This is a genomic window from Oribacterium sp. NK2B42 (assembly GCF_000424445.1).
Taxonomy (GTDB): Bacteria; Bacillota; Clostridia; order Lachnospirales; family Lachnospiraceae; genus Oribacterium.
Genome location: NZ_AUJX01000007.1, coordinates 1 through 115,343 on the forward strand (window position 1 = coordinate 1; position 115,343 = coordinate 115,343).

Annotated in this window: 93 protein-coding genes, 2 tRNA genes, 3 pseudogenes and 1 riboswitch (1 of these 99 running past the window's edge); of the genes and pseudogenes, 85 read left to right on the forward strand and 13 right to left on the reverse strand. The window is 44.7% G+C overall.

Annotated features, from left to right (window positions below; genetic code table 11):
* The 4 genes and pseudogenes from G625_RS18205 to G625_RS0103760 all read left to right on the forward strand — a co-directional run.
* Positions 1 to 219 (forward strand): annotated as a pseudogene (locus G625_RS18205) (IS110 family transposase); the annotation flags it as partial.
* Between the two features lie 504 nt (positions 220 to 723).
* A complete protein-coding gene (locus G625_RS20955; protein ID WP_049895667.1) occupies positions 724 to 2,247 on the forward strand; it encodes a carboxylesterase/lipase family protein in 1,524 nt (507 codons plus the stop codon).
* Between the two features lie 194 nt (positions 2,248 to 2,441).
* Positions 2,442 to 2,801: a hypothetical protein gene (locus G625_RS0103755; RefSeq protein ID WP_029200041.1), complete on the forward strand. Its 360-nt coding sequence runs from the start codon at positions 2,442 to 2,444 to the stop codon at positions 2,799 to 2,801.
* A 99-nt stretch (positions 2,802 to 2,900) separates the two neighbouring features.
* Positions 2,901 to 3,059 (forward strand): hypothetical protein, encoded by a 159-nt coding sequence (locus G625_RS0103760; protein ID WP_156885018.1) that lies wholly within the window; start codon positions 2,901 to 2,903, stop codon positions 3,057 to 3,059.
* Between the two features lie 58 nt (positions 3,060 to 3,117).
* On the opposite strand, the gene G625_RS0103765 is transcribed toward G625_RS0103760, so the two are convergent.
* A complete protein-coding gene (locus tag G625_RS0103765) occupies positions 3,118 to 4,413 on the reverse strand; it encodes an ATP-binding protein (RefSeq protein ID WP_029200043.1) in 1,296 nt (431 codons plus the stop codon).
* A 648-nt stretch (positions 4,414 to 5,061) separates the two neighbouring features.
* Here G625_RS0103765 and G625_RS20960 point away from each other — a divergent pair.
* From G625_RS20960 to G625_RS20975, 16 genes are all read left to right on the forward strand, one after another.
* The gene (locus G625_RS20960) at positions 5,062 to 6,447 is read left to right on the forward strand and encodes a sensor histidine kinase (RefSeq protein WP_198014850.1); all 1,386 of its coding nucleotides are present in this window, start codon (positions 5,062 to 5,064) and stop codon (positions 6,445 to 6,447) included.
* Positions 6,448 to 6,463: 16 nt separating this feature from the next.
* The gene (locus G625_RS0103780) at positions 6,464 to 7,240 is read left to right on the forward strand and encodes a response regulator (RefSeq protein ID WP_029200044.1); all 777 of its coding nucleotides are present in this window, start codon (positions 6,464 to 6,466) and stop codon (positions 7,238 to 7,240) included.
* Between the two features lie 153 nt (positions 7,241 to 7,393).
* A complete protein-coding gene (locus G625_RS0103785; RefSeq protein WP_029200045.1) occupies positions 7,394 to 9,064 on the forward strand; it encodes an amidohydrolase in 1,671 nt (556 codons plus the stop codon).
* 21 nt (positions 9,065 to 9,085) lie between these two features.
* Complete coding sequence (locus G625_RS18220; RefSeq protein WP_049895672.1) at positions 9,086 to 10,735, forward strand: amidohydrolase; 1,650 nt, start codon at positions 9,086 to 9,088, stop codon at positions 10,733 to 10,735.
* 167 nt (positions 10,736 to 10,902) lie between these two features.
* Entirely contained in the window at positions 10,903 to 12,564 is a 1,662-nt protein-coding gene (locus tag G625_RS0103795) for an amidohydrolase (protein WP_029200046.1), read from the forward strand.
* A 23-nt stretch (positions 12,565 to 12,587) separates the two neighbouring features.
* The gene (locus G625_RS20965) at positions 12,588 to 14,219 is read left to right on the forward strand and encodes a carboxylesterase/lipase family protein (protein WP_049895674.1); all 1,632 of its coding nucleotides are present in this window, start codon (positions 12,588 to 12,590) and stop codon (positions 14,217 to 14,219) included.
* A 92-nt stretch (positions 14,220 to 14,311) separates the two neighbouring features.
* On the forward strand, positions 14,312 to 16,012 hold the full coding sequence (locus G625_RS0103805) for an amidohydrolase (protein WP_029200047.1): 1,701 nt from the start codon (positions 14,312 to 14,314) through the stop codon (positions 16,010 to 16,012).
* Between the two features lie 116 nt (positions 16,013 to 16,128).
* Positions 16,129 to 16,737: a hypothetical protein gene (locus G625_RS20970; RefSeq protein ID WP_198014851.1), complete on the forward strand. Its 609-nt coding sequence runs from the start codon at positions 16,129 to 16,131 to the stop codon at positions 16,735 to 16,737.
* 238 nt (positions 16,738 to 16,975) lie between these two features.
* Positions 16,976 to 17,605: a GNAT family N-acetyltransferase gene (locus tag G625_RS0103815; RefSeq protein WP_029200048.1), complete on the forward strand. Its 630-nt coding sequence runs from the start codon at positions 16,976 to 16,978 to the stop codon at positions 17,603 to 17,605.
* A 54-nt stretch (positions 17,606 to 17,659) separates the two neighbouring features.
* On the forward strand, positions 17,660 to 18,067 hold the full coding sequence (locus G625_RS0103820; protein ID WP_330364960.1) for a hypothetical protein: 408 nt from the start codon (positions 17,660 to 17,662) through the stop codon (positions 18,065 to 18,067).
* 518 nt (positions 18,068 to 18,585) lie between these two features.
* The gene (locus G625_RS0103830) at positions 18,586 to 19,356 is read left to right on the forward strand and encodes a nuclear transport factor 2 family protein (RefSeq protein WP_029200050.1); all 771 of its coding nucleotides are present in this window, start codon (positions 18,586 to 18,588) and stop codon (positions 19,354 to 19,356) included.
* Positions 19,357 to 19,420: 64 nt separating this feature from the next.
* Positions 19,421 to 19,861 (forward strand): Rrf2 family transcriptional regulator, encoded by a 441-nt coding sequence (locus tag G625_RS0103835; protein WP_029200051.1) that lies wholly within the window; start codon positions 19,421 to 19,423, stop codon positions 19,859 to 19,861.
* 51 nt (positions 19,862 to 19,912) lie between these two features.
* On the forward strand, positions 19,913 to 20,533 hold the full coding sequence (locus G625_RS0103840; protein WP_029200052.1) for a 4Fe-4S binding protein: 621 nt from the start codon (positions 19,913 to 19,915) through the stop codon (positions 20,531 to 20,533).
* Positions 20,534 to 20,538: 5 nt separating this feature from the next.
* Positions 20,539 to 21,342, forward strand: coding sequence for a protein-ADP-ribose hydrolase (locus tag G625_RS0103845; protein WP_044931494.1), 804 nt, complete (start codon positions 20,539 to 20,541; stop codon positions 21,340 to 21,342).
* On the forward strand, positions 21,293 to 22,321 hold the full coding sequence (locus G625_RS0103850) for an SIR2 family NAD-dependent protein deacylase (protein WP_330364953.1): 1,029 nt from the start codon (positions 21,293 to 21,295) through the stop codon (positions 22,319 to 22,321). The genes G625_RS0103845 and G625_RS0103850 overlap by 50 nt, the downstream gene beginning before the upstream one ends.
* 15 nt (positions 22,322 to 22,336) lie before the next feature.
* Complete coding sequence (locus G625_RS20975) at positions 22,337 to 23,590, forward strand: STAS domain-containing protein (protein WP_049895677.1); 1,254 nt, start codon at positions 22,337 to 22,339, stop codon at positions 23,588 to 23,590.
* Positions 23,591 to 23,740: 150 nt separating this feature from the next.
* On the opposite strand, the gene G625_RS0103860 is transcribed toward G625_RS20975, so the two are convergent.
* On the reverse strand, positions 23,741 to 24,508 hold the full coding sequence (locus G625_RS0103860; protein ID WP_029200056.1) for an SIMPL domain-containing protein: 768 nt from the start codon (positions 24,506 to 24,508) through the stop codon (positions 23,741 to 23,743).
* Positions 24,509 to 24,793: 285 nt separating this feature from the next.
* Between G625_RS0103860 and G625_RS0103865 the strand changes: the two genes are divergently transcribed.
* From G625_RS0103865 to G625_RS0103910, 10 genes and pseudogenes are all read left to right on the forward strand, one after another.
* Entirely contained in the window at positions 24,794 to 26,596 is a 1,803-nt protein-coding gene (locus G625_RS0103865; RefSeq protein WP_029200057.1) for a hypothetical protein, read from the forward strand.
* A gap of 110 nt (positions 26,597 to 26,706) precedes the next feature.
* Positions 26,707 to 27,753 carry a hypothetical protein gene (locus G625_RS0103870; RefSeq protein WP_156885020.1) on the forward strand — a complete coding sequence of 349 codons (1,047 nt, stop codon included), beginning with the start codon at positions 26,707 to 26,709 and terminating at the stop codon, positions 27,751 to 27,753.
* A gap of 76 nt (positions 27,754 to 27,829) precedes the next feature.
* Positions 27,830 to 28,378 carry a TetR/AcrR family transcriptional regulator gene (locus G625_RS0103875; protein WP_198014852.1) on the forward strand — a complete coding sequence of 183 codons (549 nt, stop codon included), beginning with the start codon at positions 27,830 to 27,832 and terminating at the stop codon, positions 28,376 to 28,378.
* 121 nt (positions 28,379 to 28,499) lie between these two features.
* Positions 28,500 to 29,651, forward strand: coding sequence for a lactaldehyde reductase (gene fucO / locus G625_RS0103880; protein ID WP_029200060.1), 1,152 nt, complete (start codon positions 28,500 to 28,502; stop codon positions 29,649 to 29,651).
* Between the two features lie 225 nt (positions 29,652 to 29,876).
* Positions 29,877 to 30,632, forward strand: a complete 756-nt coding sequence (locus tag G625_RS18235; RefSeq protein ID WP_044931499.1) for a M15 family metallopeptidase — start codon at positions 29,877 to 29,879, stop codon at positions 30,630 to 30,632.
* A gap of 45 nt (positions 30,633 to 30,677) precedes the next feature.
* Entirely contained in the window at positions 30,678 to 31,184 is a 507-nt protein-coding gene (locus G625_RS0103890; protein WP_029200061.1) for a hypothetical protein, read from the forward strand.
* 147 nt (positions 31,185 to 31,331) lie between these two features.
* Positions 31,332 to 32,045, forward strand: coding sequence for an acetolactate decarboxylase (locus G625_RS0103895; protein WP_156885021.1), 714 nt, complete (start codon positions 31,332 to 31,334; stop codon positions 32,043 to 32,045).
* A 6-nt stretch (positions 32,046 to 32,051) separates the two neighbouring features.
* Positions 32,052 to 32,219: pseudogene (locus G625_RS21815) on the forward strand (cation:dicarboxylate symporter family transporter); the annotation flags it as partial.
* A gap of 348 nt (positions 32,220 to 32,567) precedes the next feature.
* On the forward strand, positions 32,568 to 33,323 hold the full coding sequence (locus G625_RS18240) for an ABC transporter ATP-binding protein (protein WP_044931502.1): 756 nt from the start codon (positions 32,568 to 32,570) through the stop codon (positions 33,321 to 33,323).
* Complete coding sequence (locus G625_RS0103910; RefSeq protein ID WP_029200063.1) at positions 33,316 to 34,242, forward strand: SufB/SufD family protein; 927 nt, start codon at positions 33,316 to 33,318, stop codon at positions 34,240 to 34,242. The genes G625_RS18240 and G625_RS0103910 overlap by 8 nt, the downstream gene beginning before the upstream one ends.
* Here G625_RS0103910 and G625_RS0103915 read toward each other — a convergent pair.
* Positions 34,223 to 34,438 (reverse strand): diguanylate cyclase domain-containing protein, encoded by a 216-nt coding sequence (locus tag G625_RS0103915; RefSeq protein ID WP_029200064.1) that lies wholly within the window; start codon positions 34,436 to 34,438, stop codon positions 34,223 to 34,225. The two genes, G625_RS0103910 and G625_RS0103915, sit on opposite strands and share 20 nt — an antisense overlap.
* A gap of 188 nt (positions 34,439 to 34,626) precedes the next feature.
* Between G625_RS0103915 and G625_RS0103920 the strand changes: the two genes are divergently transcribed.
* The 5 genes from G625_RS0103920 (at position 34,627) to G625_RS0103940 (ending at position 44,583) form a co-directional block, all read left to right on the forward strand.
* A complete protein-coding gene (locus G625_RS0103920; RefSeq protein WP_029200065.1) occupies positions 34,627 to 36,402 on the forward strand; it encodes a sensor domain-containing diguanylate cyclase in 1,776 nt (591 codons plus the stop codon).
* Positions 36,403 to 36,629: 227 nt separating this feature from the next.
* Positions 36,630 to 39,650, forward strand: coding sequence for an EAL domain-containing protein (locus G625_RS20980; protein WP_049895678.1), 3,021 nt, complete (start codon positions 36,630 to 36,632; stop codon positions 39,648 to 39,650).
* Positions 39,651 to 39,686: 36 nt separating this feature from the next.
* Positions 39,687 to 42,287: a substrate-binding domain-containing protein gene (locus G625_RS20985; protein ID WP_049895679.1), complete on the forward strand. Its 2,601-nt coding sequence runs from the start codon at positions 39,687 to 39,689 to the stop codon at positions 42,285 to 42,287.
* An 85-nt stretch (positions 42,288 to 42,372) separates the two neighbouring features.
* Positions 42,373 to 42,948: a CAP domain-containing protein gene (locus tag G625_RS18255; protein ID WP_049895681.1), complete on the forward strand. Its 576-nt coding sequence runs from the start codon at positions 42,373 to 42,375 to the stop codon at positions 42,946 to 42,948.
* A 342-nt stretch (positions 42,949 to 43,290) separates the two neighbouring features.
* On the forward strand, positions 43,291 to 44,583 hold the full coding sequence (locus G625_RS0103940) for a homoserine dehydrogenase (RefSeq protein ID WP_029200066.1): 1,293 nt from the start codon (positions 43,291 to 43,293) through the stop codon (positions 44,581 to 44,583).
* Positions 44,584 to 44,719: 136 nt separating this feature from the next.
* Here the strand turns inward: G625_RS0103940 and G625_RS0103945 are convergent, their stop codons facing one another.
* Both G625_RS0103945 and G625_RS18260 read right to left on the reverse strand, forming a co-directional pair.
* Positions 44,720 to 46,414, reverse strand: coding sequence for a phospho-sugar mutase (locus tag G625_RS0103945; protein ID WP_029200067.1), 1,695 nt, complete (start codon positions 46,412 to 46,414; stop codon positions 44,720 to 44,722).
* A gap of 145 nt (positions 46,415 to 46,559) precedes the next feature.
* Positions 46,560 to 47,159: a biotin transporter BioY gene (locus G625_RS18260; protein WP_044931503.1), complete on the reverse strand. Its 600-nt coding sequence runs from the start codon at positions 47,157 to 47,159 to the stop codon at positions 46,560 to 46,562.
* 336 nt (positions 47,160 to 47,495) lie between these two features.
* Here G625_RS18260 and G625_RS0103955 point away from each other — a divergent pair, with 336 nt between their 5' ends.
* The 12 genes from G625_RS0103955 to G625_RS0104010 all read left to right on the forward strand — a co-directional run bounded on the left by G625_RS0103955 (position 47,496) and on the right by G625_RS0104010 (position 63,865).
* Positions 47,496 to 48,401 (forward strand): hypothetical protein, encoded by a 906-nt coding sequence (locus G625_RS0103955; protein WP_156885022.1) that lies wholly within the window; start codon positions 47,496 to 47,498, stop codon positions 48,399 to 48,401.
* A gap of 482 nt (positions 48,402 to 48,883) precedes the next feature.
* On the forward strand, positions 48,884 to 49,600 hold the full coding sequence (locus tag G625_RS0103960) for an ABC transporter ATP-binding protein (protein WP_029200069.1): 717 nt from the start codon (positions 48,884 to 48,886) through the stop codon (positions 49,598 to 49,600).
* 6 nt (positions 49,601 to 49,606) lie between these two features.
* Positions 49,607 to 51,940 (forward strand): ABC transporter permease, encoded by a 2,334-nt coding sequence (locus tag G625_RS0103965; RefSeq protein ID WP_029200070.1) that lies wholly within the window; start codon positions 49,607 to 49,609, stop codon positions 51,938 to 51,940.
* Positions 51,940 to 53,445, forward strand: coding sequence for an HlyD family efflux transporter periplasmic adaptor subunit (locus G625_RS0103970; protein WP_029200071.1), 1,506 nt, complete (start codon positions 51,940 to 51,942; stop codon positions 53,443 to 53,445). The genes G625_RS0103965 and G625_RS0103970 overlap by 1 nt, the downstream gene beginning before the upstream one ends.
* A gap of 46 nt (positions 53,446 to 53,491) precedes the next feature.
* The gene (locus G625_RS0103975) at positions 53,492 to 54,070 is read left to right on the forward strand and encodes a histidine phosphatase family protein (protein WP_029200072.1); all 579 of its coding nucleotides are present in this window, start codon (positions 53,492 to 53,494) and stop codon (positions 54,068 to 54,070) included.
* A 363-nt stretch (positions 54,071 to 54,433) separates the two neighbouring features.
* Complete coding sequence (locus tag G625_RS18265; protein WP_049895682.1) at positions 54,434 to 55,426, forward strand: transporter substrate-binding domain-containing protein; 993 nt, start codon at positions 54,434 to 54,436, stop codon at positions 55,424 to 55,426.
* Between the two features lie 96 nt (positions 55,427 to 55,522).
* Positions 55,523 to 56,302 carry an amino acid ABC transporter permease gene (locus G625_RS0103985; RefSeq protein ID WP_049895684.1) on the forward strand — a complete coding sequence of 260 codons (780 nt, stop codon included), beginning with the start codon at positions 55,523 to 55,525 and terminating at the stop codon, positions 56,300 to 56,302.
* The gene (locus tag G625_RS0103990; protein WP_029200074.1) at positions 56,289 to 57,044 is read left to right on the forward strand and encodes an amino acid ABC transporter ATP-binding protein; all 756 of its coding nucleotides are present in this window, start codon (positions 56,289 to 56,291) and stop codon (positions 57,042 to 57,044) included. Before G625_RS0103985 ends, G625_RS0103990 begins: the two co-directional genes overlap by 14 nt.
* Before the next feature lie 102 nt (positions 57,045 to 57,146).
* Positions 57,147 to 58,997: a YgiQ family radical SAM protein gene (locus G625_RS18270; protein ID WP_044931508.1), complete on the forward strand. Its 1,851-nt coding sequence runs from the start codon at positions 57,147 to 57,149 to the stop codon at positions 58,995 to 58,997.
* Positions 58,998 to 59,493: 496 nt separating this feature from the next.
* A complete protein-coding gene (locus G625_RS20990) occupies positions 59,494 to 60,903 on the forward strand; it encodes a D-alanyl-D-alanine carboxypeptidase family protein (protein ID WP_156885023.1) in 1,410 nt (469 codons plus the stop codon).
* Between the two features lie 289 nt (positions 60,904 to 61,192).
* Positions 61,193 to 62,878: an ATP-binding cassette domain-containing protein gene (locus tag G625_RS20995; RefSeq protein ID WP_049895686.1), complete on the forward strand. Its 1,686-nt coding sequence runs from the start codon at positions 61,193 to 61,195 to the stop codon at positions 62,876 to 62,878.
* A gap of 60 nt (positions 62,879 to 62,938) precedes the next feature.
* Entirely contained in the window at positions 62,939 to 63,865 is a 927-nt protein-coding gene (locus G625_RS0104010; protein WP_029200075.1) for an ABC transporter permease, read from the forward strand.
* Between the two features lie 155 nt (positions 63,866 to 64,020).
* Here the strand turns inward: G625_RS0104010 and G625_RS0104015 are convergent, their stop codons facing one another.
* Positions 64,021 to 65,052, reverse strand: coding sequence for a LacI family DNA-binding transcriptional regulator (locus G625_RS0104015; protein ID WP_084152748.1), 1,032 nt, complete (start codon positions 65,050 to 65,052; stop codon positions 64,021 to 64,023).
* 401 nt (positions 65,053 to 65,453) lie between these two features.
* Here G625_RS0104015 and G625_RS0104025 point away from each other — a divergent pair, with 401 nt between their 5' ends.
* Both G625_RS0104025 and G625_RS0104030 read left to right on the forward strand, forming a co-directional pair.
* Positions 65,454 to 66,116 carry a Maf family protein gene (locus tag G625_RS0104025; RefSeq protein WP_334290748.1) on the forward strand — a complete coding sequence of 221 codons (663 nt, stop codon included), beginning with the start codon at positions 65,454 to 65,456 and terminating at the stop codon, positions 66,114 to 66,116.
* Positions 66,117 to 66,233: 117 nt separating this feature from the next.
* Complete coding sequence (locus G625_RS0104030; RefSeq protein ID WP_029200078.1) at positions 66,234 to 67,622, forward strand: MATE family efflux transporter; 1,389 nt, start codon at positions 66,234 to 66,236, stop codon at positions 67,620 to 67,622.
* Here G625_RS0104030 and G625_RS21000 read toward each other — a convergent pair.
* Both G625_RS21000 and G625_RS0104040 read right to left on the reverse strand, forming a co-directional pair.
* Positions 67,603 to 69,189, reverse strand: a complete 1,587-nt coding sequence (locus G625_RS21000) for a sensor histidine kinase (RefSeq protein ID WP_198014853.1) — start codon at positions 69,187 to 69,189, stop codon at positions 67,603 to 67,605. The two genes, G625_RS0104030 and G625_RS21000, sit on opposite strands and share 20 nt — an antisense overlap.
* Positions 69,190 to 69,195: 6 nt before the next feature.
* Entirely contained in the window at positions 69,196 to 69,867 is a 672-nt protein-coding gene (locus G625_RS0104040) for a response regulator transcription factor (protein WP_029200079.1), read from the reverse strand.
* A gap of 199 nt (positions 69,868 to 70,066) precedes the next feature.
* Between G625_RS0104040 and G625_RS18290 the strand changes: the two genes are divergently transcribed.
* The 25 genes and pseudogenes from G625_RS18290 to G625_RS0104170 all read left to right on the forward strand — a co-directional run bounded on the left by G625_RS18290 (position 70,067) and on the right by G625_RS0104170 (position 100,115).
* Positions 70,067 to 70,924: an S-layer homology domain-containing protein gene (locus tag G625_RS18290; RefSeq protein WP_156885024.1), complete on the forward strand. Its 858-nt coding sequence runs from the start codon at positions 70,067 to 70,069 to the stop codon at positions 70,922 to 70,924.
* Positions 70,908 to 71,765 (forward strand): annotated as a pseudogene (locus G625_RS18295) (ABC transporter permease); the annotation flags it as partial. The gene G625_RS18290 and the pseudogene G625_RS18295, both read left to right, overlap by 17 nt.
* A gap of 425 nt (positions 71,766 to 72,190) precedes the next feature.
* Entirely contained in the window at positions 72,191 to 73,837 is a 1,647-nt protein-coding gene (locus G625_RS21005; RefSeq protein ID WP_049895692.1) for an Ig-like domain-containing protein, read from the forward strand.
* A 183-nt stretch (positions 73,838 to 74,020) separates the two neighbouring features.
* Positions 74,021 to 74,698 (forward strand): NAD(P)H-hydrate epimerase, encoded by a 678-nt coding sequence (locus G625_RS18305; RefSeq protein ID WP_044931513.1) that lies wholly within the window; start codon positions 74,021 to 74,023, stop codon positions 74,696 to 74,698.
* A gap of 141 nt (positions 74,699 to 74,839) precedes the next feature.
* Positions 74,840 to 76,102, forward strand: coding sequence for a bacterial transcriptional activator domain-containing protein (locus tag G625_RS0104070; RefSeq protein WP_029200080.1), 1,263 nt, complete (start codon positions 74,840 to 74,842; stop codon positions 76,100 to 76,102).
* 143 nt (positions 76,103 to 76,245) lie between these two features.
* On the forward strand, positions 76,246 to 77,625 hold the full coding sequence (locus tag G625_RS0104075; protein WP_029200081.1) for a sodium-dependent transporter: 1,380 nt from the start codon (positions 76,246 to 76,248) through the stop codon (positions 77,623 to 77,625).
* Positions 77,626 to 77,762: 137 nt separating this feature from the next.
* A complete protein-coding gene (rimP, locus tag G625_RS18310) occupies positions 77,763 to 78,137 on the forward strand; it encodes a ribosome maturation factor RimP (RefSeq protein WP_044916483.1) in 375 nt (124 codons plus the stop codon).
* Entirely contained in the window at positions 78,137 to 79,294 is a 1,158-nt protein-coding gene (gene nusA / locus G625_RS0104085) for a transcription termination factor NusA (protein WP_029200082.1), read from the forward strand. Before rimP ends, nusA begins: the two co-directional genes overlap by 1 nt.
* Before the next feature lie 5 nt (positions 79,295 to 79,299).
* Positions 79,300 to 79,566, forward strand: coding sequence for an RNase P modulator RnpM (rnpM, locus tag G625_RS0104090; RefSeq protein WP_198014854.1), 267 nt, complete (start codon positions 79,300 to 79,302; stop codon positions 79,564 to 79,566).
* Positions 79,559 to 79,879, forward strand: coding sequence for a L7Ae/L30e/S12e/Gadd45 family ribosomal protein (locus G625_RS0104095; RefSeq protein ID WP_442852565.1), 321 nt, complete (start codon positions 79,559 to 79,561; stop codon positions 79,877 to 79,879). Before rnpM ends, G625_RS0104095 begins: the two co-directional genes overlap by 8 nt.
* Positions 79,869 to 82,610, forward strand: a complete 2,742-nt coding sequence (gene infB / locus G625_RS0104100; protein WP_029200085.1) for a translation initiation factor IF-2 — start codon at positions 79,869 to 79,871, stop codon at positions 82,608 to 82,610. The genes G625_RS0104095 and infB overlap by 11 nt, the downstream gene beginning before the upstream one ends.
* Complete coding sequence (rbfA, locus tag G625_RS0104105) at positions 82,607 to 83,023, forward strand: 30S ribosome-binding factor RbfA (protein ID WP_029200086.1); 417 nt, start codon at positions 82,607 to 82,609, stop codon at positions 83,021 to 83,023. Before infB ends, rbfA begins: the two co-directional genes overlap by 4 nt.
* A 62-nt stretch (positions 83,024 to 83,085) precedes the next feature.
* Complete coding sequence (locus tag G625_RS0104110; RefSeq protein ID WP_029200087.1) at positions 83,086 to 84,066, forward strand: DHH family phosphoesterase; 981 nt, start codon at positions 83,086 to 83,088, stop codon at positions 84,064 to 84,066.
* An 11-nt stretch (positions 84,067 to 84,077) separates the two neighbouring features.
* A complete protein-coding gene (truB, locus tag G625_RS21820) occupies positions 84,078 to 85,670 on the forward strand; it encodes a tRNA pseudouridine(55) synthase TruB (protein ID WP_029200088.1) in 1,593 nt (530 codons plus the stop codon).
* Between the two features lie 194 nt (positions 85,671 to 85,864).
* Positions 85,865 to 86,131, forward strand: coding sequence for a 30S ribosomal protein S15 (gene rpsO, locus G625_RS0104120; protein WP_029200089.1), 267 nt, complete (start codon positions 85,865 to 85,867; stop codon positions 86,129 to 86,131).
* Positions 86,132 to 86,633: 502 nt separating this feature from the next.
* Positions 86,634 to 88,727, forward strand: a complete 2,094-nt coding sequence (locus tag G625_RS0104125; RefSeq protein ID WP_084152749.1) for a polyribonucleotide nucleotidyltransferase — start codon at positions 86,634 to 86,636, stop codon at positions 88,725 to 88,727.
* A 164-nt stretch (positions 88,728 to 88,891) separates the two neighbouring features.
* Positions 88,892 to 90,340 (forward strand): glutamate--tRNA ligase, encoded by a 1,449-nt coding sequence (gene gltX / locus G625_RS0104130; RefSeq protein WP_029200091.1) that lies wholly within the window; start codon positions 88,892 to 88,894, stop codon positions 90,338 to 90,340.
* 468 nt (positions 90,341 to 90,808) lie between these two features.
* The gene (locus G625_RS0104135) at positions 90,809 to 91,840 is read left to right on the forward strand and encodes an SPFH domain-containing protein (RefSeq protein ID WP_029200092.1); all 1,032 of its coding nucleotides are present in this window, start codon (positions 90,809 to 90,811) and stop codon (positions 91,838 to 91,840) included.
* Between the two features lie 113 nt (positions 91,841 to 91,953).
* Positions 91,954 to 93,072, forward strand: a complete 1,119-nt coding sequence (gene hflK / locus G625_RS18320) for an FtsH protease activity modulator HflK (RefSeq protein WP_242826587.1) — start codon at positions 91,954 to 91,956, stop codon at positions 93,070 to 93,072.
* Positions 93,069 to 93,959 (forward strand): protease modulator HflC, encoded by an 891-nt coding sequence (hflC, locus tag G625_RS0104145; protein ID WP_029200093.1) that lies wholly within the window; start codon positions 93,069 to 93,071, stop codon positions 93,957 to 93,959. The genes hflK and hflC overlap by 4 nt, the downstream gene beginning before the upstream one ends.
* Positions 93,960 to 94,030: 71 nt before the next feature.
* Positions 94,031 to 95,854: an ATP-dependent helicase gene (locus G625_RS0104150; protein ID WP_029200094.1), complete on the forward strand. Its 1,824-nt coding sequence runs from the start codon at positions 94,031 to 94,033 to the stop codon at positions 95,852 to 95,854.
* Between the two features lie 159 nt (positions 95,855 to 96,013).
* Complete coding sequence (locus G625_RS0104155; RefSeq protein WP_029200095.1) at positions 96,014 to 96,685, forward strand: response regulator transcription factor; 672 nt, start codon at positions 96,014 to 96,016, stop codon at positions 96,683 to 96,685.
* Between the two features lie 125 nt (positions 96,686 to 96,810).
* Entirely contained in the window at positions 96,811 to 98,373 is a 1,563-nt protein-coding gene (locus G625_RS0104160; RefSeq protein ID WP_156885025.1) for a sensor histidine kinase, read from the forward strand.
* A 46-nt stretch (positions 98,374 to 98,419) separates the two neighbouring features.
* Positions 98,420 to 98,650, forward strand: coding sequence for a hypothetical protein (locus G625_RS0104165; protein WP_242826588.1), 231 nt, complete (start codon positions 98,420 to 98,422; stop codon positions 98,648 to 98,650).
* Between the two features lie 4 nt (positions 98,651 to 98,654).
* Positions 98,655 to 100,115, forward strand: coding sequence for a hypothetical protein (locus G625_RS0104170; protein ID WP_029200098.1), 1,461 nt, complete (start codon positions 98,655 to 98,657; stop codon positions 100,113 to 100,115).
* 143 nt (positions 100,116 to 100,258) lie between these two features.
* Here the strand turns inward: G625_RS0104170 and G625_RS0104175 are convergent, their stop codons facing one another.
* Positions 100,259 to 100,795, reverse strand: coding sequence for a hypothetical protein (locus G625_RS0104175; protein ID WP_029200099.1), 537 nt, complete (start codon positions 100,793 to 100,795; stop codon positions 100,259 to 100,261).
* A gap of 323 nt (positions 100,796 to 101,118) precedes the next feature.
* Positions 101,119 to 101,535, reverse strand: a complete 417-nt coding sequence (locus G625_RS0104180; RefSeq protein WP_029200100.1) for a hypothetical protein — start codon at positions 101,533 to 101,535, stop codon at positions 101,119 to 101,121.
* A 448-nt stretch (positions 101,536 to 101,983) separates the two neighbouring features.
* On the opposite strand from G625_RS0104180, the gene G625_RS0104185 reads away from it, so the two are divergent.
* The 9 genes from G625_RS0104185 (at position 101,984) to G625_RS0104225 (ending at position 111,818) form a co-directional block, all read left to right on the forward strand.
* Positions 101,984 to 103,675, forward strand: coding sequence for an AAA family ATPase (locus G625_RS0104185; protein WP_029200101.1), 1,692 nt, complete (start codon positions 101,984 to 101,986; stop codon positions 103,673 to 103,675).
* 98 nt (positions 103,676 to 103,773) lie between these two features.
* Positions 103,774 to 103,888: riboswitch (FMN riboswitch) on the forward strand.
* 154 nt (positions 103,889 to 104,042) lie between these two features.
* Complete coding sequence (locus tag G625_RS0104190) at positions 104,043 to 104,669, forward strand: ECF transporter S component (protein WP_029200102.1); 627 nt, start codon at positions 104,043 to 104,045, stop codon at positions 104,667 to 104,669.
* A gap of 313 nt (positions 104,670 to 104,982) precedes the next feature.
* Positions 104,983 to 105,783, forward strand: coding sequence for a creatininase family protein (locus tag G625_RS0104195; protein ID WP_029200103.1), 801 nt, complete (start codon positions 104,983 to 104,985; stop codon positions 105,781 to 105,783).
* 235 nt (positions 105,784 to 106,018) lie between these two features.
* The gene (locus G625_RS0104200; protein ID WP_029200104.1) at positions 106,019 to 106,372 is read left to right on the forward strand and encodes a hypothetical protein; all 354 of its coding nucleotides are present in this window, start codon (positions 106,019 to 106,021) and stop codon (positions 106,370 to 106,372) included.
* A 261-nt stretch (positions 106,373 to 106,633) separates the two neighbouring features.
* Positions 106,634 to 107,071 (forward strand): Hsp20/alpha crystallin family protein, encoded by a 438-nt coding sequence (locus G625_RS0104205; RefSeq protein WP_029200105.1) that lies wholly within the window; start codon positions 106,634 to 106,636, stop codon positions 107,069 to 107,071.
* Positions 107,072 to 107,215: 144 nt separating this feature from the next.
* Positions 107,216 to 107,290, forward strand: a tRNA-Pro gene (locus G625_RS0104210).
* 22 nt (positions 107,291 to 107,312) lie between these two features.
* Positions 107,313 to 107,387 (forward strand) — tRNA-Pro (locus G625_RS0104215).
* A gap of 88 nt (positions 107,388 to 107,475) precedes the next feature.
* Positions 107,476 to 108,627: an exonuclease SbcCD subunit D gene (locus G625_RS0104220; RefSeq protein WP_029200106.1), complete on the forward strand. Its 1,152-nt coding sequence runs from the start codon at positions 107,476 to 107,478 to the stop codon at positions 108,625 to 108,627.
* The gene (locus G625_RS0104225; RefSeq protein ID WP_029200107.1) at positions 108,624 to 111,818 is read left to right on the forward strand and encodes an AAA family ATPase; all 3,195 of its coding nucleotides are present in this window, start codon (positions 108,624 to 108,626) and stop codon (positions 111,816 to 111,818) included. Before G625_RS0104220 ends, G625_RS0104225 begins: the two co-directional genes overlap by 4 nt.
* An 18-nt stretch (positions 111,819 to 111,836) precedes the next feature.
* Here G625_RS0104225 and G625_RS0104230 read toward each other — a convergent pair whose 3' ends face one another.
* From G625_RS0104230 to G625_RS0104240, 3 genes are all read right to left on the reverse strand, one after another.
* Positions 111,837 to 112,124, reverse strand: a complete 288-nt coding sequence (locus tag G625_RS0104230; RefSeq protein ID WP_156885026.1) for a hypothetical protein — start codon at positions 112,122 to 112,124, stop codon at positions 111,837 to 111,839.
* A 164-nt stretch (positions 112,125 to 112,288) separates the two neighbouring features.
* Complete coding sequence (locus G625_RS0104235; protein ID WP_029200109.1) at positions 112,289 to 112,840, reverse strand: DJ-1 family glyoxalase III; 552 nt, start codon at positions 112,838 to 112,840, stop codon at positions 112,289 to 112,291.
* Between the two features lie 137 nt (positions 112,841 to 112,977).
* On the reverse strand, positions 112,978 to 113,658 hold the full coding sequence (locus G625_RS0104240) for a TIGR00266 family protein (RefSeq protein ID WP_029200110.1): 681 nt from the start codon (positions 113,656 to 113,658) through the stop codon (positions 112,978 to 112,980).
* A 218-nt stretch (positions 113,659 to 113,876) separates the two neighbouring features.
* Between G625_RS0104240 and G625_RS0104245 the strand changes: the two genes are divergently transcribed.
* Both G625_RS0104245 and G625_RS0104250 read left to right on the forward strand, forming a co-directional pair.
* On the forward strand, positions 113,877 to 114,677 hold the full coding sequence (locus G625_RS0104245) for a hypothetical protein (protein ID WP_029200111.1): 801 nt from the start codon (positions 113,877 to 113,879) through the stop codon (positions 114,675 to 114,677).
* A 180-nt stretch (positions 114,678 to 114,857) separates the two neighbouring features.
* Positions 114,858 to 115,343, forward strand: the 5' end (the start) of a protein-coding gene (locus G625_RS0104250) for a zinc ribbon domain-containing protein (protein ID WP_029200112.1). 771 nt of this gene lie beyond the right edge of the window; 486 of the gene's 1,257 nt are visible here — the first part of the coding sequence; the start codon lies at positions 114,858 to 114,860; its stop codon lies off the right edge, out of view.

Sequence of the window (115,343 nt, forward strand, 5' to 3'; positions counted from 1 at the left end):
CGTCGTGGTAAGAAACGTGCCATCATCGCAATCGCCAGGATGATCCTTACAGCTGCCTATCATATGTTATCTACGGGCGAAGTATGGAACCCAACCGATCTTTATAAAATTGATATGCCTGGAACCCTCAAGGAAAAGCAGAAAGAGAAGGCTATCAAACAAGCAATGAAGCTTTTGATTGCTGAGGGAATAATCAAGGAATCTAATATAGCTTCATAACATTAATCTCAATAATCTATTTTTTTAATAAAAGCTATTCTTTGGATAGCTTGTTTAAGTATGCTTGTTTTTTGGCTATCCTTTACTTTCTTTCACATTACTCTAGCCGGCAGACTCCTGATCTGCCGGTAACCCTCTGAAAACCGATGATAAGGAAAACATGTACTATATCATCTTTATATAAACATAAGCGGTTAAAATTCGGTACAATTCGGATTTTAACCGCTTTTTTATTAACATAATGGCCGGGTTGATGGTGCCTTAGGCTCATCCCTTACGTAAGCCATTTACAGACGGAAGAAATATTAAGCTGGATGTAGTTGCTCACTATGCTAATATTTACTAAATTCTATCCGATATTAATACTATAGTTTGGTTTTTGTTGAAAATGACAAATTTTTAAACCGGACTGTGAAAGCCTATATGTAAGTCTCGTAATAATGTTTAATTATCCACTTAAAACGATAGATAGTGTGTTTTTTATAAAAAGGAAGGAGAACTATAATGACAAACCAAAAGCTCAAAGATGGGAATTATGACATGTCGTTGGCCGTCAAATGCAGCAACGGAACATTCGTCGGTCAGAAGACGGAGAATATCATCGCCTACAAAGGCATTCCTTTTGTAGCTGAGCAGCCTGTGGGCAACCTGCGTTGGAAAGCACCGGTGGAGTTTGCTCTGGACGACGGCGTATATGAAGCCTTGCATTTTGCAAAACTCGCTGTTCAGGATAAATCCATCAGCGATAACCAGGGCGAAGACTGTCTGTATCTGAACGTATGGAAGAGCGACGATGATCAAACAGAAAAAAAACCTGTAATGGTATGGGTTCACGGAGGTGCTTTTGCAGCCGGCGGAACAGGTATTGAGCTGTTTGATTGCTTCAATCTGGCAAAAGAGAATCCCGATGTCATCTTCGTTACCGTCGCCTACAGACTGGGTCCACTTGGTTTCCTGAATCTTTCACACCTTCCAGACGGCAAGGACTATCCTGACTCACAGAACCTGGGGCTGCTGGATCAGAAGATGGCGATAAAATGGGTTCATGAAAACATAGCCGCCTTTGGAGGCGATCCCGATAACGTGACCATCTGGGGCGAGTCGGCAGGTGCCGGAAGCGTAACCATGCAGCCACTCATCCCCGGTTCCCAGCAGTATTTCCAAAAGGTCATCGCACAAAGCGGTGCTCCATCGCAGACGAATTCCGTGGAGGAGAGCATTGCTGCCACAAATGATCTGATGAAAGCCCTCGGCTGCAATACCGTTGCCGATTTGCTGAAGGTAGATGCCCGGACGCTGGTGGATACGACAGCCGAGACGATTCCACTGCGTCTGTTCCCTGTCAGAGACGGACGCATCCTGCCTTTGGACCCCTGGGAGGCATATGCCAATGGCATCGCCAAAGACATTACCTTCCTTCAGGGCTGCAACAAGGATGAGATGAACTGCTTCGTGGCAGACTGGACTGTGGAAGGCTTTAAGGCATGGGCCTCTGACCGTAAGACAAGGAAGTATGCCCATATGCTGACGGATGAAGAAAGAGCAAAGCTGGAAAGCTTTTGTAAGGAAGGAACCACTGAGGACTGGGAGCCCGACAGCCGTCTGTTCGGACACAGCTGGTTTATCGAGGGTGCCATCAAAATGTCAGAGAGCCAGACTATGGGCGGCGGCAAATCCTACACATATTTCTATAGGGTAGAGTCTTCTGATCCGATACGAAAAAGTGCCCATTTCGAAGAGGTGCCAATCGTATTCGCACACCCTGAGCAGATCGAAGGAAGACAGTATGACGAGACTTTCTCAAAGACCATGCGTAAGATGTGGGTGCAGTTCGCCAGAACCGGAAATCCATCACTCAGTGCCGACATCTCACCCGATGGCAAAGCTAAGGATTGGCCGCTCTACGACCTGAAGGACAAGAAAGTGATGGTTCTTGACGAGTTCGATATCCATCCGGCAAAGGAGTCTGAGGTCAAGATCGTCGATTGGGACAGAACCATCTGCCTGAACAAATACTATATGCTTTAAACAAACTGAAAGGGCAATTATTTCTCACAGAAACCAAGGGCGCACCTTACACCTACCTATAGGCAGGTATGAGGTACGCCCATTTATTTGTAAAAGGGTATGTGGGATAGACCACAGTCAGACTTATCAACATATCAGATACTTTTATCCATTCGATTTCAGAAAGCTTTTTATATTATCCATTGACCTCTGTGATGAACAAGGCACAGCACGAGGAGCTTCTTTCAGGAATCAGGGATTCAATAAACACATCTCTCCAAGAGATGGTAGGTTCGGAAGAGTATCCGAATATCACAAAGATCGAAGCTAATGAGGATTTTACAAACTTTACTGTTACCACAAAGAACAAGGAGCTTGATTTTGCGGAAACATTAGGAATAGTGACTTTTTACATGTGTGGAGGCATGTACGCAGTATTTTCCGGAAAAGAAGTAGAAAACGTTCATGTAGATTATGTGAATGCGGATTCCGGGGAGATAATTGATTCGGGGACTCGAAGGATATGTACGAGAAAGTTTAGAACCGAGACATTGATACCGTGCATCATTTTATAATCATTACGTATTTAAGTCTTTCTTAATGATACACGGTACTTCTTTGCAGTTCCGGCGACCATGAGATGCTTCTTTGAAAGCACAGATTATGAAAGCTTCATGAGAAATGTCATTAGCCTTAATTGTGATACAGATACCTTCGGAGCTATTGCCGGAGGCGTTACCGAAGAGTTCTATCACGGGTTCGGAGATCTGGATGCAGAAAGGATACTGGAAGAGTGTTTGGATGATTATCTGAATATGATCTTAAACAAGTGATTTTGACAAAAAACTCACTAATACTCACTTAAGCCGTGGGTATTAGTGAGTTAAATTGTTAATCTACAGAATTAATCCACTCTTGTGAAAGATAAAGAGGCACGTTTACCATCCATTCTTGTTTTCTAAATCCTGACATCGAAAAACGGCATGGTTTGAGGCTTTGGTTTTCTTCAAACACTGTTCGAAGGCTCTTGGATTTAAGGTTTTCTTCTGCTTTTACTTCTATTGGATATATTTCATCCTTCTGTACTATAAAATCAATTTCAAGCGGTGAGTTTTCCTTTGAATAGTAATAAATCTTTAAATCAAGCGCTGTAAGTTCCTGTGCAACAAATTGTTCTGTAAAAGCTCCCTTGTATTCAGAAAAATAATTAATTCCAGTGAGTATCTCCTTGGATGTTACATCAGCCATTGCACCAAGCAAGCCAAGATCAGAGATAAAAAGCTTGAAAGCTCCAGTGTCTTCGTAAAATTTAAGTGGACGTTGTATCTTGTTCGTGCGGACTATCTTATGTAGAAGACCGGCATTTATTAACCATTGAATGGCATTCTCAAATTCTTTTGCTCTTGCACCATGTTTTAATGCACCATATATAAACTTTTTATTTTCTTTAGCTAATTGTGAAGGTATTGAATTCCAAACCATCACAACCTTTGGAAGTATATCTTCAGGAACATGTTTTGAAAAATCCCTTTCATAATCTGAAAGGATTCTATTTTGCAGCTTACGTACTTCCTTAAGATCTTGTTTAGTAAAATAGTTATTTACAATTTCAGGCATTCCGCCAACATAATAATACTGACGGAGTAGATCAGTTAGTTTCTGTGACATGGGGGCCAGTTCTTCCCAATTATGACTTTTTATCTGTTCCAGTAACCCATTATTTCCGGAAGCTTCCAGAAATTCAAGAAAGGTCATAGGATATAGTTTTAATTCCTCGACCTTGCCCACAGGATATCCAGTGCCGGAATGTAGCTTAATACCAAGCAGACTCCCCGCAACGATTATGTGATACTCAGGTGCATCTTCTGCGAAATATTTGAGTGAAGTTAAAGCAAGAGGAGACTCCTGTACTTCATCAAGTATTATGAGCGTAGTTTCAGGAAGTATTGTCTCTTTGGTAATGGATGAAAAAGAACGGATAAGACGTTGTATATCATAATCATAAAAGAGTGATTTCATTTCTATTGTTTTATCACAGTTTATATATGCAACATTTTTGTATTCGTTCGCACCAAATTCTTTAAGAATCCATGTCTTTCCAACTTGTCTTGCACCATCTAAAATCAAAGGCTTTCTATCATGAGAGTTTTTCCAATCTAATAGTTTTGAATATATATTTCGCTTCATCTATGACCTCATTAATACGTACATTAAAATTAACCATTATATAGATACTACATTTAAATGAACGAAAGGTCAATGTATTGTAACATTTTAATGAGCGAATAATGACAGATAATAACATAATAATGAACGAATAATAACGATAAATCAACAAAAACATGAACGAAAGATCGTTATAAATAAAGATCTTCCCGGCTTAAAGTACCGTGTAAGCCTAGGACACAACGAAAAGCCACTTCATATAGACCATAAATCCGACCATAATAAAGATATATATGAACATTATTGACACGTGGATTTTCCCATTAGGAATCGTGAATGTTTGTGGGAAAATCAGCATCTCTGTGCTATACTCAAGGCCAATAAGGAAGTGGTGATATAAGCCGTGGATAGTAGAGAAAAGATGAAAACGGATAATAACATAAAAAAATTTCTGAATAAAAAGTCATTCCTGAAGCATCGTTTGAATAAGGAGATCCTTGAAGAGGGGACTATCGTAACCAAAGGATCGGCGCAGGGAGAATTGCAAGCATAAAGGTGGAGTTTATAGAGGACGAAGAAAACAGCCTCTGTCTTTCGCAGCAGTAAAGAACTGTCATTTTTACGTAAATATAGTATAAATCCGGAAGGTATGTGTCAAAGGAAAAGAAGATGAGGATGATAAAGATCGATAATAAGACATTCTGTTTGCTTGTGTCCGCGCTCATGTTCCTTTTAACGTTTTTTGCCATTGCAGTATCGGTGAGAAATGACATTTTCAGAGACTCAATGTACATGGTAAGGATCGTCGATCTTATCAGTCTCGTTTTTTTGACATTTCTGTCAGGATATCTGTGCTTTAAGGATAGCCGCATCGGAGCAATGGGCTATTTTACCCTCTTTCTTTTTAATCTTTTTATTGCGGTCTTCTTTTCGGCACTTACAGGCAGTGTTTACGGGATGCCGGAGCATAGCCGTTTTATCGCAGTTCTTACGGGCATAGATTATTTTTTTTCCATGACCTTTTTTCTGACCTTATGGCTCTATCAGAAGAGATTTCTTGAGGAAACAGCCGTAACGCGCATGGTTACCGTGCTGATCTCTGTCGGGGTTATCATTTATTTCGCTGCCATCCTCGTCAACATATTCAGGCCGGTCCTTTTTCTTGTAACTGACGGGGGTATTTATTCCGATGACATTGAGGATTATATCAGCATCCTTCTGGATCTGTTTTGTCTGATATCATTGTCGGTTGCTACCCTGCTTTCCAAATTGAGCAGAACCCGGAAACTTTCTTTTATATGCTGTATCTTTTCTCCCGTACTATTTTCCATGCTGTCCCTGAATTTGGACATTTTAAACAAGTATGTATCGGTGTGGGGTCTGGCGACAGTTGTGTTTATGATGCCGGTCTGCCTTATGTTTTTTAACGTAAATGATGAACTTGAGAAGGATAATCTAAGATACGAAAAGGAACAGGTTCAACTTCAGGTCTCAGCCATGATTTCTCAGATTCAGCCCCATTTCCTTTATAATTCTTTGGCTGTCATCGAAGCCTTGTGTGAGGAAGATCCGGGGCTTGCCGCCAGAGCCATAAGTGAATTCTCGGAGTATCTGCGTGAGAATATTGATTTTGCCGATAAAAGCGAGCCTGTTTCTTTTTCGGAAGAATTGAATCACATTAAAACTTATGTATGGCTTGAAAAGCTTCGTTTTCCAAACAAACTGAACATTGAATTCGATATAAACTGCACTTCTTTCCTTGTTCCGGCGCTTTCGGTCCAGCCTATGGTTGAAAATGCAATAAAACATGGTGTCTGTAAGAAAAAAGATGGAGGGACTGTGAGGATCGGTTCGTTTGAAACGGGTGAGCACTATATTGTATCGATAGCTGACGACGGAACCGGATTTGATGCTGCAGTGCATGAGGATAACGGGAGAAAGCATCTGGGAATAGAAAATTCCCGATACCGGATCCGGGAAATGGTAGGTGGAAGTCTTACTATCGAGAGCACTCCGGGCAAAGGGACAAAGGTAACCATAAGGATTCCCAAATAAATGAAAGGCATGGAGAATGAGAATACTTGTTGTAGAAGATGAACCCATCCTGTTAAGGCAATTGACCAAACGTGTTCATGAGGCTCTGCCGGAAGCTGAGATAGTGGCTTTTGATAATGCCGATGATACGCTTGCTGCCTTACCTTTAGGGGTGATTGATATTGCATTTCTGGATATAGCGATAGGAACCATGACAGGCGTTGACCTGGCAAGGTGCATTAAAACAGCATATCCCGGGTGCGACATAGTTTTTACCACTGGATACAGCGAGTACGCTCACAAAGCCTTCGAATTGGGAGCCAGTGACTATCTTATAAAGCCTGTTACGGTAGAAAAGATAGAGCATGCATTATCGCAGCTTCGGCATAATGCCCTTAAAGGGAACATAGGGAAGGGATTGTTTATCCAGTGCTTTGGTGATTTTGAAGTGTTTTATAACAGAGAGCCTGTCGTATCCTTTACAAAACGTTCGAAAGAGCTTTTGGCCTATCTGATAAACAAGGCCGGTGTTCTCTGTCCGGTCACTGAAATCTGTAATGTCATATTCCGGGACAGTTCCGACTCTTATATACGTGTCGCAAAGAAGGACCTCTTAAAGACATTATCAGACATAGGTGAGGCAGATATTCTGATCCAGGGATGGGGAGTGCTGGGAATCGACAGAAAAAAGGTACGGTGTGACTATTTTGACTATCTTGACGGAAAGCCGGGTGCCGTGAATCTTTATTATGGTGCTTATATGTCCCAGTATGACTGGGCGCATGGAAACAATCTGTTAAAACCAGGCAAATAGATAACCTCTTTTTGGTTTTGGTGAGGGTGCATTAACAGTCTTAATAACTTAAGACTGTTAATGCACCCTCATCACTTTTATGTTTTAACGGATTTTTAACATTTATTTAAGTACAATGACTGTATATTTTTTGGCTTAATAAAAGGAGGCGCTATGAAGGCAGACATAATCATAAGAAACGCAAAAATCTTTACATCGAACACGAAAACCCTGCGGGCTACAGCCCTTGCGGTAAAGGATGGCAAATTTGTTTATGTCGGCGATGATGCCGGTCTTTCGGATTATGAGGGCGAGGTGACGGATCTTGACGGGAAATTCATAATGCCGGGAATCATCGACAGCCATGTGCATGTTACCATGCCCGTCGGATTTGAGTATAAGGATATGGGTGAGTATATCGTGTGTGACAGCAAAAAGGAAGCACTTGACTTTATATCCGATCATATTAAGAACTATCCGGGCAGGGAGAGCTACAATTTCCTTCTGGAGCGTGTTTTTCTGCACGGTGAAGAGATTACAAAGGAAGATCTTGATGCTGTCTGTGCCGACAGTGAGATTATGATCTTAGAGGGTGAGGCACACAGCATATGGGCAAATTCAAAGCTTCTTAAGCGTCATGGCATTACGGATGATATCATCGATCCCGTGCCGGGACTTAGTTACTATGTGCGTAAGGATGGACATATAACAGGAAATATATTTGAAGCGGCTGCGGAAACCCGCTTTCTGATCGATGGTGCGGAAAAACTGACAGATGAACAGATAGATGCCGCCTTAAAGCGTTGGTTCGATTTTTCTGTCAATGCAGGGGTCGTGGGTGTCTTTGATGCCGGTATTCCGGAATGCAATGATTTTCATGAGAGGGTTTACAGACGATTAAAAAAATTTGATGAGGAAGGAGAGCTTCCCGTTTATATAGACGGCTGCTATGTGATCACACAGCCCCGCCAGGTGCCGGAGGCGATAAAAAAGCTTAAGAGCTTTAACAGTGAATTTAATACGAAACACCTTAAGGTGCACACCTTAAAGATTTTCAATGACGGTACCTTAAAGATTGAAACGGCAGCACTTGTGACACCTTATGAAGATACCGGGGACAAGGGAACGGCTGCTTTCAATAAGGATCAGATCGCAGAGCTTCTTATTCAGCTTAATGAGGCAGGACTTGACCTTCATCTGCACACTGTAGGTGAGGGCGCATCCCGTAATGTACTTGACGGTGTGGAGATGGCTAAGAAGGAGCTCGGGGATAAGTACCATGTGAAAGTCACCTGTGCACATCTTGAGATTCAGGATGACGCGGATATTGACCGTTTCGCAAAGTTAGGTGTTAACGCCAATTATACGCCCTGGTGGCATGCGGGAAACATGGGCGGAGATCCTTATAAGACATGGTGTAAGCTGCTTGGTGAGGAGCGTGCGGGTAAGATGTACCGCTGCAAATCGGTCTGGAAGACCGGTGCCAATGTTACATGGTCCAGCGATGATATCCACTATGGTGATTTTAACAACTGGAGTCCGTACCTTGGCATGGAGGTCGGCATGACAAGGTGGATAAACGAGAAGACCAGAGCCGCCGAAACAGACTGGACCGTCAGAGCAAATCCTTCCGCCGATGAGCAAATGAGTATAGAAGAAATGATACTCGGATATACGATAAACGGAGCAAAGCAGCTTGGTATAGAAGACAGCAAGGGCTCTATTGAAAAGGGTAAGGATGCTGATTTCCTTATTTTTGATACTGACCTGCTTACTGCCAAGCATGATGGCTTCAGCTATAACAAACCGACGGATGTGTATTTTGTGGGAAAGAAAGTAAATTAACAATACGAGGAGATACAGATAATGAAGGCAAATAAGGTCATCTACGGTAATATCTACACAGTTGATAAGAAAAAGCCCAAGGCTGCGGCACTTGCGATTTCTGACGGAAAGTTCGTCTATGTGGGAGACGAAGAAGGCGTGAAGGAATATATTGACAAGTATACGGAGGAGATCCGGTATGATAAAGGTATCATTCTTCCGGGATTCGGAGAGGGACACGGTCATATCGCACCCGGAGGAACGGAAGCGCTTTTCTTTGTACATCTGAATCCCATGGGTACCTTACAGGAACATCTTGCTGCTATAAAGAAGTTCATCCGGGAGCATCCGGAGCTGGATGTTATTCAGGGCTCAGGCTTCATACCTACACCGGATATGGGGCCAAACGGTCCCACTGCGGATCTGCTTAACGGTTTGACAGATAAACCGATCGTTCTTGCGGATATAGGTCATCATTCTTATTGGGTAAATCATGCCGCAATGGAACGACTGGGGATCGACAGGAACACGCCGGATATAAGTGATGGAATAATCACCCGTGATGATAAGGGAAATCCCACCGGTTATTTCCGTGAAGGTGCCATGGATCTGCTAAAGGAGCTTACCGTGTTCTCGGTAGAGCAGTATAAGGAGGGATTCCTGCACTATCAGGAGGAATATCTGGCTCATGGAGAGACCCTGATCCTTGAACCCATCATCAACTGGGATACTACAGACAATGCCGCACTTGCCTGCCATGAGCTTGATATGGAAGGAAAGCTTAAAATGCATGTCTATGCCGCTTATCAGGTATTTCAGGCGGAAGGTCATGATACGATGGCAGAGATAGAACATGCGGCAGAGCTTAGAAAGAAGACCAGGGGGCGCATGTTCGAGGTTAGCAATATCAAGATACAGATAGACGGTACGATGCCGGGGACACCTTCAACAGCATATATGAAGCAGCCTTACACAGATCCGTGGTCTGTCGAGCATCAGCATCATGGGCAGCTTCGCTTTGACATGGAAACCCTTATTAAAATATACAAAAAATCTCACGAGCTGGGATTTACGGTACACGCTCATGCCATAGGAGACGGGGCACTCTGCATGGCTCTGGATGCCATAGAGAAAGCATTGGAGCAGACAGGACCTCACGATTACAGGGATGCCATAACCCATCTTCAGGTGGTAGACAGGGCGGATATACCCCGTATGGCTAAACTAAACGTTATAGCTTCTACAGATCCCCACTGGTTTGATTTCGAACCGGAATATTTTGAAATGATGGTAGCTGTTCTTGGTGAAGAACGTGCTGAAAACCAGCTTCCGATGAAGGCCTTCTTTGATGCCGGAGTTACGGTAACCTCTGCCAGTGATTATCCTGTCACCAATCCGGCCTATCCGCTTACAGGCATACAGAAGGGTGTGATACGTCAGCTTCCCGGCCGTCCGGATACACTGCATAATGCGGGTGAGCGCGTTACTATAGAACAGATGATTGAAGCGACTACCATTAATGAGGCTTATCAGATGCTTTGTGATGACAGGCTGGGCAGTATTACTGTCGGGAAGGAAGCAGATTTGGTGGTACTTGGTGATGATATTACCAAGTGCGATTCGGAGCATATCCAGGATTCGCCCGTGCTTGGAACCATGGTGGGCGGAGAGTGGGTCTACACTCACGCTTAAAAAGAATGAACGACAATACCGCATTACAGACAATAGCTGATTATGCGGTATTGTCGATTTACGGGTAATATCGGTAAATCTGCTGCTAATACTTAATACGCAGAATAGCAGATGTTAAAGGATTATTGGACTATATGGTGAAATGACGGAGGATTTAAGGAAAAAGTATGAAAGCAGACAGGATCATCAAAAATGCAAAAATCTTCACATCAAATAAAGATATGCCGCAGGCAGCAGCTCTTGCAGTGAAGGACGGAAAATTCGTCTATGTGGGAGATGAGGCAGGTCTTGCCGATTATGAGGGTGAGGTTACGGATCTTAACGGAAAACTTATCATTCCGGGTATCATTGACAGTCACGTCCATGTGAGTCTGGGTGTTGGATTTGAGTATACGGATTTTGGAGTATATGTCGAATGTACAAACAAGAAGGAAGCCATGGACTTCATGGCTGAATATGTGAAAAAGAATCCCGGACTTGACCGGTACAGATTCGAGTTGGAACGTGATCTCTTAAACGGTGAGACTATTGTAAAGGAAGAACTCGATGCAATATGCCCGGACAATGAGCTGCTTATAATGGAATCGGAAGCGCACAGCGTCTGGGTGAACTCAAGGATCTTAGAGAAGCATCATATAACGGACGAAACGCCGGATATAGTTCCGGGGCTCAGCTATTATGTGCGTAAAGACGGTCATGTTACCGGAAATGTATATGAAGCCGCAGGCTGGCGGTTACTTTTTGATCATTTGAAGAATCTTACTGATGAGCAGATAGAAGCGGCCCTCACCCGCTGGATAAAGGACTCCGTAAAATTTGGAGTAAGCTGTGTCTTTGATGCGGGATTTCCGGAGCATAACGAGCTTCACGAACGTGTTTATGCGTACTTAAGAGACCTTGATAAAAAAGGAAAGCTCCCGGTATATGTGGACGGATGCTATGTTCTCACAAGGCCTGAAAAGATGAAGGAGGCAGTGGAAGAGACAAAGCGTTTTCGCCGTGAGTTTAATACGGAGCACTTAAAGGTTCATACATTAAAAATCTTTATGGATGGTACTTTAAAGATACAAACTGCCGCACTTGTAACACCATATGAGGATACCGGCGCAGTGGGAGCTACAACCTTTGATAAAGAGGGAATTGCAGAACTGTTAAAACTCCTTAACGAGGCAGGGCTGGATCTTCACGTACATGCCGTAGGTGAGCGTGCGTCGCGTACGATACTGGACGGTGTGGAAATTGCCAGACGGAATCTGGGAGATGACTATCATGTGAAGGTCACCTGTGCCCATCTGGAGATTCAGGATGATGCGGATATTAACCGCTTTGCAAAGCTTGGGGTCTTCGCCGATTACACACCGTGGTGGCATGCAGGAAATATGGGCGGAGAGCCTTTTAGGGCATGGTGTGAGCTGCTTGGGGAGAAGAGGGCACTTTCCATGTACCGCTGTAAGAGCCTTTGGGACAGCGGAGCTACCGTTACTTTCTCAAGCGATGAGGTATTCTTCGGCGATAACTGGAGCCCTTATCTTGGTATGGAAGTAGGAATGACCCGCCACATCACCGATAAGACAAAAGCTCTGGAACACAGCAGGACTAAGGAGGCATATCCGCCTGCAGCCGAGCAGATGAGCATAGAAGAAATGATACTCGGATATACCATAAACGGAGCAAAACAGCTTGGTATCGAGGATAGCAAGGGATCCATCGAGGCCGGCAAAGATGCGGAATTCCTTGTGTTTGATAATGATCTTTTTACAGCAGAGCATGAGGGCTTAAGCCATAACAAGCCATCAGAGGTGTTCATCTGCGGAGAGAAAGTGAACTGAAGTGAAAAGAGGGAAACAAAAAAATGAATGAGGTTAAGGATCTGATGACACCGGCTCTGACAGAAGAGAAACAAAAAGCTCTTGATGATGCAAAAAAGAAGGTAAGAGCCGGGTATGGTGAGAACAGAAAGATAACTGACGGTAATTATGACAAGTCACTTGCCGTGAAGTGCATAAACGGCACATTTGTAGGCAGAAAATCCGAAAATATCATTGCATATAAGGGTATCCCTTTTACAGGCAGGCCGCCTGTCGGAGAGCTTCGCTGGAAAGCTCCCATGGAATATTTACCGGATGATGGCATATATGAGGCATACTACAATGCAAAAAGTCCACGCCAGGGGGAAGATATAAGCGAGGGCGGTTCGCTTTATTACCAGAGTGAAGATTGCCTTTACCTGAATATATGGAAGGCAGAGGATGAAATTGCCTTGAAAAAACCGGTTATGGTATGGATACATGGCGGCGGTTATGCAATGGGCGGAACAGCCGATCCGCTGTATGACATGCACAATCTTGTTAAGGAAAACCCGGATGTGATCTTTGTTTCCATTGCTTACAGGGTAGGTGTTTTCGGCTACATTCACCTGTCCCATCTGCCTGATGGCAGTGACTATCCGGATGCACAGAATTTAGGCCCCATGGATCAGATGATGGCGCTTAAGTGGATCCATGAGAACATCGAAGGCTTTGGCGGCGATCCCGATAATGTAACGATCTTCGGTGAATCTGCCGGTGCGGGAAGCGTTACTATGCTTCCTCTTGTCGAGGGTTCCCACAAATATATCAGGCGGGTCATCGCCCAGAGCGGTGGTCCTTCAATAACAGTATCTACGGAAGAAGCCATCGGCTGTACAAATGAAGTGATGGAGATACTCGGCTGTAAAACCGTAGCTGATCTGAATAAGGTTGATGCGGAAAAGCTCTTGACGGTGTCGGCGGTGACAGGACTGCGGATAGGTCCGGAAAGAGACGGGAATTATCTGCCGCTTGACCCGTATGAGGCGTATGCGAATGGCGCTGTAAAGGATATCGAAATACTTCATGGCTGCAACAAGGATGAAATGAATTATTTTGTCCATCTTATGGGTCCTGAGCTGTTCGAAATGTGGTTTGCTGACCGTAAGACGAGAAGGATTGACGGGCTCCCTGCCGAAGATAAAGAACGGATCGAAAGCTTCTGTGATAGCGTGGAGGGAGAAAACTACGAAAAAGGCAGTCGTCTGTTCAGCCAGTTGTGGTTTAATGCAACGCATATCAGATTGTCTGAGGAGCAGACAAAGGCAGGCGGTAAGTCATATACCTATTATTTCACACCGGAATCCTCTTTACCGTATATGAAGTGCGGACATGCAACCGAGCTTGCATCCGTACTTAAGCATCCGGAGGAAACTGTCTTTACAGGCAGGGCATATGACGAGACCTTTTCAAAGACGATGAGGAAGATGTGGGTTCAGTTTGCAAAGACAGGAAATCCGTCACTTTCTGCGGACATATCTCCGGACGGGAAGGCGTATGAATGGCCGCTCTATGATAGGGAGAACAGGAAAGTAATGGTATTTGATGAATTCAACATCCATCCGGAAAAGGAATCCGTGATCAAAATCATAGATTGGGACAACATATATCCGCTCACCAAATACTTTTATCTTTGACGGAGATCGTTCCTTTACTATAAACATGATGTCAGGGTCAAAAGGTACTTTTGAACCCAACATAATAAATTTAAAAAGAGAGGTAGCAAAAAATGTCTCAGACTGCAGACAGGGTTTACAGAAACGCAAAAGTATATTCCATTGCATTGGATGGAACGGAAACACATGCACAGGCGGTTGCCATCAAGGACGGGAAATTTGTGTATGTTGGTGACGAGGCGGGAGTAAAGGAGTGGATCGGAGAAAGCACTGAAGTTATTGACTGTAACGGAAAGAGCGTCATCCCCGGTCTTGGAGATGCACATATGCATCTTGCTCATGCCGCAAAAAAATTCGCAACATGCAGTTTCAGTTCTATTGTACCGGATCCCAAAAAGGACACTCCCGAGGGTGTGATAAAGAGGCTTCAGGACATATTGAGAGCTTATGTCGAGGAACAAAAGGATGCCAAGGTGATCAGGGGACTTGGATGGGACAGAACATGGTTTTCAGGAGGGCTCCAGGGTATCGTGAGACCGTTCACCAGACATGATATTGACGTGGTCGTACCGGATAAACCGGCTGTTCTGATGTCGTACTGTGGACACAGGGTCCTCTTAAATACAAAGGCACTTGAAGCCGCCGGTGTCAATAAGGATACTGATGATCATAACGGGCTGATCGTAAAGGAAGCAGACGGAAGCCCCAGCGGATATATAAAGGAGCCTGTTACCTTTCTTCCCATAATTGACAGTATTCCAAATTATGATTTTTCACCGGAGGAACACAGGGCTTCTCTGAAGCAGTGCTTTGACATGTTTAACTCAACCGGGTTTACACTGATGTGTGACTGTCAGCAGGGTGCATCTTATCCGGTTCTGACGGAAATGGCAAAAAACGGAGAATTTACCACCAGAGTTTCTGGTGTTCATAATGTCAACGATGCGACAAGGCAGGAAGACATGGAAAGGGCTCTTGCAAACCGCACGAAGTTTGATGTTGGAGACCTGTTTACCGTAAATACGGTAAAATACTTTGTGGATGGTCAGTTTTCAATGATCGAGCTTTATGCGGACACTTCGGTAAACCATAAGCCGGGCACAAGAGAACCGCTTTTATGGGATGAAGAGCATCTGAAGGAGTCCATGGCGTTAGCCAACAAAGAAGGCTTCAACATACATTCTCATGCCATGGGAAGCTATGCTATCCACAAAGTGATCGACTGCTATGAGAACGCGCAGAAGCTGTATCCGGACCCCAATATCAGAAATATAATAGCGCATTGCACGTTTATTGATCCGCCGGACAGGGTTCGTATGGGCAGGAGCCATATCATCGCCAGCAATCAGCCGGCATGGTTCAATGATAATCCTACCGAAGAACCAATCATGGTCGCTGACTGGGGCGAAGATGTCGTCAGAAATACATATCCCAGTAAGTCACTGATCGACAATGGTGTAGTATGTGCTTACGGATCGGATTTCTTTGTCAGTCCCTCCTATGGTATTACGGGTATCCAGGTGGCTATGACGAGAAGACATGTCAGGAGAGATCCGACTTATGAGCTGTTCAAGGATGTTCCGGCTGCCTTGCCGGAGGAATGTGTCAGCCTTAAGGAAGCTCTTCAGGCTCATACGATCAATCCTGCATATCAGGCGCATCTTGAAAATATCACAGGCTCTATCGAGGTTGGAAAATCTGCGGAGCTGGTCGTTTTGGACAGTGACATCGAATCCGTTCCTGTGGAAAATATTCAGGATATCAAGGTGCTTGAAACTGTGTTTATGGGTAAAACGGTATACAAAAAAGACTGAACAAAACATAACGATTGTTGGAGCATGATACCGTTAGCGCCTGTGTTTCAGCCGCTGACGGTATTCCGCAGCCTGCTTATGAGGCTTTTGATAATGTGATAATGATGAGTCCTGGTGTGGAATTTATCGAAAAAAAGGCAGTAATAGTAAATATTATTTTAATTGTGCTTGAGTTTATAGCATTCATCTATGACCTATATAGCTTTAAATTCGGATTATTCAAGTGGTATACAGTGGACAGTAATGTTTTGCAGTTGATCGTATCAGCCCTGGTTGTCATATACTGTTATAATGGCAGGATGATACCTGAGTTAGTTACGATCTTACATTTTGTCTCAGCTGTTGGGCTTACAGTGACTTTTCTTATTGCGGCATTTGTGCTCGCTCCGGAAGGTGGCGTAGACTACTATTTTTTCCAGAATGTGGCACCCATCAATCATCTGATTGCACCGATACTGTCTGTGGTTTCCCTTTTGTTCTTGGAAAAGACAGAGAGGCTCTCGCTAAGGATAATACTGTACCCTGTTTGTGCCACTCTTTTTTATGGTATCGTATGCCTGATGTTAAATGTTTTGAGGATCATTGACGGACCATATTTTTTTCTTAAAGTATATGAGCAGACAGCCGTTACGATAGCATTGTGGTTTTTCATAATAGCTGTTTTATGTCTGGTGTTAGCGTTTATATATTACAGGATAAAATGGAAAAACGGTAAACAGGGATAAAGATGCAAGATAACGCCGTTTTCTTCCACGGATAGGATGGTAAAACATGTGAGGGAACTGACGATATATGTTATGATGTCCTTGCCGCTAAGGCGAAAAAATTATATTAAGGAGAGTGCTGTTTGAAAAAGTACAACACACTGGAGATTGTGGGCTAACCGGGAGGTTTGCTGACAATCGAACAAGCCTCCCGCTGAAAAGCAACTTTTGGTCACAAGTTTTCAGGAGGTAAAAAACATTGAATAAAAATGACTACACAATTCGTTTGGAAGAAAAGAACGATTACAGAGCAGTTGAAAACCTTGTCAGGGAGTCATTCTGGAACGTATACAAGCCGGGATGCAGCGAGCATTATGTGATCCATGTGCTTAGAGATGATCCGGCATTTATTCAGGAACTTGATTTCGTCATGGAGCAGGATGGCAGTCTGATCGGACAGAATATGTTCATGAAGACGATTATCGAGGCCGATGATGGAAGGGTAATAGATGTTCTGACGATGGGACCGATTGGCATTACACCAGAGCTGAAGCGTCAAGGGTATGGAAAGACGTTGTTGGACTATTCCTTGGAAAAAGCCACAGAAATGAGATTTGGTGCGGTTCTGTTTGAAGGAAACATCGGCTTCTATGGCAAAAGCGGTTTTGACTATGCCAGTAAGTTTGGCATTCGGTATCATGATTTGCCAGCGGATGCAGATGCGTCATTCTTTCTCTGTAAGGAACTGATTCCCGGATATCTTGATGGGATTACCGGGGTGTATCAGACTCCGCAGGGATACTATGTGAATGATGAGGACGTGGAAAAGTTCGATAAGGATTTTCCACCTAAGGAAAAACTGAAACTGCCGGGTCAGATCTTCGGATAAACGTGAATGTTCAGGGCGGAGGGAGTTGCCTCCGCTCTGATTATGTTGAAAAGTATGAGACTCCGAGGCAACAGCAAGTTGCTTTTATGTAATGATCGATATAGTGACAGTATTGATCTATGCAAAAAATATGAACTGTTCCCGACACTTGATGATTGGAGAGGAAGGATCCTTCTTTTGGAAAGCAGTGAAGAGAAACCGTCACCTGAAATGTATGAAAAAATGCTTCTTGCTCTGAAGAAATATGGTGTTTTTGATGTTGTATCTGGTGTGCTTGTTGGAAAGCCTATGGATGAAACATACGCAGATGAATACAAGAATCTACTGGTCAAGACAATTGCTTCTCCAGAGTTACCTGTTCTGTTCATTATAAATATTGGACATGCCGCTCCGAGATGTATCATTCCCTTTGGGACATATGCAACAGTGGATGCTGATAAACAGCTTATTATATTCGATTAGGCACATTTCCCGCACCCTGAAATAAAGGAGCTTTTTGAAAATGGAGTTATTTAACGGACGACCGTATAGTGTAGATAGCAGACTGCCGAGAGAGATAAGAACATACGATTTTCTCGACAGTCTTGGATATGTTGAAATATCTGGACATAGAACCAGGTGCTGTTAGTGTTATGGGGCTTATTATCTTTTATATGCAGATAACGAACCATCCGCTGAAGTCTATGGCGCTGCCGCTGACCGGCAGCAGGCCAGCATTGTTTTTGATGTGGCAAAGCAGATGCATCTTCTGACGATCGGAACCATCAATGATATGTACACGGAAATGCAGAGCGATGAGAACCAGGGAGCGTACAGCACCTTGGCATCTCAGGATGATATGGATCGCTTCTGAAAAATTCTGAAAAATAATTTGTTGTAACTATTGACATTACATCAAAAGCGCGTTATATTACCATCATCAGATGAAATCGCAACGGTTACATCAAAACCAAATTAAAGATTTACAGGAGGATCTGATCATGACAAACAAAGAAAAGGCACTGGCACTTATCAATACTTTTACAACCGGAGATACAGAGAAAGCGAAGGAGCTTCTGGCACCCGGTTATATCCAGCATAATCTGGCATTCGGTACAGGCGCTGATGCATTCGTAGCTGCTGTTGCAGGCCTCGCTCAGGCACCGGTAAAAACAACAGTCAATAATATCCGAGCTTTCGAGGACGGAGACAAGGTGTTCCTTCAGACGGTTTACAATTTCGCAGGAGCAGGAGAGCAGGTTGGATTTGATGTGTTCCGCTTCGATACAGATGGCAAGATTGCAGAGCATTGGGACAACCTGGCAGCAAAGGTAGAGCCGAATCCGTCCGGACATACCCAGATCGATGGAACACTAGAAAAGAAAGATGCTGATAAAGAAGAGACTCGTAAGGTAGTTGCAGGATTTGTAGGAGATGTGCTTCGCGGAGAGAATCCTGATAAGCTTACTTCTTACTATGATGGAGATAAGTATATCCAGCACAACACAGCGATAGCAGATGGTCTTTCAGGACTTGGGGCTGCACTTGCCGCTATGGCAGAGCAGGGCATTACAATGGTCTATAATAAGACACATATGGTTCTTGCTGATGGTGATTATGGCCTTGCCTGCAGTGAAGGAACGTTTGGTGGAGTACCGACAACTTACTATGATCTTTTCCGTGTAGAAAACGGTTTTATTGCTGAGCACTGGGATGTTATGGAGACACTTGCGGACAAGGATACCTGGCAGAATCAGAACGGCAAGTTTTAATGTAACTATTGAAATTACAACAAGTTCGCGGTAGAATGATGGCAGGAATATTGGAGGTGGAAGAATGCAGATTTCAAGCAGATTTACAGTAGCATTGCATATTTTCACCTGTGTGGATACATTCAAGGATGATTACAAGGTGACCAGTGACTTTCTGGCATCGAGCATAAATACCAATCCTGTCATCATTCGCAAGATACTCACACAGCTGAAAAGTGCCGGACTGATCAATGTGGCAAGGGGAACCGGCGGAATCGAACTTACAAGAGATTTATCAGAGATTACCTTCTTTGATGTATATGAAGCGATCGAACCTGTGGAAGACGGCGACCTGTTCCGATTTCATGAAGCGCCAAATCCGGACTGTCCGGTTGGAAGGAACATTCATGCGCTTTTGGATGATAAGCTGAAGGCAATCCAGAATGCGATGGAAGCGGAAATGAAGAAGTACACGCTTCTGGATCTACGGACAGGGATGAAGGAACTTCTGGCTAAAGAAGCTTAAGAGAAGGGACTCCGGTAAACAGCCGGGGTCCCTTTTAAGAAGGAGAAGAGGATGGAGACAAAGGACTATCTGAACTATGTTGTTCGTGAAATACACAGGACTATCGTGGCGACAGTAGATGATGAAGGACATCCGGTCACTGCAGCCATCGATATGATGGACTGCGATGATAACAGCCTTTATTTTCTTACTGCGAAGGGAAAAAGTTTTTATGACAGGCTGGTTAAAAGGCGGTTTCTGGCTTTCACGGCGATGAAGGGTGAAGATACGATGTCCACAGTTGCCGTATCCATCAGAGGAAAGGTGCGCGAACTTGGCTATGACAGTATCCCACAGTTGTTTGAGAAGAATCCTTATATGCATCAGATCTATCCGACAGAGGAATCCATGAAGGCGCTCACAGTATTTCAGATCTATGAAGGAAGCGGGGAATGGTTCGATCTTTCCAAGAAACCGATAGAAAGGGCTTCTTTCACATTTGGCGGAGCTGAGAAGAAGACGGAAGGATATTTCATCACGGACAACTGTATCGGATGCGGAAGCTGTGTGGCAGTATGTCCACAGGGCTGCATCAGACAGGACAGTATTTCGTTCCAAATTGAGCAGGAACACTGCCTGCACTGCGGAAATTGCATGACGGCCTGTCCTGTGGGAGCGGTGGTTAGGAGATGATCGACATGAAGCATGTAACGCAGGAAGAACGCCTGGATTATCTGGTTGAAGCATTTAAAGCGGATTCAGGCAAGTATAAGGATATTGAAACACCAAAGGATATAGAAAGTAAACAGAGGATACTCAGATCACTTATGAACATCCGGATGCCGCGAGATATTTCGTCCGATGTGCTTCGGGTTCAGGATGAATATCTGAAAGGACGAAGTGAAGAAAAAGGAATCATTACATTATCAGATATACCGGAAATCAGGAACGGACTTTCCATCTGGCAGGGCGATATCACAAGGCTTGCCGTGGACGCAATCGTAAATGCGGCGAACTCGCAGATGCTTGGATGCTTTGTGCCGTTGCATACCTGTATTGATAATTGCATTCATACCTACGCCGGCGTACAGCTCAGGGCGGAGTGCAACAGGCAGATGAATCAGCTGCAGATCAGATATGGCAGGGACTATGAGCAGCCGACTGCGGTTCCTATGCTGACAGACGGGTACAACCTTCCGGCGAAGAAAGTCGTTCACATCGTCGGTCCGATCGTCCAATATAAACTGACACCGGCGCTTGAAAAGGATCTGGCAGACTGTTATCGAAACACACTGGACATATGCAAAGAGTATGGTCTGAAAAGCGTGGCCTTCTGCTGCATATCCACAGGAGTATTCCACTTCCCCAACAGGAGGGCAGCAGAAATCGCCGTGGAGACGGTGACATCCTGGATGAGTGAACATCCCGGAGAGATGGAAAGGGTGATATTCAATGTTTTTAAAGAAGAAGACAGAGCCATTTATGAAGACCTCTTATCGTGAACAGCCAAACGGCTATCTTGAAACCATACAGAAGGGGATGAGTGAGGTGCGATACTTTAACCGGAAAATGTCATATGGGAAAGGTACACGGGAAGAACAGATCCTCAGGCTTCAAAAGGAGATCAAAGACGCGGATGCTATTGTGATCGGTGCCGGAGCAGGACTTTCCACATCCGCCGGATTTACATACAGCGGAGAGCGTTTCCGGAAATATTTTTTTGATTTTGAAGATAAGTATGGATTTCATGACATGTATTCGGGCGGCTTCTATGTGATGCAGTTAGATCCTGAAACGTCATGGGCGTATTGGGCGAGGAATATTTATATCAACCGCTATATGAAAGCACCGAAGCCGGTGTATGAAATGCTTCTGGAACTTGTCAAAGAAAAAGATTATTTTGTAATCACAACGAATGTCGATCATCAGTTCCAGAAGGCTGGATTTGATAAGAAGAGGCTGTTTTATACACAGGGAGATTACGGCCTGTTCCAAAGCGTCAATCCCGCGATCAGAAAAACCTATGATAATGAAGAGTGGGTTATGAAGGCGATGGAAGCCCAAGGTTTTATTCGGGATGAAGATGGGGTGTTTCAGCTGCCGGAGGATGGAAAGATCAATATGAGGATACCATCTGAAATGGTTCCGAAGTGCCCGGATGATGGCAGTGATGTCGCCATGAATCTGAGGGCGGATGATTCCTTTGTGGAAGATGATGGGTGGCACAGGGCATCAGCGGCATATTCGGATTTTTTGAGAAGGCATGAAGGGCTTCATGTGCTGTATCTGGAACTGGGAGTCGGAGCCAATACTCCGGTTATTATCAAATATCCGTTCTGGCAGATGACTATGGCAAATGATAAGAGTGTTTATGCATGCTTGAACTATGGGGAGGCATTCTACCCAGGAGAAATCGAAGATAGGAGTATCTGCATAGACGGAGATATTGGAACACTGCTGACAGAAATAAACAACAAGTAAATTGAGGGACAAATAATGAGTAAGGACAAGGAATTATTAGAACGCGTTAACCCCGTCTTTAACACAGCGAAGATGACTGTATTTCAGTTTGCAGAAACCGGTGATAAGGATGCGATGGCTATAGCGGAGAGACTGGGACTTACTTCCGAGGAGACACAGAATAGCAATTCTACCCAAATATCGGAAGTGCAGACCATGGTCAGTAATATCATGATGGAAATTCGTTTTCTCACGACAGAAGCAATGGCAATCGAAACCGGATGCCGGACCGTTGTTGACCTTCCCTGCGGTTATATGCCTCGTGCCATCCGCTTTTCGCGCAAAGGCAGACGCTATGTGGGATTGGATCTTCCTGCAACCATCATGGAGATTGAACCGGTGGTTCGCTCTATAATAGATCCGAAACAGGGCGGGAGCATTAGGTATCAGGCCGTTGATGCCACGAATTATGATTCCATGGAAAAGGCTCTTGAGGATACCGATGGAGATATCTGCATTACAACAGAAGGACTGCTTATGTATTTTGGAAACAGTGAGGCCGGTGAATTATGCGACAATATAAGACGGCTCCTTGTAAAACATGGCGGCTGTTGGATCACCGCAGATCCTGAGTCAGGACTGCAGTATGTGATGATCACTAAGGCTATTTACGGGGATCGGCTTTTGCATGATATGATGAATGCCAAAAAAAGAGTCCAGGAAAAGTCGGATGTGAAAATTGCTGCTTCGGATCTTATTGTAAAGGTGCAGGATGGATTTGAAGCAGGCTTAAAAAAAGCTCTGGCGTTTCTTAAAGACCATGGACTCAAAGCGGAGAGAGTACTTGTTGGGGATTACATGCCTGAATTAGCCTGTATTAAAGACAAACCTGAGCTTCAAAGGGCTGTCAGGGAAGCTATGAAACAATGTGCTTATTGGAGAATCACTCCCATCGGTGAGGATGTATCGGTTCCGGAAAAGAAGGCCGGAAAAGAATTCGGAATTAAAGCACAGCGGGATGGAGGGCAGATTTCCATGTGCATTTCAGGGCGAGCAGATACTCTGACGGCTCCGGAGATTCTGTCTTGTTTTGAGGAAATCGAGAAGGAAGGGACTATCGAAGGAGTATCTGTTGACTGCAGGAATCTGGAATACATATCCTCTGCAGGCTTGCGTGTTTTGCTGATCATGCATAAAAAGAGTACAAAAGGTCTTTCATTGACCGGGGTTAACGAAAGCGTTAATGAGATCCTGAAGACTACAGGATTTGGAGATATCTTTGAGATGTAGATAAATGGAAATAGGCAATTTGGAGTTGACAAATGCATCATGTGCGGATCAAATCGTTGATGCATTTGTCAATACCGCCTGCTGTGTCTGTTGGAACTAATTGCCACCGGGGTCAGTCATATAATGTTAAAGGGACTAGATTTCGGATCCTCATCCCATGATATAGGTTACGGTAACATTTGCTTCAATATCCGATTCTCCGGGCATTATGACTGCATCTGCAGCTGCTTCCAGGGAATTCTTCATGATGGACCCGGATCTGTACTGCAGAGAAGTATTCTCATATCCTTCTGCGATATTCTTTATCTCAACGATCTTCTTTCCGGAAGCCTCAGCCAAAGCCTGGGCTTTCACATCAGCACCGGCAACAGCTTCCTTTAATGCTTCATTATAAGCATCATCGTAATCGGAGCAGAAGTAGGAGATGTTATTCATACTGTTAATGCCGGCATCCACGCACCGGGATATGACATTACCCGCATCCGTTATCTTAATATCACTTACGGTCAGAGTGGTATCTACCGTATAGCCTGAAATCCGATTTCCTGCTTCGGCATCATAGTCATACTGAGGGTAGATGTTATAGTTGGAGGTTTTTATACTTTTTTCGTCCACTCCAAGCTCCTTCAGCTTATCTATGACCTTATCGGCATCCTGACTGTTTTTGTTTTGGGCAGATTTTACGTCCTTATCTTCAGTAGTTATGGAAAATGTTATTTCAGCCATATCGGGAACCGCTGTGACTTTGCCGGATGCTGATACTGTTATGGTGTTATCTGCCTGAGCAGAAGAGGATGTCAACTGTGTCTCAATGGGTATCGAGGGGATTTCATTGCCCTGACAGCCAATAAGTAATGCAGATGACATGACAAGTGTTGTAAGTGCTACGCAAAGAGTTTTTGTTCTATAATTCTTCATTGATGTTCTCCTTTTTTTGATTTTTTTACTGTTCTATCCTTATACACAGATTCAATTGTGATCAGGTCACAAATTTTTTAAAACTTATTAAAAATGTGGCAGTCCAGCCGACCTCTTGTGCCCATTGGTGCCTGTCACTGTGAACAGTAAACTAACCGGCAAGAATTCAAATTCTTGCCGGTTCTCTTTTTAACGGGACAAGAATATAGTAAAATTTAGTAATAAATAGAGTACGTTTTGGTGGGCAAAAAAAATTGGAAATAAACTGATGGAGGGAAAAAACATATGCATAATTTTTCAGGTAATCTGGTTAGAACATTGATCCTGACAACTGCGATATCTGCGCTTTCCGGATGTTCGCCTAAGAAGTCAGGGAGTCCTCAGGCTGATTCAGAACCAAAGGCAACAGAGATCAAGCAGACCGAACCAGAAATAACAAAATCGAAGCAGGAGGAAGTGAAAGATAAGGACAGTCAGGAAAAGGAAACGGAAACGGAGAAATCCTCTGATACAGAAGTAAAAAGTGAAGGCGATACTCACAAAGCATTTTTAGACTTCGCAAAAAGTGAACTGGCCCCGGCCCAAAGCCTGACAGGAGAATATACAAGAGAGCCCGGAAAGGAGTGGCGATTTGACAGTAAATATCCTTCGGAGGTGTTCGGAATCTTTGAGTGCAGCATACAGGATTTTGACGGTGATAAAGATGACGAAATGCTTGCAGTCGCACTTGCAGGCGGAGACGGAAATGAGAGCCTGAACCTTTCAATATATGAGGCAGGTAAGGATGTAGCCATGACGGATCTGTTTGTAGGTACGGATGGAATCCTGTCATCTGACATGGGCGATACATATGTATTCACATATGAGAATGAGGGCAAAACCATGATCGGCATGATGACTTATAATGCTGTGTATCCGGGTGCAGACGGAGCATATCTTAGCTTCTATGCTCTTACCTATGATGGCACAGCGTTTGATGTGGTGAATCATGCAGAGTATGCAGGCTCCAGTTTTGAAGACGATGATTTCGCGAAGCAGGTGCGAAAGAGCGGCATTAACGTCGAGTGGGATGACATCCTTTCCGAGCACTCCCAAAAGAGCATCCTCGATGCCTGCCACGGTACGCTCATTGCAGAAGTTATAACATCGTCTGATGATACGGGCTTTGATGAAAACTATGATCCTGCACCGATTAAGGGTGAGATAGAGCTTAAGGCATTTTCAGGAAATGAATTGGTGAAGGATGGAAACACATCCGGTAAGAAGAACAAAGAAAGTGTCACATGCTTTGATATAGAAGAAGGCAGTGTCGCCAAAACGGAGATCGATCTTGATGGTGACGGCACCAAAGAAACCCTCGAGTTCGAGATGGTCGCAAATGAGAGCGAAGGAATCGAAAAGGTTAATGTTACTGCCGGAAAAGACAGCATTACCATAAAGGACGGTCTTGACGGATATGCCGGTGACGGACTTAAGTGCGCATGGTTTTCAGCCGACCGCGGACAGTACCTGTATATGCAGTGGGATCTTGATAACGGCTATTCCGGAACAAGCGTCTACAGCTACAAAGACGGAGATTTTACATTTGTTGATGAGTGCGGATGCATATTCTTTACCATGTCTGATCTTAACTATGCGGGCGGGGAAGATATGGATGTAAAGCCTTCTGATCCCAATGAATTCTTTGTTGGAGGCTATGAGCAGAAGCTCGGCACACAGTGGACAAGTGCGAGATGCCGTATAGGTTCTGACGGAATGCCGGAGCATTTGGACAAATTCAGATACTATAATTACAATCCCAATTCACCGATAAAGGCAAAATATGACATACCGGCTATGGCGGTAAACGATGACGGTGATGAAGTACAGCAGACAGAGATAGAAAAAGGAGACAGGATAATCCTGTTCAGAACCGACAGCGAAAACTTTATAGATGTTTTCGTTGACGGTAAGGAAGATGTAGCCTTCGGCATATTCCGCATCACCATCGGAGAAGATGAGAACGGCAGATACTGTATTCCGGGAAATTACGGTTTTGAGAGCAATCTGCTCGTTGATCTCTTTGACGGTCTCAGCTTTCCGGGTTAACCGGATTGGTTTGACACATTAGTTTGATGGATACTGAGATGAGACGGCATCTGAAGCCGGTCATCATCCCGGACAACCTGATTCCGAATATTGAAAAGGAAACCATTCATATGAAGAAACCCTTAACTAAAAATCATATACCGGAACTGACAGCGATAGCGATCTTATCCCTTGTGCTTGCATCCTCCGTTCTCTGTGCGTGCACCTCATCTGAGACGCCGGAGACCTCCGGGGCAGCCCATGAACCCGTTGAGGGCGGTACCATAACCGACAAAGCGGATCCGAATGCTCCAAAGGAGATCAGGTCGGATAGTATCGTAAGGTTTTATACGAACATATCTCTTCCCAACAGATGGAAGGGTGACCGTGATGAAAGAGGAGCGCATGACTTTAAATTTGAGGTAAAGCAGGATGATGGAAACGTACTGACAGCATATGAGCATGTTTCGGGAGTAAGTCATCCCGCCGATGATGAGCTTATGAAGTCTCTTCAAAAAGTTATAAAAGATCATGACCTGGTATCAAGAAACGGACGGTACCGGATAACTGCAGGCATAGATCCGGAGTACGGAAGCCCATGCGAGTTTACCGCCATATACGATACCGGTGAGAAGCTTACCTTTACGATTGACAACGAGCCGTATTCGGAATGGGAGTGCGATATATATGATGTATTTGCAAAGTGGTTTTCCGATAACGGAATCGATTCGCTGTATCCCGATAAATATACTGCAACGGCAACACGCTTCCGGATCACTGTGATTGAAGACGGAGAAGAAGTGTGTGATTTTTCCACTGCACTAAAGGATCAGGACGGTGAATACGTTTATACGCTTCCGGATGATTATTATGCTGGTCTGACAGCCATTCTTTCGAAATACGATCTTACACTAAAGTACGATTACAGTAGATTCAACTACAGCTCCGGAGTATATGACAATCACGAAAACGGATATTTCGGATTCGGAGAGGCAAAACCTGATTACTCAGAATCCGACTCAGAAAATGATTATGTGGATATATATGTTGAATATGATGATGGTGACCGCTTCAGCATTGAAACAAAAAAGAAGAGTGAGATAGCAGCGATGCAGCCGATGCTGGATGAGCTGATCGGCTACCACAGCGGGATACATCGGACAGACGGAAAAAGCTAAATGTGATTGACATTAGAGCCCATGTTCATAATCGAAGAAAATGAAAAACAATATTAAACTGAAAGCAGGACAAACCATGTCTGAAATCAAATTAAGGCTTGCCGAAGCCATGAAAGCCTGTATGAAAACTGAAGATCCCGAAAACATTACCGTGACCCAGATAGTTGAGAAATGCGGTGTTTCCAGACAGAGCTTTTACAGGAATTTTATAGATAAATACGACCTTATAAACTGGTACTTTGATCGCATATTAAAGCAATCCTTCCAGGAAATGGGGAAAGGAGAGACCGTTCGTGACGGTCTCATAAAGAAGTTTCAGTACATCAGGGAAGAACGATTATTTTTTACTGCCGGTTTCAAAGGAGATGAGCAGAATAATCTGAAGGAACATGATTTTATCATGATCTATGAATTTTACTGCTCTCTCATCAGAGAAAAAACCGGAACACCTCCCGACAAGCGCACCCGGAAACTTTTGGAAATGTACTGTCAGGCCTCTATATATATGACTGTTCAGTGGCTTTTGAAGGGTATGCATGAAACAGAAGAGGAACTTGCGGATCTTATGATAGATGCCATGCCGTCAGCATTGGCCGAGCAATTCTCAAAAATAAATATTCTCTAAGATGTTACAAAAGTGAAAATCTGTAACTTATATTACGCATTCTAAAGATGTAGAATACTTCCATAAGAACATGTTAAATTTTTAACACATAGATATTCACAATTAAAGGAGATTGCGTATTATGGCAAACAGAATTTCACTTAATCAGACATCTTATCATGGAGCAGGAGCCATCAAGGAGATAGTTAATGAGATAAACAACAACGGTTTCAAGAAGGCTTTTGTTGCATCAGATCCTGACCTCATCAAGTTCGGAGTTACAGGAAAGGTTACAGCCCTTCTTGATGAAGCAAAGATTCCATATGAGATCTATTCAGATATCAAGCCAAATCCTACCATCGAGAATGTAAAGAATGGTGTTGAGGCATTCAAAAAGTCAGGTGCAGACTGCATCGTTGCAATAGGCGGCGGATCTTCCATGGATACTTCAAAGGCAATCGGAATCATCATTACAAACCCTGAGTTTGCAGATGTTCGTTCTCTTGAGGGTGTTGCACCTACAAAGAATCCCTGCGTTCCTATCATCGCTGTTCCGACAACTGCAGGTACAGCTGCAGAGGTTACCATCAACTACGTTATCACTGATGTTGAAAAAGAGCGTAAGTTTGTATGTGTAGATACTCACGACATGCCAATCGTTGCTGTTGTAGATCCTGAGATGATGTCTTCAATGCCAAAGGGCCTTACAGCATCAACCGGTATGGATGCTCTTACTCATGCCATCGAAGGTTACACCACAAGAGCAGCTTGGGAAATGACAGATATGTTCCATCTTGAAGCTATCCGTCTTATTTCTTCAAATCTTCGTGATGCAGTTGATAACAAGAAAGAAGGCAGAGAGGGAATGGCTCTCGGACAGTACATCGCAGGTATGGGCTTCTCCAATGTTGGTCTCGGTATCGATCATGCTATGGCTCATACACTTTCAGCTCACTATGACACTCCTCATGGAGTAGCATGTGCAATGTTCCTTCCTATCTCCATGGAATTCAACCGTGAGTACACAGGTGAGAGACTCAGAGAGGTTGCAAGAGCTATGGGTGTTAAGGGTGTAGATGACATGACTCAGGATCAGTATCGTGATGCAGCTATTGAAGCTGTAAAGAAACTTTCAGAGGATGTAGGCATTCCTAAGACTCTTGACAAGATCAAGGAAGAGGACCTCGAAACACTTGCTACAGATGCACTTAACGATGCATGCTATCCGGGCAATCCACGTGAAGCAACAAAGGAACAGGTAATCGAGATGTTCCGTATGCTCATGGTGAAGTAATAAGTAAATATAGTTAAACGTCAAACCCGGCGGGGACAGCTCTCCTAAATGAGAACTGTCCCCGTTTTATTTCAGTTTAGTACCCGATACAGCATTCCCGAATATCCTGAGGTGTATCGGATATTTTTTGTTAATTTTTTATAAAATATCGACTAATTGCCGATATTCGTAGTGTAGTTTTATGTAGAATTATATGAGATAAATAATAATGAAAGGAACTATCCTATGTCGAAAAAAACCATTCTTCTTATGTTAACAGGTTTGATTTCTGTTTTAGCGGTATCTGTCGCTTTGGGCGCAACAGCCGAAACAAAGGGGTCAAAAAAATCAAAAGAAAGACCGGGATTTTCAATTCACAAAATCTCCGATGATCTTTTTGACCGGATGAAGAGCGGTAATACCTATAAAAAGTACTGCATCGTTCCCCGGGAAGACCTTCGATATCTTTTGGTTCTTCACAAAGATCTGGATGGAAATATCCACCAGGGTGAAATGGTTGTTCATAAGCTTATTGCGGATGATGTTCTGGAGATTTTCGAGAAGCTTTATGATGCTGACTACCCCATAGAACGTATGGTGCTGCCGGATAATTATATGGCAGATGATGAGATCATGATGAGGGATAACAACTCCTCAGGATTTAATTTCAGGTTTATATCACACACCGACAAAATCTCAAAGCATGGGCTTGGAATGGCTGTTGATATCAACACCCTGTACAACCCTTACCATAAGATCGTGAAAAACGAGGACGGCACCGAACAGGAAGTGATAGAGCCGGCTACAGGAAAACCTTACCTGGACAGATCAAAGGACTTTGATTACAAGATAGAAAAAGGTGATCTCTGTTACAGACTCTTTACGGAAAAGGGCTTTGAGTGGGGCGGAGACTGGACAGACCGGAAGGATTACCAGCATTTCGAACTGCCCACGGAGATCACGGACAAGTATTCCGAAAAATATTCTAAAAAAACAAAATAATAAAGCAGAACATATCTAAAAACAGAATTTAAAAGGAGGGTATCAATGGTTAAATTAAACACCGGAAGAATTGATCAGATGCTTCACGAGGAAACAGGGAAGAAGGAGGAGCTGTCAACAATTCTCCGTAGCATCTACACAAGATACATGCATCTCTATGAGGACTACTTTTCAGATATAGATGCGCTGAACGACGAAAAAATCGCCGAGTTCAGAAAATACAATGAAGAAACCCAGAGTCTTATCAAATATTATTACCTGGACATCCCACTTGATGTCTGCGATGGCATCGTAGAATTCGAGAAGGAGTACGGCGAAAATCTTCTTGGTCCAGGCTGGCATAAATATGTTTTTGATGCCTATAAGGAGTTTTCGGAATATCACGATTGCAAGAATAAAGATGAAATCATGAAGGCATTTAAGGAGCATGCTATCGAGAACTTCTATGATTCAATGGACAGTATTTTCAGAGAGAGCTTCGGAACCGAAAGCAAGAACACGGAAAGTGCATTAAATCTCATCAAAGGATTGTTTTTTGATGATGAAAAATAAAGCAGGCTGAAATCTCTGCTATAAGGATAACGCAGATCATTAACATAATTCTGCGCTTATAAAATCAGGAGCAAATTAGTTCTGCATCTGTATGTCAGAGATTAAAGCTCCCAAAAGCAACATTAATAGATGAGGAGACAGAAGAAGATGGATAACAAAATGTATCAGGTTTCAACGCTGCAGGCACTTGCTCTGGGATACAGCCGGGCCGTAATAACTGTTGAGGATCTTCTGAAGGAAGGGGACACAGGACTCGGAACCTTTGAAGATGTTAATGGGGAAATGATCCTCATGGACGGATGCTGTTACCGGGCCGATAAGGCCGGAAATGTATCGGTAGTTCCTCCCGAAACAGGCGTTCCCTTTGCGGCTGCCGCAAAGCTTTACGGTGCGCAGCAGTTTCCACTGAAAAACATGCCGGATTTCAACTCCATAAAAACAGCATTGAATCTGAAAATTGAAGAGAAATTCGGTCTTAACAGCATGCATATCGTAAAGATAGATGGAGAGTTTGATAAGGTGGATGCAAGATCGGAAGCCCCCTACAGATCACATCATGTCACCCTGAAAGAAGTTCTCAGCATGAATCAGGAAGCGTTCATTTTTGAGAATATCCGCGGATCCCTTGTAGGTGTATATTTTCCGGATTATATGGACGGGATCAATATGCCGGGATGGCATCTTCATTTCCTTTCCGAGGACAGATCAAAAGGCGGACACGTCTTTGATATCAGCATAAAAGAGGGACTTGCTAAAATAGACAAGATCACCAATATCTATATAAATCTTCCTAAAGACCCGGCTTTTGACACCTATACTCTCAAGCAGGATCTTCAGAAAGAGATCAAATCCATAGAGTGATATACAGCATCTCTTGGTCTTATCATCAGCGTACTTGGCTTCGATGAGAACGGAACCGCACTGATGCTTACGATCTTCGCACTTCAGGATTCCTTCGGAACCGCCTGCAATGTAACCGGCGACGGTGCCCTTTCACTTATCCTTACAGGTTATATGCTGAGAAGCACGGTATAGCGGAAGAGTCTGATGAGATGAAGAAGGCTTCAGGTTCGAAAATAGCTTAATATTAAAAAAGAGCTTGAATCCATACGGATTCTTATGGGCTTTAGCCCCGGGACTTTGACTCCCGGGGCTTTTTTGAGCCACCGACTGAACTGTCACCATCCCCGATGGTATTTCTTAGATAAATACATTATTTCACTGGAAAACCACATCCCGTTGTGATACTATAGTGAAACACTAGGAAATAAAAACTGATGCCGGTATTATAAACCCGGCAGTCAGAGTCTATTATGGTTAACTCAGTCCCTCTCATAAGCATTATCCCAATGGACTGAAGTCACCAAACTTGGAGGTTATAGTATGCTTGAATTACAAAATGTCTCCTTCCAGGTAGATACGGAAGGGCAGGACAAGGAAATCATCAGAGACATCTCTTTAACGATCCCTGATGATAAGCTGGTTGTCATAACAGGACCAAACGGAGGAGGAAAGTCCACACTTGCGAGACTTATAGCAGGTATAGAAAAACCCACCTCCGGAAAGATCCTTTTCAACGGTGAGGACATAACTGACATGTCCATCACAGACAGAGCAAAAAAGGGAATTGGCTTCGCCTTCCAGCAGCCCGTAAAATTCAAAGGCATACAGGTTTTTGATCTGATCAGGCTTGCTACCGGAAAGAATATCTCCATTGCAAACGCCTGCAATTACCTTTCAGAGGTTGGTCTTTGTGCAAGAGATTACATCAACCGCGAGGTTAACAGCAGCCTCTCCGGCGGAGAATTAAAGCGTATCGAAATCGCAACGGTTCTTGCCAAAGCATCAAAGCTCTCTGTTTTCGATGAGCCTGAGGCCGGCATCGACCTCTGGAGCTTCCAGAATCTCATAGAGGTATTCCAGCGCATGAGAAAGAACATCCGGGAAAGCTCCATCCTCATCATTTCTCACCAGGAGAGAATCCTCAATATCGCAGATGAGATCATAGTTATAAGAGACGGTAATGTTGTTAAGCGCGGCACTAAGGATGAGGTGCTTCCTGAGCTTATGGGTACAACCTCAGCCGTTCCTGCCTGCAAGACTATCGAAAAGGTAATGGGAGGTGAGAAGGATGCTTAAGCTTGACGAAATTCAGAAGAGACTCCTTAAGGAGGTTGCCGATCTCCACAAGGTGCCGGAAGGTGCCTACAACATCCGTTCAAACGGAACTTCCGCAGGACGTGTTTCCACCGAAAATATCGAGATCACACCAAGGGAAGACGGACAGGGTCTGACCATACACATTAAGCCAGACACAAAGAACGAGAGCGTTCATATCCCTGTTGTCATGACCCAGACAGGACTCAAAGAAATAGTTTATAACGACTTCTACATCGGAGAGAATGCCGATGTAACCATCGTTGCAGGCTGCGGAATCGATAACTGCGGTTCCCAGGATTCAGAGCATGATGGTATCCATCGTTTTTATGTTGGCAAGAATGCTCACATCCGCTATGTGGAGAAGCATTATGGTTCAGGTACCGGAAGCGGTAAGAGGATCCTTAACCCGGGCACAGAGGTTTACCAGGAAGAGGGCAGTTCCGTCGAGATGGAGATGGTTCAGATCAAGGGTGTGGATGATACAAACCGTACCACAACCGCTGAGCTTGCCGCAGGCGCAAAGCTTGTGGTTAGAGAGCGTCTCATGACCCATGGCGACCAGAAGGCACTCAGCTCCTATGTGGTCAACCTAAACGGCGAAGGTGCCAGCGCCGATGTTGTATCCAGATCCGTAGCAAGAGATGATTCCTACCAGAAATTTGATGCGAAGCTTGTGGGTAATGCTGCCTGTTCCGGTCACACAGAATGTGATTCCATCATCATGGACAGAGGTAAGATCCTTGCTGTTCCTGCTCTTGAGGCCAATGATCTCGACGCAGCACTTGTGCATGAAGCCGCCATCGGAAAGATCGCGGGAGATCAGATCATCAAGCTGATGACTCTCGGTCTCACAGAAGCCGAAGCGGAAGAGCAGATCATCAACGGATTCCTGAAGTAAAACTGATCAATAAAGTTGAATCAAACTGAGCCATCTGGGACGGTTCTCGCCGGCGAGAACCGTCCCCGCCCCATCTTGCTACACGTCCCTCGGTTCCGATACCGTTTTTCAATTCATCATCCACCATATGCAGCACTGTATTTCCGTACAGATGACCGTAGGTGTCATTAAAAGACTTGAAATTGTCTATATCCATAAGAAAACCTCAAAATAATAAGTCCGAAAACAGGTGTTTTCGAAATCACCTCTTGTTTTAAACTGATAAAAACCAGAAACCTGTCGATAAATACCCTATAAATCTTTTATTCACAAAACCTTCTGCAGCTTTTTAAGTGATATAAAAGCTGTTTTATTGATACAGGAATAACCAAAAGGAGACTATGAGTGAAACAGTTTCAAGTTACATTTCAAAAACCGGAAGACTCCGTGGAAGCCTTACATAAATTAAGAGAACAAACCGGTCCGGGGCAGGAAGATCATTTACTTTTTCAGCTTTTCAGCAGATCTCTGGAAAGATATGCCATCGAGTATGTTTGTAAGAAGCTGGAAAATGAATTCCCCGGTGCCGCCTATGTCGGTTGTTCAACGGCAGGGAGCATCATTGAGGGGGATCTGAGTACAGATACTTATGCTCTGGTTTGCACCTTGTTTGAATCACCTACAGCAAAAGTGGATGTAAAACAGTATCGTCTGGATATGGAAAGTGTTGACGGTGTTATGCCAAAGGTTGTCAGCTTTGCCAATGAGAACAGCTGGGTTAAAGCCATACTTTTTTATACTACGGTATGGAAAACTTCCATGACAAAGCTATGCACCGGTCTTGATGAAGTAAGATCTGACGTCCACATCATTGGCGGCGGAGCTTTCAATGCTGCCCTGGATTCCTTCTCCTCCTATGTACTTTCGAATGGAGGAAATGCTGCTGATCACAGTATAGTATTTGTTTTTATAGGCGGAGATGATCTGGTTGTGAACAGCAGATATATCAGCGGCTGGAAACCCCTTGGCAAATATATGGATATTACGAAAGCAATGGGTAATGTCCTTCAGGAGATCGATGGTGTCAGTGCATTCAACATTTACCACCGCTACCTGAAAATCGAAAATGACGATACCTTTTTGTACAATACCCTTGAATTCCCGTACATCATCAAGAGAAACGGAATCGACATCCTCCGTCACCCTCAGCAATGTCTGAAGGACGGTTCTCTTGTCATGGCTTCTGATGTGGAGAATACTTCAAAGATAAGACTTGCTTATGGAGATCCTGTAACCATCATGGAATCCATATATCAGAATATCCGGGAAATACGAAAAGAAGACCCTGATGTCATCATGATCTTTTCCTGTGCAGGAAGAAAAGCCTTTTGGGGAGATAATGAGATCGGAAATGAAACCAAAGCCTTTGAGACTATAGCTCCTTCATCGGGTTTCTATACCATAAGTGAATTCCTGAGAACGGATGACAACGTAAACCAGCACAATCTTACTCTGGTCCTGGCTACCCTGAAGGAAATGATCCCTGGAAGAAAGCCCCGGAAAAAGACCTCCTGTGAGGAGCTTCATGGCAATAAGAGACTTTCAACCGTTGAACGTCTTGCAAACTTTATAGAACAGGCTACAAGTGAACTTGAAACCGCCAACGAACAGCTCTCAGACATGAATCAAAAGCTCAGTAATATGGCTATCACCGACGGACTGACACAGCTGCTTAATCGTGGCGAGATACAGAGGAGGATAACAGAAGCTGCTGAGTCGGATTCCCGTGAGACTGTTTCCCTTGTCATGATGGATATCGATGATTTCAAAAAAATTAATGATACCTTCGGACATAATGAAGGCGATAATGTAATCCGTACCCTGGCAGAGGTAATGAAGAAACAAACCTCTGAAATAGCAGATGCTTCGGCAGGACGATGGGGTGGTGAAGAATTCATGATTCTGCTTCCCGGAATGAGCAAGGAGAAAGCTTTTGAAATTGCAGAAGCAATCCGAAAGGCCTTTTCTGACATCACCTTTCCTCTGGCCGGAAACTGCACCATAAGTCTGGGTGTGGCAGAAAAACAGAACCCGGAATCCGGAGACAGCCTTACTTCCCATGCAGATCAGGTGCTTTATGAAGCAAAAAATACAGGCAAAAACAAAACTGTGATTTATTAATGATTGTAAAACTATTTTTCCCTGTATCGGACAGGTCGGTTCACCGCCTGTCCGATATTATTTCGTCTTAAAAATAGTGACACATTTGTGAGAAAAATGTGCTATTATAGTATCAGAAATAATTTTTGTAAGTAACCTGTGCGGAAAAAGTTTTTTTGTTACCTGCGCAATGAAGATAACTAAGCTCAACGATAAATTTTACACAGAATATCACGGAGCTGAAAAATATGGATGGTTCTGCAAATTTAACTGATATAAGTAATATAAGTAAACAATTTCATTCTCTTAATATCCCTGCGGAGCTTCAATTTGATCCGTTGACAGGGCTTCTTAGCCGTGGCTCATTTCTCAAAAAAGCCCAAAGCGATATCCCAAAGATCATAGAAAGATACGGTCAGGCCGTAGTTCTCACCCTTGACTTAAAAGACATGAAGGGTTTCAATACAAGCTTCGGTCAGGAGGCGGGAGACCGTCTGCTCTGCAGCATATCGGATATCCTGAAGCAGCATTTCGGAAGCACATACTGTTCAAGATTCGGAGAAGACCGTTTCTACGTCTTTACAAGAGCAGCGGGAATCGATATCGAGCTTAACGGAATCATTAAACAGATACAGAATATAAATCATGGGCAATCCCTGCCTGTACGTATGGGCATCTACGGTATAGATGATGAAAAAATATCCGTAGATGTTGCCTGCAACAGGGCTCGTATGGCCTGCGATACCCTGAGAAATAATTATAATTCCGGCTTCGTGTGGTTTGACGAAAAGCTGGCAGACGAAAGCGCCAGGAAGGACTATATCGTCAGAAATCTTGGTAATGCTATCGAGCGTGGCTGGATCCGGATATGCCTGCAGCCTGTGATGCGTACACTTACGGGTGAACTCTGCGGATTTGAGGCTCTTTCCCGCTGGGATGACCCAACCTATGGCTTACTGTATCCTGATGACTTTATACAGCTTTTGGAATTGAACAGGATTTCCTATAATCTTGACTTTTATGTGGTAAAGCAGGTAGCAAAACTCCTTCGGGAAAGGCAGGAAAAGGGGCTCCCGGTGGTACCTGTTTCTGTTAACCTTTCAAGAACTGACTTTGTATTTAACGACCCCGTAACTGATATTTCCACACTTACAGAGTCCTTAGGCATACGCAGAAGTCTCATAAACATTGAGATAACCGAAACCTCCCTGGTGTCAGGCAACGGAATCATCTCAGGAGCTATAGAACGATTCCATAAGGCAGGCTTCCAGGTTTGGATGGATGATTTCGGAAGCGGCTATTCCTCCCTTAACGTCCTTAAGGATTTTCTTTTTGACGAAATAAAGATAGATATGGGTTTTTTCAATAATTTCAATGACAAGGCGAAGACCATAGTGTCCATGATCGTTGAGATGTCCAAAAAGCTTGGTATGCATACATTGGCAGAAGGAGTTGAGACAGAAGATCAGCTCAGCTTCCTTAAAAGCATCGGCTGTGAAAAGATCCAGGGTAATATCTTTTCAAAAGCACTTCCCTATGAAAGTCTCATGAAGCAGTTAGAAGCTGACGGAGTCCGGTGGGAAACCAGAAATGTTTCTGCCATGTATGATAAAGCAGGACTCACCAATGTTATCGTGGACAATCCTGTTTCGCTGTTCCTTACAGACGGTAAAACCTTCAAGGGAATTTACAGTAACGAGGACTTCAATGAGATCCTCCTTACAGCAGGCTATAAGGATCTCAAAGCTCTGGAGGCGGACATGAACCATCCCGAAAGCCCTAAGGGAAGAAAATGCCGGGATCTGGCTTTCAAAGCGGAGGCAAATAATGCGGAAGAGTACATGACCTTCCTCGCAAACGGTAATTTTTATAAGCTTTCCTTCCGGATACTTTCCTCCTGCGATGATCTTTCTGTTATATTTGCCACCATGGACAGTCTGGTTTATGAGCAGGAGAAACAGTTCACTTCAGAGCTTGATGCCCTGGCCAGAAAGCTGATGTTCAATTTCGACAGTATTCATTACGTCGATACAGATGAACATAAAGGAACCATTATCTCCACCAGTATTCCTTCCGAAACCGTGGGGAGTACCATCGAGAATACTGAAAGCTACTATTCGGAAAATGTATCAAACTATATCCATCCCGATGAGCAGGAAAGATGGAGAAGCTTTGTCTCCCCGGAGAACATAAAGACCAAATTGAAGGAGAACAAAAACGGAACCTTTTCTGCACTGTTCCGTATGCGCAAGATTGACGGCAGCTACGAATGGACTGAGGTTACTGTTACTTCCTTCAGAGGTGCCAATGCCCACAGGCTGCTCGTAAGCTCAAAGCCAGCCATCATTAACGACCCGGAGACTATGTGGATCATCGAAGGGCTTTTGAAAAAAGGCACCATTTCTTCAGACCGTCACATCGAAGCAGAAAATGCCTGGGAATTCCTTATGAACAAAAGCAGTATCCCGATATTCTGGAAGGACACACGGCTCAGGTACCTGGGAGCAAGCAAGGCTTTTTATGAATATTATGACCTGTCACCGGAAAAACTGATAGGTAAAACAGACGCGGAGCTGGGACTTCGTATCGACGGCATCTCCACTGCAAACATGGATAAGGAGATCATCAACAAGGGCGAAGTAGTCATTAAAGCATTGGGCAAAAATGTGGTGGACGGTGTAGTTCATCATATAGCTGTCAGCAAGTATCCGATGTATAACATGGGTAAGATTTGCGGACTTATCGGGTTCTTTGTAGATACGGAAGAGATACATACAACTGACGAAGCCCGAAGGCTTGATCTGGAGGATCCTGTTACCGGACTTATGAACATGAAGGGGCTTATGGTCGCAATGCTGGATCTCGATGATAACTATAAGAAAAACAGGGAGAACTATGCTCATATTTCCTGTGAAATAAAAGAATATTCCGGCATCATAGAGGATTATGGCGATGCTGCCGGACAGGAGCTTTTGAAAAAAACCGCGGATATACTAAGAGCTGTTTTCGGTACCGGTTTCATTCTCTCAAGAACCAATGGCGGTGTGTTTTCCATAGCCAGAAAAACCACAAGCTTTAACGGCATGATGGGTCTCGTACAAAAGGCGGAAGCTGAAGTACGTAAAATTGATATGCTGAACGGATTTAAGTGTACCATACATGCTGATTTCGGCATGGCCAGGGCTTCTGAAGTCAGCTCTGTGCAGCAGCTGGTAAATCTTTCCTACACCAGAATGAGAAGGAAAAGAGAACCGGATTATGAAACCTGAGCCTTGCCGTGCACGTAACTATATTAAGGAGGTTTTATGAAGAAACATTTACTGACTGCTGTGCTGATGGCAGCCTCAATTTCCCTTGCCGGATGTAACGGAAATAATCCGAAGCCTCAGCCCTCGGGAGAAGCGGAATCCTCAGCTCAGGAGACCGAAGCTGAATCCGCCGATGGATCGGAAAACTCAGGAGAAGCATCGGAATCAACAGAAGGAAAAGAAGAAAAGGCAGCTAATACGGAAAAGAAATCCGAGCCGATAAAGCTTCCAGATTTCGATTTCACTAAAGAAAATTTTCCAAGGCTTGATGGTTCCACCTCAACTGTACCTCTCGGTAAAACTCTGACCTCAGCGCTTCTTGGCATAAGTGAAAAAGAAGCCGAAGATTTCTGCGTATTCAACCGAACCACCCAGTCCTTCCGGAATCTTCTTGCGGGAGAGGCCGACATGCTCATCGTAGGAGAGCCCAATGCCAAGGTCTTTCAGGAAATGGCAGATGCAGGCTTCAAGTACCGTATAGAGGATTTTGCAACCGATGCACTTATCTTTGTGGTCAATAAGGATAACCCGGTTGATAACCTGACCACCGATCAGATCAGAGACATCTATTCCGGAAAGATCACCAACTGGAAGGAAGTAGGAGGTAATGATGCCGAGATCAAGGCCTTCCAGCGTAATGAAGGCGCCGGCTCACAGGCACTTATCCTGAAGCACATCATGAAGGATACTCCTATGGTTACTCCGCCTTCAAGTCTTGTAGCTTCGGAAATGGGCGAGTTGATGACAGCGGTTAAATCCTACGACAATTCCGCCAATGCCATCGGCTATTCCGTATACTACTACGCCAATGATATGGAAAAGGCAAAGGGTTTAAAGATCATTTCCGTTGACGGAGTAAAGCCTGAGCCTGCAACCATCCGTGATAAGAAGTATCCTCATCGTAATGCATACTATGCCGTTATTCCCGAGGAGACAGACCCCGCGGACAACAGAGCTAAAGCCGCAAGAGTTATCTACGACTGGATCATGTCTGCAGACGGTCAGCGCCTTGTCGCTTCAAAGGGTTACGTTTCCGTCATGGATGTATCCATGTACGATGACAAGGGTGTCGAAGCAAAGCCTGCACCTGAGGCAAACTACACCCGCCTTAATGACGCACCCGAAGGCACACTTACCTCAGTGGAGCCCGGCGGTGATTACGGCTTACTGCTTCCTTATTGCGGCAGTCCTCTCGTTGTGGATGTCCAGTACGGCGAGGATGAGAGTTACTCTTATATCGGCGGATACATGTGCGGCTTCTTTGATACAAAGGGACGCCTCATTACAGATCCTGTTTACAACAGCATTGAGGTTCTTTCCTACTATGATCCTGCAGATTACAATGAGTTTTATCTGCCGTATTATGAAGTATGTAAGTACGACCCTGTTGAAGGTGCAAAGAACAACAGCTCAGATGAGTTAGATGTTCCGGATGAAAACATTCACCGCCAGCTCATCTCTCCGGACGGAAGCTTTGTTTCACCTGAATACGGCTACATCAGCGGCATGAAGGATCATGTATTATGTAAAGCCAACTCTGAAACCAATGATTTCGTAATCTACGATAACAAAGGAAATATCGTTCTCGATTACAAAACCTTGGATGAAGCCAATGACGGAAAACTTACGGAGCTTCTCAATGATACCGATTCTCTGTATGACGTTTCCTATGGAGACGGCTACTATGTATTCTACCTGTATGACAGTTACTACTACATTGATGAAAACGACCACAAGATAGCTATGGGTCCTTTCCAGTATGCACAGCCTTTCACCGACGGAACTGCATTTGCACGAAAGGATGACTGTGCAGTCATCATCAATAAGCTGGGCGACAACATCCTTGGCAACAACTATGTTTACGCAGACAAGCTTAAGAACGGCAATATGCTTGGTGTTGCAGAAGACCATGTGGACGTCATTGATCCAAAGGGTTATCTCATCAAGACCATCGACGGTTTCGACAGCTCCGGAGTATATCAGTGGGGCTTCTATGCAAGTAAATATACCGAGGATTCACGCTGGAGAAGAGCAGTATTTGACAACGACGGCAACGAACTCTTCAGAGATGATGATGACTCATGGCAGTACTGTGACAAGATCCCCGTAGCCTATGCAACCGGAACAGAGGACGGTCCAAACAACTCCTATGAGATCAAGAATACAGGCGTATGGCTCATGAATGTTCAGACTGGCAAACGTATCTTTATTAAGGGTGCCGATTATGCCAATGCCTTCTACACCTTAAACGGTGTGGCAGATGTACCGTATATCGCCGTAAGCTCTTATGATGACACAACCGGTAAAAACCATCAGTGGATGTATGACGAGAATCTGAATGAGCTTATGGATTATGACGGTTATGTCAATGTTGTCAGCGACAATCTGACCAATGAATGGCTGTTCTTGGGCTCAGAGGATTACAATGACAGCTGCAGGATCTATAACAAAGACCTGAAGGTTATATTGGAAACCAAGGCTTATCCATATCTGTACGATGGTTATGCTTCATTCTTCGACGGAGATTCCTATGCTTGTGTTGACAAGAAGGGAAATGAAATTTTCCGCTATGTGATGACATCACTTGGAGAAGATTGAAAATGATCCGAAATATGGATGGCGCAACCGGGCATTTATGAATAAAATCACATTAAACATTATTCAATAACAGGGGGACAGAATCATGAAGGAAGGAATAAAAGTCAATCGAAAGATTGGCATCGTGGGCGTTCTGCTCGTTGTATGTCTGGCAGCAGTACTGGTAATAGCTAAAGGAAAGCTTGGAGGCAGTGTAGGAGACGATGCCGCTATCCGAAGCAAACCAAAAGCGGCACCCGCAGGTTCGGTAGATCCAAATGTAATCACAAGGGGAACAAGCCTGTGGCAGGGTCAGAGTTTTATGACCAACGCCAAAAACGCTCTTAATATGGTCAACCAGCAAAGAGCCGGAAGCGGACTTGCCGCTCTCGAGTGGGATGACAGCCTTGCCGCCTGCGCGATGATAAGAGCAACGGAGCTTCCATCACTCTTTTCACATTCAAGACCGGATGGCACCGACTGGTACACCGTAGCACCAAACATTATGTATGGTGAAAATCTCGCACAGGGCTATAATTCTCCGGACGCTGCGGTGAACGCGTGGATGAACTCCCCTGCGCACCGCGATAACATAATGAACGCAAGCTTCAAGTCCTGCGGAATAGGCATCTATGAAAGCGGCGGAAAGTGGTACTGGGGACAGGAATTCGGATACTACTAAATATCATTTACCACTAGGCTGGCCGGCAGGAGCCGGAGAGCATCATTTAAAGCCGAAACACTTCATCAGAAAAAACTAAAATCGGATCCCTTAGAATCAAGTGGTTCTAAGGGGTCCGTTTTTGATTTTTCAAGACTCAGCTTAACGGCTCTAAATGGATGCCCTCCGGCTCCGGTCTACATATACACTGGCTGGACTGTTACTCCCATTAGTAGAATTATCGTTGATATTACTTAAATGAAATTGAACATATGACCTATAGTGTGTTAAGATTTCATGAGTTACATTTATGCCATTTCTGTTTGGTATAATCATTAAGAATTAAGATTAATCGGAGCGATCATGAAAAAAATAAACATTGGAATGCTTGGTATCGGAAATATCGGAAAGGGTACATATCAGACTCTCGAAATGAGTCGTACGAAGATTGAACAGTCAACCGGAATGTCCCTTGAGATCGTGAAGATCCTGAATCGTCACCCTGAGATTGACAGAGGCATAGCTATACCTAAGGAAAAGTATGTAACAGATGCATACGATATCATAAATGATCCGGAAATCGACATAGTCATCGAGCTTATCGGCGGCATCGAACCTGCCACAACCTTCATGGCAGATGCATTGAAAGCGGGAAAACACGTGGTCACCGCCAACAAAGCTGCCATCGCTGCCAACGGTCAGATGCTTCAGGAGCTTGCTTACAAGAACCAGCTCATGCTCCGTTTTGAAGCCAGTGTTGCGGGAGGTATCCCTATCCTGAATGCCATCTCCAGTGCCCTCATCTCCAACGAATTCAGCCAGGTTCAGGGAATCCTTAACGGAACCACCAACTATATACTGACAAAGATGACAGAAAACGGAACTCCCTACGAGGAGGTGCTTAAGGATGCCCAGGCTAAGGGCTTTGCAGAGGCAGATCCCACTGCGGACGTTGAGGGAATCGATGCAGCCAATAAGCTGTCTATACTTATTTCCCTTCTTTTCGGTATCGGCATCAAGCCCGGTGACATTCCCACAAAGGGGATCACAAAGGTGGCCAGCGAGGATATCGCCTTTGCCAAGGAATTCGGCTATAAGATAAAGCTTCTGGCAACCGCCCACAATGAGGACGGAAAGGTCACCTGCAATGTTGAGCCATCTCTGGTTTCTGAGAATCACCCTCTTGCCAATGTCAACAATGAGTTTAATGCAGTTTACATTACCGGCAACGCGGTAGACAATCTTATGTTCTATGGCCGCGGAGCCGGTCCTCTTCCTACAGGAAGCGCTGTTATAGGGGACGTTGTCAGTGTGGCGCGGAAGATAGAAAAGGGCGCTGCCTATGATCTTCTCCCTCATCTAAGGTACGATGCGGATCTCCAATTTGCAGGAGAGGGCGTACATCAGTACTATATCCGGGTTCAGGCCGTAGATCATCCCGGTGTACTCGGTCAGATCGCCTCTACACTCGGCGTTTACGGCATCGGCATCAAGACCATGATGCAGCGTGCCGGCGACAACACAGGCGGAACGGTACCCATGATCTTCATAGTGTATGAGGTGGATAATAGCATTCTCACAACCGCCCTTAAGGTACTTTTGAACAATGGCTCGGTTTCCTCCGTAGACAATGTACTGAGGGTACTGAGATCGTGAATGAGCCGAGGTACTCAAGCAGTGTCGAGCGGTCAGGCATCCGATTGAATGCCTGACCGCTCGACTTTTATGTGCTCCGGCAGAACTACTGTCCCTCCGCTCTTACCTGCTTATGACCAGGCTTAATGATTGACTTTTATTCAATGGTGCTAATGGATGCGAGTATTTCTTCCTTCAATTGCCTGTTCACTGAAAGGGCTTTTTCCCTTGAGTCCTGAACAGAATAGATGTAGAACTTGATCTTGGGTTCTGTGCCGCTGGGTCTCATGGCAAACCAGGAGCCGTTGTCCAGGAAAAATTTCATGGCATTCTGAGGGGGGATATCTTCATAACCATCTTTATAATCTATAACCTTCACCACCTTGGAGCCGGCAAGCTCTGCGGGGTGGTTCTCCCGGATATAGGTCATCATGCGTTCTATGCGCCTTGCGCCGGCAATACCTTCCAGTACAAGGTTTGGTTCATCCTCGGCAAAGTATCCGTATTTCTCATATATCTCGCAAAGCACATCATAGAGTGTCTTGCCCTGCTTTTTGTAATAAGCAGCGGCCTCAGCCACCAGCATTCCGGCAGAGATTCCATCCTTGTCGCGGATTTCTTCGCAGGCTGCATATCCAACGGACTCTTCATATCCGAAGAGATAGGTGTAGCCGTTCTCATGAAGGTATGGGATCTTACCGCAGATGTTCTTAAAGCCTGTCAGAGTTTCGAACATTTCCACACCATAGGCTTTCGCAATGATATCCGAGAGGGTGGAAGTGACTATGGACTTTATCATTGCCCCCTTCTCAGGAAGAGTGCCTGCAGTTTTACGGCCTTCCAGAATATAGTTTACAAGGAGATAACCGGTCTGGTTTCCGTTAAGCGGGATGTAGTTCCCCTCGTCATCTTTTATCTCAATAGCGAATCTGTCCGCGTCAGGATCTGTTGCCATAAGAAGCTCCGCACCGAATTCCCTTCCATAAGCTTCGCTGAGCTTAAATGCCTTCGGATCCTCCGGATTCGGATAACCTACGGTTGTGAAATCCGGATCAGGCATTTCCTGTTCGGGAACGATCTTCCAGTTCTTAAAGCCGCGCTCCTTGAGCATTTCACGGAAGGGGATGGATCCGCAGCCGTTAAGGGGTGTGTAAACGAAGGGGATATCAAGGTCAAGCTCATCACCGTCATGGATCTTCAGGCTTAAAACCTTATCCAGGTACTCCCTGTCGTATCCCTCGCCGAGGACTGTGATTGCACCGGAGCGGATACCCTCACCGTAATCTGATTTTTTTACTCCGGTCCAGATATCAACTGCATTGATCCTCTCAAGCATTCCGTCCGCAACCTCGCTTGATACCTGACAGCCATCCTCCCAGTAAGCCTTGTAGCCGTTATACTCCTTCGGATTATGTGAAGCGGTGATATTTATGCCGACCTTTGTTCCCAGGCGGTTCACCATGTAGGCAAGCTCCGGGGTAGGGCGAAGAGAGGGGAATGTATAAACCTTTATGCCGTTTGCCGCAAATATCTCTGCCGCAAGCTCTGCAAATTCCTTTGAAAAATGTCTCGGATCGTGAGCTATGACAACACCCTTCTTCATGGCTTCTTCGCCGTGGGCTATGATGTAATCCGCAATTCCCTGAGTAGCCTTACCTACTGTGTAGAAGTTCATGCGGTTTGTGCCGGCTCCGACTTTTCCCCTGAGTCCGGCTGTTCCGAAGGAAAGATCCTTATAGAAGCGTTCCTCCTTTTCGGTTTCATTGTCTTTTATGGAGATGAGCTCCTGCTTTAACGGGTCTGTGTCCGGAAGTCTGTCCAGCCACTCTTCGTATTTCGTCTGAAAGTTCATGTTTGCCTCCTGTATCAGTTTTCCTTAAGCTTTATCATTACCGTTAATTATAACTGATATAAGAAAGGATTTCGAGTCAGAGCGTATAATAAAAGCCACCTCATCCGGGTTTTATCCCGAAATCGGAGGCTTAAATACACTATTTTTATGCCGCGTTTGCTGTTCCTATGAGTCTTGCCTGATACAGAGTATGTCTCAATGCGGGCGCAAGGATCAGGACTAAAACGATCTTTATGATAGTTGTGGGGATGAAGGGAATCACGCAGGCGGAGAGAGCAGCGCCTAAAGTATTGTGGGTCATGATCATGAACCAGAGTACTCCCACCGCGTAATTAAACAGGGTGCCTGCCAGGATTCCGGCAATGTTCAGTCCGTAATATATGACTGCTTTTCTGTTTCCGTCTCTTTCTCCTGAAATCATCACTGCAAGTTCATAAAACATTCCTGCAAGGAGTGCCATAACCGGGAAGGAAATGATGAATCCGCCGGTTGGTCCCATGATGCTGCCCAGACCCCCGGTAAGTCCATGGAACACCGGTACGCCTATGGCTCCCAGGATTACATATGAAAGAGTTGCCATGAAACCGCGCCTGCTGCCTATAACTATGCCTGCCACCGGAACGATGAAGGTCTGCAGTGTCATGGGAACACCGCCGGGCAGTGGGATGTTAAACTGACTCACGATAGAGATGATCGCTGTGAATAATGCTATCAGGCAAAGGTCCAGTGTTTTTGTATTTCGCATGTTGTGTCTCCTTTAAGTTTGGTATATTCCGTCCGGAAAATGCAAGGGATGTGCGCCGGCCCAACTGTTGCTATGGTTAACTATTTTTTGCCAACAGGTTAACTATAGATATCGAAACGGTATTTGTCAACCCATTTCGTTTTGACGGTTAACACGGACAATCTGTGTTGAATGTCTTATATTGTTATAGGATATGACGATATTTAGGGTAATGAAATAGTTGTAGTGTGCGTTTTTCCATCGAAGGAACGATGGGGAATGGAGAATGCTATGAGTATAGATATGTCTTTTTTTACGCGTTACGGGACTGTTGGGAACTATTCCAGGACGCAGAAAATGAAGCAGAAGGTAGAGCGACGTAAAAACGAAAGCGATTTTACTTCGAAAGAAACAAAAACTGTAAAATATGACACCCGGACTACTTCCGAGAAGGTGCGGACTATGATCCAGTCCGAAGCACAGAAGATAGAAGATGCCTATAGGATGTCAGCTCAGAAGGAGGATTCCGACGATAAGCTCAACAAGATAAGAACAAAATATATGTACGGCGGAAACCTGTCTCCGGACGAGCTTGATTACATCCGGCGGAAGGATGCAAAGCTCTATTCCGAGATCAAGGCTGAAAAAGACGAGATCAAAAATTACGAGAAAAAGTTAAGAACTGCCAAGACCAAGGAAGAGACTCAGCGGGTAATGGCTGATGAAGCGAATGCTGCATTATCCAAGGTTAATGCCGTCTCCAACAATCCTCACATCAGTGAGGCTGACAAAATGGCGGTGTGCGCCGCTGAATACAGGAAGCTCAAAAAGAAGCAGGAGATCTTCGATAAGTTTATGGAAAAGGGCGAATATGCTAAGCTTCCAACAGATGCCGAAAAGCGTGAAGCTGAGCGTGAGATCATGGAGGCAAGAGAAGAGGAGCTCCGGAATGCCGGAAGAACAGAGGAGGAAACTGAGAAGAACGGAAACAACTTGAACTCCGACGAAAGACCGGATACTGCCATCAGTGATGACCGAAGTCCCGGTAAAAGGTCTGATACTGCTTTAAGGGATAGCAGAAGCCCCGGTAAAAAAAAGGTCTCATCAGACAGCACCAAAAAGGTTTATAAGAGCACCGCTGATGCCGAGTCCACCCCGGAAGCCCTCAAAGTTAAGCGTGCCAAAAACAACTCTGGTCGAGGCAAACTATACAACTCAGATAACGAGACCGGAGATGTAAGCAGCCATATGTGGGAGGCCTAGCCTATACCTGGACAAAAAGCATAAATATAACTTTTAGCTTATATGAATTTTTGCTCTGATAGCAAAAATCCATTTTCATTGACATAGTCCTGAAGCAAACATAAAATTTACTTAATTTAATAAACCACAAACCGTTGAGGCGGAGATAAAACGGAATATGCTCTCACAGAGAGCCGGAGATATGTTGGTATCTCGCAAAGCGCACATAGTATGTGAAGCAGGGTGGCACCGCGAAGATTTTTCGTCCCTGGCAGGATTTTTACCGATCCTGCCGGGGATTTTTCGATTTACATACCGGCGCAGCGGGATCTTTGAAAGGAGATTTCACAAAATGTCTATGCGCTATCGGTTTGCAAAAGCACCCTGCATAAGGAACAAAAACTTATCAAAAAATCATTCATATATTACGTACGATTATTTACGTTTTTTATAAAAATAACATTTTTATTATCTTTTTTTGAGTAACTGCCGATGTTTAGCATATGGAAGAAAACACAAACATACTTATCAAACTGAATAGTGTAGGAAAGATATACAGAACCGGACAGATAGTATACGAGGCTCTCCATGACGTTAATGTGGAGATCATGGAGGGAGAGCTTGTGGTCATATTGGGTCCCAGCGGCTCCGGAAAGAGTACTCTGCTCAATATGGTAGGCGGGCTTGACGCAGCCACATCCGGTCATATCTATTTTGGGGGAGAGGAAATAACTGCCTTCGATGACCGGAGGCTTGGCCAGTTCAGGGCAAAGGATGTAGGCATCATATTCCAGTTCTACAATCTGGTTCCATCCCTTACTGCCTATGAAAATGTGGATCTCATGAGGGATCTGGGAATGGATATCATGGATCCTTTGGATGCTCTTGATCTCGTGGGTCTTAAATCAAAAAAGGATAATTTCCCTTCTCAAATGTCCGGAGGACAGCAACAGAGAATAGCCATAGCCCGTGCCATAGCCAAAAGGCCCAGGCTTCTTTTATGTGATGAGCCCACAGGTGCCCTCGATACCAATACCGGAAGGGAAGTCCTGAAGCTTTTGCAGGACCAGAGCAGGGTAGAAGGAAGAACGGTGGTCATGGTAACACATAATTCTTTGTTTGCGGAAATTGCGGACAAAGTCATCCTGGTAAAAAACGGTACTGTAGAAGAAGTAGTTGTTAACGACACTCCAAAGGACGCTTTGGAATTGAATTGGTAATAGAGCATGAGTAAAAATCTGGGAATAAAGCTTATCAGGGATTTAAAAGAAAATGCCGTTCAATTCCTTGCCATCTTTTTGATGTGTTTTTTTGCCATGTTTATCATGGAAGCCCTTGACTGTGTCGTAACAGGTCTCGGTAATTCTGTAGATGAATACTATACCCTGACAAATTTTATGGACATGAGTGTTTCGGCAGCAAGGTTTTCCAGAGAAGATCTGTCCCTGATCCAGAATCTGCCTTCCGTTAAGAAAGCAGAGCTTCGATATACCACAAACGGTAAGATCAAAATAAACGGCGAAGAATTAAAGCTGGAATTCAATTTTATCGAAGCTAATGAGATATCAAAAATGCATATTCATAAAGGCGTTCCGTATGAAAAGGATCGGCACGGTATATGGATAGACAGATATTTTGCAGAAAAACACGGCATAGATGTGGGAGCCAATGTCTCCCTTATCTGTGACACTATAGCCTTTGATGAAACCGTCATGGGGATAATGGAAAATCCCGACCATGTCTACTTCACTATAGACGAAACATATATAGAACCGGAGATAGGAGAGTACGGATATGCATTTCTGGATTCGGGAGATTATCCGGGACAGGATCTTCATTTTGACAGCATTTACATAGATTTAAAAAATGTAAGCAATCAATTTGAACTTACGGATACAGACAAAAAGGAAATCGAACAGGCAAAAGCGGATATACAGGATTTATTTACAGATGCAAACATAACCTGCGTGTCAAAAAAGGATGAGGGCGGACATAATGCAGTACACAGTGATATTGATTCCAATGAAACTCTGGAAATAGTTTTTCCCTTCCTTTTTATATCCATAGCCCTCCTCGGCATAGTATCTACCATGACCCGAATGGTTCTTAAACAACGAACCATCATAGGCACCTTCAAGGCGCTGGGTTTTTCCAAGGAAACGGTATTTATACACTATATCACCTACTCGGTTTTTGTATGTCTGATGGGATGTGTATTGGGTGCCATTGCGGGATGGTACAGCTTGGGACAATATGTATTTGATGTTTATAAAGGGTATTACTGCCATCCCTTTGGCAGAATGGAGCTTTCTCCGAGAATAGGGATCATTACAACTGCTGTTACAGTGATGTCGGGGCTTACAAATTACATGTCCTGTAGAAATATCCTTTCCCTTAGAGCCTCTGAGATATTGCGGCCTGCGCCTCCTGTCGTTTCAGGTGCAGGATTTATAGAGCATACACCCATATGGAAGCTTCTGAGCTTTGCCAGCAGATGGAACATAAGAGACATTAACAGAAACAAAGTAAGGACTCTGGCAGGAATAATCGGAGTTACGTTATGTACGGCTCTGATGCTTACAGCCTTTGGAATGGACGAACTCAATAAGGGATCTGAGCATTGGAAATATTATCGGCTTACACCTGCAGATTTTGAGGTTGGATTTGCTCCCGGGACAGCTTACGACACTGTCTATGATTACTCAAGGCGTTTCCGGGGACAGATGGTCCAAAAGGTTCAGACAGATGTGACAAAGGACGATGAAATAGGATTGTATTATGTCACTGTAATGGATGAAGGGAATCTGTATCACTTTCAGGATGAATCGGGAAAGTATATGGAGCTGCCGGATGCGGGAGTGGCTGTAAGCGCAAAGGTTATGGAGACCATGGAGCTGAAGCTTGGAGACGTGATCAGCTTCAGGATTCCCGGTCTCAGGGATAAATTCAAGGCTAAGATTTACTCTGTATTTAAAGCCCCTGATGAACAGGGGATAGCCATGAAGCGAAGTTTTTTCGAACGTATAAACGGAGAGTTTAAGCCCAATACTTTATTTACTAATATGACAGTCCCTAAAAGGTATGTTACGGAAAGAGAAGAAATCCTCAGCGTTTTCTCAAAAAAAGAGTATATCAAAGCATTAAATCTCAAAAGAGCCAGCACGGATCAGGAGGTTTACTATATCATGACCATCGCAGTCCTGCTGGGAATAGTCGTTATGTACAATCTCGGCATCCTGTCATTTGTGGAAAAGGTCAGGGAGGTTGCAACCCTCAAGGTTCTTGGATTTTCAACGGGAAGCATCCGATGGATCCTGAATCAGCAGAATATAATCATAGACGGACTCGGTACCATCATAGGGCTCGTTCTGGGAAAGAAGATACTTATATTCACCATGTCTAACATGGACTATAGTGTGGATTATATCTACAATATAAGCTTCAAGCCCTATTTATTTTCTGTACTTGTTTCTTTTGTCCTTTCTATCACAGTTAATGCACTTATCTCTTCGCGGGTTAAGACTATTAATATGGTAGATGCATTAAAGGGAGTAGAGTAATGACCAAAAATATCAAATGTATAATCATAGCACTTATTATCATCGCCTGTGTGGGCGCAGGTGTATGGTACTTTCTTCAGCCGGATGAGATGATAGTTGTAGTAGCGGAGAAAAATACCATAAGTCCTGAGGTTAACGGAACGGGAAGGATTTCCGGCGGAAGAAAGATAACAGTTTATTCGGATGTGACAGGTTTGGTGGATTCCAGGGCAGTCCAGATAGGTGACAGAGTAAAATCCGGCGACAAGCTGGTGAACTATGTTGTGGACAATTCCCAGCTCCAGGTGGATCTTGCAAGAACCGATGCGGAATACAGCCAAAAAATACTGGATGCGGATAAGGATAAAAAAGCCAAATATGAAAAGATGATGAATGATTCCACCGCCCAGATAAACAACTGTGCCCAGACATACACGAGACTTGAAGAAGAGCTGAGAACCATAGCCAACAAAACCTATGGCGAGGATCGTTTTATAGCTGATGTAAAGAAGCAATATGATACGGATATCCTGAAGCTTCAGGCACAGGTAGCCCAGAAGCAGCAGGATGTAGCCCGAACAGAGGTGGAAATCAAGAAAATAGAATTGCTTACAGATGACGAAGAGGAAGCCAGCAAGGAAAAGGTTGACAAAAAAACAGATAAAGCCAAAGATTACATTGATAGTATCGCAGATCTAAACAGAAAGATAGCAGATATCGAGATCGACAGAATGACCCTTCCGGAGGAAGGCATGGATGCTGCTACACATGAGAAGTATCTGGAGATACAGGCCAATATGGAGACCGTTTTGAAGCTTTGGAGCGAAGCAAGATACCAAAAGGAATTTGCCCAGAATATGCTTGTAAGCAATGGGGACATATACTCCAGGGAGCAGCAGGTTGCTTTAAACAACCGGAATCTTCTGGATGCGGAAAAGAATCTTTCCAGAGCACAAGCCGGAACCAAAGCAACAGCTGACGGCATAGTGACAGCATGCTTTATAGATAAGGGTGCTTCTGTTGAAAAGGGTGCCGCAATCATGGAGATAGAATCTGATGATGAATATCTGATAAAGATGAAGGTCTCCAAGTTTGATATCACCTCCATAAGAACCGGTCAGAAGGCTGAGGTAAGGATCGGCGACAAGGTATACGATGGCGAAGTAGAAAGGATCAATCAGTCAGCCGAAAATGATTCAAGTGGTAAGGCAAAGGCTGTTGTGGAGATAAAGATTCAAACAAAGGATGATCTGATAGTCGGTCTGGACGCGGATGTGACGCTGAAGCTGGATGAAAAAGCTGATACTCTGGGAGTTCCCAATGAATGCATATTTGACGATGACGAAGGCTCATATCTTTACATGATAAAGGACGGTGTGGTCACAAAGGTATATGTAACCACCGGCGTGAAGGATAATGCAGTAACAGAGGTGGAAGGCATACAGGAAGGCGATCATGTGGTCATGGATCCCTCTGTAATAGAATACGTCGGAGAAGAGGTGAAGGAGGTCCTTTATACCGAGTAAAAAAAACGATTTAACAAGTGCTTATCAGGAAAGGACTTAACTATAAATGAAGATCTGGATAGCAAGGCACGGGCAGACCCGTTTAAATAAAATGAGGCTTATGCAGGGACGGACGGATGAACCATTGAACGAAACCGGCATAGCCCAGGCAAAGGCCGCAAGAAAGAAGATAGGGTATATACGGTTTGATGCGGTATACGCAAGCCCACTGGACAGAGCCATAGTAACGGGATCTATCATTGGCAATGTAGACACCTCAGACATCATCATTGACAACAGGCTGATAGAAGCCGATTTCGGGAAATATGAGCAAAAAAAATATTATCTTATGAATCCTGCCATGATGCTTTACTGGACCATGCCGGAGCTTTTTCCGGCACCGGCAACCGTAGAAAAGCTTTCAGATCTTATTGAGCGCAGTCACTCCTTCTTAAAGGAACTGGAGCAAAAAGACTATGAAAATGTATTGGTTTCCTGCCACGGCGGCATCATGCGCCCACTTTCAGGATATCTCATGGACAGGCCAAACGGAATTTACTGGCGGCCGAAGCCGAAGAACTGCGAGATACGGGTGTTTGAATCAAAGGGCGGGAAGCATAGTATGATAGATGACATTTTGATATAAGTGTCACAAGTACCTCTCCTTAATGTGCCCGCACAAAAGCCGGAGAGATGCTTCATGACACTTATAACACATGATCCGGAAAAATGTCCGAGCCGGAGCATATGCATAATTTCTGCTTTATGCAGTGATTTATGCATATTTTTTTGTATAATGAGTTTTAAAAATACATTTTCATGAATAAAAATACTTGATTTCCTATATAAAAAGTCTATAATTTTTTCAATGGTATAAGTGGTGAGGTTATGAAAATACTTTCACTCATACCTTCAACAAGGTTTTTTTGGATCATCCATGGTCACTGGCTGCGGGTGATGCCGGTACATATTATTCTGTCCGGCTTTCCAAAAAACAGAGGAGGAAAATATGAAGAAAAATCTTTCAGTAATTATGGCAGCGATACTTGCCGCTGCATCACTTGCAGGATGCGGATCAAGTAAGCCTGCCGAGACAACAGCTGCTGCCACAACTGCCGCAGCAACAGAGGCTGCATCCACAGAAGCCGCTACAGAGGCTGCCGCTGAGACTACAGCAGCCGCAGAAGAATCAAAGACAGACGTCGCAGCACAGGGTTCAGGTGAAATTGCAGAAATCCCTACAGATTTCACAACCATCACACCGGGAAAGCTCACCATCGGTACATCACCTGATTTTGCACCATACGAATTCTATCACGTCAACGACGGAACCCCTGAGCTTGCAGGCTTTGACATTGCCCTGGCTCAGAGGATCGCCGATGACTTGGGTCTTGAGCTCCAGGTTGTCCCTATGGATTTTGACGGTATCCTCATGGAGCTTCAGAACGGCAACATAGATCTCGGCATCTCAGGTTTTACACCTACCCCTGAGCGTGCGCAGACCTTTGACTTCTCTGATCTCTACTACACAGGGGGACAGGCCTTTGTGATCCGCGGCGCTGATTCAGACAAGTATAAGGATTATGCAGACTTTGACGGACTTCCTGTTGGTGCACAAAACGGCTCTATCCAGATGGATCTCGCTCAAAAGAACACTCCAAATGCAAACATTATCGGCCTTGCCAAGGTTACCGATATCATTCCAGAGCTTGTTTCCGGCAAGCTTGAGGGCGCTTTCATCGAAACACCCGTTGCAGAGCAGTATATCAAGAACTATCCTGAGTTAAAGATTGCTTGGGATGTTGAATACGATACAGAGGGTTATGCCATTGCTCTCAAGAAGGGCAGCGATCTGCTTCCTGCAGTTAATGCTGTTGTGAACAACGTACTTTCAGACGGTTCAATGGATGAGTACATCACTACTGCACAGGAGCTTGCATCTGATGATGGCAATGTTTTTGAAGGCCAGCTTGATGAGAACGGTAAGGCAGCCGCTAACTGATAAAGAAAGCTAAAGTAAGCATTTATCCCTGATTTTTTCTCCGGGTTCAGAGCCCGGAGATTTTTGAGTTTTATTTGAAAGGCAGGAATATTTTTTATGACCATTAGTTGGGCCAATATGAGTAAGATCTTTAATTATGGCAACATGTTCCAGCAGGGTCTCATCGTAACTGTGCTGCTGGCATTATGTACTGTATTTTTCGGTTTCATTTTAGCCTTCGGACTTGCACTTATGCTTTTGTCTGATGTAAGACCCTTCAGAAGTCTCGAAAAGATCAAAACAGATGATATCAATAAGAAAAAATGTTATGATTTCATCGCAAGGTTCAATCCCGTACAGCTCATCGCCAACATCTACGTACAGTTTGTAAGATGTACACCTATGCTGGTTCAGATATTCCTTGTCTATTACATCGTATTTGGATTTGTTTCCTTACCAAAGTTCACATTCTTCGGTTTTATCCAGTTTGAAAGATTTTTCCCTGCAGCCGTTGCTCTTGCCCTTAACTCCGGCGGATACATGAGTGCCGTTATCAGGGGAGGTATCGAGGGTGTTGACGCGGGACAGACTGAAGCAGCAAGATCTCTCGGTATGACCAAGACCCAGACCATGTATCACATCATCCTTCCGCAGGCTGTCAAAAATATCCTGCCGGCAGTTGCCAACGAGTTCGTAACTATCATCAAGGAGTCATCAGTCTGCTATACCATCGGTGTTCAGGACATCATGTTCAATGTAAAGAGCGTTCAGTCAGCCACTTTCATCATCGCTGAGCCACTTGTTATGGCAACATTCCTTTACTTCTGCCTGTGCTTCCCGACATCAAAGATCATAGAATATGTTGAGAGGAGGATGCGTCAAAGTGACAACAGATAATAAAGCCCTCATTCAGGTCAGAGATCTGAAAAAGCATTATAATTACGGAAAATTAAAAGCCCTTGACGGTGTCAGTATCGATATCAACAAAGGCGATGTTATGGTTGTCATCGGGCCGTCCGGTTCCGGTAAGTCCACCTTTCTCAGAAGCCTGAATCTTCTTGAGGAGCCTACAGACGGAAGCATTGTTTTCGATGGTCAGGATATAGTCAATTCAAAGATCAATCTGGATACCTTCCGTCAGCGTATGGGAATGGTGTTCCAGCATTTCAATCTGTTCCCCCACAAAACGATTCTCGAGAATCTCACCCTTGCACCTCAGATCGTAAAGAATGTAAGCAAAGAAGAAGCCGAGAAAAAAGCTCTTGAGCTTCTTGAAAGAGTAGGACTCAAGGACAGGGCCAATGCTTATCCCGTACAGCTTTCGGGTGGTCAGAAGCAGCGTGTTGCCATAGTTCGTGCCCTTTGTATGAACCCTGAGGTTATGCTTTTTGATGAGCCTACATCAGCACTTGATCCCGAAATGGTCGGTGAAGTTCTGGAGGTTATGAAGGAGCTTGCCAAGGCAGGCATGACCATGGTTTGTGTGACTCATGAGATGGGTTTCGCAAAAGAAGTGGGTAACCGCGTTGTGTTCATGGCTGATGGAAATATCGTTGAGGAGGGTACTCCTGAGGACATTTTTGATCATCCCAAGAGTCCGCGTCTCAAGGATTTCCTGGGAAAGGTTCTGGAAGCCTGAAAAATCCAATAGCTAAAAGGATGCATCTTTGACGGTGCATCTTTTTTTGATGACAGAAACAGAAGCTTTACGATACAATCTAAAAAAAGATGAGGATAATATATGTTTGAAGGATTTTTACCGATTAACAAAAAGGATATGCTGGACAGAGGCTGGGATCAGCCCGATTTTGTCTATGTGTGCGGGGATGCTTACGTAGACCACTCAAGCTTCGGCGCTGCCATCATTTCAAGAATACTTGAGGCCCACGGCTACAAGGTTGCCATGCTTCCGCAGCCGGACTGGAATGATCCTTCCTCTGTTACTGAGTTTGGTGAGCCCAGACTGGGTTTCCTGGTTTCTGCCGGGAACATGGATTCCATGGTGAATCATTATACCGTTGCGAAACGTCATCGAAAAACCGATGCTTACACCCCCGGCGGAGTAATGGGAAAGCGCCCGGACAGAGCTGCCACGGTTTACTGTAACCTCATCAGAAAAACCTATAAACATACCCCCATCATTATCGGAGGTATCGAGGCCAGTCTCAGAAGGCTTGCCCACTACGATTACTGGTCCGACAGCATTCGCCGCTCCATCCTTCTGGACAGTGGAGCCGATCTCATTTCCTACGGAATGGGAGAGCACAGCATCGTTGAGATAGCGGATGCTCTTAACTCAGGACTTCAGGTCAAGGACATTACCTGGATTCCGGGCACGGTTTATAAGACGCGTCATGAGGATGAAATCTATAATGCCGTTAGGCTTCCGGATTTTGAAGAGATAAAGCGCAGCAAGCGGAAATATGCCGAGAGCTTTGCCACCCAGTACAGAAATACAGATCCTATAAGCGCAAAACGAATATATGAATGCTATGACGGCGCCATGTTTATAGTTCAGAATCCTCCTGCCGCACCTCTTACGGAAATGGAAATGGATGATGTTTATGCCCTGCCTTTCATGAGAGCATGGCATCCGGTTTACGATAAGGATGGCGGAATCCCTGCTTTTGGAGAGATCAAGGAAAGCATCACCCAGGCCAGAGGCTGCTTCGGTGAATGCAATTTCTGCGCTCTCACCATGCACCAGGGGCGAATCGTCCAGGTTCGTTCCCATGAAAGCGTGCTGGAGGAAGCTAAGCAGATAACTAAGGATCCTGAGTTTAAGGGGTATATCTTTGATGTGGGAGGTCCCACTGCGGAGTTCCGCGGTCCTGCCTGTGACAAGCAGCTTAAGCACGGTGCCTGTGTCAATAAAAAATGCTTATGGCCGGAACCCTGCAAAAATCTCAAGGTCGACCACTCTGACTATGTGAAGATGCTTAGAGAGGTAAGGTCGCTTCCGGGAGTCAAAAAGGTATTTGTCCGCTCAGGTTTCAGATTTGACTATCTCATGGCGGATTCCAACAAGGAGTTCCTGAAGGAGATCTGTAAATACCATGTTTCAGGGCAGATGAGGGTGGCTCCCGAGCATGTTTCCGATAATGTTCTGAAGGAGATGGGGAAGCCTGGTGTTAATGTCTACAATTCCTTTGTAAGGGAGTTTGAGAAGATAAACCGGGAGCTGGGGCTTAATCAGTATATCGTTCCATATCTTATGTCGAGTCATCCGGGGTCGAGGCTTAAGGATGCCATTACTCTTGCGGAGTACATCCGTGATATGGGTTATATTCCGGAGCAGGTGCAGGATTTTTATCCTACGCCGGGGACTGTTTCGACAACCATGTACTATACGGGGCTCAATCCTCTCACCATGGAGGAGGTTTATGTTCCGAAGAATCCGCATGAGAAGGCCATGCAGCGTGCACTTATACAGTATAAGAAGCCGGAGAACTATGAGCTTGTGAAGGAGGCTTTGCTCCGGGAGCACCGGGAGGACCTCATCGGGTTCGGGCCCGAATGTCTCATACGGCCGAGGAAGCAGAAGTCTCAGAAGCCCGACGGCCGGCCATATAAAAAGGGCAATGGCCGTTAGTCCGTAGGCCGGGGCCGGTGGGCATCCATTTGAATGCGAGTCGCCTCGTCAGAAAAATCTAAAATCAGACCCCTAAGAACCACTAGGCCCTTAACAAAGAAAGAATCCTTACGGATTCTTTTTTTGCGCTCAAAGCCGCGCGGCTCCCAAGATTAAAAAAACAAATCTTGGGCAGCAATGTCAGAGTTCTTTTTATAACAACTCTGACTTGGCGAGGGGGCTAAGGAAAAAGGAACCAAGTGGTTCTAAGGGGTCTGATTTTGATTTTTCATGACTCGGCTCAACGCATTCAAATGGATGCCCACCGGCCCCGGCCTACTCATCTACCATCTGAACTGTTCCAAAATCAAAGGAAATCTGAAAAGTTTTGGTAAGGTTTTAGAGCCTCTCCTCATGGTACTATATACGTACTAAAAGGGGAGGTTTGCTTTATCCGACCGGCAATAGGGTAACATTTTCACAGTACACCTTTTATTACGAGGAGTCGGATGTCAGCATGATGAATAATATGAAGAATTACAAGAAATATTTACATAAAATCACTGCCGGTATGATGGTGGCGGTTATGTCAACATTATCCATATCATCTACAGTTCTTGCGGACAATAAGGTTTCCGTGGTCATTTCAGAATACGGGCCTTTGAGTGCACAGATGGGTGAAACTGAGGCTGCCGTGGCAAATGAGGGGCTGGAGGTTTCGGTTTCAGGAACCGGTTCTTCAGCAGCTTCACAGACCTCAGAAGGTGCTCAGGCGACAGCTGCCACTGCTCCAGACGCAAACCAGGCTGCTCAGATTTCGGAAACATCGGCTGCAGCAGGCCAGGCTGTTCAGACTTCAGAAACAAGCGGCACTCAGGTTGCGGAAACAGCTTCAGGAACTGAAAACTCTCTGTATTCGGCACCTACCGCAGAATCAGTTCAGGTTTCAGGGTCTACAGCAGCACCTGACCGGGCTGCCGTTACTGTTCAGTCCGCAGATTCTGCAGCAGCTGAATCCGGTCAGACTTCCGGAGCAGTTCAGTCAGCAGATTCTTCAGCATCAGCAGTCGCTGAAGCCGCAGCTTCAGAAGCTCAGACCGGCAACTACTTCCAGTCTGCAGCTACAGGTTCAAAATTTGTAAAGACTGCCCTTACAGCAACACCTGATGTAAATGCAAACTTCATGATTCTTGTGGATGCGGATTCAAACCTTATTGTGGCAGAGAAGAATGGGGAATCAAAGATGTACCCTGCATCCATGACCAAGGTCATGACCCTTCTTGTTGCATGTGAGAACATTACCGATCTTGATCAGGAAGTGGAGATAACAAGCGATATCATTGATTATGTCAATGATAATGACGCTTCAAACTGTGGCTTCAAAGCAGGGGAGATCGTAACCGTTAAGGATCTTTTATATGGTCTTATTCTTCCTTCCGGAGCTGATGCGGCTCTTGCTCTTGTGAGACTTATCGCCGGCTCCGAAAAGCAATTCGTAAATCTCATGAATCAGAAGGCTCAGGAGCTTGGTATATCAGCAACAACTCACTATACCAACAGTACCGGTCTTTACAATGATAACCATTACACTACAGCAAAGGATATGGCATTGGTCATGAAATATGCTATGACAAATCCTTACGCAAGTGCAATTCTCTCAACAAGAAACTACACAACCAAAGCCAGCAACAAGCATAGTTCCGGAATCAGTTTCTCAAACAAATTCCTGACCCGCATAGATACCCAGTCCACCGGCGGAAAGGCGCTTATGGCGAAAACCGGTTATGTTTCAAAAGCCGGCAACTGTGCGGTATCCTCCTTCACCGGTCCAAGCGGATCACATTATATCTGCGTTACAGGAAAAACCTCCGGAGCATGGAATGTGGTCTATGCCCACGCTGAGCTTTACAAGCAATACGGAAAATAATGCCGTATCCCTCAGCAGACTGTCATGTATACCCGGCAGTCATACGTTTGCACGAGCATGCACAGTTCAGACATAACTCATATTCATTATCCGCCGCCTCTTTGTCGGCGGATTTCTTTTTATATAAACTCTTATTAAGACGATATTAAATAGGTATAGCATTAAATCCTGTGCTATAATTTTAGCTAGATTGTGTTGTGTCAGGTTTTCCATGAAAGCCTGATATGTAACACCGGTTCAAATCGAAGTGAAGTTTCATCGGACCGGCGTTCATAAAATGGAGGTATATATGTCCGGACTTTTGGAAGATCTCGTCGACCCCGCGAAAATCGTCGTGATAAAAATTGGAAGTGTTCCCAAGCAGTTCAGAGTAGAAAAAGAGCTTGCCATCGGAAAGCAGAGTTTGTTCCATTTTAAAAATGATGACAAAATCTCTTTGGAATATCCCCTTCTTGATAAAAAGCAGGGGAAGCTGAGCCATACCTTCGGAAACTGGCATTATGCCAATCTCACAGACAGCAATGTCACAACCATCAATGACGTAGAAGTGGAATTTGGTTCATATACCATCCTGAAAAACGGTGATGTTATCCGAATCAAGAATGACGAGGATATGCTCATCTTTGTTTTCCTGAAGAAATTTGCGGGAAATCTGGAGTGGAAGCGAGTGCCTCTTAATCCTGAGCAAAAGGTATATCATATCTACAGTCATGTCAGTGATTATCTGAAAAACCGAAAGGGAGAACCGGCTGCTTCTACAGATGAAACAAGGACAGAATCTGAGCATCATGCGGTGGTACGCTATACCGACGGAAGCTGGTACGTTGAAGACATTGACACCACAAGAGGTGTCCTTGTGAACCAGAACAAGATTGAAGGTTCAAGGAAGCTGGAGCTTTATGATGTTATAAACATTGGCGATACCCATTTTGTTTTTGTGGGGGACTATCTTGCTTATAATCATGAAACCTTCAAAAACCATGACCTTGAGATCCATATCCAGGAGCGTTCAGTGCGGAACATGTTTAAAAAGCAGATTCTCCTGAAAGACATTAACCTGAAGATAGAACCGGGAAATATGGTTCTGATCCTGGGAGGTTCCGGCGCAGGTAAGACCACCTTTATCAATGCTGTCACAGGCTATGAGAAAGCGAAGGCAGACATCACCCAGGGTGACCTTAATGTTTATAATGACTATTCAAAAATGAAATACAAGATCGGCATGGTTCCACAGCAGGATCTTCTTCGTGGAGACGATACCGTTATCATGACTCTTACCAATGCTGCGGAAATGCGCATGCCAAGTGATACAAGCTTTGAAGCCAGGAGATCCCGTGTCCAGGATACTCTTGATCTCTTTGGTCTTGATGCGGTTAAAAATGAACTGGTTGATAAGCTTTCAGGCGGTCAGAGAAAGCGTCTTTCCATAGCTGTTGAATTCGTAGCAGATCCAAGCCTTTTCATTCTTGATGAACCGGATTCCGGTCTTGACGGAGTTATGGCCAGGGATCTTATGAAACAGCTCAGAAATATCGCAGATCAGTATAAGATAGTCATGGTCATAACACACACACCGGATCGAGTTATCGACCTTTTTGACAAGGTTATCGTTCTGGCAAAGAACAGCAGTCATACCGGCCAGCTGGCATTCTATGGAAGCATTAGCGAAGCCAGGGAATTCTTTAATAAAGAAACCATGGAAGACATAGTCCTTGCCATTAACAGCGAGGGAGAGGGCGGTGAAGGTCAGGCTGATGTTTTCATAGAAAAATTCGCAAAGCTTCAGGCTGAAAAAGCGGCAGCTGCTGCTGAAAATGCAGAACCGGAGCCGGATGATGCGGAGGTAAAAACCGAAACCGGAGAGAAGGTTGCGTCTGAGAATATTACCGCCGACGACAAGCCAAAAGCCGGTCCGATCCCTTCCGGAGACAACTCCACTCCCCCGAACCCGGAGGTGGAAGTATCACTCACATGAAGGGCACCTCGGATATATCATCCGAGAAAATATTTTGTAAAAGAAATGAGGAAGCAGCAAATGGATGATGCTATTCACACCGGAAGGTTAGGACAGATTAATATTTATCTCGGAAAGCTCTTCCGCATCTTTGTTAATGAACGTGACTGGAAAGGACTTCCTCTGTCTGCAGCCATCGCTCTGATGGTAGCTTTTGTAATGGGAAAGAGCCTCTTCACTAATATGGAAAGACTTAAGGCAGGATCCTTTGCCATTGTCTGCGTCTGCATATGGAACGGTTTCTTTAATTCCATTCAGATGGTATGCCGGGAGAGAGCGATCGTAAAAAGAGAGCACAGGGCGGGGCTTCATATAACTGCCTATATAGGCGCCCACATGATATATCAGGCCATAATGTGCCTTTTGCAGGTCATCATCTCCATCGTGGTATATAAACTATACGGTATCAAATTCCCGGAGGAAAGTATCGTCACCGGATCCTTTACTTTGGATTTTGCCATCACTCTGTGGATCATCACCTTCTCCGCAGATATGATCGCACTGATGATATCCTGTATTGTAAGGACAACCACCGCCGCCATGACGGTGATGCCTTTCCTTCTCATAATACAGCTGGTATTTGCGGGAGTTATCTTTTCCTTCAGCTCAGGACCTGCAGTCATAGTTGAAAAAATGACCATAAGCCACTGGGGCACAGTTGCCATATGTGCTGTTGCGGATTACAATTCACTTACTTCACATGCATTGTTCTCAGCCATATACCAGTTCAGGTCAGTGCCTGAGGTTCAGTCACTGGTGGACTACATCCAGAGGACCGAAATCCGTTACAAGATGGACCTTCTTTCAGCCCAGTCCATGCAGAACCCCCTTTATGCAGGAACCATCGACAATATCCTCCATTGCTGGGGTGTCATTGCGCTGATCGGCATTGTATGTATAACAATCGGAATCATTTCACTGGAAATGATAGACAGAGATAAACGATAAAACCAAACCCGATAAAAGGGAGCCCACCGGGGACGGTTCTCGCCGGCGAGAACCGTCCCCGGTGGGCTTACACTTCAAAATCAGCTTAAATGATGGCATGAAAAGAGGGCTATCGCTTAGATGATAATCATCTAAAGCGACAGCCCCTTTTTGATTTACATGGTGGATTCCAGCCAGTTCACAGAACACTTCAGTGTCTGATGAGGCTTTTCTGAGTTTTTTTCCTCAATCTGATCTATGAGAATTTCGGCTGCCTTCTGGCCTTCCTCATAAGCCGGCTGGACTATGGTTGTAAGCTTAGGGTCAGAGTATATGGCCCATTCAACATTATCAAAACCTATGATCCCGAGCTCTTTTGGGATCTTTTCTTTTAAGGGCTGGAGTGCATGATAAACCTCAGGAAGTGCCCAGCAGTTAGGAACATACACAAGGGCAGGGTGGTTGGCTTTCATATGGGACTTCACAAAATCCAGAACCTTTTCACCATCTATTTCCCCATCCTTAATCTCAAGACTCTCGTAACTGTACCCATTCTCAAGTATGCAGTCTGTAAATCCGGAGGATCTTTCTATACGGGTACTTAGTCTGGAAGGATCCGCCCCGATCATAAGGAAAGTTTTATAGCCCTTTTCCATAAGCTTTTCAATGGTTCGGTAAGTAGCAGTATAATTGTCCGTCTTAACCCAGTAGGCATCATCCTCATAAACCTTACTGTCATAATATACGAAGGGTTTTCCTTCCCTCTTCAGTATCTTTGAGGTTTCATGAAATCCCGGTGTAGGCTGAATGATAAAGCCGTCTGCCCCGAGAGTCAGCATCCTGTTTACATAACTTGCTTCCATCTCGGCATCATAGGAAGAATTGCCGATCAGGGTCTGAAAGCCGTGCTTTCTTGCGGTATCCTCGATTCCCTTAACAATCCTGTTGGAAAAGCTATTGGTAATGTCTCCGATGATCACTCCCATAAGATTGGTCTTTTTCTGATTCAGAGTACGGGCGGCGATATTCGGACGATAATTCGTCTTCTCGATCATCTCCCGGATCCTTGCCCCGGTTTCCGGTGACATCTTATCGGTTTTTCCGTTCAGAAAAAAAGAAACCGTAGTTTTGGATACTCCGGCCATTTCCGCTATATCTTTTATAGTTATCTTTCCGTCTCTTCCCATTCCATTACTCCGATCTGACATCCATGTCAACCTGGCTATATCTCAACCGCGTATCAGTGGGGACGGTTCTCGCCGGCGAGAACCGTCCCCCTTGGCACCCTTTGGCATAAAACCGGTAAACTCGTTGAATTTACTTGATATTTTAATTCTAATTATACGAACAATCATTGTCAACATAACAGAATCCCCTAAAAGAATATTCCTTTTTACCACAGTAACAGTTCAGTCAGTGGACCGGGGGGCGGGGTTGGTGTTCCATTTTAAGAAAATAGAACACCAACCCCGTCCCCCCGGTCCACCGACTGAACTGTTACTTGTCATATGATTTTTGATATGGCATTACCGGAAGGATTAATGTATAATGAAGTCATTTCATAAATGTAAAGGCTTACATTTATCATGAAAGGATAAATTTTATGAGTATCGATCGTTTTATTTTGGCCTCCGGATCCCCCCGCCGAAAAGAGCTTCTGGGGCAGATAGGTATAAATCCGGAGATCATTCCCAGTGATATAGATGAAAAGGTCACCACCTCTGTTCCCGGGGAGCTTGTGATCAGCCTCTCAAAAAGCAAGGCTATGGATATAGCTTCAAAGCTGAAGATGTCGGAGAGAACCGAGGATATTTCTCTTACTACCGGTACACCTGAGTGTTCCGAAAACATGTCCCCTGCAGCATCTCCTCAGGATAAGATAACCCTTATTCTCGGCGCGGACACTGTAGTCTCTGTGGACGGTCATATCCTTGGAAAGCCGCGTTCCCATGAAGAGGCAGCAGAGATGATCCGATCCATCCGGGGACGGAGCCATCAGGTTTACACCGGCGTCACCATCATAGCAGGAAACAGCACAGGCCAGACTTCCATTGACTCCTTCGCAGTAAAAACCGATGTTAATGTTTACCCCATGACAGAAGAAGAAATCATAACCTATGCCGGGTCCGATGAACCTATGGATAAAGCCGGGGCCTACGGCATTCAGGGGACTTTCGCCAGATACATTAAAGGCATAGAGGGCGACTACAACAACGTTGTGGGTCTCCCGGTTGCAGAAGTGTATCAGAGAATCAAGAAATATATGATATAACAATTCAGTTTTTCCACCGAAGCGTCCTGTCCTGAATTGGTGTTCCCGTCCGGATTCACCATTTACCGCCGACAGCCCTGCCTCTTAGGAATCTGTTTTTTATAAAGGAGCACTTACTTGTATCACTATCTTTTTCGTTTAGACAGACTTTATGACAAAAGCAAAATAGCCTGGGATGACCTTGAGTTTTCAGATATTGATCTACGTAAACTCCTTATCCCCCTGATGATAGAGAATCTCCTGACCTCCTTTATGGGCATGGCAGATTCCATGATGGTGACTCGTATCGGCAGCGCCGCCATCTCCGCAGTTTCCCTCACCGACGCCATCAACACCCTGGTACTTCAGATGTTCTCGGCCATAGCCACCGGCGGCACCATCATTTGTTCCCAGTATATCGGGGCAAGGGATACAAAAAAGGCTAATGAAGCCGCCCGGCAGATAGTTCTTTCCGTAATGTTCATCGCCTTTCTGGTAATGCTTATTGCAGAGATCTTTAATGCCGGCATCCTGAAGCTCGTTTTCGGCTCAGTGGATGATGCAGTCATGAATGCCTCCAGAATCTACTTCCGATTTACTGCTGCATCCTTCCCCTTCATAGGGCTTTATCAGGTCTTCGCGGCATTTTACAGAGCCGGCGGAAACAGTAAATATCCCATGAATATATCCGTGCTTTCCAATATCCTTAACATAATAGGAAATTTCACATTTATATTCATCTTTAAATGGGGAGTGATGGGAGCAGCATTATCAACACTTTTATCGAGAATTTTTTCCGCTGTAGTGCTGACTGTTTCCCTTAGATTTCCAAGACAGCCCATCGTGATACGACATTATCTCGTAAAGCCGGATCCCGGGATGATAAAGCGGATCCTTTACATCGGAATCCCTTCAGGCATTGAAAACGGAATGTTTCAGTTCGGAAAGCTGGCGATCCAGTCCTCGGTTTCAACCCTGGGTACTACCGCCATCGCAGCTCAGGCCATGACCATTATCTTTGAGAGCATCAATGGAATTGCCGCCATCGCTGTCGGTATGGGGCTAATGACTGTCGTCGGTCAGACTCTGGGAGCAGGCCGTAGGGAAGAGGCCAAATACTACATCGTTAAGCATATGAGGATAGGCGATTACATCATTATCCTTTCCTGCCTTCTCACCTTCGTTTTTTGTAAGCCGGTAATGTCTCTGGCGGGCATGGAGCCGGAGAGTGCACGTATCTGTTTTAACATGATGATTTATATCACCATAGTAAAGTGTCTCATCTGGGTGCCAAGCTTCATCACTCCCTACGGACTGAGAGCTGCAGGAGATGTAAAATACTCTATGATAGTCTCATCTCTTTCCATGTGGCTTACACGAGTTGCCCTGTCAACCATCCTTATCAGGTTTTTCGGATTTGGGCCCATTGCCGTCTGGTACGGCATGTCTCTGGACTGGCTTGTAAGAGGACTTTTTTTCCTCCACCGGTTCATGGGCAAAAAATGGCTCAGCCATAGCTTTCTGTAATACGGCCGGTCAGCGTCGGAAGTTCGATTTTAAATGTGTTGATGCCGTCTTTTGATTCTGCCCAGATCCTGCCTTTATGCTCTGTCACTATATTCTGGGCTATAGAGAGGCCGAGGCCGTAGGAGTGGTTCATGGCACGGGCTTCGTCGATGCGGTAAAAACGTTTGAAGATGTTTTTGAGATCCTCCTCGGATATCTGTTCTCCGGGATCCGCAACACTTATGAGGCACTTGTGTGAACCGGATTTTTCAAGGGATACAGTGACTGTGCCCTTTGGATCTGAATACTTTTGGGCGTTATCCAAAAGTATTTCTATAGCCTGCTTGATATGCTGTCTTGAGCCTTTGATGCTTATTCCTTCCTGAACATTTTCTGTAAGCATTAACCCCTTCTCAAAGAAGAGGACTTCAAAGGTCAGGATTTCATCGGAAATCATCTTTGAAAGATCGATTATCTCGTGAGCCTGCTTTTGGATGGCACCGTTATCAACTCTGGCAAGCTGCAGGAGACTGTCCACAAGCCCCCGCATCTGATGGGACATGGTGTAGATATTTTCGGCGAACTGCTTCTTCTGTGCCTCATCCAGATTCCGGGATTTAAGCATTTCCGCATCCGTCAGTATGACAGTGAGGGGAGTTTTAAGCTCATGGGAAGCATCGGAAACAAACTGTCTTTGCTGTACCCAGGCATCCTCCACAGGCTTAACTGCCCATCTGGCGAAGAAGATTGCTATAACAAGGAATACCAGGAAGCTTAGAAGTGCTATAAGCATACAGTTTCTTATGAGGTTTCGCATGGTTGCAACTTCGGAAGATATGTCAGCAAAAACGATAATCCGGTTTCTCTTTCCGTCCCAGTTTTCTTTCCCTATCGCTCCGGGATCATAATCTTCCTTATTGGTTATTTCAGGATTGGGAACTTCATTCCCCGTAATATTCTGACCGGAGCCTTCGGGTGGCTGCCCGGGACCCTCCATGCCGGAATCCTTCTGAGGCTGACCCACGGACATTGAGTTATCATCACCCTGAGGTATGTTATCTCTGTTTCCATTTACTTCCGGGGGTGTCGGTTCTGAACTTCCCGCCTCCAATGCTTTACCATCTTTATCTACCTGAGGACTCTCGCCCGGAGCCGGCTGAGCTCCCGGATCCATCATTTTTATATTTGATACCATTGAACGAAAGTATCTTAGGTTATAGTCACTTAAATCTCCGATCCTCTCTGAACGTGCCAGCACATCATTTACCAGTGTCTGTAGGCTGTCTTCATCCGTAAGATCGTAAAAATCTCCGTCTGTGGCAATGATTTCCCCGTTACTGTCCACCTCAACCCTGAAAAACGGAAGCTGCACACTGGTTTCCTTATTCCGTTCCCGTCTTTCCGGACGGCGGTTCTGATTCATACCGAGAGGCGCTCCTGACAATTGACTGAGCATTTTCACACTGTCCGAATAAATACGTCTGTGAGTGAGACTCAGTACCAGTCCGAAAATGACCAAAAGCATGACGGTCACGATAGTCATGGTAATGACCACAAAACGGAATCTCAGTTTCTTTATCATTTTCATAAGCATTTACCCCTCGAGCTCGAGATGGTAACCGAGACGTCTTGCTGCAACGATGCTGACATTGGAACCTATGGACTTAAGCTTCTTACGAAGAAAACCTACATAAACCTCCACATGGTTTTCAACGGCATCGGAATCATAACCCCAGGCTTTACTAAGGATTGTTTCCTTAGAAAGATTTTTTTCCTTTGACTGCATCAGCATCCTCATGACATCAAACTCCTTGGCGCTGAGTCGAAGCTCGTTGCCCTCGCACATAAGAGCTCCGGTTTCCAGATCAAGAGAAGTATTGCCGAAGCAAAGCTCGTCTACTTCATTACCCTGACGGCGCAGAAGAGCAGAGACGCAGGCAAGAAGCTCCCTGCTGTCAAAGGGCTTTGTGAGATAGTAATCAGCTCCGGAGTTAAGCCCCTCCACACGATCCATAAGCTCAGACTTTGCGGTAAGCATCAATATAGGAGTGCTGAGATGTATCTGGCGAAGCTTTTTTGCCACCTGATAGCCGTTCATCTTCGGCATCATAACGTCCAGTATTATAAGGTCGTAAACTCCGGTCTCTGCGTAATCCACCCCGGATTCTCCGTCATAAACCGCATCCGCGTCATAGCCCTTTTCTTCCAGAAGAGTCTTTACGGAATCAGCCAGTAGTTTCTCGTCTTCTACAATCAAAATCTTCATTATCTTATCCTTTATCCTTCAACATTTTTAAATATGCTAATGCTAAGCACCTGAAAACACTCACTTCTTTATTATATCCCAGTACTGTGAAAATCATAACTTTTAAGTCTTAAAAGAAACTGAAAATCCTGAAGAGAACTTCGATGTTACTCTGAACGAGCAGCCGGTTTCCAGGGCACTCTTCGCAAAAATGCTGGTCATGGCATCAACCTACCATACAACAGTTGCTGCGGAGTCCAATGTTTCAGTATTTTCAGACGTGCTTGCAACCTCAGAGTACGCTTCCTATATAAGAATAGCAGCAGAGCAGGGCTGGCTCAGTGCCTACCTTGGCGGTCTCTTCAAGCCTGATCAGGGCATCAAGATGGCAGAGGCCGAGAAGGCCTGCCTTACTCTCCTTGGGTACACCAACGAGGATTTCAGCGGCAGCATGGTGTCAAACAGAAATGCCAAAGCAACAGCCATAGGTCTCGTGGAAAACATTTCGAAGGGTGTGAACGAATACCTGACCTACGAGGATTGCGTCAACATTTTCTATAATCTTATGAAGACCAATACCGCTGCCAATGAAACTGCCACCAGATCCAACATTACCATCTACGGCAAGTTATTTGGCTACACCCTTTCAGATAACGATGAGATCAATCTTCTGGATACCCTTGAGTCCAATCTTAAAGGTCCTTACCTTCTTAAGGTGGACAAGAGCCTTACCTCCATCATCCCCTTCAGCAGAAGTGATGCAAGCTGTACTCTCAACGGCGAGTCTTCCTCTGCGGATGAGATCGAGGACGAAGCATCCAGCGGCGATCCTGTTGTGGTTTACTATAATTCTTCAACAAAGTCGGTTTATGCTTACTCATCAACCGGAAACGATATGGGTACCATCACAGGTGAGATAACCAATATTTACTACAGCTCAAGCAACCTCATGACACCTACCTCTGTAGAGATCGACGGAACAGAATATGATGTGGGCAATGACGATGTGGCTTATGCATTCTCGGTATACGGAACACGTGAGAAGGGCAGCAAGGTAACCGTTGACAGGTGTTTCTGAGGACTATCTGGATATCATGGCTTATGACCTTGAGAAAGGCCGTTTCATACAGTACGCAGACATTGCCGCAAGACAGAAGGTTGCGGTCATCGGACTTTATGTGGCGAAGACCTATTACGAGAGCGCCGAAAAGGCTCTCGGACAACGCATAAGCATTAACGGAACAAAGTATGAGATAGTGGGCGTTGTTGAACGGCAGACCTCTGAAAGCGACGAGATGAGCGAGGGCGGAAGTGATGATTTCGTTTACATCCCCTACACTGCAGCCGTAAAGCTGTCCCGAAACGGAACCATCAACAGCTACACCTTCACTCTTCATGATGAGTACGTTGAGGAATCCTCAACAGTCACCACTCTCATCGAAGATTTCCTTTACACCATATTTAAAAATGATGACCTGTATAAGGTCACAGCCATGAGCGAGCTCCTGGATTCCATGAATGAGATGATCGCATCCATGTCTCTGATGCTGGGCGGTATTGCAGGAATTTCACTTCTTGTTGCCGGTGTGGGTGTCATGAACATCATGCTGGTATCCGTAACGGAGAGAACCAGGGAGATCGGTATCAGAAAGGCTCTCGGTGCAAAACGTTCCACCATACTTACGCAGTTTGTCATCGAGGCAGCTGTCACCAGTTCCATGGGCGGACTCATCGGCATTGTAGTCGGCTTCATCGGTACTACTCTGGCCGGTAAGATGATGAACATTGACGCACAACCCTCCTTGGGCTGGGTCATCGCCTCCTTCAGTATTTCCATCGCCATCGGTCTCATTTTCGGTTACATGCCCGCAAGAAGCGCGGCAACCCTGAACCCGATTGACGCACTGAGGTCGGATTAAAAACAAATATGTATATTTACAGCACATAAGTCATCAAAAGACTTTTGTGCTTTTTTATTGTCGGTTTTTCCGTATTTTTAACAGGCTTCTTTAATTTTTTAAGTACGCACTAAAAAATAAGCACAAATCGCATTAATAAAATTGTAATATTTTGACGAAAAACGTTAAGACGCTTGATTATACTTTGTTAAAAGCGCATAATCAAAGAAGTTTTTTGGTAGCAATCTGGCGGATAAGGTTAGGACTTTGATTATTACATTACGTAAAGATTGAGGGCCTAAGCATATTCGTCGGAAAGGATTGAGATTTGAAGGCAGCTTTTGTGACATGTTTTATGATCCGTTTTTATGAGGGTTAGGAGTGATGGGATATAAAAACCAGAAGCTTAAATCAAATCTCCAAACACTTCTTTATGGAGGAAAATTATGAAATTAACAAAACAATTGATGTGTCTTGCCATGGCAGGAGTCATGACCTTGTCACAGGTTCCGGTTGTTTCTTACTCTGCAGGATCAACCAAAACTGTGTTGGGAACTACAGGAACAGATACAAGTACTCCATCTAATACTGCATCAGAATCTGAAACCAACAAGAATCAGGAATCCGGTCAAGACAAATCAACTGACGAGGGAAACAAATCAACCGATACCAGCTCATCAGACGAGAGTACTGAAAAGGCTGAGTGGAAGAGGTCTTCACCGAAAAAGAATGACAGCATGCTCAGTTTTAATAGGGATTCTGTAACTCTTTATACCTTAGATGAGCGTGTTGATATCTCTGGATACCTTGAATACTCCGAGGACATAGAACTCACAAGTATTTCTTATGAATCAAGTGATACGGGTGTAGTTAAGGTTGACGAAGACGGATTATTGCATGCAGTTGCTGATGGAAAAGCAAAAGTTACTGTTACAGCAGATGAAGAGTATGATGAGACTGCAACACCTTCAACTATAAAGGTTTATACCGCTTCTCTTGAGGTAAATGTCGAATTAAGAAACGGCATTTGGACTAGTGACAAAGGAATAATGTACTATTATGTAAATGGTGTCGCAGGCGACGGAACATATGGTCGCGGAATTGAAATTATAGATGGTAAAAAATATTGTGTGCGTAAGCATGATGGACGAATTCTTACAGATGCGCTTATATTTAACGAGCAAGAAGATGGATCCTACGATTTCTATTACTTCGGCAAAGATGGTGTAATGGTTACAAGCGCTTTTGTAGAACTAGCAGCATGGCAGTTCTGTGATGAAGTTTATGATGAAGAAGCAGATGATTGGGTAGAAGTACTCGTATCTCTTGATGATGATGAAAAGAGCGAATATGAAAATAACGAGGATGCGACTGTTAAACGTTACTTCGGCGAAGATGGTCGTATGGTAAAAGATGCAACTGTAGAAGTTGACGGTGTGATGTATAAGCTTAATAAAAATGGCCGAATAGTTTCACAGTGGACAGTAACCTCTGATTCTTCAAGTTCAGGAAGATCAGGTGGTGGCGGCAGCAGTAGCAGTAGTACCAGTGACAGTAGTAGCACCAGTGGTAGCATTAACAACTCCTCAACCAGTGACAGTGGAGCAACTGTAAGTAAGTCTGAAACTACAGCTGAAGACGGTTCAAAGATCACTTTTGCAACAATAAGCCTTGGCGGAGTAGAGATGGCAGTTTCAAGTCAGGTATGGACTCTTGCCGATGGTTCAACACAGAAAATTGTTTACGTATCAGGAAATCCTGCCGGTCTTACTTTCGCAAATGTCGGAACAGTTTCTGCTGACGGATTAACTCTTGTAGGATTGGACGGTCAGGTATACCAGATTACCTATAATCCAATGTTTATTGTCACAGCGGCAGATGGAACAACACTCGGATACTTCTTTGATCCTGTAACAAATCAGCCTATGACCTTCCTGACAGACACTGTTATCATGCAGCTTGGTATCGATGGACAGATGCACGCACACTTTGTACATGCAAATGGTTACTTCTACACAGGCACAATGCTCATCAACGGAATGACAGTCACATTTAACGAAGAGGGTGTGATGGTTTCTGCAACAACAGCTTAACCCTGGTAGGAAAAGCCCAAAATAAAAAATATGTATTTTAACCCTCGAAAAACCTCCCGGTCCGCCGGGAGGTTTTATTATTGTTTTCCGAATATCCTGAAGCCTGCTTTATCTTGAGAATCGTATACACTTCATCATATAATATGAAGGATTGTAAATTCTTTTTAGGAGAACCTGATTCACATGAATGATTTGATAACAGGAACAGTAGCAAAAAAAGCCGACATGATCGCCATGAGAGAAATGGGTTTCGAGTCCCTTGCTCTCATGGAAACCGCTAGTTCAAAAATAGCAATCTATATTAACAGACATTTTACATACGAAAGGGAAGCCCGCATACTTGTCCTCGCAGGTGTCGGCAATAACGGAGCCGATGCAGTGGCTGCTGCCCGCATGCTTAAAGAAACAGGCTACGACCCGGTGGTATGGGTTGTGGGAAAACCAGAAAAGGCAAGCTGGGAATTTCTTTATCAGATGTTTCACTTTCAGAAGCTTGTCGGAAGAGTAAATCTTTACCGTGCCGGTGACGAACTTCCGGACTGTGACATTTGCATCGACGGAATCTTCGGCATAGGACTTCACCGCCCTGTAGAAGGTGTTTACAGGAGCTTCATTGAGGAGGCCAATGCTCACACCCGCGGCTTTACCCTTGCCATCGACGCGCCCTCCGGCATCAATACCGACACCGGCGAGCTTCTGGGATGCGGCATAAAAGCAGATGTGACCATCACCTTTGGAAAGAACAAGACCGGACTTATGACCGGAGCCGGAAAAAAGTACAGCGGAATGATCTTTGTTGAGGATATAGGCATCCCGGAGGAGGCTTATACAAAGGCAGAAGCGGAGCTTAACAGGGCTTAAGCACATATAATTGCATTAAAAAAGCAGCACGCTATACAAAAATAATTACAAAAAGGCTTAAATTCTTTATTTTTCTGTTTACTTTTCATTTGGATAAGTCTAATATAAAACTTATAAAATGTCTTAAAGTAAGGGGAAATTATGAGTGAAAACAAAATAGACATACAGATGCTCGGTGGTTTTTCCATTTCTGTTAACGGACAGTACATGGGACTCGGGCAGAATAACAAAGCAAATTTCTTAAAGCTTATCCAGATCATTCTTTTAAATTATAAGAAGGGCATCTCCAAGAGAGAGCTGATCGACGGAGTTTTCGGCTACAAGGATCTTCTTGACGAAAACAACAGCTTAAACAACCTGCTTCATCAGGCAAGAACGCAGCTTAAAAAGAGCGGCGTTCCCGGAAAGCGGTATATCGAAGGAAAGAAAGGTATTTACTACATTGAGAAGCCCGAAGGCTACGAGGTGACCCTTGATGTAAAGACCTACACAGACGATTGCCGCAAGGCTGCCGAAGCCGAAGATGAGGAGACAAAAGCAAAGCTTTACGAGCAGGCTTTAGAGCTTTATAAAGGTGAACTTCTTCCCGAATTTTCCACAGATAACTGGGTTATCGTTGAATCTGTCAAGCTGAAGCATCTCTTCGACGAGCTTGTATTATTCCTCGGTGATTATTACAGAAAAAAAGAAGATTACACCAGTCTCTACAAGCTTTACAGCAAAGCCAGCCAGATTTATCCTGACGGCGGATGGCAGATCAATGTCATCGATGCATTGATTCTTCGCAAAGAATATAAAGAAGCTTATGAGCTTTACAATAAAACAGCCAGGTATTATCTTGACGATCTGGAAGTACCTCTTCCTGATGATCTTATTAAGTGCTACGAGCGTATCTATGATGACATCAAGGTTGTTTCCGATGATATCGAAGAAATCCAGGCAGGTATCCTTGAGCGTGATGCAGCTCTTAAAAACAGTAAGGGCGACAGTCGCAGCCTTGGTTCATACTACTGCGCATTCTCAAGCTTCATCGACGTTTACAATGTTCTCCGTCGTAACCTGGTACGAAGAGGCAACTCCATCTTTATGATGCTTTGTACTCTGGTTGACTACGAAGGAAAACCTATACAGAATCAGGAGAAGCTTTCAGCAAGAGCCGAAGCCTTGAAAAACGCCCTCTATGCAGAACTCAGACAGGGTGATGTTTATACCAAATACAGCTCAAGCCAGTACCTCCTTCTTCTGATAGGTACCAAAAAAGAAGATTGCGGCATAATCTATCACAGAATTTCCAAGAAGCTTAAGGAACTTGCCGGTTCACGTGCCGAGCTCAAGTACCGCATTGTTTCTCTTGCCGAGATTCCATCGGTTTTGGAGAATGCAAAGAACGCAGACCTTTTATAAGGTCCCGGTATGAAGGATAAACTTCTTATCATTAACCGTGTAAGCCGCCGGTCATTTTTGACCGACACCTTTTTATCCGGCGACTCTGTATAAATAATTCAGGGCTTGCAGTATGCTGCAAGCCCTTTTTTTGAGGAGGTTTTATGAACGATAAACGTGAAAGCTTTAAATCAAGACTGGGCTTTCTTCTGGTAAGTGCCGGCTGCGCCATAGGAATAGGAAACGTATGGAAATTCCCATATCTGGCGGGTCAGAACGGAGGAGGAATATTTGTCATATTCTACCTTATCTTCCTTGTAATTATGGGTGTTCCGGTTCTCACCATGGAGCTTGCGGTAGGACGCGCCTCCCATAAAAGTGCAGTACTGGCATATAAAAATCTGGAACCTCATGGCAGCAAATGGCATATTCACGGATGGTTTGCCATTGCCGGTGCTTATATCCTTATGATGTATTACACAACTGTTTCCGGCTGGATGGTTTCATACTTTATGAAATTTGCCGTCGGTAAATTCAACAATATATCCATAAATGAAGTGGATTCTGTTTTTGTCGGCCTTCTTTCAGACCCGGAAGAAATGATGATCTGTATGATACTGACAGTTCTGTTAGGTTTCCTTGTATGCTCCTACGGAATCCAGAAAGGTCTGGAAAAAGTAACAACAGCCATGATGACTGCTCTTCTTGCCTTAATCGTTATCCTCGCTATTCACAGCATTGCTCTGCCGGGAGCTGCAAAGGGAATCAATTTTTATCTTGTTCCAAACCTTGAGAGAGTAGCAGCGGCAGGAAACGGAAGTATCCTGAAAGGTCTTGGTTCGGTTGTTTCCGCTGCCATGAACCAGGCATTCTTCACCCTGAGTCTCGGCGTTGCATGTATGGAGATTTTTGGTTCCTACATGTCTGACCGCTTTACGCTTGTCAGCGAATCCGTAAGGATCTGCGCTCTGGACACTTTTGTTGCCATAGTCTCCGGTCTCATCATTTTTCCTGCCTGCTTCAGTTTCAATGTCGATCCCGATGCAGGTCCGAGTCTTATTTTCATGACTCTCCCCAAGGTATTTATGAGCATGACCGGCGGACAACTCTGGGGTTCACTTTTCTTCCTGTTCATGTCCTTTGCAAGCTTCAGTACCGTAATAACCGTATTTGAAAACCTTCTGTCCACCTCCATTGATAATTTCAAATGGACAAGAAAGAAAGCGGTTCTTATAAACTGCATTTTCATACTTATCACAAGCATACCTTGTGTACTCGGTTACAATATCTGGTCCAATGTTCATCTGATAGGAGCAAGGGACATTCTGGATTCAGAGGATTTCATCGTATCAAATCTTCTGCTTCCCGGCGGTTCCCTTATATACCTTCTTTTCTGCGTAAGCAAGTGGGGCTGGGGCTTTGATAATTATATGAACGAATGCAACAAGGGAGAGGGCATGAAACTCCATCCGGGTGTAAAGCGATACTTCCAGTTTGTACTTCCGGTACTTATTCTTATCATCCTCATCCGTGGCCTTATGTAAGAAACAGATTTTCACAATTTTTGAAAAACTATTGATTTTACGTTATTCCTATGTTATCTTTGTACAGTATTTATTGACTAGTTGAAAGGAGCAGGCGTTGAGCCCGCTCCTTTTACTTAAGTTTAGAGGATTTTTATATGCAGGCAAACGGTGATTACACAGTAAGGGTAAAAAAATATCTCGATGAGATGTGCCCTAAAGAAGGGTATCAGGTAGACAGCGTTACTTTTACACTTGAAAACGGAGAATGGTACCTTAGATCTTTCATTTACCGCACAGACGGAGTCGACATGACTGTAGATGATTGTGCCAGAGTTTCAAGAAAACTTTCAAAGTGGCTCGACAAAGAGGACTTCATTCCTGAGCAGTATATGATGGAAGTATGTTCACTCGGTTTCAAAGACCAGCCTGGAAACGACGATATCATACCGGATACTGCGGCTGATGATAACGCAGAGGAAACCTCAGATGATGGATCAAATGACAATATTACCGGGAGGGGTAAAAACTAATGAATAAAGAACTTAGCGAAGCACTCGATCTACTTGAGAAGGAAAAAGGAATTTCAAAGCAGTCTCTTATAGAAGCAATCGAGCTTTCACTTCAGACAGCTTGCAAGAACCACTTCGGTTCTTCTGACAACATCCGTGTCAGTGTAGATCCCGACACTTGTGATTATTCCGTAATTGCCGACAAAACCGTAGTAGAAGAAGTACTTGATAAAAACACCGAGATTACCCTTGCTGATGCAAGAATGATAGATCCCGGATATACACTTGGTTCCATAGTCCCGGTAAAAGTTGATTCAAAGACCTTCGGACGTATCGCGACACAGAATGCAAAGGGCGTTATAGTACAGCGCATCCGCGAAGAAGAGCGTAAGGTTCTTTACAATGAGTACTACTCCATGGAGAAGGAAGTTGTTACAGGAACAGTTGACAGAGATACCGGAAGATCCATTATCATCAATTTAGGAAAGGTTGACGGATATCTTTCAGAAAATGAGCAGATCAAGGGCGAAAAGCTTGAGACCAATGACAGAGTCAAGGTATACGTAGTTGAAGTCAAGGATTCTCCTCGCGGACCGCGCGTTATGGTATCCAGAACCCATCCCGAACTTGTTAAGCGTCTTTTCGAAGAAGAGGTTTCCGAAGTAAGAGACGGTATTGTAGAGATCAAGGCTATCTCCCGCGAGGCCGGTTCCAGAACCAAGATGGCTGTTTTATCAAACGATCCTGATGTTGATCCGGTTGGAGCATGTGTAGGTCTCAACGGTTCAAGAGTTAATACAGTAGTTGAAGAACTTCGCGGAGAGAAGATCGATATCATTAACTATGACGAGAACCCTGCATACCTTATAGAAAATGCTCTTTCACCTGCAAAGGTTATCGCCGTTATCGCGGATCAGGATAATAAAGAAGCCATGGTCATCGTACCTGACGCTATGCTCAGTCTTGCCATCGGTAAGGAAGGACAGAATGCCCGCCTTGCCGCCAAGCTCACAAACTACAAGATCGATATCAAATCAGAGTCCCAGGCTCAGGAGCAGGGTATCTTTGATGAGATGGGTATCGATTATCAGGGCGAAGACTATGAAGATGATGGTGCAGCCGAAGATGATTACGAGTCAGATTCAGAAATGATTTCTGATGAGAGCGAGGAAGTATGACCGGTATGAAGAAACTGCCGGAAAGAACCTGTGTAGGCTGTGGTCAGAAAAAAGAAAAACCTGACCTTATACGTATCGTTCATTCACAGGACGATACCTTCAGCATTGATCCGACCGGCCGGAAAAACGGCCGCGGTGCATATATCTGCAATGACCTTGCATGCTTTGAAAAAGCAATCAAACGCAAGGCACTGGATCGTGCTTTCAAGGTAAGTATTTCTGAAGCTACAGCGCAGGCACTCAGAGAGGAACTGATAAAGCTTGATAGATGATAGAATATACGGTCTGCTGGGCTTATGCCAGAGAGCAGGCAAATTGAAAAGTGGCGAATTCGCAGTGGAAAAATCCCTTAAGGGCGGTAAATCCCAGCTAGTGATAGTTCCCGAGGATGCGTCAGATAACACAAAGAAAAAATTCAAAAATATGACAACCTACAGAAATGTGCCGTATTTTGAATTGGGAACTAAAGACAGGCTGGGGGCACAGCTCGGAAAATCCGAACGGTCATCTCTCAGCGTAGAAGATGAAGGTTTCGCAAAAGCGATGATCAAATATATTGACGGAGGTAATGTGAATGTCAGATGAGAACCAGAAAGAAAATGGATTAAACAGCAAGGAAGCTAAGAAGGAAGAGGCACCAAAGAAGAAAAAGCTTGCTGTGGTTTTCCATTCCCAGAACTCCGCTAATCATAAAAACCATCCACTTGGCGGAAAGCTTTCTTCAGCTAAGGAGCAGGGCGCACGTAAAACCAGATCTGCTGCAGAGTCAAAGGAAAAGGAGCAGCCTAAGAAGACAAGCCCCAACGGAAGACCGCTTCCTCCCGGAACAGCAAGAGTCACACCTCTTCGTGAGCTGAATGAAATTCAGCGGCGTCAGGCCGAAGAAGAAGCCAAGGCCGAGGCAGCACGTAAGGCTGCTGAGGAAGAAGCAAGAAAGAAGGCCGAAATAGAGGCTAAGGCAAGAGCGGAAGAAGAAGCAAAGGCTGAAGCAGCACGTAAGGCAGCAGCGGAAGAAACAGCCAGAAAGGCTGAAGCACGCTCTTCAGCTTCCATCGAAGGAAGATCTGGCGATCAGAAGCCTCGTATGGACAGAAATACAGGCGACCGTCAGCCGAGAACCGGTTTCGCACCGAGAACCGACCGTGGAGACAGACCTCAGGGAGGTTTCCATAAGGACGGCGCAAGACCGGCCGGCACAGGAAGACCGGCAGACCGAAGCGGTCAGCAGAGACCGGGACAGAGACCTGCAGGTGCAGGCTTCGGCGGTCAGAGACGTACGGACAGTTCAGCTGCAGCCGTAGATATTTCTTCAAAGCCAACAGCCAACAGAAATGCGCACAAGCCATCAGACAAGAATTTCGGAAATAAGAATTTCGATAACGAGAGAGCTGAGGCAGCCAAGAGAAATCGTACCAATCGTAAGCAGAATAAGTATACTGCAGAGCAGTCTTACGAGAGAGACGATGAGATGGCAGCACGCAAGAAGAAGACCGGAAAGGGTGCATTTATCAAACCTGAGGTTGTTAAGCCTGTTGAGGAAGAGATCAAGTCCATCACAATCCCCGAGGTTATCACCATCAAGGATCTTGCGGACAAGATGAAGCAAAAGCCGGCCGATATCATCAAGAAGCTCTTCATGCAGGGCCAGATGGTAACTCTCAATACCGAGCTTTCCTATGAAGAAGCCGAGAATATCGCTGTTGATTACGATATCCTTTGCGAGATGGAAGAGAAGGTAGATGTTATCGCCGAGCTTGTTAAGGATGATATCGAAGACCAGGAAGAGGATATGGTACAGAGACCTCCTGTAGTCTGCGTAATGGGTCACGTTGACCACGGTAAAACATCTATCCTTGATGCTATCCGTAATACAAATGTTACAGCAAAGGAGGCCGGCGGTATCACTCAGTCCATCGGTGCTTACCAGGTATCCGTTAATGTTAACGGCGAGGATCGTCTCATCACCTTCCTTGATACACCGGGACACGAGGCATTCACAGCCATGCGTATGCGTGGTGCGCAGTCAACAGATATCGCTGTACTTGTAGTTGCAGCGGATGACGGTGTTATGCCTCAGACAGTGGAAGCTATCAACCATGCAAAGGCTGCAAACACTCCTATCATCGTTGCCATCAACAAGATTGATAAGGAAGGCGCAAACCCTGACCGTGTTAAGCAGGAGCTCATGAAATATGACCTTGTTCCTGAGGATTACGGCGGAGATACTATCTGTGTACCTGTTTCCGCAAAGAAGGGTATCGGTATCGAAGATCTCCTTGAGAACGTAGTTCTTGAGGCAGACGTTATGGAGCTTAAGGCTAACCAGAATCGTTCAGCTTACGGTGTTGTTATCGAGGCAGAGCTTGATAAGGGACGTGGTTCCGTTGCCAGACTCCTGGTTCAGAAGGGAACTCTTCACCAGGGTGATGTAGTTGCAGTAGGTTCCGCTTACGGCAAGGTTCGTGCCATGACAGACGATAAGGGCAGACGTATCAAGAAAGCCGGTCCTTCACAGCCATGTGAGATACTTGGTCTCAATACTGTTCCCAATGCCGGTGAGATTTTCCAGGTTAAGGACAGCGAGAAGGAAGCCAAGGCTTATGCTGCTGCCTTCGTAACAGAGAACAAGCAGAAGATGGTTGAGGAATCCAAGAAGAAGGTATCTCTTGATGCACTCTTTGACCAGATCAAGGCCGGCGAGATCAAGGAACTTCCTATCGTTGTCAAGGCTGACGTTCAGGGTTCAGTTGAGGCCGTTAAGGATTCTCTTGAGAAAATCAAGAACGATGAGGTTGCCGTTAAGGTTATCCATTCAGGTGTTGGTGCCATCAACGAATCCGATGTGGTTCTTGCAAGTGCTTCCAATGCTATCGTCATCGGTTTCGATGTAAAGCCTGATGCAACCGCAAAGGAAATCGCAGAGCGTGAGCATGTTGATGTAAGACTTTACAACATTATCTATAAGGCTATCGAAGATATCGAGGATGCCATGAAGGGTATGCTTGCTCCTGTTTATGAGGAGAAGGTTATCGGTCATGCAGAGATCCGTCAGATCTTTAAGGCCTCCGGCGTTGGTAACATCGCAGGATGTATGGTTAAGGACGGTCTCGTTCAGAGAGGTGCCAAGGCCCGTATCATGCGCGGACCAAAGCAGGATCTGGTATTCGAGGGCGAGATTGCTTCCGTAAAGCGTTTCAAGGACGATGTAAAGGAAGTAAAGGCAGGCTACGAGTGTGGTCTTGTATTTGAAGCCTTTAACGAGATCGAGATCGATGATTATGTTGAAGTCTATGTAATGGAAGAGGTTAAGCGTTGAGAAAAAATTCCGTTAAAAATACAAGAATAAATGCCGAGGTCATGAGAGAGCTTTCCGTAGCGATCCGTGACCTCAAGGATCCCCGCATTTCACCCATGGTGTCTGTTACCGGTGCCGATGTAACTCCCGATCTTCAGTATTGCAGAGTTTACATTTCGGTACTCGGAAGCGAAGAATCCCTAAAAAAAACCATGGAAGGCTTAAAGGCCGCCAGTGGTTTCCTGCGTCGTGAACTTGCGCAGACCGTAAATCTCCGTCACACCCCGGAGCTTCAGTTCATTGAGGATCACTCCATAGAGTATGGTGCCCATATGGAAGAGCTTATCAGCAGGGTTGCGAAAGAAGATGCGGAAAAGCATGTTGATCAGGAAGAAGCGTCTGTTCAGGAGCCTGACACAACAGAAGAAGTATGATCATTTACAGGCAGAGGTGCATCCATGCATTTTCTGCCTCAATTACTATAAAGGAAAAATCAATGAACGAATTTGAAAAGCTGATAGAAGCAGCAGAAAGCATTTGCATCCTCGGTCACACAAATCCGGATGGCGATTGTCTGGGTTCAACCCTTGGCACAAAGCTTTATATACAGGAGCGTTACCCTGATAAAAAGGTCAATGTTTACCTCCAGCCCGCTAATGAAAAATTCAGGTTCATGCCCGGTTTCGACGACATTATACATGTTCCTTCAGACCGTAAATACCGTTTATGCATCATTTGCGATTGTAACGGCTATGACAGAGTGGGTGACTTCAAGGTGCTTGCCGAGCACGCCGATAATATCTATGTTGTGGATCACCACATTCCCGGAAACCAGAAATTCGAGAAGTGCACTATCATCCCTGAGGCTTCAAGCACCTGCGAGGTTATTTACGACCTCATGGATGACAGCTACGTTACTAAGGAAGCCGCTTCCTGTCTCTACCTTGGCATGGTACATGACACCGGAGTTTTCAAGTATAACTGCACCTCCAGACACACCATGGAGCTGGCAGGACAGCTTATGTCAAAGGGAATAGATTTCGGCTCCATAATTGATGATACCTACTACACAAAGACCTATGCACAGCAGCAGGTTTTGGGTCGCGTCCTTACGGAAAGCCTTATGATCATGGACAAGCGGTGCATAGCCGGATGGCTTACCTGCAAAGATATGCGATTTTATAATGTCACCTCAAAGGACATTGACGGCATTGTAAGTACCATGCGCGAAACCAGAGGTGTAGACTGTGCCGTCTTCATTTACGAGATGACCAACCAGAACTATAAGGTGAGCTTAAGAAGCAACAACAATATGCTGGATGTAGCAAAGGTGGCTTCCCATTTCGGCGGCGGCGGTCATAAGATGGCAGCGGGATGCTCACTTCAGGGATCACATTTTGATGTGATAAACAACATTACAAAGGAGCTTTCTAAGCAGCTGGATGCGCCCGGATTTATTTCAAACAGCGCCCAGTGATAAGATAACCAATGGATGGAATAATAGTTGTAAACAAAGAAAAAAACTGGACCAGCTTTGATATCACTAAAAAGCTACGTTCAATCCTTCATGAAAAGAAGATAGGTCATACAGGAACTCTTGATCCTCTGGCGGAAGGAGTTCTGGTAGTATGCGCCGGTACGGCCACAAAGCTTGTGGATACCATCTCCGGCACAGAAAAGGTCTATGAAGCCGAAATGCAGCTTGGTATAAATACAGATACAGAGGATATTACAGGGAGTGTCCTGGAAGAGAAGCCTGTGGAGGTCACCGAAACGGAGGTCAGGACTGTCATATCCTCCTTCATAGGAACCTATGATCAGATACCGCCCATGTACAGTGCCAAAAAGGTCAATGGCAAAAAACTATATGATCTTGCCCGTCAGGGAAAAACCGTTGAACGTAAGGCCAACAGAATCACCATACATGACATTAAGATACTTGAGCTCCGACTCCCTTACATAAAAATGGAAGTCACCTGCTCCAAGGGCACCTACATAAGAACCTTATGCAAGGATATCGGCGAGAAGCTGGGAACCGGTGCAGCCATGACAGCATTGCTCCGGACCAGAGTCGGAAAATACGCTTTGGCGGATAGTCATAAAATATCCGAGCTTTCTGATCTGGAGCAAAAGGGTGAACTCTATTCCGTAGTAAAGCCGCCAATTTTTGTTCCAGAGCCCGCAGTTGTTGCATTCGGAAAATTTGACGGAAGCCATAAGGGGCACCAGCTCATTTTTGAAAATATGTTTTCCATTGCTAAAAGCAAGCATTATAAAACAGCCGTACTTACATTTTCACAGAATCCGGACAATCTTTTTTCCGGAACCAGCAAAACCTCCATCTCATCAAGCGAGGAGCATATCACAAGACTCAGAAATCTCGGTTTCGATTATGTATTTTCATATCCCGTGAACCGGGACACCATGAAGGTTCCGGCGGAGTTCTTTTTAAGAGATGTACTTATCGAGGGCATGAACGCAAAGGACATCGTCGCAGGAACCGACTGCCGATTTGGTCACAAGGCTCAGGGCGATGCAGAAATGCTTATGGCTCTTCAGGAGAAATACGGTTACACCGCACACATCATCAAGAAACGTCAGGTTCTTGATGAGAACGGTAACTCAAGGGAGATATCCAGTACCTTTATCCGTGAAGAGATCCAGAAGGGTAATGTTAAGCTGGCAGCAGATCTTCTCGGAAGGCACGTAGCTTTAAGCGGTACAGTCATCCACGGAAAACATATAGGCTCAACGGTACTTGGTTTTCCTACCGCGAACATCCTCCCAACCTCAGGAAAGACCCTTCCGAAGGCCGGAGTTTATATCTCAAGAGTTCTGGTGGGACAGGTACTTTACCGTGGAGTTACCAATATAGGTACAAATCCCACAGTAGCGGACGACAATCCCGTAAGTGTGGAAACCCATATCATTAATTTTAATAAAGATATCTATGGTCAGAAGATCCGGGTGGAATTTATGGACAGGATACGAGACCAGGAAAAATTTGCATCCCTTGAAGTCTTGAAGCATCAGTTGGAGAAGGATGTGGAGGCAGCCATGCATTATCCCATGGATTTATAGAAAATGCGTCATAATAATTCAGCCTCATCTGCATTTTTTGACAATATTTCTGATATCAATTGACAAGACTCATAGCTTCTGTTAAAGTACATGAGTATGCGCGTTGGCATGGTTCTTCGGAACTCCTTTCGGGAACTCTGTTAACGTAAGTTTGATCACGAGATATCGTGAAAGTTATTTTAGGAGGAATAAAAATGATTTCTAAGGAAAAGAAAGCTGAGCTTATTGCACAGTACGGACGTAAACCCGGTGACACAGGTTCACCTGAAGTTCAGGTTGCTATCCTTACAACAAGGATCAATGAGCTTACCGAGCACCTTAAGAAGAACCCTAAGGATCACCACTCAAGAAGAGGACTTCTTATGATGGTTGGTCATAGAAGAGGACTTCTTCAGTACCTTGCTAAGACAGACCTTGAGGGTTACAGATCACTCATCGAGAAGCTCGGTATCAGAAAGTAATTTTGATGAAGGAGAGCGGAGAAATGATTCTCTGCTCTTTTCTTTTTTTCAGAGTCATAACTCAAAAACCGGTCGACCGTTACTAAAGAATCTGATAAAATCTGTATGATGATCCGCAGATGTACCATATAAGGATTCAGATTTTTTTATGAGCGGGTCAGATCAACAATCAAACATTGACAGGAGAGCTATCCGAGATCACTGACAAGGTTCCGGTTCAAAGGACAAACATCAGCATGAAGCCGGATGCAGCACATAAGCCTGCTTCCTTCAGGTTTCATTTCCTATCGGGAGGTGTACCAATTTTTTTATAGCAGAACTGATAGATCCTGCTTCCTTCGAAAATCCTTTCGAAGCCGGAGGTGTAATGAATATCTTTAAAACAGAACGTGTATCCTGTTTCCTTCGAGGGTCCGTTCGGTTCCGAATGTATACCGGACGTCTTTAAAGCAGAGCCTTATCAGTGTTTTTGGACCTCCCTGTCAAAATAATGGAGGTAAAAATGTACAAGAGTTATTCCATGGAACTCGCCGGCAGAACACTCACCGTTGATATCGGTCGTGTTTGTGCCCAGGCAAACGGTGCAGCACTTATGCACTATGGCGATACAACCGTTCTTTCAACATGTACCGCTTCAGCCGCTCCCCGTGAGGGTATTGACTTCTTCCCGCTTCAGATCGAGTATGAGGAGAAGATGTATGCGGTTGGTAAATTCCCCGGTGGATTTAAGAAGAGAGAAGGCCGTGCAGGTGATAATGCTATCCTTACATCACGTGTTATCGACCGTCCTATGAGACCTCTTTTCCCTAAGGATTTCAGAAATGACTGTCTCGTTGACAACCTGGTAATGTCAGTAGACCAGGATTGCTCACCTGAGCTTCTTGCAATGCTTGGTTCATCCCTTGCAACAGCTATTTCAGATGTACCTTGGGACGGTCCATGTGCATCAACACAGGTTGGTATGATCAACGGTGAATTCATCATCAATCCTACCAATGCAGAAAAGGCTGTTTCAGACCTTGCTCTTACAGTTGCTTCAACCCGCGACAAGGTTATCATGATCGAAGCAGGTGCAAACTGCATTTCCGATGACAAGATGATCGAGGCTATCTATAAGGCTGACGAGGTCAACAAGCAGATCATCGGATTCTTCGATTCCATCATCGCAGAGTGCGGAAAGAAGAAGATGGAATACGTTAGTGCCGCAGTACCTGAAGAGGTATTTGAGAAGATCAAGTCCATCGTTCCTCCAGAGGAGATGGAAACAGCTGTATTTACAGATGACAAACAGCAGAGAGATCTCAACATGGCAGAGGTTACAAAGAAGCTTGAAGAAGCCCTCGCAGAAGATGAGGAAGCTCTTGCCATCCTTCCTGATGCCATCTATCAGTATGAGAAGAAGACAGTTCGTAAGATGATCTTAAAGGATCACAAGAGACCTGACGGACGTAGAATTGACGAGATCAGACCTCTTGAGGCTGAGGTAGACCTTATTCCAAGAGTACACGGTTCCGCCATGTTCAAGCGTGGACAGACTCAGATCCTTGATGTCGTAACCCTTGCTCCTCTTTCAGAGGTTCAGAAGGTTGAGGAGCTTAATGAGTACATCACAGAGAAGCGTTACATTCACCAGTACAACTTCCCCGGATACTCAGTAGGTGAGGCTAAAGCAAGCCGCGGTCCGGGACGTCGTGAGATCGGTCACGGAGCTCTTGCTGAGAGAGCACTCCTCCCTGTTCTTCCTTCAGTGGAAGATTTCCCGTATGCTATCCGTGCGGTTTCAGAGACTATGGAATCCAACGGTTCAACCTCTATGGGTTCAACCTGCGCATCCTGCCTCTCACTTATGGCAGCCGGCGTTCCTATCAAGGAGCCTGTAGCAGGTATCAGCTGCGGTCTTGTAACCGGTGATACAGATGATGATTATCTGGTTCTTACAGATATCCAGGGTCTCGAGGATTTCTTCGGCGACATGGACTTCAAGGTAACAGGTACTCATGAAGGTATCACAGCTATCCAGATGGATATCAAGATCCACGGTCTTACAAGGGATATCGTTACAGAAGCTATAAAGAGAGCACATGAGGCGCGTCTTTTCATCATGGACGGCGTTATGAAGGATGCCATCGCAGAGCCTCGTAAGGAACTTTCACCGTATGCACCTAAGATAATCACTCTCCAGATCGATCCCGAGAAGATAGGTGATGTTATCGGTAAGCAGGGCAAGACCATCAATGGGATTATTGACGAGACAGGTGCCAAGATCGACATCGACGATAACGGTATGGTTTCCATCTCCGGCATCGACCTTGCAGCTCTTGAAAAGGCCAAGAAGATCGTTGAGTCCATCGTTAATGACATCGAGCCGGGTCAGATCCTTGAAGGTAAGGTTGTGCGTATCATGAACTTCGGTGCATTCGTACAGTTAAGCCCTAACAAGGACGGTATGGTTCACATCTCAAAGCTTGCTGATGGAAGAGTTGATAAGGTTGAGGATGTTGTAAACATCGGCGATGAGGTTACCGTAAAGGTACAGGAAATCGACAAGATGGGCAGAATCAACCTCACCATGAGACCACAGGATCTTAAAGATTGATACAATCACAGGAAATCAACATCGGGAATTTCGTGTCAATATCATTCCCGATGCATCAGCACATAGAGAATAGTCTTTTAAGGCTTAAGTCTCTGTGAATATCAAATTTCAAATCTAAGAGCGGGGACTGGCAACAGTCCCTTCTTTACATTTAGGAGAACAAAATGAAGATCAGAACACGATACGCTCCGTCACCAACCGGAAGAATGCATGTTGGTAATTTAAGAACTGCACTGTATGCTTACCTCATTTCAAAGCACGAGGACGGCGATTTCCTTCTCAGAATAGAAGATACAGACCAGGAGCGTCTTGTTGAAGGTGCGGTAGACCTCATTAACAGAACCCTTGCCGACACAGGACTCATTCCTGATGAGTCACCTGATAAGCCTGGTAATTGCGGACCTTATGTTCAGTCAGACCGTGTTAAGTCCGGCATCTACATGGATTACGCAAAGCAGCTCGTAAACGAGGGCAAGGCTTACTACTGCTTCTGTACAAAGGAGCGTCTTGAGACTCTGAAGACAACCGTTAACGGCGAAGAGATCATGCACTATGATAAGCATTGTCTCAGCCTTTCAAAGGAAGAGATTGAAGAGAACCTCAAGGCAGGAAAGCCTTATGTTATCCGTCAGAATAACCCAACAGAGGGAACAACCTCTTTCCATGACGAGCTTTACGGAGATGTCACAGTAGACAACTCTGAGCTTGATGACATGGTACTTATCAAGTCCGACGGATTCCCTACTTACAATTTTGCCAATGTTATCGACGATCATCTCATGGGTATCACTCATGTTGTCCGCGGCAATGAGTATCTGAGCTCAAGCCCTAAGTACAACCGTCTTTATGATGCATACGGATGGAAGATTCCCAAGTATGTTCACTGTCCGCTCATTACAGATGAAAACCACAAGAAGCTTTCAAAGCGTTCAGGACATTCTTCTTTTGAGGACCTCATCGACCAGGGCTTTGTTGCAGAGGCAGTTGTTAACTTTGTAGCTCTTCTCGGCTGGTCACCGGATGACAATGAGGAGATCATGTCTCTTCAGGATCTCATCCGTAAGTTTGATTACACCCGTATCTCCAAGAGTCCGGCTGTTTTCGACATGGGCAAGCTTCGCTGGATGAACGGCGAGTATATCAAGGCTATGGATTTCGATAAGTACTATGAGAGAGCGCTTCCTTTCATTCAGGAAACCATTAAGAAGCCTCTTGACTTCAGGCATATCGCTACCATGGTTAAGACCCGTATCGAGATCTTCCCGGATATCCCTGAAATGATATCTTTCTTTGAGGAAGTTCCTGAGTACGAAAATGATCTTTATGTAAATAAGAAGTCTAAGACAAATCTTGAGAACTCACTTCAGCTTCTTAAGGATGTGCTTCCTCTTCTTAAAGCTCAGGAGGATTACTCCAATGACGCGCTTTTCGCACTTCTTTCGGAGTACGGCAAGGAGAAGGAGCTTAAAACTGGTTTTGTTATGTGGCCTATCCGTATCGCTCTTTCAGGTAAGCAGATGACTCCTGCGGGTGCTACCGAAATCATGGAGGTTCTCGGAAAGGACGAGTCTATCAGGAGACTCGAAGCCGGAATCGCTAAGCTTGAGGGGTAATGCTTTTTACCGATAGTTTTTGAAATGGGTCAAGAAAATGCAAGGGACGTGTGACGGCCCACGAAGTTGAAAGAACATCTCGAGTAGTTTGTCCGCCTGGTTCGCACTTACGTGCGCCCCATTCGGACAAACTACTCGAGATGTTCTTTCAGTTCGCAAGCCTAGCCACCCATCCCTTGCATTTTCTTTCACTTTTTCTCTTAATTTACAAAAAAATATATTCTATTTTCGCCACAGCTTAACTGTTTTAAATAGTGTTAATCGTCAAATGAGTTGTGGAATTTGACACGCAAAAGAACGATAGAAAGCAATCTGCGTGTCTAAACAGATCTGTTCCTGACTGTACCGCTTCTCACGAATTTCTTTTTTCGTATATAATCGTTAATATTTTATCTTTATCTTATATGCTATTATAGTCTCGTATAATTTTTCGTCCTTCCAAAATTCAAAGGACAGATTGGAGTATGTATGGGATTCTTTTTATTATTTCCTTTTTTAGTTATTCTTTTTCTTATTTTGAGTAGCTGCATCAAGGTTGTGCCGCAGGGGTATGCTGTTAATGTTGAGCGTCTCGGAAAATATCATGATACCTGGCATGCGGGGCTTCATTTTAAGATGCCTATCATTGACAGGGTTTTCCGTAAGATTTCTCTGAAGGAGCAGGTTTGCGATTTTGATCCGCAACCGGTTATCACAAAGGATAATGTTACCATTTCTATTGATTCTGTTGTTTACATGACAGTTTTTGATCCGAAGGCTTATCAGTATGGTATCGAAAATGCCATGAGTGGTCTTGCTAATCTTACCGCCACAAACCTTCGTTCCATCGTTGGTGAGATGGAGCTTGATATGACTCTTTCAGGCAGAGACATCATCAACAGCAAGATGCAGATGGCTCTTGATACAGCTACCGATCCATGGGGTATCAAGGTTACCAGAGTAGAGGTTAAGAACATTCAGCCACCTCGTGAGATTGAGGAGGTTATGACCAAGCAGATGAGAGCTGAGCGTGAGAGACGTGAGACTGTCCTTCAGGCAGAGGCTCATCAGGAGTCTATCGTTAAGAGAGCAGAGGGTGACAAGAGGGCTAAGGTTCTTGCGGCTGAAGCTGAAAGAGATGCCCAGATCGCCATCGCTCAGGGTAAGGCTGAGTCTGTAAAGCTTGTCTACAAGGCTGAGGCAGAGGGTCTTGAGATGCTTAAGTCTGCCAATGTAAATGACACAGTTCTGAAGCTTCGCGGTCTTGAAGCACTTAAGACTGTGGCTGACGGTCGCGCAACAAAGATTTTCCTTCCGACCGATATTTCTGCAACAGTTTCTTCTCTTGGTGCTCTTACAGAGGCTGTTGGAATCGGTGATTACACAAAGATCGACAGAACCCCAAAGGAGGCAGCGCAGCGTCCGGTTGACCCATGCCTGAATGAAAACAGCACTCCGATCACTTTGGAGGCTGCCGGAAAGTCCAACCAGATCGCAGACGACATTGAACACAGAGGATAACCTGTACAGTCAAGGATGAGAAGCCAGAGCCTGAGGGCACCCGTTTCTAAACGGATGCCCTCAGGCTCTGGCTGGACGGTTCCGGGTTTTATAAAATATGAGGAGAGTAGTAAATGAAAAATTTCAATAACAGCGGTCCGGGAAATGGTCCCGGTATGCCGCATATCGATATGCCGGATCCAAAGAAGACAAAGGAAACGGCAGGAAAGATCTTTAAGGTTCTGGCTCTGATTATCGTAGTTTTTCTGGCCATAAGCTTTGTTTCCTCGGGTCTTTACAGGGTTTCCGAGCAGGAACAGGCAGTTGTTACAAGATTCGGTAAGGTTCAGGACGTTAAGACCGCAGGAATGTATTTCAAAATTCCATTCATCGATACGGTTCATCTGGTTCGCACAACCACCTACGGAATTCCGATTGGTTACAGGGTGTACGACGAAAACACCGGAGAAGACGGAAGAGCCGAATCACTTACCGAGCAGTCTCTCATGATCACCTCGGATTTCAACTTTGTAAACACCGATTTCTATATCGAGTATCGTGTGTCGGATCCGGTGAGTTACCTTTATAACTCAAGCAATCCAAAAGCAATTCTTGAGAACCTTGCCCAGGCAGCCATCCGTACCATTGTTTCCAACTATAACGTTGATGATGTCATGACTACCAGCAAGAACAAAGTACAGTCTGATGTCCGGGATTCTCTGGTAAGCGCCCTTTCAAAATCAAACATCGGTCTAGAGGTTGTTAATGTCTCCATCCAGGACGTGGAACCGCCAAACCAGCAGGTTATGTCTGCCTTCAAGGCCGTTGAAAACGCAAAGCAGGGATCAGAGACTTCCATTAACAATGCAAATAAGTATAAGTCAGAACAGCTTCCCGCAGCTGAGGCCAATGCCGACAAGATCGAAAAACAGGCAGAGGCAAAGAAGGAAGCCAGAATAGCAGAGGCTCAGGGACAGGTTGCCAGATTTAATGCCATGTACGATCAGTACAAGCTTAATCCCCTCATCACCAAGCAGCGTTTATTCTATGAGACAATGGAGGATGTTCTTCCGGGTCTTAAGGTCATCATCGATGACGGCGGCACCCAGACCATGCTTCCTCTCGAAAGCTTCACATCAGAAAACCGTACTAATGTCGTAAACAATTCTGAAAGCACAACTGCAGCTGCGGATACAGATACAAATGCAGCTTCAGCAGAAGAAAACCTGACCGGAGAGGAGAGCAACTCATGAAGAAAACCTTTAACATAATAAGAGCTGTCCTTGTGGTCATACTGCTTTGCTTTTTATTCCTGTCCGGCACAGCCTTTTATACTGTAAATCCCAATGAATACGGTGTTGTAACTCATCTCGGAAAGATCACAAAGGTAAGCACCGAAGCCGGTCTTTACACCAAGCTTCCTTTCCTGGAGAGCGTCCGTTACATCCCGAAGGACCTTCAGATTTACGATATCCAGCCTTCAGATGTCATCACAAAGGACAAAAAGTCCATGATTGCGGATGACTTCATCTTATGGAAGGTCACAGATCCCGTAAAGTTCACCCAGACTCTCAATGCCTCCACCAGAGCAGCAGAGGATCGTGTCGGTGTAGCAGTTTACAATGCCACAAAGAACACAATTTCCTCAATGTCTCAGGACGAAGTCATTGCTGCAAGAGGCGAGCAGCTTACGAAGCTAATAACAGAGGATTCCAATTCCGACATCGGCGGCTACGGCATTACCATCACCGAGGCTAAGATAAAGGCACTCGACCTCCCCGATGACAACAAGGAAGCCGTTTACGAGCGAATGATCTCCGAGCGCCAGAATATCGCTGCCTCCTACAAAGCACAGGGTGACAGCCAGGCCCAGAAGATCCGAAACGACACCAACCGTCAGGTAACCATCATGGAAGCAGAGGCAAAGAAGCAGGCTGCCATCATCGAAGCAGAGGGTGAAGCAGAGTACATGAAAACCCTCGCCGAAGCCTACAACACCACTGAGAAGGCGGAATTCTACAACTACATCCGCTCCCTCGACGCCCTCAAGACTTCCCTCAAAGGTCGCGGCGATAAAACCATAATCCTCGATAAAGATTCTGAACTCGCAAAAATCCTATACGGTACAGACCTTCGATAAACCGGGGCTAACCCGTATGGTCGAAATTCAGACCATAGGAGATTTCCGAAGCTCATGGTACACTATGTGCCATGAGCTTTTCTAATGAACAAATTCAGGCAATCAATCACATAAACGGGCCCGCCATGGTGCTTGCGGGTCCCGGCTCCGGAAAAACCACAGTCATCACCCAAAGACTCCTGAACCTCTTATCCTTAGACATTCCCTCAGAAGACATTCTGGTGATCACCTTCACAAAGGATGCCGCTCAAGAAATGGAAACGAGATTCAATAAACTGGCAAAAGAGAAGGGCCGCGAAGGACACCGGATTACCTTCGGAACCTTCCATTCGGTATTTTTCTTTATTCTGCGGCTCAGGTACAACCTGTCCTTCAAAAACATAATAAGCGACAGAACAAAGGTAATGATCCTTCGTGAACTCACCATGCAGGAGCACATTGACAGCTCCTATGACATGGATTTTTTCAGACTGCTTCTGTCCGAAATCTCCAAATTCAAATCCCTGGGGAAGAATACCTCAGGCTTCACCTCAAAACTCATTGATACGGACAAATTCCTCCGCATCATAGAGCAGTACCGACAGGAGCTCCGGACACAGCGGCTGGTAGATTTTGATGATATGCTGCTTTTATGCCACGAACTGTTTCTGAGGGAACCCGGGGAACTCAGAAAATGGCAGAAAAAATACCGCTTCATTCTCGTTGACGAGTTTCAGGACATCAGCCCCGTACAATATGAGATAGTTAAAATGCTGGCAGCTCCCGAAAACAACCTTTTCATAGTGGGGGACGACGACCAGTCCATCTACCGCTTCAGAGGCGCCGAGCCCTCCATCATGCTGGGCTTCGGTAAGGATTATCCCGACGCAAAACAGATCTTTCTCTCAAACAATTACCGTTCAAGACAGGAGATCGTAAATTTTGCGAAGAAAGTCATCATCCACAATAAACAACGCTTTTCAAAAGATATCCGGGCGGTGAACGGATCCGGAGGAGTAACATTATGCTACAGGACAAAGGACCCTCTTAACGAATACCTGCAGGTACTTGAAAATATTAAAAAGGAGCTTGGAACCGGAGTTCCGCCTGAAGAAATTGCAGTTCTCTTCAGAACAGAGCTTCTGGTGCATCCGCTATTGACCGAGCTTTCCAAGCTTCAGATTCCCTATACATTAAAAAACAAGGTTAAAAATATCTACGACAGCAGCACCGCCCTGGACATTATCTCCTATATAAAACTGTCCCTGAATATGGGCTCCCGGGCAGATTTTCTCAGGATAATGAATAAGCCGCTCCGCTATATCTCGAGAAAGGCCCTTGACCACCGGGACATGAGCTTTGACAAGCTGAAGCGGTATTACTCTTCATCCTCCGAAATGCTCTATAAGATTGACCTGCTCATGAGAGATCTTACGGCTATAAGGAGACTCCCTACGGTAGCGGCCATTATCTATATCCGGAAAAAAATCGATTATGACCGGTTTATAGAGGATAATGCAAGAGAGAATCATATTAACCCCGAAAACGTAAGTGCTATAATGGATGAGATAGAAACTTCCTCCCGGCACATTTCCGACAAAAAAGAATGGCTTGATTTCGTTGAGAATTATGGGGAAGAGCTTGCGAAAAAGCAGGACGGATCCGACAAGGGCATCCATCTCATGACCTTCCACGGCAGCAAAGGACTGGAGTTTGACGTCGTTCATCTGGTGGATATAAATGAGACCATTGTCCCCTACCGAAAGGCAGTTTCAAAAGAAGATATCGAGGAGGAGCGCCGCGGTTTTTATGTAGCCATCACCAGAGCGAGAAAAGAGCTTCACATTTATTTCACAGATCAAAGATATAGTAAAAACTGCAGTCCAAGCAGATTTCTGCTGGAAGCAATGAAATAAACTTAAGTACGTTACAACATTATGTGTTCTGTACCTTAAATCAGGTTTCTGACATTTTTTAATCACAAAACCTGATAAACCTGATTTTAGGTCTAACACATCAGATGGACATCAGCATGATAGATATAAAGGAAAAACTGATTTTTGGGAGGATTAGCTATGGATCGTTTAAAAATACTTGTTGTAGATGATGAAGACAGAATGAGAAAGCTGCTTTCGGACTTTCTCAAAATAAAGGATTTTGAAGTAATCGAAGCCGCTGATGGGGAGGAAGCCATCGATAAATTTTTCTCCATAAAGGATATAGCACTTATCATTCTTGACGTTATGATGCCGAAAATGAACGGCTGGGATGTACTTAAAACAGTGAGAGAACACAGCAAGGTTCCTGTGATAATGCTTACGGCCCGTTCTGAAGAGTCGGATGAGCTTAAAGGCTTTGAATACGGTGCGGATGAATACATCTCGAAACCCTTCTCGCCAAAGATACTTGTGGCCAGAGTCGAAGCAATACTGCGAAGATCCGGCATGAATCAGGACGATGTGATAGATATAGGCGGCATAATCATTGACAAATCCGCCCACTCCGTAAAGATAGACGGCAAGGAGATTGAGCTTAGCTTCAAAGAATATGAACTCCTGGTTTATTTCATAGAAAACAAGGGCATAGCTCTTTCCAGAGAAAAAATCCTCAATAACGTATGGAACTACGACTATTTCGGAGATGCCAGAACCATCGATACTCATGTAAAGAAGCTCCGTGCCAAGATGGGAGATAAGGGCGACTACATTAAAACCGTGTGGGGCATGGGCTACAAGTTTGAGGCGTAATGAGTAAAATCAGTTCTCTCAAACAGACTATCACATCCGGAGCATCGATAATCCGTTATGAAATATCCGGAAAATGCTTTATGACAAGACTTAGGTTCTGAGAAAAACCCGGAATGGAGATTTAGATGAACAAAAACTCTATCCTGAAAAAAAGCATAAAATGGCGGTACACCTGCATTTTTATCTGCATTATCGCCGCTATACTGGCTGCCATTCTTTTGACCAACACCTTCCTTCTGGAAAGGCTTTATACCAAAGAGAAGATCACCACCCTTGAGACAGCCTATGAAAATCTGAACAATATGCTGAGCAGCAATAACGATGACAACATTGCCTCAAAGCTTTTCCCCTCAGACTACGACAGTTCAGATCCCGAAACCGAAACAACCGCCACTAAATATCTCAAAGAGCTTTCTGAGACTAACAATGTCAATGTTATCATCATGGACACAAAAACCGACCGGATATTCTCCACCTTCGGAGACCTTAATTTTCAGCTTCGGAAGCTTAATCAGTACATTCTCGGAAACAGATCCGGCATTACGGCTGAAGTGGTCAGAAAATTCGACAACTATTCAATCGAAAGAAATGTTGATAACCTGTCAAAGAACACTTACCTTGAAAGCTGGGGGTATTTTTCCGATAATACCACCTGCTTCATCATGTCCATGCCGGTTTCAAGTTTAAAGGAATCCGTGGGATTTTTTAACCGCTTCCTGCTTTTTATCGGTATGATAGCCATGATCTTTGGCTCTGTCATAGTTTATTTCATGAGCCGCGAGATCACCAAACCCATAAATCAGCTGGCCCGGCTCAGTGAAAAGATTTCCGCTCAGGATTACAGCGCAAGGTATGAAGGTACGTCTCAGGATGAGATAGGCGTTCTGGGAAACTCTATGAACACCCTTTCCGAAAGTCTTCAGAAAACCATCGCGGAGCTGAAAACCGCCAATAATGAACTCCAGTCCGACGTAGAAAACAAGATAAAGTATGCCGAGCGTCAGCAAGAATTTGTTGCCAATGTCTCCCACGAGCTTAAAACCCCTATAGCTCTTATCCAGGGCTATGCGGAGGGGCTGAATGAAGGGCTGGCGGATGATCCCGAAACCAGAAGCTACTATTGCGGAGTCATAGTGGATGAAGCAAAAAGGATGAATACTTTGGTTCATGAGCTTATGAGTCTCAGCTCGATCGAACAGGGTAAGGATCTTCCCGACTTTGCACTTTTTGATATCTCAAAGGTTGTAAACGGTGTCATTACCAAGTCAGAGATTCTTATAAAGCAGGCTTCGGCCCATGTAGAGGTAGACATTCCCGACGGCACCATGGTGTGGGCAGACGAATTCAAGGTGGAGCAGATCATAACGAACTACCTGAACAATGCACTCCATCATCTGAAGGAGCCCAATAACATAAGCATCTTCTCCGAAAAAGAACGGGACGGAACTCTGTCCATTCATGTATCAAATACAGGAAATCCCATTCCTGAAGAAGATCTGGCAAAAATCTGGGAGAAGTTTTTCAAGGTGGATAAAGCACATACCAGAAGCTACGGCGGAAGCGGACTGGGGCTAAGCATTGTAAAGGCCATAGTTGATGCCCACCACCAGAAGTGCGGAGCAAAGAACACCAGAACCGGAGTGGATTTCTGGTTTACACTGGAAAGAGAAGATAAGAGCAAACGCTGACAAGTTGTGGCAAATTTATATTTTTGAAATTTTGGAGGTAACACAAATGATAAATCCCGCAGAAATGATGAAGATTGCAGGCATAATGAAGAAATTCCAGAGCAATCACCCAAAGGTAGTGGCATTTATGCAGCACACCTTCTCAAACAGCATTCCCGTAGGTTCGGTTATAGAATTAACCATCACAAAACCGGGACAGGACCCTGTGACTACCAACTTCAAGGTTCTGGAGGATGACGTGGAAATGGTTGAAACCTTAAAGAAGATGCACAAGTGATACCATGAACCTTTCCAATTTGTTAAAAGACCCTGTAGATATTCCTTTTCTCCTCGTATATGTTACGGGAGTTCTGGTCATGGTATACAGCGCCATGCAGTTTGTCCATGGCGCTATCTACAAAGAAAAAAAGGCTCTGATCCACGGAATAAAAACCTTCCTTCTGGCTGTGCTGCTGCTGGCTCCCAGGCTTATTTACCAGAGAGTCAGAGTTGACGGATCCGATTATCTGAAGATTATAAAGACTTCAGTTAATGCCACCGGCCTCATTAATGATTCTTCCGCCTCTTATGATGAGCAGCTCGAAGAACGGCAATTGGAGGCATTGGCAGAAAGGTTATCGGCAGCCGGATATCGCACCGATATCTTAAACGGAAGCTTAAGCAGTAATTCCGAAACCGGGGTTCAAATGCTCAGTGCTGTAAAAGCCGCATCATCGGATTCTGATGATGCAGACATCATTCTGATTTCCGCATATCTCGATTCTTCCGATGCCGATGCCGTCTTTTTAGACACATCAAAAATAGCAATCCTTGAGTCGGCAGCAAAAAGGCTGTCTGCCATGGACACATCAGCAGAGATCCGTTTTCTCATATCCCGTGACCTATATAAGGGGCAGAATGCGGCAGAAGAGTATTTATCGAACCTTTCTTCCGACGAAAAGAACCGTATACTTTTTGAATTAAGCATTGACCTTAGGAAATCCGACGAATACCCGGGGTTCGAAGCAGCCACCGCTAACGGTAAAGCAACGCCCCTTTCCGAAGCTTTGATAAGCTCCATCAGAAAAATGACAGGGCAGAAGACCGAACTCAAAAGATCCACAGAAACAGAGTATATTGTTTACCATGTAAATGATATTCCATCGGTTTTACTGATCCGTAATTTACCGGAAGACAGCAGTACAAAGAACGCTCCTCAAGTACCGGATGCTGAACAGCTTTCCGACACAGCCGCCATAATAGGAAATATACTTTCAGATGCCTGTTCAAAAAACAGCACAGCCTTTACAACTTCCATCAGATCTATAGATAAGAACAACATCGGTTCCGGCTCTTTCGTAAAGAAATCATACCCGAAATCCGTATCCGTGATGAAGATATCGGAGGAGCTGGGAGTAAAGCTGACAGAAACCGGAATGAAAGCTCAGGATGGTACAGATATCTACAGCGGAAACCTTTACCTTCTTACTTTTGATTCACCTTCAGAGGTTTTCCTTCATATTAATGATGAAGGCCTCAGAAGGATCACCGTAAACACAAAGGATCTTTCCCGATCAAAAGAGGAACTGACACAGATTTTAAAAAATCTTTTCGGCGAACCCGAAGAAAATGATGACGTCCTGATCTGGACAGACGAAGAGTACGGCTCAAAATATCATTTGTCTGAAACCGACTCATCAGACGCATTTGAAAACAGTGTATCTGAAGGATACACATTATATATAACCAAAATCCACGATTAAAATAGCGGGCAGCCACAGAAAGGATCCCTACGGATTCTCCTGAACCGCTTAAAACCGCATGGCTCACGCAATCAAAATCGCGGATAATACCGAAAGCTCCGGAAACCACTTGCTATAGTGATCCCCGGAGCTTCTTTAAAATTTCACTTTTTCATGTCTGTTAAAAGTCCCGTCGGTGAAGATGACAGGATAACGCAAAAGCCTTCTTCAGTAGCTGCTATAGCCTGAGCACTCAGACTTAGATTTTCCAAAGTGGTATCTATAATTCCGATTTTTTCTGTTGAAGCAGATGCCGTTTTCTGTTCACTCGCAGCCGCTTTTTTTGCATTTGACGCTTCAATCGTGTCAGCCGCATTGATAACCGGTATTGTAACCTTTCCGGACTCAGATGTTGAAACTGTCGATATGCTTTGTGCTGTGACAGTATTCGCGGTCTGAACATTAACAGCCGCAGAAATGATCGGTGTTGCAGCCTTATTTAAGTTAACTTCATCCCCGGGCTCAACAGCGGTGGTTACAGAAGATTTATTCTGATTGTTTGATGTTGTATATTGAGATGCAGAAGAGGGCAATGATGAAACCGTCACCACATTGTCAGCCAACGCCGGTGTTGCCGGGCTCAATGTCATAACCCCGCACATCATCGCTGATGCCAGAACCCTGTTCCATATTTTATTCATAACTCTAACCCCTTACTTTCGGGATACAGGCCATTATCAAAGCTCAAATGACCGGGCACTAAGTTTATGGTAAGCCAGATTCGTGCACCAATCCCTGAATTCATTATAATCCAAAAGCTCCTTGCAAAATGTTACATTTATTCTACGTTTTTCAATCAAAACAGGTATGGGGATAATCCTGCCTTACATAAATCCACCGGGGACGGTTTTCTTCGATGAGAACAGTCCCCGGAGAAATTTCCATGAAAACAAAGAACCCATATCAATGACCTCTATACAATCATTGATATGGGCTCTATTTTTAAATCAGTTTTGTATTCAGATTAGTGAGTTGCCTCGTAAGCTGCATTAGCAAGAGCTGCTGCATCAGCTGAAGAAAGAACAGGTGCTAAAACTACCTGACTACCTGCTAACGTTTCCTTTGCAAGCTCAATAGTAGCGTTAGCCTGAGCTGCTGCTGCCTTGGAATTTGCAATTCTTGATGTATGTGTGTTAGGAGCAAGCTTGATTCCGTCTGCTGCTGTAAGAGCTGCATAAACTGCATCCTTTCCACCATTTGCCTCTACAAAAGCATTCCATAAAGCTTCACGCTTTGTGTTAGCATCATTAGCAGCAAGAGCTGATCCTGAATAAGGATTAAGGTTGCGCACGTGTGATGATGATGCAAGTGCAGGTACAGCCATAGAAGCTGCGATAACGCCTGCCATAACAACAGTCAACATTTTCTTAGAAGTTTTCATCTCAATATACCTCTTTTAATCTTTGTTATCATTTTTAGTGATACATAATTTCTTTGCCTATTATACAGCAAAAAATTAAGATTTCCATAATTTTTTCAATATTTTTACAAAAAGCGTACAAAGTCAGTACTAACAGTACCAACTCGGTAATAGTGCGGCTTAACTGTTACCGAAATTATGATTCGATACCCTTAGACGGTGATCTACTTTGACCCGTTAAGATATCGCCGGAGGAAGGGGAGATGCTACGGGATATGTTATAATGATGGAAGATTATGCTAATATATGCGTAGAAGCAAACGAGCTGCCGGTTTAAGTAAATAAACTGGTGATTAAAAACGTATAACTGTGTGAAGCATATGAGGCTGCTTATCACTAAAGCTTTAAACCGGGAAATTTGTTTTTTATACTAAAACCCGGAATATAGAAGATATATGGGAGGTTCAAGATGCCGAAGGTGATTTCCATCGGAGCACAGTATTTCTCTGATTTAAGAGAAAAGGACTGTTTTTATGTAGATAAAACATATTTTATCAAGGAATGGTGGGAGAAGAAGGACATAGTTACTCTCATAACCCGTCCGCGCCGTTTTGGAAAGACACTCAACATGAGTATGACGGAATGCTTCTTTTCTGTCAAGTACAGGGACAGAGGAGATCTTTTTGAAGGTCTGTCCATATGGGAGGATGAAAGGTACAGAGCACTTCAGGGAACGTATCCGGTTATATTTCTGTCCTTTGCGGGAGTGAAGGCGGTAAATTATGAGACAACCAGAGAGTCTATCAATAAACTTATAGTAAATTTGTATGATGATTATAAGTATATTCTTGAAGATGACAGATTTGACGAGAAAGATAGGAGAATTTTTGATGAAATCTCTATGGATATGTCTGACAGTACTGTATATACGTCAGTAAACCAACTGTGCAAATACCTCGAACTGTACTACGGCAGGAAATGCATAGTGATCATAGATGAGTATGATACTCCTATGCAGGAGGCATGGATAAACGGGTATTGGGACGAGCTCACGGCATATATGCGAGGGCTTTTCAACAACACCTTCAAGACGAATCCATACCTTGAGAGGGGACTCATGACAGGCATCACGAGAGTGAGCAAGGAGTCTATATTCTCTGATCTTAACAACCTGAATGTCATCACCACCACATCAGATGAGTATGCGGATTGCTTTGGATTTACCGAAAAAGAAGTGTTCGAGGCAATGAATACACAGGGCATCGATCCGTCAGAAAAGGAAAAGGTTAAGACATGGTATGACGGCTTTACATTTGGAAGCATTACTGATATTTATAATCCATGGTCAGTAACCTCCTATCTCGATAAGAGAAAATTTGATACATATTGGGCAAACACAAGTGGAAACGGTCTGGTTGGCAGGCTTCTCAAAGAATCTGACAGAGGAATCAAGATAGAGTTTGAGAAACTTTTAGAGGGAAAGAGTATTGAAGCAAGGATAGATGAGCAGATAGTATTTGATCAGCTGTCAGGAAGTAAAAATGCTGTCTGGAGTTTGCTTTTGGCCTCCGGATATCTAAAGGTTACAAGAGCCGTATTTAGCAGTGCAGGGAAACCAGATTATCAGCTGGCTCTGACTAACTATGAAGTAAAGTGTATGTTTGAATCCATGATTGAAGGCTGGTTTTCACAGACTGACGACTTTGGGGATTTCATTTCCGCCATGCTGCGAGGTGACGAGTACGAGATGGAAAGATACATGAATCAGGTAGCATTAAACACCTTTAGTTCCTTTGATACCGGAACATCTCCTTCCGGCGAAAAGCATCCTGAAAGGTTTTACCACGGCTTTGTCCTTGGCCTTATGGTGGATAAATCAAGAGACTACATCATTAAGTCAAACCGGGAAAGCGGCTACGGAAGATATGATGTAGTGATGGAACCAAAGAACACTTCAAATGTTGCGGTGATCATGGAATTCAAGGTCCGGGATGAAAGACGCGGAGAGAAAACCCTTTCTGACACTGCTGAGAATGCACTCTCACAGATAGAAGACAGAAAATATGATGCAGACCTGATTTCGAGAGGCATCCCTGCGGAACGCATATACAAGTACGGCTTTGCCTTTGAAGGTGAGACCTGCCTCATCAAAAAGGGATAATGTTACATTATTATCCCACTGTAATTTTATTTTTCCGGCTTTATAATTACCTGTTGACAGCCATGCCTTCAGATGATAGTCTTTAGGTGAAATTGAAATAAGTTCTTCGGGGCAGGGTGTGATTCCCTACCGGCGGTATAGTCCGCGAGCCTTTGTGCATGAACCGGTGTGATTCCGGTACCGACAGTATAGTCTGGATGAGAGAAGAAAACGTGAAGTTAGCGATGATTTATCTCAGTGCCCGAATCAAAGGTACTGAGATTTTTTCGTTATCGGGAGTATCCCGATTCGATCATATATCGAAATTTCAACCATCTCAAAGAGCTTGTTTCCTCAAATATTTATTATAATTTTGGAGGACAACACTATGACAAACAGATCAAACATTCAGAAACTCGTTTACACAGGACTTCTTGCAGCCCTTGCGGGAGTGCTCATGTCACTTGAATTCAGCATTCCCTTCTTCCCGCCCTTCTATAAGATAGACTTCAGTGATATGCCAAGCGTTATCGCGCTTTTTACTCTGGGACCATTTTCCGCATTCTTTGTTGAAGTTTCAAAGCTTCTGATCAAGCTTTTCACCGTCGGAACAAACAGCATGTATGTAGGTGAAGTTTCAAACCTTCTCGGAGCATTTATTTTCATTGTTCCTATGTGGTTAATGTACAAGAGATCCGATAAGTCCATCAAGAGCATTGCCATCTTACTTATAGTCAATGTTTTCATCCGAACAGCCTGGATGTGCTTCTGCAATGCTTTCATCACCCTTCCCATGTATGCCTCAGCTATGGGCGTAAGCATCGACGATGTTGTGGTTATGGTATCTTCAGTAAATCCTTTTATAAAGAACCTTCCCACCTTCATTATACTGGCAACAATTCCGTTTAACCTTATCAAGCTCACTTTGGTTTACACACTTTCATATGTAATCTTCAGCAGAGTGAGGGCTGCTGTTCCCGGGTTTCGCTCCATGAACAGCACAGCCCGGGTATGATCTTTAGTACTATGGAGACATTGACAGATCAGCTTTCCATATAAATTTGCTCATCAGTAGGCGAATGTTTCCGGTTCGGAGGCATTCGCCCTTTCTTTATATATATGAAGACCGGGTACCATAGTTTCCGCAAATCCCGGAACCTTAATCAGTAACTTTTTTTCCTTTTAAACAGAAGCTAATTAGATCTGCATCTGTGTGTCAGATATTAAGGCTCCCAAAACAGCGTTAATAGATGAGAGGAGCCGGTTAGATTGACATCTGTGTGTCAGAAATAAACGACGGAAAACCTGAATTTACAGAGGAGACTATAATGATTCAGAATTACAGAGATTTAACAAGAAAAGAAATGGAAGCTATCGACAAGGACAACACCATAGTCCTTATACCTCTCGGCGCCCTGGAGCAGCACGGTTCCCAGGCACCTCTCGGAACTGATTCCATGATAGCGGAAGCCATGCCAAAGTATGTAAAGGAAGAACTTGAGAAGCTCGATCCGGATTTCCCCATGCTGATATTTCCCGTGATCCCGGTGGGTCTTTCCATAGAGCATCTGAATTTTGCAGGCTCAGTTTCCTTTAAGCCGGATACCTACTACCACATGCTTTATGACATTGCAGAATCCATACAGCATCATGGTTTTAAAAAGCTTGTTTTCCTTATCTGTCACGGAGGAAACCGGCCGGTGGCTGATGTTCTTTCGAGACAGCTCCGTCATGATTTCGGGATCTTCACCTTTGTCCTTGCATCCGGCGCTTTCCTGGATCCTCAGGTTCAGGCCACCATCAGCCCGGATAATCATTGGGATTTCCACGGTGGAGAGATGGAAACTTCCATGATCATGGCGATTCACCCTGAAACCGTCAAGCTTGAGCTTTCGGAAACCGGCCACAAGGACGGAGGCTATAAAGGAATGAAAATCCTGAATTTCTCCGGTGATGCTGCCATCAACTGGATGGGAGAGGACTTAAGGACTTCCGAAGGAAAACCTATCGGTATCGGTGGAGACCCCCGTGGTGCCACAGCCGAAAAGGGCGAGATCATTTTCAGGCGTTCCGCAGAAAAACTCGCAAAAGCACTCCTCGAAGTCCGGGACTGGGACATTAACGCATAAATTTAAACCATTTTAGACCCAGATCCTTTTCGGATTCTTTCCGTTCTGCTTTGAAGTTGTATTGAAGTACTTATTGAAGTAAAATTGAAATAATTATTGAAGCTCTTCAATCAGCAGCATTCATTTTATTAAGAATATAGTATGGATGCCGGAATTTGAAATCCATATGACAAAATAAAGGGCATTGTATTTTACAGAGTAACTAAACATATTATCAAACCAACGGGAGGAGATCATGGGATTATTTGACAAGGATAATGAACCGAAGTCAAGAGAGGAGCTTGAAGCGCAGCTGGCTAAGGCAAAGGCATTTGCAGCCCTCACACCGGAGGAGATGGCAAAAAAGATGGAAGAGGCACAAAAGGCTGCTCAGGAGGCTTTTGACAAGCTGACGCCGGAAGAGCAGGCACGTGCAAAGGCTGAGGCAGAGAGACTGATGCGTGAATCAGAGCAGGAACGTAAAGCTCTTCTTGAGGAAGCTCAAAAACTATCAGGCATAAAAACTCCCAGGTTCTGTCCATACTGCGGAACCGAAAACACAGGCGGCAATTTCTGCCCGAACTGCGGAGCTCCTTATAAAACCAACTGAGATATACAAGTTTAAAAAAACAGTGGCAGACTGCATTGCGGATTGCCGCTGTTCTTAAGTTTATAGAAAATTTATAATTATTGTTAGCACTCGCCGTTGACAAGTGCTAACAATAGGACTATAACATAGTTGTAAACAAAAAGAGGGGTTCAAAAAGATATGAAACTGATCAGAATCTTCCGGGATCGCAACCGATCCGAGGTTGATCCAAAATCGAAACAAGTCTTCAAGAACCTGAATATAAAGGAGGAATTTGATATGTTGTACATGCCCAGTATTTTTGGTGAGAACTTTATGGATGACTTTTTCGGTGACTTCGACCGTGACTGGCACTCAAAGCCTGCACATAACAAACAGCCTGCCAATCTGATGAGAACTGACATCAAGGAAAATGACAAGGCTTATGAAATGGCTGTCGAGCTTCCGGGTTACAAGAAAGAGGACGTTAAATTGGAGCTTAATGACGGCTACCTGAAGATAAGCGCCGTACATAATGACAACAAAGAAGAGAAGGACAACGAGGGCAGAGTTATCCGCCGCGAACGCTACACCGGTTCAATGCAGAGAAGCTTCTATGTAGGCGATGACTTTACTCCACAGGACATCGAAGCCAAGTTTGAGGACGGAATCCTCAAGATCGACCTTCCCAAGAAGGAAGTAAAGCAGATTGAGACTCCGAAATACATCGAGATCAAGTAATAATCCAAGAAGCATGGCGTTGACGACGCCATGCTTTTAAATTTCCTCAAAATTAATTTATATTCCCCCCAAAATTAATTGTTGACAACAGCTCTCTATTCTTGTAGAATACACTAGTCGCTTGAAAAGAGCGGTCATTTAGCTCGGGGTGTGGCTCAGTTTGGCTAGAGCACCTGGTTTGGGACCAGGGGGTCGCAGGTTCGAATCCTGTCACCCCGACTTTTTAATTAAATATCTATATCGGGGTGTAGCTCAGTTTGGTTAGAGCGCTTGGTTAGGGACCAAGAGGTCGCAAGTTCGAATCCTGTCACTCCGACGATCACATCACGGAGGTTCGTTTATCGAACCTCCGTTTTTTCGTCTTCCGATCCATGATATACTATGAAGTAATACGGAGGCACAACATGACTTTTTTTCATTTATCAGACCTACATCTGGGTCTCAAACTCATAAATCACGATCTGCTTGAAGATCAAAAATACATTCTCGAAAAAATCATCAACTACGCAAAGGAATATAAGCCGGATGCCATCCTGATAGCGGGAGACATCTACGATAAAGCCATCCCGCCCATAGAGGCTGTGGAGCTGTTTGACGATTTCATCAGGAAGCTTACGGTCACCGCTCCTGATGCAGAAATAATGCTCATAAGCGGAAACCACGACAGCGCGCCAAGAGTGAATGTCTTCAGAAGCATCCTGAGTCATCAGAAGATTCACATGATAGGAAACCCGCCTGTCAGTCCTGAGGATCATATCGAAAAGGTCACTCTCGAAGATGCCTTTGGTCCCGTCAACTTTTACCTTCTTCCCTTTGTGAAGCCTTCCATGATAAAGGCCATTGTCGGCACTGACAAAAACGGGCTGAATCTGTCATATGACGAATCCCTGCACAAACTCCTGGAACGGGAGCAGATTAATGCCGAAGAACGGAACATCTTCGTAAGCCATCAGTTCTACCTTCCCAAGGGGAAATCCCCGGAAGAGATCGAGCGAATGGATTCCGAGATACATACCGTCGGAAACATTGATCAGGTTAATGCTGACCTTCTGGAATCCTTTGACTACGCAGCACTTGGTCATATCCATAAACCCATGAAGGTTGGCAGTGAATTTTACCGCTACTGCGGGACGCCTCTTGCCTGCTCAGTTTCAGAAGCCGGACAGGAGAAGGGGATCATCAGGGTCACCCTTGGGCAGAAAGGAGACATTGGCACAGAGGTTCTGCCTCTGGAACCTTTAAGACAGGTTCGCGTCATAAGAGGCGCTCTGTCCGAGGTTCTGACCCGAAGCTCTGACGATTATGTAACTGTAATCCTTGAGGACAAAGTCGATCTGGATGTTTTTGATATTCAGGACAGGCTTCGTAATGCTTTTCCGAATCTTCTGGAAATACGCCGGGAGACCCTGAGAAAAGCAGACTACAAAAACCGTTTTGAGCCGGAACGGACCCTGGATCCCTTTGAGCTTTGCAATTCATTTCTGAAAGATCTGGACGAAGAAGAACAGGCACTTTTGAAAGATGTGATCAATTCTATACAGGAGAGAGCATTTTGAAACCGATAAATTTAACCCTTCAGGCCTTCGGGTCCTATGGAAAGAAAACCAATATAGATTTTACAAACACAAGGCAGAACCTTTTTCTGGTGACCGGAGATACAGGTGCCGGAAAAACAACTATTTTCGATGCCATGGTTTTTGCGCTTTACGGCGAAGCCAGCTCCGGAAACAACAAGAAGGACGGAATAGAGCTTCAAAGCCAGTACGTGGATTACGATGTGGAGCCCTTCGTGGAGCTTGAATTTTCCGAACTTGAAGGCGGAGAGGAACAAACCTACACCGTGCGCCGCGTCCCCAGGCACCTTCGCCCCGCAAAACGTAAGGGTGCAAAGGATCAGATCATAAGTGAATCCCTGTCCCTTATCATGCCGGATGGCTCGGAATATCCGCAGAAAGAAGCTGACGAAAAGCTCCGGGAGATTGTCGGTCTCACCAAAAGCCAGTTTATGCAGGTAGCCATGATCGCCCAGGGCGAGTTCATGGAGCTTTTGAGAGCAAAGTCAGATGATAAAAAAACCATTTTCAGAAAGCTTTTCGGAACGGCACTATACCAGAAACTTGTGGATGAGCTTTTAAGCCGCAGAAAAGATAAACTGGAAACTATATCGAGGATCAGAACCGCCTGCCAGACAGAAGCAGGTCATGTAAAGATTCCGGAATATTTTGATAATGCAAAAGAACTGTCAGACTTGCAGCAAAGCATCCTTAGATCCGATCGAATGAATATTGCCAACATGGAGCAGTTTCTTCATATCCTTTCGGAGCTTTTGACAGTGATATCAGATAAGCAGAAATCCGAGCAGCAAATCTATGACCTTCTCACCTCTGACCGGGATAAAAAAATGAAGGCTCTTACAGAAGGGCAGACCATCGCCATATCCTTTAAGCAGCTCGAGGAAGCGGAACATTCTCTAAGAGAATGTGAAGCAGCAAAAGAGCAGATCGAAAGCTCTCAAAAGCTTATTTCCGATATCAAAAAGGCCTATGAAATAAAGGGCAGCTTCCTTAGATATAGTGATGAACAGAGTCTTGTGTCTGAGACCGAAAAGAAGCTTAAAGAGCAGGAGGACAAACTGCCTTCCCTTTCCAAAGCCGAAGCTGATGCCGCCCAAAAAGAAGCAGAAATGCAGAAGGTGGCTGCCGCAGAAACAGAAAGCTACGCGAAGATACATGACAGAGTAAACAAGTCTCTTGAACTGTTTGGCAGGATAAAAACAGTCGAAGCAGAAGTCAGAAAATCAGAAGAAAACCTCACAGAATTTGAAAAAGAAGCCCTAAAAGCCGAGGAAGCTTTTCAGTCCTGCGAGAAAAATGAAACAGAGTGCAGAAAACAGGAGGAAGAACTTTCCGATACCCCGGAGAGGCTCGCCCACTGGCAGGCAAAAAGCAGCGAACTATCAGCCCTGGACACAGAATACGAGGCTGCAAAAAAATCCTGTAATGCTGTAAAAGAGCAGTCTAAGCTCCTTGCAAAAGCTCAGGAGGACTACATTAGCATAAAAGAAAAGTTTAACCTCCATAATGCTGACTACATAGCAAAGCAGAACAGCTTTCTGGATGCCCAGGCGGGCTTTCTTGCAAAGGAAAAGCTGAAGCCCGGACTGCCATGCCCCGTTTGCGGCTCCCTTGATCACCCATCCCCATGCCTTCTTTCGGATGAACATAAGGAGCTGACCCGGGAACTTATCGATGAACTGTCTAAGGAAAATGACACTTTAAGAAACGCCTCTGAAAAGGCTGCATCCCTGGCAAAAACCGCAAATGAACTTCTTTCCGAAAAGAAGGCCCGCTCAGAGGAGGATCTCCAAAAGCTTCTGACAAAAATCAAAGCACTTCTTCCGGAGCTGCCTGAAGATACGAATATAAAAGCTGCCATGGCAAGACTTAATGAGTGGAGAAAATCCTTCATCGGGGAAGGCGAAGTTCTGAAGAAAAAGGACCTTGCACTCAAAAAAATCAAGGCTCTGATTTCGGAAATCGAAGAAAAGAAACCCGGACTAAAAAAGCAGGCGGATCTTGCTATGAATCAGCTTTCAGAACAAAGGATCACTCTTGCGGAACGAAGACAAGCCTTAGAGAGTCTCCTTGCCCAAAAGGATTTTGAATCCGAAAATGCCGCAAAGGATGCACTTGATCAGGCAAAACAGAAAAAAGCTGCTGCCGATAAAGCTTTAAGTAATGCCCGAAGTGAGTCTCAAACAGCAAAAGCCGCAAAGGAAGGTTCCTCAGCCCTCATCACAAGATATACTGCCGAACTTCCTTCGCTCAAGAAGGAGCTTTTGGAACGAAGGAAAAACTATGAAGCCATGCTAAAGGACAATTTCATGTCCGAAGAAGAGTGGCAAAGCATTACCGAAAATCATCCTCAGGCAGAAGCCGCAAAGCTTCAGCAGTCCATAGATGACTACACCCATAAAAAAACCGCAGCGGAGGCAGCCATACATACGGCAAAGACAGCCATTGGTGATAAGCAGAAACCAGCGCTGGAGACATTGGCACAGGAAGTAAAGGAGGCTGAAGAAAAGTGGAAACGCGAACAGGATATACTGAACGCCCTGAAGGATGATCTGAATGTCAACAAGCGGGCCTTCGATTCCCTGAACCCAAGGATGTCCGAGCGTGCAGAGGTTGTCACCGATTTTAACCGGATCGACGGACTTTACAACCGGCTTGCCGGAAAGGTGACCGGTGCCCGAATGGACATTGAAACCTTCGTACAGAGATATTATCTGGAGAGGATACTATATGCCGCAAACTTAAGATTCAGCGATATGTCGGCAGGACAGTTTGAACTCCGTATGGTGGAGGATGACCAGGCAGGAGAGGGCAAGAACCGGGGACTTGATCTCATGGTTTATTCCACCGTCACCGGCAAAGTCCGTGAGGTCCGAACTCTGTCAGGCGGTGAATCCTTTATGGCAGCCTTGTCCCTTGCTCTCGGAATGGCTGACCAGATACAGGAAAACTCTGCTGCCATAAATCTGGATGTAATGTTTATCGACGAAGGTTTCGGCTCCCTTGATGACCACTCAAGGGATCAGGCCATAAGGGTACTCCAGCGAATGGCCAGCGGTTCCAAGCTGATCGGTATCATTTCTCATGTGACGGAATTAAAACAGGAAATAGAAGACCAGCTTATAGTCACAAAGGACGAAGAGGGCAGCCATGTAAGGTGGCAGATAAGCTGATGCTGACAGGCTGAACTGTTACGCATATAACGTCTGCATCACGAACAGAAAAAAGGCTCTGTGACACACCACAGAGCCCTTCGCTGTATCCCGGTTATCAAACACATAAAACTGATAGATAAGAGATTTATCACTGTTGCTGGCATTAAGGGCGATATCAAGTCCCCTGACACCCTCAAAAAGATATGTATCATCAGTAACCTCAAATCCGGCTTCTTTTGCAGCCATGATAAACTGCTGCTTATCTATAACTCTCTTTTTTATCTCAAAATCGCTGAATATAAACGCCAGCGATGCAAAAATCATGACAAAAACGCCGAGACACACAAAACGCCCTCTGAACCTCAACACCCTTTTTCCCTCACTGAATCATTTCTTTTCTTCCTTGAACCGTGTACCCGGATGCTGAAAATTCTATCACTCAAGCCGTCACAGAAGTGTCACAAAAAAGTAATAATTTAAGATGATTTTCACACCTGATCATACTGTATAGCACTCTTTATCTTTTTAGACTCCTCAGGGCTATTATAAAGCTCTATGAGTCGCAGTCCGAGATCCAGAGCATATCCAAGTCCTCGGGCTGTTGTGATATTACCATCAGTTACGACACCATCGTGAACACAGTTTGCTCCCAAAAGCTGGTCTTCGAAGCCGGGATAGCAGGTGGCATTCCTACCTTTGAGAAGTCCCAGTTTCCCGAGAACTGAAGGGGCGGCACAAATGGCGGCTAAGGGTTTGTTCTTTTCGGCGTGGGTGAGCAGCATTTCACTAAGAATCTTTGAAGCTTTAAAATTTTCAGTCCCTACTCCGCCTCCCGGGAGGAAGAGAATGTCGGCATCTACAACATTAACCTTATCTATAGTAGTGTCTGTGATAATGTCTATGTCATGACTGGTGTGAACCCGGTTTTCTTTATTGATTGAGACAAGGCTTACATCGAATTTCGCTCTCCTTAGAAGGTCTACAACCGTAAGGCACTCGACCTCTTCAGAGCCGTCTGCGATAAATGCAAAAACTTTCATTTTAAAAAGTTCCTTTCTATATATTGCGCGTCATGAAGTTCATCCCACACTGATGTATCGGGGAAAGCTTTTGATGACGCTTGTTGAAAACAGTAAAACCCGCCGGATAGGCGGGCTTGAATTATGTTTTCAGGTGATCATTTACTGCTGGTAGGCAGGTACGGAATAATCTCTGAAGCAACCTGAGGTATAGGCATGGTCTGTAGCCATATCTTTCCGGGACCTGTAACAATGGTGTTAAAGAGACCCTCACCGCCGAAAAGTACGTTCTTAACACCCTTTATCTGCTGGATGTCCATGGTGACGGTTCCTTCCATGGCTGCAAGATAGCCTGTGTCGATGATCATCTGCTGGCCGGGTGCAAGGTTATATTCTTTGACGTGTCCGTCAAGCTCGAGGAAAACTATGCCGTTTCCTGCAAGTTTCTGCATGATGAAGCCTTCACCGCCAAAGAATCCCGCTCCCAGTTTTTTCTGGAAGGTAATTGAGAGTTCAACGCCTGTGGTTGAAGCCAGGAATGCATTCTTCTGGGCAATGAGTTCCCTGCCGGGACCGATCTCAACCGGTCTGATGGCTCCGGTGAAGCTTGAAGCAAAGGCAATGGTTCCGGGACCGCCCTCACACCTGTAATGTGTAAGGAATAATGACTCGCCGGTGAACATACGTCCGAACATTTTGCCGATACCGCCGCCCTCCTGGGACATCTGCATGTTTGGTGTCATCCAGGCCATTCCTCCGGACTCGGTTATCATTTCTTCTCCGGGCTCAAGTTCACAGATAACAACGGGCATCGGCTCGCCTTCGATAGAATATCTCATAAGCATTCTCCTTTCGGTACAAATCAACTGATTAAAATGATTATACTAAAAAAATTTCTTTATGAATACAAATTTCGGAAATCTTAACCTTTTGATATAATGGTTGTCATATTGAAAATAATAAAAGTTTTATGAAATGCGTATTTATGATAACAGACTTATATATTTTCCTTGAATATGCCGATATAAAAGGTGTGCAAACATAAAGGGAGAGTGTTATGAAATTTATTGATCATAAAAAAGATATTCCTATTGTGTCCTCTAAGGATAAAAGTCATAAGCATCCGGTGCCTGTTAAACAGTGCCAATTTCGCACACCGGTTGTTTTTGTGATTCTTATCATATCACTTTTATTTCTGAACGCCTGCGATACAGGGGTTCCGGAAGCGGCCACTGAGGCATGGGAAACCGAAGAAACAGCTGCTGAAGCAAAACCCACAGAAGAGGAATCGGAAGAAACAGTAAAGGAAGCCGAAGAGGAAACTGAAGCTCCTGTCGGAGAATCCGTGGAAATCAGCGAACCGATAAAACCGGAACCCAAAGAAATCGTAAAGGATATGGAAAAGTTAAAGGATGAGGTGATAAATTCTATTTTTGACAAGCAGAAGGAAACTGAAGCGAGAAAGACCTGGAAAACCTATGACAGTCTGGAGGAGGCTCAGGAAGCATCAGGACTTATAGTTTCAGATAAGGTAAGAAGGGGATTAAAGCAGTACAATCATATAGAATACAGAGCCCTTGAGGGGACTATGATCGAGCTTGTTTATACTGACAAGAACGGCAAGGAAGGTTACAGATTCCGTCAGGGCTACGGAACGGATGATGTCAGCGGTGTAGACAAAAAGTTCAACGAAGAAAACGATTACAAAATGGGAAACATTATTGTACACACAAGGGGAAACAACGGGCACATAACCGTAGCCTCCTACACGGACGGCAAGCTTTCCTATGCTTTCGTTGGAAAAGAATATCAGCCTCCGCTTCTTGAGCTGGTAGGTATATACGCATTGATTGCGTAACAAATACAAAACACACCATTTTATGGACCTAAGGATGGGTCTGAATCTATTTAGGGAAACATATCAAATAAAGAATTTGTGAACAGTCTCTATAATAAGTGAGGGAAGGAGCCCGAGGAAGAATAAGATTTGACACATGACGACATAAAGAACAGGTAGGATATAGGAAGGAGAGAACCGATGGCAAGATTTTGCAGAAACTGCGGCAATCCTCTGGGTGAAAACGCGCGATTTTGCACCAAGTGTGGAACTCAGGTCGTGTCGACACAAAATAGTCAGCCTGTTCAGGCACAGATACAGCAGCCTAAAATGCAATGCAGACAATGCGGAAACCCTTTAAATGAGGGGGCTAAGTTCTGCAGAAAATGTGGTGCAAAGATAATAAACCAGGAATCTATTCAGCCAGCAAGTAAAGAGGCACCATATATACAGGGTACGAATGTACAACATAATCAACAACAGTCAGTTCAACCTTCGTCATCTCAGAAAGAACAAATCCCATATGAACAAACTGCTGAAGTTAATTATACACAGCCGCAACAGAATAACATTCAAACTGAAGTAGCTCAGTATGTCCGGCAGGCACAGCAGCAATTCACCCGAACTGGTCAGGGCATGATCCAGCCTACATTTTCAGAAGCGTCAGATAGAGCAGGAGAGACAGCA

Coding starts and splice junctions, on each gene's coding strand:
- G625_RS20955 (WP_049895667.1), top strand. CDS start 724: ATGACAAACCAAAAGCTCAAAGATGGGAATTATGACATGTCGTTGGCC.
- G625_RS0103755 (WP_029200041.1), top strand. CDS start 2,442: ATGAACAAGGCACAGCACGAGGAGCTTCTTTCAGGAATCAGGGATTCA.
- G625_RS0103760 (WP_156885018.1), top strand. CDS start 2,901: ATGAGAAATGTCATTAGCCTTAATTGTGATACAGATACCTTCGGAGCT.
- G625_RS0103765 (WP_029200043.1), bottom strand. CDS start 4,413: ATGAAGCGAAATATATATTCAAAACTATTAGATTGGAAAAACTCTCAT.
- G625_RS20960 (WP_198014850.1), top strand. CDS start 5,062: ATGAGGATGATAAAGATCGATAATAAGACATTCTGTTTGCTTGTGTCC.
- G625_RS0103780 (WP_029200044.1), top strand. CDS start 6,464: ATGAGAATACTTGTTGTAGAAGATGAACCCATCCTGTTAAGGCAATTG.
- G625_RS0103785 (WP_029200045.1), top strand. CDS start 7,394: ATGAAGGCAGACATAATCATAAGAAACGCAAAAATCTTTACATCGAAC.
- G625_RS18220 (WP_049895672.1), top strand. CDS start 9,086: ATGAAGGCAAATAAGGTCATCTACGGTAATATCTACACAGTTGATAAG.
- G625_RS0103795 (WP_029200046.1), top strand. CDS start 10,903: ATGAAAGCAGACAGGATCATCAAAAATGCAAAAATCTTCACATCAAAT.
- G625_RS20965 (WP_049895674.1), top strand. CDS start 12,588: ATGAATGAGGTTAAGGATCTGATGACACCGGCTCTGACAGAAGAGAAA.
- G625_RS0103805 (WP_029200047.1), top strand. CDS start 14,312: ATGTCTCAGACTGCAGACAGGGTTTACAGAAACGCAAAAGTATATTCC.
- G625_RS0103820 (WP_330364960.1), top strand. CDS start 17,660: ATGAGACTCCGAGGCAACAGCAAGTTGCTTTTATGTAATGATCGATAT.
- G625_RS0103830 (WP_029200050.1), top strand. CDS start 18,586: ATGACAAACAAAGAAAAGGCACTGGCACTTATCAATACTTTTACAACC.
- G625_RS0103835 (WP_029200051.1), top strand. CDS start 19,421: ATGCAGATTTCAAGCAGATTTACAGTAGCATTGCATATTTTCACCTGT.
- G625_RS0103840 (WP_029200052.1), top strand. CDS start 19,913: ATGGAGACAAAGGACTATCTGAACTATGTTGTTCGTGAAATACACAGG.
- G625_RS0103845 (WP_044931494.1), top strand. CDS start 20,539: ATGAAGCATGTAACGCAGGAAGAACGCCTGGATTATCTGGTTGAAGCA.
- G625_RS0103850 (WP_330364953.1), top strand. CDS start 21,293: ATGTTTTTAAAGAAGAAGACAGAGCCATTTATGAAGACCTCTTATCGT.
- G625_RS20975 (WP_049895677.1), top strand. CDS start 22,337: ATGAGTAAGGACAAGGAATTATTAGAACGCGTTAACCCCGTCTTTAAC.
- G625_RS0103860 (WP_029200056.1), bottom strand. CDS start 24,508: ATGAAGAATTATAGAACAAAAACTCTTTGCGTAGCACTTACAACACTT.
- G625_RS0103865 (WP_029200057.1), top strand. CDS start 24,794: ATGCATAATTTTTCAGGTAATCTGGTTAGAACATTGATCCTGACAACT.
- G625_RS0103870 (WP_156885020.1), top strand. CDS start 26,707: ATGAAGAAACCCTTAACTAAAAATCATATACCGGAACTGACAGCGATA.
- G625_RS0103875 (WP_198014852.1), top strand. CDS start 27,830: ATGTCTGAAATCAAATTAAGGCTTGCCGAAGCCATGAAAGCCTGTATG.
- fucO (WP_029200060.1), top strand. CDS start 28,500: ATGGCAAACAGAATTTCACTTAATCAGACATCTTATCATGGAGCAGGA.
- G625_RS18235 (WP_044931499.1), top strand. CDS start 29,877: ATGTCGAAAAAAACCATTCTTCTTATGTTAACAGGTTTGATTTCTGTT.
- G625_RS0103890 (WP_029200061.1), top strand. CDS start 30,678: ATGGTTAAATTAAACACCGGAAGAATTGATCAGATGCTTCACGAGGAA.
- G625_RS0103895 (WP_156885021.1), top strand. CDS start 31,332: ATGGATAACAAAATGTATCAGGTTTCAACGCTGCAGGCACTTGCTCTG.
- G625_RS18240 (WP_044931502.1), top strand. CDS start 32,568: ATGCTTGAATTACAAAATGTCTCCTTCCAGGTAGATACGGAAGGGCAG.
- G625_RS0103910 (WP_029200063.1), top strand. CDS start 33,316: ATGCTTAAGCTTGACGAAATTCAGAAGAGACTCCTTAAGGAGGTTGCC.
- G625_RS0103915 (WP_029200064.1), bottom strand. CDS start 34,438: ATGGATATAGACAATTTCAAGTCTTTTAATGACACCTACGGTCATCTG.
- G625_RS20980 (WP_049895678.1), top strand. CDS start 36,630: ATGGATGGTTCTGCAAATTTAACTGATATAAGTAATATAAGTAAACAA.
- G625_RS20985 (WP_049895679.1), top strand. CDS start 39,687: ATGAAGAAACATTTACTGACTGCTGTGCTGATGGCAGCCTCAATTTCC.
- G625_RS18255 (WP_049895681.1), top strand. CDS start 42,373: ATGAAGGAAGGAATAAAAGTCAATCGAAAGATTGGCATCGTGGGCGTT.
- G625_RS0103940 (WP_029200066.1), top strand. CDS start 43,291: ATGAAAAAAATAAACATTGGAATGCTTGGTATCGGAAATATCGGAAAG.
- G625_RS0103945 (WP_029200067.1), bottom strand. CDS start 46,414: ATGAACTTTCAGACGAAATACGAAGAGTGGCTGGACAGACTTCCGGAC.
- G625_RS18260 (WP_044931503.1), bottom strand. CDS start 47,159: ATGCGAAATACAAAAACACTGGACCTTTGCCTGATAGCATTATTCACA.
- G625_RS0103955 (WP_156885022.1), top strand. CDS start 47,496: ATGAAGCAGAAGGTAGAGCGACGTAAAAACGAAAGCGATTTTACTTCG.
- G625_RS0103960 (WP_029200069.1), top strand. CDS start 48,884: ATGGAAGAAAACACAAACATACTTATCAAACTGAATAGTGTAGGAAAG.
- G625_RS0103965 (WP_029200070.1), top strand. CDS start 49,607: ATGAGTAAAAATCTGGGAATAAAGCTTATCAGGGATTTAAAAGAAAAT.
- G625_RS0103970 (WP_029200071.1), top strand. CDS start 51,940: ATGACCAAAAATATCAAATGTATAATCATAGCACTTATTATCATCGCC.
- G625_RS0103975 (WP_029200072.1), top strand. CDS start 53,492: ATGAAGATCTGGATAGCAAGGCACGGGCAGACCCGTTTAAATAAAATG.
- G625_RS18265 (WP_049895682.1), top strand. CDS start 54,434: ATGAAGAAAAATCTTTCAGTAATTATGGCAGCGATACTTGCCGCTGCA.
- G625_RS0103985 (WP_049895684.1), top strand. CDS start 55,523: ATGACCATTAGTTGGGCCAATATGAGTAAGATCTTTAATTATGGCAAC.
- G625_RS18270 (WP_044931508.1), top strand. CDS start 57,147: ATGTTTGAAGGATTTTTACCGATTAACAAAAAGGATATGCTGGACAGA.
- G625_RS20990 (WP_156885023.1), top strand. CDS start 59,494: ATGATGAATAATATGAAGAATTACAAGAAATATTTACATAAAATCACT.
- G625_RS20995 (WP_049895686.1), top strand. CDS start 61,193: ATGTCCGGACTTTTGGAAGATCTCGTCGACCCCGCGAAAATCGTCGTG.
- G625_RS0104010 (WP_029200075.1), top strand. CDS start 62,939: ATGGATGATGCTATTCACACCGGAAGGTTAGGACAGATTAATATTTAT.
- G625_RS0104015 (WP_084152748.1), bottom strand. CDS start 65,052: ATGTCAGATCGGAGTAATGGAATGGGAAGAGACGGAAAGATAACTATA.
- G625_RS21000 (WP_198014853.1), bottom strand. CDS start 69,189: ATGAAAATGATAAAGAAACTGAGATTCCGTTTTGTGGTCATTACCATG.
- G625_RS0104040 (WP_029200079.1), bottom strand. CDS start 69,867: ATGAAGATTTTGATTGTAGAAGACGAGAAACTACTGGCTGATTCCGTA.
- G625_RS18290 (WP_156885024.1), top strand. CDS start 70,067: ATGGCATCAACCTACCATACAACAGTTGCTGCGGAGTCCAATGTTTCA.
- G625_RS21005 (WP_049895692.1), top strand. CDS start 72,191: ATGAAATTAACAAAACAATTGATGTGTCTTGCCATGGCAGGAGTCATG.
- G625_RS18305 (WP_044931513.1), top strand. CDS start 74,021: ATGAATGATTTGATAACAGGAACAGTAGCAAAAAAAGCCGACATGATC.
- G625_RS0104070 (WP_029200080.1), top strand. CDS start 74,840: ATGAGTGAAAACAAAATAGACATACAGATGCTCGGTGGTTTTTCCATT.
- G625_RS0104075 (WP_029200081.1), top strand. CDS start 76,246: ATGAACGATAAACGTGAAAGCTTTAAATCAAGACTGGGCTTTCTTCTG.
- rimP (WP_044916483.1), top strand. CDS start 77,763: ATGCAGGCAAACGGTGATTACACAGTAAGGGTAAAAAAATATCTCGAT.
- nusA (WP_029200082.1), top strand. CDS start 78,137: ATGAATAAAGAACTTAGCGAAGCACTCGATCTACTTGAGAAGGAAAAA.
- rnpM (WP_198014854.1), top strand. CDS start 79,300: ATGAAGAAACTGCCGGAAAGAACCTGTGTAGGCTGTGGTCAGAAAAAA.
- infB (WP_029200085.1), top strand. CDS start 79,869: ATGTCAGATGAGAACCAGAAAGAAAATGGATTAAACAGCAAGGAAGCT.
- G625_RS0104110 (WP_029200087.1), top strand. CDS start 83,086: ATGAACGAATTTGAAAAGCTGATAGAAGCAGCAGAAAGCATTTGCATC.
- truB (WP_029200088.1), top strand. CDS start 84,078: ATGGATGGAATAATAGTTGTAAACAAAGAAAAAAACTGGACCAGCTTT.
- rpsO (WP_029200089.1), top strand. CDS start 85,865: ATGATTTCTAAGGAAAAGAAAGCTGAGCTTATTGCACAGTACGGACGT.
- G625_RS0104125 (WP_084152749.1), top strand. CDS start 86,634: ATGTACAAGAGTTATTCCATGGAACTCGCCGGCAGAACACTCACCGTT.
- gltX (WP_029200091.1), top strand. CDS start 88,892: ATGAAGATCAGAACACGATACGCTCCGTCACCAACCGGAAGAATGCAT.
- G625_RS0104135 (WP_029200092.1), top strand. CDS start 90,809: ATGGGATTCTTTTTATTATTTCCTTTTTTAGTTATTCTTTTTCTTATT.
- hflK (WP_242826587.1), top strand. CDS start 91,954: ATGAAAAATTTCAATAACAGCGGTCCGGGAAATGGTCCCGGTATGCCG.
- hflC (WP_029200093.1), top strand. CDS start 93,069: ATGAAGAAAACCTTTAACATAATAAGAGCTGTCCTTGTGGTCATACTG.
- G625_RS0104150 (WP_029200094.1), top strand. CDS start 94,031: ATGAGCTTTTCTAATGAACAAATTCAGGCAATCAATCACATAAACGGG.
- G625_RS0104155 (WP_029200095.1), top strand. CDS start 96,014: ATGGATCGTTTAAAAATACTTGTTGTAGATGATGAAGACAGAATGAGA.
- G625_RS0104160 (WP_156885025.1), top strand. CDS start 96,811: ATGAACAAAAACTCTATCCTGAAAAAAAGCATAAAATGGCGGTACACC.
- G625_RS0104165 (WP_242826588.1), top strand. CDS start 98,420: ATGATAAATCCCGCAGAAATGATGAAGATTGCAGGCATAATGAAGAAA.
- G625_RS0104170 (WP_029200098.1), top strand. CDS start 98,655: ATGAACCTTTCCAATTTGTTAAAAGACCCTGTAGATATTCCTTTTCTC.
- G625_RS0104175 (WP_029200099.1), bottom strand. CDS start 100,795: ATGAATAAAATATGGAACAGGGTTCTGGCATCAGCGATGATGTGCGGG.
- G625_RS0104180 (WP_029200100.1), bottom strand. CDS start 101,535: ATGAAAACTTCTAAGAAAATGTTGACTGTTGTTATGGCAGGCGTTATC.
- G625_RS0104185 (WP_029200101.1), top strand. CDS start 101,984: ATGCCGAAGGTGATTTCCATCGGAGCACAGTATTTCTCTGATTTAAGA.
- G625_RS0104190 (WP_029200102.1), top strand. CDS start 104,043: ATGACAAACAGATCAAACATTCAGAAACTCGTTTACACAGGACTTCTT.
- G625_RS0104195 (WP_029200103.1), top strand. CDS start 104,983: ATGATTCAGAATTACAGAGATTTAACAAGAAAAGAAATGGAAGCTATC.
- G625_RS0104200 (WP_029200104.1), top strand. CDS start 106,019: ATGGGATTATTTGACAAGGATAATGAACCGAAGTCAAGAGAGGAGCTT.
- G625_RS0104220 (WP_029200106.1), top strand. CDS start 107,476: ATGACTTTTTTTCATTTATCAGACCTACATCTGGGTCTCAAACTCATA.
- G625_RS0104230 (WP_156885026.1), bottom strand. CDS start 112,124: ATGATTTTTGCATCGCTGGCGTTTATATTCAGCGATTTTGAGATAAAA.
- G625_RS0104235 (WP_029200109.1), bottom strand. CDS start 112,840: ATGAAAGTTTTTGCATTTATCGCAGACGGCTCTGAAGAGGTCGAGTGC.
- G625_RS0104240 (WP_029200110.1), bottom strand. CDS start 113,658: ATGAGATATTCTATCGAAGGCGAGCCGATGCCCGTTGTTATCTGTGAA.
- G625_RS0104245 (WP_029200111.1), top strand. CDS start 113,877: ATGAAATTTATTGATCATAAAAAAGATATTCCTATTGTGTCCTCTAAG.